Origin of the sequence: Pseudomonas sp., assembly GCF_049300855.1 — a bacterium.
Classification (GTDB): Bacteria; Pseudomonadota; Gammaproteobacteria; order Pseudomonadales; family Pseudomonadaceae; genus Aquipseudomonas.
This window is the reverse complement of sequence record NZ_JBAQKH010000042.1, coordinates 284,890-400,232: the sequence shown is the minus strand read 5'-3', so window position 1 is coordinate 400,232 and position 115,343 is coordinate 284,890. Positions and strand designations below refer to the sequence as shown.

Here is a 115,343-nt window from a genome sequence, read left to right as displayed (position 1 = left end):
GCCTTGAGCAGTTCGCGGATGTACGGGCTCTTGTAGTTGGCTTCCAGCGGGAATTCGCCGCCGAAGGTGGTTTCCGGGTAGCGCTTGATCGCCGGGAAGTACCAGTTGTTGTCGTAATGCACCACCAGCGGCTTGTCGTTGGCGATCAGTTCGGCACCGAGGCTCAGCCCGAACAGGATCAGAAACAGCCACAGCGACCACCAGCCACGCTTGTTGGCCTTGAACAGTTCGAAGCGGCGGCGGTTGAGAGGGGACAGGTTCATCTCAATGCTCCCGGCTTTCGAAGTCGATGCGCGGATCGACCAGGGTGTAGGTGAGGTCGCCGATCAGTTTCACCACCAGCCCGAGCAGGGTGAAGATGAACAGGGTGCCGAACACCACCGGGTAGTCGCGGTTGATCGCCGCTTCGAAACTCATCAGGCCGAGGCCGTCGAGGGAGAAGATCACTTCCACCAGCAGGGAGCCTGTGAAGAAGATGCCGATGAACGCCGACGGAAACCCGGCAATCACCAGCAGCATGGCGTTGCGGAACACGTGGCCATAGAGCACACGATGGCGGGTCAGGCCTTTGGCTTTGGCGGTGACCACGTATTGTTTGTTGATTTCGTCGAGGAAGCTGTTTTTGGTCAGCAGGGTCATGGTCGCGAAGTTGCCGATCACCAGCGCGGTCACCGGCAGCGCCAGATGCCAGAAGTAATCGAGGATCTTGCCGCCGAAACTCAGCTCATCGAAGTTGTTCGAGGTCAGGCCTCTCAGCGGGAACCAGTCGAGATAACTGCCGCCGGCAAACACCACGATCAGCAGGATCGCGAAGAGGAACGCCGGGATCGCATAACCAACGATGATCGCCGAACTGGTCCACACATCGAAGTGGCTGCCGTGTCGCGTGGCCTTGGCGATCCCCAGCGGGATCGACACCAGGTACATGATCAGCGTGCTCCACAGCCCCAGTGAGATCGATACCGGCATCTTTTCCTTGATCAGGTCGATGACCTTGGCGTCACGGAAGAAGCTGTCACCGAAATCCAGCTTCGCGTAGTTCTTGACCATGATCCACAGACGTTCCGGGGCCGACTTGTCGAACCCGTACATGTGCTCGATTTCCTTGATCAGCGCCGGGTCCAGACCTTGCGCGCCGCGATACGACGAGCCGGCCACCGACACCTCGGCACCGCCGCCGGCAATGCGGCTGGTGGCGCCCTCGAAGCCTTCGAGCTTGGCGATCATCTGTTCCACCGGACCGCCGGGCGCGGCCTGAATGATCACGAAGTTGATCAGCAGAATGCCGAACAGGGTCGGGATGATCAGCAGCAGTCGCCGAAAAATGTACGCCAGCATCTGATTACTCCGTGCCCACAGGGTCGGTTTGCAGTTTGGTTTCGACTTCTATCGCCGGTTTCGCGTCAGGCTTGACCCACCAGGTGTTGATGCCGATGTCGTATTTGGGTGAGACCTTCGGGTGACCGATGTGATTCCAGTAAGCCACGCGCCAGGTCTTGATGTGCCAGTTGGGGATCACGTAGTAGCCCCATTGCAGCACACGATCCAGCGCACGGGCGTGGGCCACCAGGCTTTTGCGCGAGTCGGCGTTGATCAGGTCTTCCACCAGTTGATCGACGATCGGGTCTTTCAAACCCAAAGTGTTGCGGCTGCTCGGTTTATCGGCAGCGGCGCTCATCCAGTATTCGCGTTGTTCATTGCCCGGCGAATTGGACTGCGGGAAGCTGCCGACCATCATGTCGAAGTCCCGCGAGCGTACCCGGTTGATGTACTGCGAAACGTCGACCCGGCGGATCACCAGATCGATGCCGAGGTCGCTGAGGTTGCGCTTGAACGGCAGCAATACGCGTTCGAATTCGGTCTGCGCCAAGAGAAACTCGATGACCACCGGTTTGCCGGTGGCGTCGACCATTTTGTCGTCGACGATCTTCCAGCCAGCCTCTTGCAGCAGTTGGTAGGCCTCGCGCTGCTGGGTGCGGATCATGCCGCTGGCGTCGGTCTTGGGGTTTTCGAAGGCTTCGCTGAATACCTGCGCCGGCAGCTTGCTGCGAAACGGCTCGAGGATCGCCAGTTGATCGGCATCGGGCAGGCCGGTGGCGGCCATTTCCGAGTTTTCGAAATAGCTGCGAGTGCGGAAGTAGGCAGCGTTGAACAGTTGCTTGTTGGTCCATTCGAAATCGAACAGCAGACCGAGCGCCTGACGCACGCGCACGTCCTGAAACAGCGGACGGCGAAGGTTGTAGACGAAACCCTGCATGCCGGTCGGGTTGCTGTTGGCGATCTGTTCCTTGATCAGGCGACCTTCGGTGACCGCCGGGATGTTGTAGGCGTTAGCCCAGTTTTTTGCGGTCATTTCCAGCCAGTAATCGAATTGTCCGGCCTTCAGCGCCTCAAGGGCGACGGTGTTGTCGCGGTAGTAATCGGTGGTCATCGTGTCGAAGTTGTAGAAGCCACGATTGACCGGCAGGTCTTTGCCCCAGTAGTCCTTGACCCGCTCGTAGCGCACCGAACGGCCGGCCTTCACTTGGGCGACCTTGTACGGGCCGCTGCCCAGCGGAATTTCCAGATTGCCCTTGCTGAAGTCGCGATCGGCCCACCAGTGTTTCGGCAGCACTGGCAATTGGCCGAGGATCAGCGGCAACTCGCGGTTGTTGGTGTGCTTGAACTTGAACAGCACCTTCAGCGGGTCTTCGGCGATCACCTCAGACACATCGCTGTAGTAGCCGCGAAACAGTGGCGAGCCTTCTTTGGTCAGCGTGTTGAAACTGAATACCACGTCGTCGGCGCGCACCGGGTGACCGTCATGAAAACGAGCTTCGGGACGCAGGTAGAAGCGCACCCAACTGTTGTCCGGGGCTTTTTCGATTTTGCCGGCGATCAGGCCGTATTCGGTGAACGGCTCGTCGAGGCTGTGTTTGGTCAGGGTGTCGTAGATTTGCCCGACGTCATCGGCCGGCACGCCTTTGCTGATAAACGGGTTGAGACTGTCGAAGCCACCGAATCCGGCCTGACGGAACACGCCGCCCTTGGGCGCATCGGGGTTGACGTAATCGAACTGCTTGAAATCGGCCGGGTATTTCGGCGGCTCGTTGTACAGAGTCACGGCGTGTTGCGGGGCGGCACAGGCCAGCCCGGCGAACAGCAAGCCGCTGGCCTGGACGAGCAGGGCGCGGATCGGTTTCATTGATCTTTCTCCGAAGACTTCAGCCACCATGCGCTCAGGCCCAGGGTGTAGGGCGGCGTGGTGACGAAGGCCAACCGGTTGCGGTAGGCCAGACGGTGATAATTGAGGTACCAGTTGGGAATGCTGTAATGCTGCCAGAGCAGCACGCGGTCGAGCGCCTTGCCGGCGGCGACTTGTTCGTCGCGGGTGCGCGCGGCGAGCAATTGTTCGAGCAGGTGATCGACCACCGGATTGGCGATGCCCGCGTAATTCTTGCTGCCCTTGACCCCGGCCTGGCTGGAGTGGAAGTACTGCCACTGCTCGAGGCCCGGGCTGAGGGTCTGGTTGAGCGTCATCGAGATCATGTCGAAATCAAATTGATCGAGGCGCTGTTTGTATTGGGCGCGATCCACCGTGCGCAGGCGTGCGTCGATGCCGATGCTGTTGAGGTTTTCGATGTAGGGCTGGTAGAGGCGCTCAAGGTTCGGATTGACCAGCAACAGCTCGAACCGCAGCGGTTGGCCGTCAGCGTTTTGCAGGCGTTGGCCGTTGAGTTTCCAGCCGGCCTCGGCGAGCAGCGCCAGTGCCTTGCGCATGGTTTCCCGGGGGATGCCGCGACCGTCGGTTTGCGGCAACGTGAACGGCTCGGTGAACAACTTGGCCGGTAGTTGTTCCTTGTACGGCTTGAGCATCAGCCATTCATGTCCGACCGGCAGCCCAGAGGTTGTGAATTCACTGTTGGGGTAGTAACTGGTGGTGCGTTTGTAGGCATCGCTGAACAGCGCGCGGTTGGTCCACTCGAAGTCGAACATCAGGCCCAGCGCTTCGCGGGTCTTCACATCGGCGAAGGTGGCGCGGCGGGTGTTCATGAACAGGCCCTGACTCTGGGTCGGGATCTGATGCGGGATCTGCGCCTTGATCACGTCGCCACGGCGTATGGCCGGGAAGTTGTAGCCGTTGGCCCAGTTCTTCGCCTGATGCTCGATGTAGATGTCGAATTCGCCAGCCTTGAACGCTTCGAAGGCGACATCGCTGTCACGGTAAAACTCGACTTCCATGCGATCGAAGTTGTACTTGCCGCGATTGACTGCCAGGTCCTTGCCCCAGTAATCCTTGACCCGTTCGAAGATCAACTGGCGGCCCGGCGTGACCGAGGTGATGCGGTAAGGACCGCTGCCCAGTGGCGGTTCGAAGGTGGTGGCCTTGAAGTCGCGGTCCTTCCAGTAATGCTGCGGCAGCACCGGCAATTCACCCAGGCGCAGGATCAACAGCGGATTGCCCGAGCGCTTGAGCACGAAGCGAATGCGCTGTTTGTTAAGAATGTCGACCCGCAGCACTTCCTGCAGCGCGGTGCGGTACAGCGGATGGCCGTCCTTGAGCAGCGTGCGATAGGAGAACGCAACGTCGTAGGCGGTGATTGGTGTGCCGTCGTGAAAACGCGCCTCGGGACGCAGATTGAACACCACCCAGCTGCGATCTTCGCTGTACTCCACCGATTGCGCGATCAAGCCATAACTCGACGCCGGTTCGTCGCCGGACGGCGAATACTGACCGGTGCCGACCATCAACGGCTCGTTCAGCTCGTTGATGCCGTACTGGAGGAAATTCGGCGTGGTCACCGGGCTGGTGCCCTTGAAGGTGTACGGGTTGACCGTATCGAAGGTGCCGAACGCCATCACCCGCAACGTACCGCCCTTGGGCGCTTGCGGGTTGACCCAGTCGAAATGGGTAAATCTGGCCGGGTACTTGAGCGTGCCGAACTGCGCATAACCGTGACTTTCGGTAATCGTCGCGCTTGCGGTTGAGCTCAAGGCCAGGCTGATCAGGAACAGGAGGAGGGGACGCTTCAAGTCAGATCCGATCCAGGCGGCTTGGGCTTTGTGGGCCGTACAGTAACAGCTTGTCTGGACAGGAAAAAGATGCGGGTTAAAGAGCCCCTCACCCTAACCCTCTCCCGGAGGGAGAGGGGACTGATTGCGGTGTTTGCGAGAGTTGCAACGACGTGCAATACCGAGTCGAACTCGGATTTTGAACAGCACGGAGATCGGCTCCCTTTCCCCCTCTACCCCTTGGGGGAGAGGGCTGGGGTGAGGGGGATGGGTCTAAAGCACACCACAAAAACCTGATCCAAAAAAAAGCCCCCGAAATCTCAGGGGCTCTTCTGTCAGTGCGGCTGATAAACCGTGAGCATCTGCCCAGGCTTGAGTGCCTTGCCCGCACCCGGGTTCCAGCGCTTGAGATGCTGCATCTCAACGTTGAATCGCTTGGCCACGACGTACAGCGTATCGCCGCGCTTGACCTTGTACTGGGTCTGCTGCGCGCTGTCGTCCTTGCCTTTACTCTTGCTGTTCGACGCAATCACCGTATTGACGCGCCCAGACTTGCGTGCCGGCGCGCGCTTGGTGGTGTCTTGCATCACCAGGGTCTGACCAACCTTGAGGTTCTTGCCGGTCAGCTTGTTCCAGCGCTGCAGGTCCTTGACTTCGACCTTGTTGGCCTTGGCAATGGAACCGAGGTTATCGCCACGTTTCACCCGGTAAGCACGCTTGAGCTTGGCCACTTCCGACGGATCGGCGCCTTCGAACACCGGTTTCAGTGAACGCGGGCTGATCAGCTCTTCAGGCCGCATGGTCTGCAAACTGGCGGTCAGCAGTTGCGCCTTCGACGTCGGCACCAGCAAGTGCTGAGGGCCGTCGATGGTGGTGCGTTGCTTGAAGGCCGGGTTGAGCTGGAACAGTTCGTCTTCGTCGATGTTGGCCACCGCCGCGACCTTGGACAGGTCCATGCGCTGGTTGATTTCGACGACCTGGAAGTACGGTTCGTTGGCGATCGGGTTGAGGTTGACCCCGTAGGCTTCCGGCGCCAGGACCACTTGCGACAGTGCCAGCAGCTTCGGCACGTAGGCCTGGGTTTCCGCCGGCAGCGGCAGGTTCCAGTAGTCGGTGGGCAGGCCGAGCTTTTCGTTACGTTCGATCGCGCGGCTGACCGTGCCTTCGCCGGCGTTGTACGCCGCCAGGGCCAGCAGCCAGTCGCCGTTGAACATGTCGTGCAGGCGGGTCAGGTAGTCCATCGCTGCCGTGGTCGAAGCAGTGATATCGCGACGGCCATCATAGAAACGGGTCTGACGCAGGTTGAAGTAACGCCCGGTGGACGGAATGAATTGCCACAGCCCCACTGCATCGGCCCGCGAATAGGCCATCGGGTTGTAGGCGCTTTCAATCACTGGCAGCAGGGCCAGTTCCAGCGGCATGTTGCGTTCTTCGAGGCGTTCGACGATGTAATGGATATAGAGACTGCCGCGTTCGCCGGCGTTCTCGAGGAAAGAGGGATTGCTGGCAAACCACAGGCGCTGTTGCTCGATGCGCGGGTTCACGCCCAGGCCTTCCTGCAGCTGAAAGCCCTGGCGCATGCGTTCCCAGATGTCCTGAGGAACCTGTGGGCTGGGCTTTTCGGTCAGCCAGATCGGCTTCTGCTTGGCTCGCGCAGCAATGTTCGGCGTATGGGTCGCTTCAGTCTGCGGAGCATGGCTGGAACAGCCCGCCAGCGTGGCGGACACAGCCACCGCGATGGCTTGCGCCAGGCGGGTCAATGCGTCTGAATTGACGGACTTACGTATGGATGACGACATTGGCTGGAAGTAAGTTCCGGGCAAAAATGTCGGGCGATTCTAGAAAGCGCACCCCTTGCGGTCAACCATTCAGAATTTTTGTAGCAAGTAGTGGGGGGCTTAGAACTTATCTTTCCAAGCCCGCAGAGCCGCAAATACCTCGCTCGGCGCCCGGTTTTGAGCGCCTGCCCGTTCGTCCACTTTTTGTTTAACTAATGTTTCAGTGGTGCGCAAAAACGGGTTGGTGAGCTTTTCCAGGGCCAGGGTCGAGGGCAGGGTCATCACGCCGTTTTGCCGCTGCTGGCTGACTTTTTCCAGACGGGCGGCGATGTCCGGGTTGCCCGGCTCGACTGCCGCGGCAAACTTCAGATTGCTCAGGGTGTATTCATGGGTGCAGTAGACCAGCGTATCTTCCGGTAAAGCGGCGAGGCGGCTGAGCGAGTGGTGCATTTGCTCCGGCGTACCTTCGAACAAACGGCCGCAACCGGCCGCGAACAGGGTGTCGCCGCAGAACAGCAGGCCGTGGTGGTAATAGGCAATGTGGCCCAGGGTGTGACCGGGCACCGCATAGACGTCGAAGTCCCAGCCGAGCACGCTGACGCTGTCGTTGTCCTTGAGCGCCACGTCGCGCGCTGGAATGTTTTCGCTGGCCGGGCCGTAAACTTTCGCCCCGGTCGCCGCTTTCAGGCGCTCGACGCCGCCGACGTGGTCATGGTGATGGTGAGTGATCAGGATATCGCTCAGCACCCAGCCTGGATGGGCGGCGAGCCATGCCTGTACTGGCGCGGCATCGCCGGGATCGACCACCGCGCAGCGCTGGGTGCGGTGATCCTGTAACAACCAGATGTAGTTGTCGGTGAACGCGGGCAGGGCACTGATCTGTATCATCGTCGGAATTCGCCAAGCGGAAAACATTGGCGCATCTTAGTAGTTCCTGGCGCTTTGGAGAATGCGATGAGTGATAAAGCGTTCGCACAGGCTGATCCTGACTGGCTGGCCCTGATCGGTGCAGCCCGTGAATGGCTGTCCGGCCCGCTCGGGCAATTTCTGCTCGATGAAGAGCGGCGCATGCTCGAAGACGAGTTGGGCCGTTTCTTTGGCGGTTATCTGGTGCATTACGGGCCATCGGCGCAAACCCCGCCGGCGGCGCCGCAAGTGCAGCGCAATGTGCGCCTCGGTGCGCCGTTGCCCGGGGTCGAGATTGTCTGCGAAGAGCAGGCCTGGCCGCTGAGCGAGCATGCCGCCGACGTGGTGGTGATGCAGCACGGTCTGGATTTCTGCCTGTCGCCCCACGGTTTGTTGCGTGAAGCGGCGAGCAGCGTACGCCCCGGCGGGCATTTGCTGATCATCGGCATCAACCCCTGGAGCACCTGGGGCCTGCGTCATGTGTTCGCCCACGACGCCTTGCGCCAGGCGCGCTGCATCTCACCGTCACGGGTCGCCGACTGGCTCAATCTGCTCGGCTTTGCGCTGGAGAAACGCCGCTTCGGGTGCTATCGTCCGCCGCTCGCGTCACCCAAGTGGCAGGCCCGATTGGCCGGCTGGGAACGCAAGGCCGGTGACTGGCAACTGTCGGGTGGCGGCTTCTATTTACTGGTCGCGCGCAAGATCGTGGTCGGGCTGCGGCCGCTGCGTCAGGAACGTCGCGAGCCGATGGGCAAGCTGATTCCGCTGCCGATGGCCAAGGTCAACCGCCGCCGTATCGAACCGTAAACCTTCTTTTATTTGTGGCCGGGTATTTCCCGGCCCGGGCCATCGTCGATCCGTGATCGGCGAGGCAGGCATTTTTCTGGATAGAGTGGCATGAGCGAAAGCGTTGAAAGCGTCGACACCGTAGAACTGTTCACCGACGGCGCCTGCAAAGGCAACCCCGGCCCGGGCGGCTGGGGCGCCTTGCTGGTGTGCAAGGGCGTCGAAAAGGAGTTGTGGGGCGGCGAAGCCAACACCACCAACAACCGCATGGAACTGCTCGGCGCGATTCGCGGCCTCGAAGCCTTGAAGCGCCCGTGCGAAGTGCTGCTGGTGACCGACTCGCAATACGTGATGAAAGGCATCAACGAGTGGATGGCCAACTGGAAAAAGCGCGGCTGGAAGACCGCCGCGAAAGAACCAGTGAAAAACGCTGATCTGTGGAAAGAGCTGGATGAACAGGTCAATCGCCACACCGTCACCTGGAAATGGGTGCGCGGGCACATTGGCCATCACGGTAACGAGCGGGCTGACCAGTTGGCTAACCGTGGGGTAGATGAGGTTCGCGGTTACAAGCAGAGCTGATTTTGCTTCTGAACCGTGGTGCGGCCATTCGCGAGCAAGCTCGCTCCCACACTGGATCGTGTTCACAACACCAATCCGCTGTGGGAGCGAGCTTGCTCGCGAATGGGACGCCACGGTCCACCTGAAACACCCCGCCGAGCGTGTTAACATCCGCGTTTTTGCCCGATTGACCCGTTGAGAGCTGAGCACTGATGGCCACCAGATCCGTTGTACTCGATACCGAAACCACCGGCATGCCCGTGACCGATGGTCACCGGATTGTCGAAATCGGCTGTGTCGAACTGATCGGTCGGCGCCTGACGGGCCGGCATTTTCACGTTTACCTGCAACCGGATCGCGAGAGTGATGAAGGCGCCATCGGCGTCCACGGTATTACCAACGAGTTCCTGGTCGGCAAGCCGCGCTTTGCCGAAGTCGCCGATGAGTTCTTCGAGTTCATCAAGGGCGCACAGCTGATCATCCACAACGCGGCGTTCGACGTTGGCTTCATCAACAACGAATTCGCCTTGATGGGCCAGCAGGACCGCGCTGACATCACCCGGCACTGTTCGATCCTCGACACCCTGATGATGGCCCGGGAACGTCACCCGGGGCAGCGCAACAGCCTCGATGCGTTGTGCAAACGTTATGGCGTCGACAACTCCGGCCGTGACCTGCACGGCGCGTTGCTCGACTCGGAGATTCTCGCCGACGTTTACCTGACCATGACCGGTGGCCAGACCAGCCTGTCGCTGGCCGGCAACGCATCGGACGGCAATGGCTCGGGCGAGGGCGCGGACAACTCGGCGACCGAAATTCGCCGTTTGCCGGCGGATCGTCAGCCCGCGCGGATCATTCGGGCGACTGAAGATGAACTGGCGGCGCATCTGGTGCGGCTGGAGATCATCGCCAAGTCGGCGGGTGCGCCGGCGTTGTGGACGCAGATCGCCGAAGCCGACGCACAGGCTTAAGAGATCCCCTGTGGCGAGTCAGGCGCCATGAAGCCAACTGGCCACCCTCGCCACATTCGCTGCAACCCTCTACCCTGAGTGCATTGGCAGCTGCAAACCTGCCGCCTCAGGACACTGAGCCTCATGTACAAAGATTTGAAGTTTCCGGTGTTGATCGTCCATCGCGACATCAAGGCCGACACGGTCGCCGGTGACCGTATCCGTGGCATCGCCCGGGAGTTGGAGCAGGAAGGTTTCAATATCGTTTCGGCCATCGACTACGCCGAAGGGCGGTTGGTCGCGTCGACCCACCATGGCCTCGCGTGCATGTTGATTGCCGCCGAGGACGCCAGCACCAACTCGCATCTGTTGCAGAACATGGCCGAACTGATCGGCCTGGCACGGGTGCGTGCGCCGGATCTGCCGATCTTCGCCCTCGGTGAGCAAGTCACTCTGGAAAATGCCCCGGCCGATGCCATGGCCGAACTCAATCAGTTGCGCGGCATTCTCTATCTGTTCGAAGACACCGTGCCGTTCCTCGCCCGGCAAGTGGCGCGGGCGGCGCGCAAGTATCTGGATGGTTTGCTGCCGCCGTTTTTCAAGGCGCTGGTGCAGCACACGGCGGACTCCAATTACTCCTGGCACACCCCCGGTCATGGCGGCGGCGTGGCTTATCACAAAAGCCCGGTCGGGCAAGCGTTTCACCAGTTTTTTGGCGAAAACACCTTGCGTTCGGACTTGTCGGTGTCGGTGCCGGAACTCGGTTCGCTGCTCGATCACACCGGCCCGCTCGCTGAAGCCGAGGCGCGTGCAGCACGCAACTTCGGCGCCGATCACACCTTTTTCGTGATCAATGGCACCTCGACGGCCAACAAGATTGTCTGGCACTCGATGGTCGCGCGCGATGATTTGGTACTGGTCGACCGCAACTGCCACAAGTCGGTGTTGCACGCGATCATCATGACCGGGGCGATTCCGTTGTACCTGTGCCCGGAGCGCAACGAACTGGGGATCATCGGCCCGATTCCGCTGAGCGAATTCAGCCGCGAATCGATTCAGGCCAAAATCGATGCGAGCCCGCTGACCAAGGGCCGTCCGCCAAAGGTCAAACTGGCGGTGATCACCAATTCGACCTACGACGGCCTCTGCTACAACGCCGAACTGATCAAGCAAAGCCTTGGCAACAGTGTCGAAGTGCTGCATTTCGATGAAGCCTGGTACGCCTACGCGGCGTTTCACGAGTTCTTCGCCGGGCGTTACGGCATGGCCACCTCGCGCAGTGAAGACAGCCCGCTGGTGTTCACCACCCATTCCACGCACAAACTGCTCGCCGCGTTCAGTCAGGCGTCGATGATTCATGTGCAGGACGGCGGCGCACGGCAACTGGACCGCGATCGTTTCAATGAAGCGTTCATGATGCACATCTCGACATCGCCGCAGTACAGCATCATCGCTTCGCTGGACGTCGCGTCGGCGATGATGGAAGGCCCGGCCGGGCGCTCGCTGTTGCAGGAAACCTTTGATGAAGCGCTGAGTTTCCGCCGTGCGCTGGCCAATCTGCGCCAGCACATCGCCGCCGATGACTGGTGGTTTTCGATCTGGCAGCCGCCGGGTGTCGAAGGCATCGACCGCGTGCAGACTGAAGACTGGTTGTTGCAACCGGATGCCGAGTGGCACGGGTTTGGTGAAGTCAGCGACGATTACGTGTTGCTCGATCCGATCAAAGTCACCCTGGTGATGCCGGGGTTGAATGCCGGCGGTGCGCTGAGCGAGAAGGGCATTCCGGCGGCGGTGGTCAGCAAGTTCCTTTGGGAGCGCGGTCTGGTGGTGGAAAAAACCGGGCTGTATTCATTTCTGGTGCTGTTCTCGATGGGCATTACCAAAGGCAAATGGAGCACGCTGCTCACTGAGTTGCTGGAGTTCAAACGCAGTTACGACGCCAATGTGCGTCTGGAAACCTGCCTGCCCTGCGTGGCGCAACAAGACACTGCGCGCTATCGCGGCATGGGCCTGCGCGATTTGTGCGATCAGTTGCACGCCTGCTACCGCAGCAATGCCACCGCCAAACACCTTAAACGCATGTACACCGTGCTCCCGGAAATCGCCATGAAACCCGCCCACGCCTACGATCAACTGGTACGCGGCGAAGTCGAGGCCGTACCAATCGATGAGCTGGAAGGGCGGATTGCCGCGGTGATGCTGGTGCCGTATCCGCCGGGCATTCCGTTGATCATGCCTGGTGAGCGCTTCAGCGAATCGACGCGCTCGATCATCGACTACCTTAAATTTGCCCGCACGTTCGATAGCAGCTTCCCCGGTTTTGTCGCTGATGTGCATGGACTGCAACACGAAGATGAAGGCAATGGGCGGCAGTACACCGTCGATTGTGTCAAGGAATGAGGACTTTCCCAAGTATGCAACCGGTCATGAATCCGAAATACCCAGGGCTGTCGGTGCGCGTCGCCGATGAAGGCTTTGCGCCGTATATCTGGGGCAGCGACTTCAGTTTCGAGGTCGGCGCTTATGGCGCCGCCGTGATTGGCCAGCCGGTCGAGCAATGGCGGGTGACGTCGATCGTGCCGTACCGCAAGTGCTATGGCATTGATCCCGAGGAGTTCAGCAGCTTCCGAGATGCGCCCGACAGCGCGATTTTCATGGCGTATCTGGACGATGAGCCGGTCGGGCATCTGGTGATCAGCACCAACTGGAACGGCTTTGCCCATATCGACGAGTTGGCGGTGCACGCACCGGCGCGGCGGCATGGCGTGGCCAAGGCATTGCTGGATGTCGCGCAGTTCTGGAGCCGCAAGAAAAAGCTGCCGGGGATCATGCTCGAAACCCAGAACAACAACCTCGGCGCCTGTCGGTTATATGAGCGCTGCGGCTATGTGATGGGTGGCGTCGACCAGTTGCGTTATCGCGGCATCGATCCGAATACCGCCGAAGTGGCGCTGTTCTGGTACCGATTGTTCGATAATCCGCTGGAAAACCCGCTCAGCTCGACAGCATCGCCTCGGCTTGTTCCGTGACGATGGCGAGCAAGGTCTGAATCGCCGCTGACGGCGGCGCGTGCTTGAAGGTCAGGGCGTAGAGGCTGATCGGCACCGCCGGCGACAGCGGGCAGACATCCAGCCCGGCCGGGCGTGCGCCCAATGCGGTGAACGGATCGACGATGGCCAGGCCTTCGCCGGCCTCGACCATGCTGCGCATCATCTGATGGGTCTGGACGCGGGTCTGGATGCTCGGCGCCGGACGCAAGGCTTGCAGCTTGTTTTCCAGCGCCGGGCTCAGCGGGTCCTGACCTTCCAGGCCGACCATCGCCTGGCCCGCGAGATCCTGCAGAGAAATGTATTTCTGCTTCGGTTGCAACCAGCCGTGGGGCGCGAGCAATTGCAGTTTGCCTTGAGCCAGCGTGCGGCAATCGATGTCGGGATGTTCGGGATCGTGCAGGCTCAAGCCCAGATCGCTTTCGCGCAGCAACAGGCTGCGCACGATGTCACGGGTCGGCGCACTGAGCAGGCTGCACGGCGCATCCGGCAGGCGTCGGCGCAGGGCCGCGAGACTTTGTGGCAATAGTTGTTGCGCCAGCGGCGGGGTGCCGATGATGCGCAAGGGCGGGGCGAGGTATTGCCTGAGGCTGCTGGCCAGCCGTTGCACCGGCTCCAGCGCTGCATAAACGTGGGCGATTTCCACCTGCAACGCCCGTGCTTCGGGCGTCGATTGCAGGCGCCCGCGCACGCTGGCGAACAGCATGAACCCCAACTGACTCTCGGCTTCGCGCAAACGCTCTTCGACCTCGTTCACCGGCAACTGCAGCCATTCGGCGGCGGTGCCCAGGTGACCGGTCTGCAAGAGCGCCTGAATCACTTCGATATGACGTAAACGCATGCGTGAAGTCCATGTTCAGCAGGTGGGGTCAGTGGCTGAATCCTACCCCAAGTCTGCGCATATGACTTCTGCTCATAACGGTCGGTTATGAAGCGACGGTTGGCTCAGGCTCGCGAATCAGGGTGATGCCGGACTGAACCAGTTCGAACGTCTGGTCATCGATCTTTTTGATGCGATCACCAATGGCCAGTCTGTAAATCGGCTCCGAGCCCGTGAGACCGTCGACCGACGGGTTGGATTCCTGGAATTCATGCACGGAATAAACGCGGCCTTCCGCATCTCTTGCATGGAACTGACCGACGAGTACTGCTGCCATCTGCTTAGAACCTCTGGAGATAAAACGCTTGATTTGCGGCTTGGTAGACCGTCATCAAGGCCTGTAAGTTTTCCTACAGGAAAAAAATAATCAACACGCGGGAATTTGCCTCGGGTGCTGGTGGAATCGTCACCGGATCATCTATAACTACTGGCTCCTCCCACGGACAATCGAGAGTCTTCCATGAGCAATGTCTACAACGTCGCGGTAGTGGTCGGTAGCCTGCGCAAAGCATCGATCAATCGCAAGGTCGCCCTGGCACTGGCGGAACTGGCCCCGGCGAATCTCAAACTCGAGATTGTCGAAATAGGCGATCTGCCACTCTATAACGAAGACATCGACGGTGATTCACCGCCGGCAGCCTACAGCACTTTTCGGCAAAAAGTGGGTTCATCCGACGCGGTGCTGTTTGTCACGCCCGAGTACAACCGTTCCGTACCGGCGCCATTGAAGAATGCCATCGACGTCGGTTCACGGCCGTATGGCAAAGCCGTCTGGAGTGGCAAGCCGGGGGCGGTGATCAGCGTCTCGCCCGGAGCGATTGGTGGTTTCGGGGCGAATCAGCACTTGCGTCAGTCGTTCGTGTTTCTCAATGTGCCGTGCATGCAGCAGCCGGAAGCGTACCTCGGTGGCGCAGGTTCGGCGTTTGATGAGGCGGGCAAATTGAGCGAGACGGTGAAACCTTTTCTGCAGAGTTTCATCAATGCTTACGGACAATTCGTAGAACAGCACAAAAAATAAGCTCACCGAAATCCCTGGCACAACAGAGATCCTGTGGGAGCGAGCTTGCTCGCGAAGGGGCCATCAGCCACACATCATGGGTGACTGACAGTCCGCCTTCGCGAGCAAGCTCGCTCCCACAGGTTTTAGTGTTTTAGCTTCTCTACTTAATTTAAGGCTGTTGCGGATGCTCGCTGCGTCACTGATTTTTCTGCTGACCATCACCCTGGTCATCTGGCAACCCAAAGGCCTCGGCGTCGGTTGGAGTGCGACGCTTGGCGCCGTGCTGGCGCTGATCTTCGGCGTTGTGCACCTGAGCGATATCCCACTGGTATGGCAAATCATCTGGAACGCCACCGGCACCTTCGTCGCGCTGATCATCATCAGCCTGTTGCTCGACGAAGCCGGATTTTTCAATTGGGCCGCGCTGCACGTTGCGCGCTGGGGACGCGGCAGCGGGCGCAAGTTGTTTGCCTTTATGGTGCTGCTCGGCGCGTTGGTGTCGGCGTTATTTGCCAACGACGGCGCGGCACTGATTCTGACGCCGATCGTGATTTCGATGCTGCTGGCGCTGCGCTTTTCTGCGGCGGCGACGCTGGCATTCGTCATGGGCGCAGGGTTTATCGCCGATACCGCGAGCCTGCCGCTGGTGGTGTCGAACCTGGTCAACATCGTTTCGGCGGACTTCTTTCACATCGGCTTCAACCGCTATGCCGCGGTGATGGTGCCGGTCAACTTCGTCAGTGTGGCGGCGACGCTGGGCATCTTGCTGTGGTTCTTCCGTCGTGACATTCCCAAGGCTTACGACCCTGAGCAACTTGAGCATCCACAAACCGCCATCCATGACAAAGCCACGTTCTATGCCGGCTGGGCGGTGTTGGCGATCCTGCTGATCGGCTGTTTTGCGCTGGAGCCGCTGGGCATTCCGATCAGTGCGATATCTGCCGTATGCGCGGCGTTGTTGCTGGGCATCGCTGCTCGCGGCCACAAGATTTCCACGCGCAAGGTGATGAAAGAAGCGCCGTGGCAGATCGTGATTTTCTCGCTGGGCATGTACCTGGTGGTCTATGGCCTGCGCAACGCCGGGTTGACCGGGTATCTGGCCGGTTGGCTGGATGTTTTCGCCGGTCATGGCGTCTGGGGCGCGGCCATGGGCACCGGTGTGCTGACGGCGTTGCTGTCCTCGATCATGAATAATCTGCCGACGGTGTTGATTGGTTTGTTGTCGATCGATGCGAGTCAGGCGAGCGGGGTGGTCAAGGAGGCGATGATCTATGCCAACGTGATTGGCAGCGATCTGGGGCCGAAGATTACGCCGATTGGCAGTCTGGCGACGTTGCTGTGGCTGCATGTGCTGGAGCGCAAGGGGATTCACATTGGCTGGGGGTATTACTTCCGGGTCGGGATTGTGCTGACGGTGCCGGTGTTGTTGGTGACGTTGGCGGCTTTGGCTGTGCGGCTTTCCCTCTAGACCGAGTCGACCCCTTCGCGAGCAAGCTCGCTCCCACATTTGGAATGCATTCTAATGTGGGAGCGAGCTTGCTCGCGAAGGGGTCATATCAAACGCCAAAAAAATCAGGCCTGGCCGGGGACATTCGGCCAAAGGTCCGAGACCAGAAACAAGCGCTCCGCCTCTTCCCATTCCCCTTGCGCATTCTCGATCAGGCGCACCAGCAACTGCGCCGGCGCCAGCGGCTCAAGATCCTCCAGCCACATCCGCAGATGCTCCAACGTCCACGTCTGATCCGCCGGATAGTGCGCCGGCGCCAGCCAGGCATGGCGGGGCAGCGGTTGCCAGCGTCCGGCCGGTCGTTGTGCGACAAACGCCGGCCAATCCTTCTGATGCAACCAACTGCCGCGCAAATGCTGCGGATGCGCACCGTTCGGTGACTCGGAACGACCGGGCCACGGGTACAGCAAATAACCGCCCAGCCACAGCTGCGCACTGAACACCTCGATATCCAGCGCCGCCAGCACTTCACGGCTTTCCGGGCGCGCGGAAATCGGCAGTTGGTGCTCGGCCAGATGCGCCAGTTTACGGTCCAGCCGATCATGACAGCCGGGGCCCAGCCACTGCGCGGTATCGCGGCCATCGCCATGCTGCGGGCCGAGGTAAAGCTTGATCGCCAGTTCCAGGTGATGCACGCCATCGCGATCACGCAACAGCATGTCGAGTTCGCCCAGCGTATGGCCCTCGCGGCGGATCGGCAGGTTGGCGGCAATCAGTTCAATGCCCGGCGCATGCTGCACGGCAAACTGCCACAGCCGTTCGTAATACAGGCCCAGACGCCGTGTGCGCGCCTGCGACAACCAATGCAGCAAGCCGTAACTGTCGCGGTCGAGCTGGCGCAGCCAGTGTTCCAATTGCTGCGGGTCCTGCACCCAGTCGCTGCCCGCCAGCGGATGACGCTGCGGCCACGGCGTGCTGGCGAGCATCGGCGGGGCAAGGATCACCCACGCCAGATCGCGCACTTCCGGATGGCGTAATTGGTGGGGCAACTGCAGCAAATCGGGAAATAGGATCATCTTGCGAGCATAGCCTTAAACACGAGCACACCCTTGAGGCTGAAAGGATTTTGTCTAACCGGCGCTTTCGCCCATAATCGTGCTTTTCGCGTTTTCGATTGTCCGCAGAGGTCCCATGGAGCAATTTCGTAATATCGGCATCATCGGTCGCCTGGGCAGCTCCCAGGTGCTGGATACCGTCCGCCGACTGAAACGGTTTCTGCTCGATCGTCACCTGCATGTGATCCTCGAAGACACCATCGCTGAAGTGCTGCCGGGCCACGGTCTGCAAACCTCGTCACGCAAGATGCTCGGCGAAGTCTGCGACATGGTCATCGTCGTCGGCGGTGACGGCAGCCTGCTCGGCGCCGCGCGGGCGCTGGCCAAACACAATATCCCGGTGCTGGGGATCAACCGTGGCAGCCTCGGTTTCCTCACCGACATTCGCCCTGACGAACTGGAAGTCGAAGTCGCCAAGGTGCTCGACGGCCACTATCTGGTGGAAAACCGCTTCCTGCTGCAAGCCGAAGTGCGCCGGCATGCCGAGGCCATTGGCCAGGGCGACGCGCTCAACGACGTGGTGCTGCACCCGGGCAAATCGACGCGGATGATCGAGTTCGAGCTGTACATCGACGGCCAGTTCGTCTGCAGCCAGAAGGCCGACGGCCTGATCGTCGCCACACCGACCGGTTCCACCGCGTACGCGCTGTCTGCCGGCGGGCCGATCATGCATCCCAAGCTCGATGCCATTGTGATCGTGCCGATGTACCCCCATATGTTGTCGAGCCGGCCAATTGTGGTCGATGGCAACAGTGAGCTGAAAATCGTCGTGTCGAAAAACATGCAGATTTACCCGCAAGTCTCCTGTGACGGGCAGAACCACTTCACCTGCGCGCCGGGCGACACCATCACCGTCAGCAAAAAAGCGCAGAAACTGCGGCTGATTCACCCGCTCGACCACAACTACTACGAAGTCTGCCGCACCAAGCTCGGCTGGGGCAGCAAGCTGGGCGGTGGAGGCGACTGATGCTCGATCCCGCGCGCAGTTATGACTTGATTGGTGACGTGCACGGATGCGCCCTGACCCTCGAACACTTGCTTGACCGCCTCGGTTATCACAAGCAGGGCGGGGTCTGGCGGCATCCATCGCGCATGGCCGTGTTTGTCGGCGACATCATCGACCGTGGCCCGCGCATTCGCGAGGCGCTGCACATCGTCCACGACATGGTCGAGGCCGGTCAGGCCTTGTGCATCATGGGCAACCACGAGTTCAACGCACTCGGCTGGAGCACCCCGGCGCCACCGGGCAGCGGCAAGCAGTTCGTCCGCGAACACACGCCGCGCCACGCGCGCCTGCTACAGGAAACCCTGACTCAGTTCGAAGGCCATCCCGGCGACTGGCACGATTTCCAGCGCTGGTTCTACGAGCTGCCGCTGTTTGTCGACGCCGGACGTTTCCGGGTGGTACATGCCTGTTGGGACGCCGGTTTGATCGAACCGTTGCGCGCGCTGTTCCCCAATGGCTGCATCGATGAACACTTCCTGCAAGCCTCGGCGGTGCCGGACAGTTTCGCCTGCACCGTGTTCGACCGTTTGCTGCGTGGCACCGACATGCGTCTGCCGGATGGTCTGACCATGACCAGCGGCGATGGTCTGGTGCGCTCGTTCTTCCGCACCAAGTTCTGGGAAGACGACCCGAAAACCTACGGCGACATTGTCTTCCAGCCGGATGCACTGCCGGAACCGGTGGCGCAGAAGCCGCTGACCTCCAGCGAAAAAAACAACCTGCTGCGCTACGGCGTCGATGAGCCGTTGCTGTTCGTCGGCCATTACTGGCGCAGCGGCAAACCGGCGCCGATCCGCCCGAACCTCGCGTGTCTGGATTACAGCGCGGTGCTCTACGGCAAACTGGTCGCCTATCGTCTGGATCAGGAAACCCGTCTGGATCCGCATAAATTTGTCTGGGTCGATGTCGAGCGGCCGGAGGTGCTGCAATGAGTGCGGTAGCGGTATTGCGTCTGCCATTGGCGGTGGACTTGAGCGGTTTCGTCAAACTGCTGCAACGCATGCAAGTGCCCCATCGCGTCAGCGAGGAGGCCGGCGAACAAGTGTTGTGGGCGCCTGCGGAAATCAGCGAAGACGTGCGCTCGTTGTACGAACGCTTCCCGGCGGGTGATCCCGATCAGCAAATGGACATCCCCGTCGCGCCGACCTTCAAGCGGCCGAGCTTCACCGAGCAACTGAAATACGCCAAGGCCACGGGGTTCATCCTGTTGCTGTGCCTGATTGTTGGCGGGCTGACGTACCTCGGCGAAAACCTGCAAACCCTGCGCTGGCTGACCTTCCTCGATTTTCAGGTGGTCGGTGAGTACATCCATTTCACGCCGTTGGCCGACAGCCTGGCGGCGGGGCAGTGGTGGCGTCTGGTCACACCGATGCTGATCCACTTCGGCATCCTCCATCTGGCCATGAACGGCATGTGGTACTGGGAGCTGGGCCGGCGCATAGAGTCGCGCCAGGGCAGTATCAATCTGATCGGCCTGACGCTGCTGTTCAGCCTCGTTTCCAACTACGCGCAATTTGCCTGGAGCGGCGCGACCCTGTTCGGCGGTCTGTCCGGCGTACTTTACGGTTTGCTCGGGCATTGCTGGATCTTCCAGCTGCTGGCGCCGAACCCGGCCTATCGCCTGCCGCGCGGCGTGCTGGTGATGATGCTGGTGTGGTTGCTGGTGTGCATGTCCGGGCTGATCTCGATGATCGGTTTCGGCGAAATCGCCAACGCCGCCCACGTTGGCGGGTTACTCATCGGATGCTTCACCGGTTTGTTGGGCGGTTTGTATAACCGCCGTAAACTGGCCGCCTGAAATTTTTCTGTAGATAAAGAGCACGGAGACCCTGATGTCCTCTTTTAACGACATGATCAACAACATTACCCCGGACATCTACGAGAGCCTGAAACTGGCCGTGGAAATCGGCAAGTGGTCCGACGGTGGCAAGCTCACCGCCGAGCAGCGCGAGCTGTCGTTGCAGGCGATGATCGCCTGGGAAATCCAGAACCTGCCTGAAGACCAGCGCACCGGTTACATGGGCCCGCAGGAATGTGCGTCGAAGTCGATCGAAGTGCCGAACATCCTGTTCAAGTCGGATGCCATCCATTGATCGAGATTGGCCGCGGTGCAATCAGCAAAATGTCGGCGCGCCTGGACGGGCCGAACGTGCAATACGCGTTTCGTCTGGATGACGTCGAGGTGCCGGTCAACCCGTTGATCGGCTCCACGCTGCGTCTGGAGTACCTGGGGGCGATCCACTGCACCCATTGCGGGCGCAAGACCAAAACCAGTTTCAGTCAGGGTTATTGCTACCCGTGCATGACCAAACTGGCGCAGTGCGACCTGTGCATCATGAGCCCGGAGCGCTGCCACTATGACGCCGGCACCTGTCGCGATCCAGCGTGGGGCGAGCAGTTCTGCATGACCGATCATGTGGTTTACCTGTCCAATTCGTCGGGCATCAAGGTTGGCATCACTCGTGCTACGCAACTGCCGACTCGCTGGATCGATCAGGGTGCATGTCAGGCGTTGCCGATCATGCGCGTGTCGACGCGGCAGCAATCGGGCTTCGTAGAAGATTTGTTCCGCAGCCAAGTGGCCGACAAAACCAACTGGCGTGCATTGCTCAAGGGCGACGCGGTGGCGGTCGATCTGGCGCAGGTGCGTGATCAACTGTTCGACAGTTGCGCTGAAGGTTTGCAAGGCCTGCAAGAGCGCTTCGGCTTGCAGGCGATTCAGACCATTGCCGACGTCGAACCGCTGGAAATTCGCTACCCGGTCGAGCAGTACCCGGCCAAGATTGTCAGCTTCAACCTGGACAAGAACCCGATTGCCGAAGGCACGCTGCTGGGGATCAAGGGCCAGTACCTGATCTTCGACACCGGCGTGATCAATATTCGCAAGTACACGGCTTATCAGCTCGCCGTGCATCAATAAGGACTCCAGCATGCGCACCGAACAACCGAAGATGATTTACCTGAAGGACTATCAGGCGCCCGAGTACCTGATCGACGAAACGCACCTGACCTTCGAGTTGTTCGAGGATCACAGCCTGGTCCACGCGCAACTGGTGATGCGCCGCAACCCGGCCCGTGGCGCGGGCCTGCCGCCGCTGGTGCTCGATGGCCAGCAGTTGGAGCTGTTGTCGGTGACCCTCGCTGATCAGGAGCTTGCGGAGGGCGATTACCAGGTCAGCGAAAACCACCTGACCCTGCAACCGACCAGCGACACCTTCACGGTCGACACCAGCGTCAAGATCCACCCGGAAACCAACACCGCACTGGAAGGCTTGTACAAGTCCGGCACGATGTTCTGCACCCAGTGCGAGGCCGAAGGTTTCCGCAAGATCACCTATTACCTCGACCGCCCCGACGTGATGAGCAAGTTCACCACCACCGTGGTCGCCGAACAGCACAGCTATCCGGTGCTGCTCTCCAACGGCAACCCGATTGCCTCGGGTCCGGGCGAAGACGGCCGGCATTGGGCGACCTGGGAAGACCCGTTCATGAAACCGGCGTACCTGTTCGCGCTGGTGGCCGGTGATTTGTGGTGCGTTGAAGACACTTTCACCACCATGACCAACCGCAACGTTGCGCTGCGCATTTACGTCGAGCCGGAAAACATCGACAAGTGCCAGCACGCGATGACCAGCCTGAAGAAGTCGATGCGCTGGGACGAAGAGGTCTACGGTCGCGAGTACGATCTGGACATCTTCATGATCGTCGCCGTCAATGACTTCAACATGGGCGCGATGGAGAACAAAGGCCTCAATATCTTCAACTCCAGCGCCGTGCTCGCTCGCGCCGAAACCGCGACCGACGCCGCGCACCAGCGCGTTGAAGCGATCGTCGCTCACGAATACTTCCACAACTGGTCGGGCAACCGCGTGACCTGCCGCGACTGGTTCCAGCTGTCGCTGAAGGAAGGCTTCACGGTGTTCCGTGACTCGGGCTTCTCCGCCGACATGAACTCGGCCACGGTCAAGCGCATTCAGGACGTTGCCTACCTGCGTACCCATCAGTTCGCCGAAGATGCTGGCCCGATGGCCCACGCCGTGCGCCCGGACAGCTTCATCGAGATTTCCAACTTCTACACCCTGACCGTGTATGAGAAGGGCTCGGAAGTGGTTGGCATGATCCATACCTTGCTGGGTGCCGAAGGCTTCCGTAAGGGCAGCGATCTGTACTTTGAACGTCATGACGGCCAAGCCGTGACGTGCGACGACTTCATCAAGGCGATGGAAGATGCCAACGGCGTCGACCTGACCCAGTTCAAGCGCTGGTACAGCCAGGCCGGCACGCCACGTCTGGCGGTGAGCGAGTCGTACGACGCTGCCGCGAAAACCTACAGCCTGACCTTCCGCCAGAGCTGCCCGGAAACCCCGGACAAGGTTGAAAAACTGCCGTTCGTGATCCCGGTCGAACTCGGCCTGCTGGATAGCAAAGGTAACGAAATTGCCTTGCGTCTGAGCGGCGAAGCATCGGCGCAAGGCACCACCCGCGTGATTTCGGTGACCGACGCCGAGCAGACCTTCACCTTCGTTGATATCGCTGAACAGCCGCTGCCATCGCTGCTGCGCGGCTTCTCCGCACCGGTGAAACTGAGCTTCCCGTACAACCGCGATCAATTGATGTTCCTGATGCAGCATGACAGCGACGGCTTCAACCGCTGGGATGCCGGTCAGCAACTGTCGGTGCAAGTGCTGCAAGAACTGATTGCCCAGCAGCAGAAGGGCGAGAGCCTGAAGCTTGATCCGCGTCTGGTGTTGGCACTGCGCACGGTGCTGTCGGATGAATCGCTGGATCAGGCGATGGTTGCCGAAATGCTCTCGCTGCCGGGTGAGGCGTACCTCACCGAAATCAGCGAAGTGGCGGATGTCGATGCCATTCATGGCGCCCGCGAGTTCGCTCGCAAGCAATTGGCCGAAGGGTTGTTCGAAGCGCTGTGGCTGCGTTATCAGGCCAACCGTGACCTGTCGAAGCAAACCCCGTACGTGGCCGAAGCCGAGCATTTCGCCCGTCGCGCGCTGCAGAACATAGCGCTGTCGTACCTGATGCTCAGCGGCAAGCCGGAAGTCCTCGCGGCGGCGCTGGAGCAATTCGAAAGCGCCGACAACATGACCGAGCGCCTGACCGCGCTGGCGGTGTTGGTCAACTCGCCATTCGAAGAGCAGAAGGCTGCGGCGCTGGCGAGTTTCGCCGAGCACTTCAAGGACAACCCATTGGTCATGGATCAGTGGTTCAGCGTGCAGGCCGGCAGCACGTTGCCGGGCGGTCTGCAGCGGGTGAAAGCGTTGATGCAGCACCCGGCGTTCAACATCAAGAACCCGAACAAGGTGCGGGCACTGGTCGGTGCATTTGCCGGGCAGAACCTGATCAACTTCCATGCCGCCGATGGCTCGGGTTATCGCTTCCTCGCGGATCTGGTGATTGAGCTGAACGGCTTCAACCCGCAGATCGCATCGCGTCAACTGGCGCCGCTGACCCGCTGGCGTAAATACGACGATGCGCGTCAGGCCTTGATGAAGGGCGAGCTGGAGCGGATTCGGGCGTCGGGGCAGTTGTCGAGTGATGTGTATGAGGTGGTGAGCAAGAGCCTGGCTTGATGGTGTGTTGAAGTCGGTGTTCCAGCTGTGGACCGGCCCTCACCCTAACCCTCTCCCAGAGGGAGAGGGGACTGACCGAGGTGGATGTTCGAGTTACACCGACCTGAAAGTCCGGAGTCGAACTCAGATTCTGAAACAGATCAAAAGCCCCTCACCCTAGCCCTCTCCCAGTGGGAGAGGGGACTGACCGAGGTGAATGTTCGAGTTACACCGACGTGAAAGTCCGGAGTCGAACTCAGATTCTGAAACAGATCAAAAGCCCCTCACCCTAGCCCTCTCCCAGTGGGAGAGGGGACTGACCGAGGTGGATGGTTGAGTTACACCGACGTGAAAGTCCGGAGTCGAACTCAGATTCTGAAACAGATCAAAAGCCCCTCACCCTAGCCCTCTCCCAGTGGGAGAGGGGACTGACTGAGGTGGATGGTTGAGTTACACCGACGTGAAAGTCCGGAGTCGAACTCAGATTCTGAACGGCCCCCGATCTGCTCCCTTTCCCCCTCGCCCCCCTGGGGGAGAGGGCTGGGGTGAGGGGGTAAGATTTCAGCATCACCACAACCCCCACGCCGTACACAAAAAAACGCCGCATTAAAAAATGCGGCGTTTTTATTTGCCGAAAATTACTTCAAATCAAACCGATCCAGATTTGTCACTTTCGTCCACGCCGCAACAAAGTCCTTCACGAACTGCTCCTGCGCATCCGCACTGGCATACACCTCAGCCAACGCGCGCAATTGCGCATTCGAGCCAAACACCAGATCAACCCGCGTCGCCGTCCACTTCACGCTACCGGTTTTACGGTCACGCCCCTCGAACTCATCCGCATCCCTTGAAGTCGGCTTCCACTCCACGCCCATGTCCAGCAGGTTGGTGAAGAAGTCGTTGGTCAGCGCCTCGGTCTGCGCAGTGAACACACCATGCCGGGTCTGCCCGACATTGGTGTTCAACACCCGCAAGCCGCCCAGCAGCACAGTCATCTCCGGTGCGGTAAGGGTCAGCAGTTGCGCCTTGTCGATCAGCAATGCCTCGGCCGAGACGGTGTATTTGCCTTTGCTGTAGTTGCGGAAGCCATCGGCAATCGGTTCGAGAAAACTGAACGAGTCGACATCGGTTTGCTCTTGCGAAGCATCCGTACGCCCCGGCTTGAACGGCACCGTGACCGCATGGCCAGCGTTTTTCGCCGCTTGTTCGACGCCGGCATTGCCCGCCAACACGATCAAGTCTGCCAGCGAGACTTTCTTGCCAGCGCCGCCGCCATTGAAGTCGTTCTGAATGCCCTCGAGGGTTTGCAGCACTTTGGCCAGTTGCTCAGGCTGGTTGGCTTGCCAGAACTTTTGCGGGGCCAGACGCAGGCGTCCACCGTTGGCACCGCCGCGTTTGTCCGAACCGCGGAAGGTTGAAATGGCGGCCCAAGTGGTCGAGACCAGTTGCGACACCGAAAGCCCCGACGCGAGGATTTTGCTTTTCAGCGCGGCAGCGTCGCTGTCGTCAATCAGCGGGTGAGTGACATCAGGAATCGGATCCTGCCACAGCAATTCTTCGTTGGGCAGTTCCGGGCCGAGGTAGCGCGACAGCGGGCCCATGTCGCGGTGGATCAGTTTGTACCAGGCGCGGGCAAAGGCATCGGCCAGTTGATCCGGATTGGCGAGGAAGCGTCGCGAGATCTGCTCGTAGGCCGGATCGAAACGCAGCGCCAGGTCAGAGGTGAGCATGGTCGGTGAAAGCTTTTTGCTCGGGTCATGAGCATGCGGAACGGTACCGGCACCGGCGCCGTTTTTCGGTATCCACTGATGCGCACCGGCCGGGCTTTTGCTCAGCTCCCACTCGAAGCCAAAGAGGTTTTCCAGGTAGTTGTTGCTCCATCGGGTCGGCGTGGTGGTCCAGGTCACTTCGAGGCCACTGGTGATGGTGTCGCCGCCCTTGCCGGTGCCGAACGCGTTGCGCCAGCCGAGGCCTTGCTCCTCCAGACCAGCGGCTTCCGGTTCAGGCCCGACGTTGTCGGCAGGCCCGGCGCCGTGGGTTTTCCCGAAGGCATGGCCGCCGGCGATCAGTGCCACGGTTTCTTCATCGTTCATGGCCATGCGACCAAAGGTTTCGCGGATATCGTGGGCCGAGGCCACTGGGTCGGGATTGCCCTCAGGGCCTTCCGGGTTTACGTAGATCAATCCCATCTGCACGGCGGCCAGCGGGTTTTCCAGATTGCGTTCACCCTGATCGGTGCGGCTCTCTTCTTTGCCGTGCAGATCCGGCTCAGCCACCAGCGTGCCGTCACCGGGCTCCTGCATGGCGGACTTGTCCTTGCCGTAACGGCTGTCGCCCCCGAGCCATTCGTGCTCGGAACCCCAGTACACATCTTCGTCCGGCTCCCACACATCAGGGCGGCCACCGGAGAAGCCGAAAGTCTTGAAGCCCATCGATTCCAGCGCGACGTTACCGGTGAGGACGATCAGATCTGCCCAGGAAATATTGCGCCCGTATTTCTGTTTGATCGGCCACAGCAGACGGCGGGCCTTGTCGAGGCTGACGTTGTCCGGCCAGCTGTTGAGCGGCGCAAAACGTTGCTGGCCGGAGCCGGCGCCGCCACGGCCATCGGCGGTGCGATAGGTGCCGGCGCTGTGCCAGGCCATGCGGATAAAGAGCGGGCCGTAGTGGCCGAAGTCGGCCGGCCACCAATCCTGGGAGTCGGTCATCAGTGCCGTGAGGTCTTGTTTCAGCGCCTGGAAATCCAGGCTTTTGAAGGCTTTGGCGTAGTCGAAATCCTTACCCAGCGGGTCGGACTTGGGCGAATGCTGGCTGAGGATTTTCAGGTTGAGTTGATTCGGCCACCAGTCACGGTTCGTCGTACCACCACCGGCGGCGTGGTTGAACGGGCATTTCGATTCGTTTGCCATGTTCGGGTCCTTATCAGGTCTGCTACGGTCGGCTCGTGCCGACTTCGGACTAGTAAGGCTAGACCCGACTTGGGGAGTCAGCTAATAGGCCGACTATTGGGCGGTGATAGTCAGAACCTTTTACCGTGCGCTCTCCCTATAGAACCTTGGTCAGGTGGATTGCGCCGTGTCGTCCTCCGGCACGTCGTCAAGCATGTCCTCTTGCCCCGGCAACTCAGTAATCACACTGAAATCCGTTACCTCAACCGCGCCCAAGCCATAACCCAGCAAATGGAAGGAAAACGCTTTGCGCTCTTGCGGGTTGTCGAAGCTGAAGTGCATTTCCAGTGGTTGCTCGGCGGTTGCCACCATCTCCTGCGGCAGACCGATCTGCACGTCCTGTTCAAATTCCTTGGCCTTGAGCTGAATATACGCCGCCTGCTGCGGGTCGACCGAGCGCACGGTCAGGCGCACACGGGTGTGCGAACCCTTGGGCATTTCCAGGTATTGCGCGCCGATCAGGTTGTCGGCCCAGTCATCCTTGATCTGCGCTTGCAGCGGGATGACGTTAGTGCTGCCGAACTGATAACGATGGTTGAGCGGGGTGCGCAGCAAAGACAAGTCGAGGGCATTGGCCCGCGCCGCGATCTGCCGCGCCGGATGGCCGCTGTAAGTGCCTTTGAAGGTGGCGCGCTCGGCAATGAAACCGGCGCTTTCGTAGTAGCGGCAACGGCGCGGCATGTCGCATTCGGAGAAGATCCCCTGACCGTTGTGGTAGCGCAATTTACCGTTGGTGAACGACATGATCTCGCGGCCGGAATCGTAGTCGCGAAACAGCGAACGGCCGCTCAGTGCGGTCGGCACCGGCAAGTCGAAATAGTCGAGGATCGACGTGCTCAAGTCGACATGGCCGTAGACGCCTTTGTTCAGGCGTGGCAGTTGCTCGTGCTCCGGCGCCAGGGTCAGGTTGAAGCCCCACGACGAGGCCAGGCGCACGCCGTCGATGCCGTGGGATTCGTCCGAGGTGATCACCACCAAGGTGTCTTTGAGCACACCCTGGCGCTCAAGACCTGTGAGGAACTGATCCAGCGCATCGTCCAGATAACCGACGGCGGCCTGCTTGGGCGTTTCATAGCGCTGCAGATAGTCCTCTGGCGCGGAGTAGGGCTGATGAGTGCCGACGGTCAGCAAAGTCAGCATCCACGGTTGCTTGTGCTTTTTCAGTTGGCCGACATAGTCCAGCGCGCCCTCGAAGAACGCCTTGTCATCCTTGCCCCACGGGAACTCCAGATAGTTGCTGTTGCTGAACCATTCCAGGCCATGGGTCGCATCGAAACCGATGTGCGGCATGATCTTGTCTTTGGCCATGAAGCGCAGGCCGGCGCCTTGCAGGTAGTGGGTGCTGAAGCCGTGCTCGCGCAGTTGCGCCGGCAGGCAAGCCTGATTGCGCTCGTTGAGGGTGAGCATTTCCACGCCTTTGGGCGTGCCGTTGTTGAGTTTGTCGTAATCGCCGCAGAGCATCGCGTACAGTCCGCGAATGGTCTGGTGCGTGTGCAGTACGTAATCGGGGGTGTTCATGCCGCGCTCGGCCCAGCGGCTGAGGTTGGGCATCAGGTCTTCCTGATAATGGCTGCCGATGGCCTCACGGTTGGCGCGGATATAGGCGCCAGGAATGCCTTCCAGGGCGATGATCAGCACATTGCGCGCCTGCCCCGATGCGGCGAGCAATTTCTGCCCGTTGAGGTCGACATCGGTGAGCCCGGCCATGGCCGGTGCGGCTTCTTCGACGTCGCCGTCCAGCCACTCCTCGGCCTGGATCTGCAGATCAGCGACCTCACTCGCCAGCAATTGATGCGGCAGGTTGTACAGGCGCCACGGATCCGCTTCGCTTGGCCACAGGTTTTGCACGCCCCAGTGCGCGGCGAACAGCACCAGCGGTGCAGCCCAAACCGCGCGGGGCAGGGCCGGGCGCGTCACGCCGCGTGCGCTGAATTGCGTCAGCAACCAAAACAACAACGCCAGCAGCAGGCTGATGCCGATTGCCGGGTGCGCCAGCCCGCCGCCCGTGGAGTTTTCGACGAACTGCGGATCGATCAGGTAATGAATGTCGGAAGGCGTCGGTAGCCGCCCGACGGCGCTGACCAGTTCAGCGGTCGCCACCGCGAGCAATCCCCAGAACAGCAGCACCGGCAGCGCCAGCCACCACGCGCGACGATGCAGCAACAGCACCAACAGGCTGCCAATGGCCAGATCCGACAGGTAACCCAGCGGGGTCGACCAGCCGAGGGCTGCGCGCAGGGACACCGGCACGATCAGCACCAGAACGATCAGTGAAAAGAGGCGGGCATGCGACTGTCGCAACCGGTGAAAAAGAGCGCTCACAAAAAAAGACCTTCCAGTCATCAAAACGTCAAAAAAGTGTGCGCGATGATACCAAGGGTAGGCTGTCTGATCGCCCTTTTAAACGCGCAGCTGATGCGCTGGCGCGCGGGCTCTTGAAGGTGATGGCGCGTCTGCAGCCCTGACCGGGCCTCGTGTGGCAGGGCAATTGGCGATATTGCTGCTGCTGGATTTATTGTTTCAGGCTGTTTAACAATCGGCCCGCAAACGATCAGTGTGAGAATGGGCCTTTGATCCGCAAAAGCTGCACTTGCGAAACGTTACGATTTAGAATGCCCGACCTCTGATGGAGATCAGCCTCCGTGGATGTTCTCGCGCAACTCTACACTCACCTTGATCGGTGGATCATCGCCCCGGTCAGCGGGCAGTTCATCGGCCTGTTCGATCTCAATGGCCGCCTCGGCGTGGTGTTCCTCATCGCGTCTTGCGCCGTTGCCTACGGCTTGTTTCGTTATAGAAAATCCCAAGGGCTGACCGACTCCGAGTCGTTCTGGCAGTTCATCGGCGGCGCTCGTGTATTCGGCCACCGTTCGGCGTGGCTGGATTATCGCTATTACTTCATCAAGGCCATTCTCAAGGTGGTTTGGGTGCTGCCGATCGCCGGGTTGGTCGATCCCTACATTCTCAGGTCCGCTGACTACCAACGGTTTTTCACCCAACTCTGGGGTGCCCGCGAGCAAGTGCCGGACCATCCATTGATCGCGCTGTGCTACGGGGTCGGTGTATTCCTGCTCAAGGACTTGCTGCATTACTGGATTCATCGCGCCTTTCATTCGCGCTACCTGTGGGAGTTTCACAAGGTTCATCACTCGGCGCCGGTGCTGGTGCCGGCCACGGCAAGCCGCATTCATGTGGTCGAAACGCTGGTCGAACGGCTGGTGATGATTGCCGGCATCGCCGCGTTTGCCGGTGTGGTCTGGTATTTCTGCGGTGGGGAAATCAGTCGCTATACCTTGCTGGGCGTGACCGGTCTGGTGCTGCTGCTCAACAGCCTGGGAGCGAATCTGCGCCACAGCCATGTCTGGCTGTCGTTTGGCCCGACCCTCGAACATGTGCTCAACAGCCCGGCCCAGCACCAGATTCATCACAGTGATGCCATGCGTCATCGCAACAAGAACTTCGCCACCAATTTCTCGGTGTGGGACTGGATGTTCGGCACGCTCTACGTCACCACCTCAACACCTGAGCCGCTGCGTTTCGGCACCGGCGAGGCGGATGGCGAGCGCTACCTCACGCTGTACAGTCTGATCGTCACACCTTTTGTGGAAACCGCACGGCGTGTTTTGCCGGCCAAGCGTTCAGGTGCTATCGATATGCGATAAAGATATTTATTTTCTATTTTTTATAGCGATAAAGTCAGGCCTTTCAGCACATCACCCCCTGCTGCGAGGTTGTCATGGCCACACCGTTCAAACGTTCTGCGCTGACTCTGTTGGCCGCATCCCTGGCAGCCAGCGCGCTGTTCAGCACCGGCGCCCAGGCCGAAGGCAAGATCAGCATCGCTCAGCAATTCGGCATCGGTTACCTGATTCTCGACGTGGTGCGCGATCAGCAACTGATCGAAAAACACGGCAAAGAACAAGGCCTCGACATCAAGGTCGACTGGAACAGCATCTCCGGCGCCACCGCGATGAACGAAGCGCTGCTGACCGGCTCGCTCGACGTGGTGTCTGCCGGTGTGCCGCCGATGCTCACCGTGTGGGACCGCACCAAGGGCAAACAGAACGTCAAAGCCATCGCCGCACTCGGCTCGATGCCCAACTATCTGCTGACCAACAATCCCAACATCAAGACGCTCAAGGACTTCAGCGACAAGGACCGTATCGCCGTGCCGGCAGCGGGCGTGGGCTTCCAGTCGCGCACCTTGCAGATCGAAACCGCCAAGGAGTTTGGCGATGCGCAGTACAAGAAATTCGACGACATCTCGGTCAGTCTGCCGCACCCCGACGCGACGGCGGCACTGATTGCCGGCGGCTCGGAAATCAACTCGCACTTCTCCAGCCCGCCGTTCCAGTATCAGGCCCTGCAAAACCCCAACGTGCACAAAGTGCTGAGTTCCTACGACGTGCTCGGCGGGCAGGCGACGTTCAACGTGCTCTACACCACGGAAAAATTCCACGACGAAAACCCGAAAACCTACAAGGCGTTCTATGACGCGCTGGCGGAAGCCGAGAAGATCATCAAGGCCGACAAACCGGCGGCGGCTCAGGCGTATATCCGAGTCGAGCAGTCGAAACTGCCGCTGGCCCTGGTCGAGCAAATCGTCAACGACCCGGAAATCGATTTCACCGTGGTGCCGCAGCGCACGTTTATCTATGCCGAGAAATTGCAGGAGCTGGGCGTGCTGAAGAACAAGGCGGGGAGCTGGAAGGATTATTTCTTTGAGCAAGCGCACGATGGCGCGGGGAGTTAAGCGGGCGATTAATAATGAGGGGGCGGGGCGTTCTGGACACAGAGATGGCCACTTAGTAGCATTCGCGGCCTATGGATTTCTATCCCGAACGTCGACCGACGCATCAAGGACCCCTCAATGCACAAGTTCACCCATGGCGATGTAACCGTTGATTTCACCGTGTTGAGCGGTGAAGTGGTGGGCAGCGAGAAAATGAGCGAAACCCACATCACCTCCACCGGTGGCAACGGGCAATTCGACAGCAATGGTCAGTCCATTGCCTTGCACATCAACTCGGTGATGGTGATCAACCATGAGTTCTGGATCAGAACGGCAGACGGTATCGAGCACGATGTGAATTTCCGCGGGCTCGATGTTCCTCTGCGCAGCGGCCAGGACATTTCGCTGATCAGCGCGTTGAGCAGCGATGGCAAGAAGGTGTTGCACACCTACCTGCAAAACCAGGCCTCGGCCAAGACCTACCAGATACGCGATGCCAAGGCGCTGAACACTGAGCTTGGGTTGTCGCCGTTTCGCTGGAAGCCCTTGCTGATTGCCTTTGCCCTGTGGATCGGCATCGGTTTGGTTGCCGGTGTGTTGGGCTTTCTGGTGGGGACGGGCTACTACATCTATGAGTGCGTCAAAGGCTCCAGGCGCAAGAAGCTGTTGATTGCCGAACTGGATGCCTTTTTGGCCCGTTTGAACCAGCAGGTCGAAAGCCAATACCACGCAGGGCGGTCCGGCCAGGTGCAAATGCCTGAGCAACCTCAGGCTGAGCCACAGCCAGCCGCCAAACCTGCCGGCATGACCAGCAGCAGTGTGCGCAAGGCACTGTCGCGTAACGGTTGAATTGTCGGGGAGTTGGTGTCTTCGCCCTATCAATCGGCCCAGGATCAGCATGTGTGGCAATAAAAGGGGCGGTCCTGATCATCGATCAGGCCGCCCCTTTTTTATTGCCGCTCAGTCAGATCAATGCATCTTGCTGTGATCGTGACCTTCCATGTTGGTCAGCGCGCGCACCGGTGCTTTGACCTCGATGGTTTCTTTCTCGCCCTTGGCGTTTTCCACGGTCAGGGTCAGCGGCACGCTTTCGCCTTCTTTCAACTGACCGCTCAGGCCCATCAGCATCACGTGGTAACCGTTCGGATCAAGCTTGACGGCTTTGCCGGCCGGCAGCTCGACGAACTTCACCGGGCCCATGCTCATGACGTCGTTCTTCATGGTCATTTCGTGGATCTGCACGTCTTTGGCCACCGGCGTCGCGACGCTGAGCAACTTGCTGTCGCTGTCGGTGGTGAGGGTCATGAACGCGCCGCTGGCGGACTGGGTCGGCACGGTGGCACGGACCCAGGCGTCGTCGACTTGGGTCTGCGCCGATACCTGGAACGCCAGGCCCAACAGCGACAGGGTCAGCGCGGCGCGTTTGATGTGATTCAGAACAGGTTGCATCAGCAAACCTCCATAACAGTAAGCAAATCTTCCGTGCATTGTTCTGCCGAAAGCGAGGTGGACAGACCCAGGCGCAGGCCGCCATTGGAGTCGTAAACGTAACTGGTGGCGGTGTGCGAGATGGTATAGGTGTCGCCGGCCGGGACTTTCTCGTAGAACACGTCGAATTCCTTGGCGGTGGCCGCGGTTTCCTCAAGCGTGCCGTACAGCGCAACGAACGTCGGGTCGAAGGCTTTCATGTAGGCGTCGAGAATTTCCGGCGTGTCGCGCTCGGGATCGAGGCTGATGAAAATCACCTGCAAACGGTCGCCGTCGGCGCCCATCAGCTTCTTGATTTTCGCCGCGCGGGCGAGGGTGGTCGGGCAGACTGCCGGGCATTGGGTGAAGCCGAAAAAGACCATTGGCATCATGCCGCGAAAGCTCGACAGCGTCATGGTTTCGCCATCGGTGTTCTTCAGTTTGAAGGTGCGCCCCATGATCTTGTTACTCAGATCCTTGCCGTACTTGTACGACAGTTGGCCGCGGGTGTCGCAGCCGGCGAGCAGGCCAAGCCCGAGCACGCCCATTCCCGCAAGCACCTTGCGGCGAGTCAACAAAGCCGTCATCTAATACCGCCTTTTGCAGCCCGTCAGTCGGCAGGACTGGCGGGGGGTTAACCGTAAAAGCGGCGCATGATACCAAACTGAGACCAGACGACGGCTGCGGATCGCCCTGCGGCGTAGGATCGGGCGACAAAAGGTGTAAGAAAAAATGACGACGGCTTACTGCACGCGCGCCTCATCGGCCCGCCAGCCACCGCCCAGCGCGGTGTACAGATTGACCTCGGCGACCAGTTGCGCGAGGCGATCGCTGATCAGGCCTTGCTGCGAACTGAACAGTGAACGCTGGGCATCGAGGAACGTCAGGCTGCTGTCGACGCCGTTCTGATAACGGTTGTGCGCCAGGTTGTAGTAAGTCTGTGTGGCCGCGACCAGATCGCGTTGCGCCTGCAACTGTTGCTGATAGGTGCTGCGCGCGGCGAGGCCGTCGGCGACTTCCTGGAAGGCGGTCTGGATTGATTTTTCGTATTCGGCCACGGCGACGTCTTTCTGCAACTTCGAATAATCGAGACTGGCGCGCAGGCTGCCGGCATTGAAAATCGGCAGGCTGATCTGCGGCTGAAAGGTCCACGCGCCTGAGCCGCCGCCGAACAAACCGGAGAGGTCGCGACTGGACGTGCCGGCATTCGCCGTCAGGCTGACACTGGGAAAAAATGCTGCCCGCGCTGCGCCGATATTGGCGTTGGCGGCTTTGAGTTTGTACTCGGCCTGCAGGATGTCCGGACGTCGTTGCAGCAAGTCAGAAGGCAAACCGGCGGGCAGTTGCAGGACCAGATCGTTGGCCAGTGGCAGCGCGGGCAACGACGCCGGCACCGGTGCACCGACCAGCAACGTCAGGCTGTTCAAGTCCTGAGCCACCTGGCGCTGATAGCGCGCCAGATTGGCCCGTGAACTGTCGACGCTGGTTTGCGCCTGCGCCTGTTCCAGCGCCGAAGATTTACCGGCCTCGCGATTGCGTGTGGTCAGGCGCAGGCTTTGTTCATCGGCGGTGAGGGTGTCACGGGTCAGTTCGAGCAGTTCCTGATCGGCACGCCACGTCAGGTAGGCGTTGGCGACGTTGGCCACCAGACTCAATTCGGCACTGCGTCGTGCCTGTTCGGTCGCCAGCCAGGTTTGCAACGCTTGCTCGCTGAGGCTGCGCACGCGGCCGAAGAAATCCAGTTCGTAGGCACTGATGCCGAGGTTGACCGAGTACGTTGAATTGATCAGCGCTTTGCCTTGGGTCACGCTCGGCGGCAGGCGTTGACGCAGCTCATTGGCGTTGGCCGACACCGCCGGAAACAGGTCGGCGCGTTGAATGCGGTACTGCGCCTGAAAGGCCTCGACGTTCAACGCGGCCACGCGCAGGTCGCGGTTGTTGATCAGTGCCGACTCGATCAATTGTTGCAGGGCCGGGTCGTTGAACAGGGTGCGCCAGTCTTCGCTGCGCGTTGCAGCCTGCGTGGCTGCCGGATACTGCGCGGCACTGGGTGACGCCGGCCGCTGATACTCGGGAATCAATGAACAACCGCCCATCAGCACCGCCATGGACAGCAGGGAAAGTCGCAACGTCAACATCGAACGGCCTCATGCCTAAAAGAGCGGAAATTACTTGCCACAGCGACGTGCGCAGGCTGAGTGGGGTCAGGCCCCGGCCATCCATTTCGCCAGACCATGCCGGCCACTGACCCCCAGTTTGGCCGTAGCACGCTTGAGGTACGTCTCGATCGAGCTGTTCTTCACCCGCAGCTTGTCGGCCATTTGCGGCACAGTGCCGCCGGTCAGCAGGCCCAGGCAGACTTCCTTCTCGCGTACCGAGAGGACTACGCCACTGAAGGCCAGGCGCTCATCGAATACCTGCGCCAGCGGTGCCTGATCGAGTTCGGCCAGTGGCAGGCGCGGTTGCCTGGCGAGGGTTTGCCGGCTGATGTGCGCATGACGCTCGATCAGTGGCAGCAGGGTGTCCGACAGGCGCTTGAGAAACGACAGCTCCGGCAGGGAGAACACCCGCTGCGTGTGCGGTCGGTAAAACGAGATGACGCAGCGGCGGTTGGAGGTGCGCGACACCAGATTGCATTGGTGGGCGCTGTGTTGCGGGTGCCGAGGTTGCAACGAGGCTTTGAGTTGGATCAACAGCGAGTCATTCATCTCGATCATCTTTTGCAGCAACGGATGATCATCGGGGCGCTCCAGCAGGTCGGGAGGCGCACACGTCTGCGCTGGACCGGCACTGCCCAGCGGCTTGATCTCGACCACGCTGGCCTGTCGCTCATCGAGCGTCCATTCGCTCAGATCAACGCGGTTGACCGGCACCAGCGTGTCGACCAACTGGAACATGTTCGTGGCGAAGTGATCATCGCCGGTGCTGGCAATCAACTCGCCCAACTGCCAGTAAAAATGCGGATTTTCCATGTTGCGAATGCTGCCGGTCAGATTCATATCCTTCATCCCTGGTTCAGAGCCATCACTGAATCGTCTGCCGTCTCTGTAAAAGCCGCCCACGCAGTCATTTCTCCTTGAACATGATCTGGAGCGGGATTTAAGCCTATGGATTTGTCCTACGTCTGTAGGGGAAAACGGGGACACAAAATGCCACCATTTCTGAATCCTGGCGCCGGGGTTCTGACGGCTGTGAGCACAGATGCACCGGCATAAGTGACTGTTCAGTCACTTTGAGGCCCCGGAAAACCGAGCGATGGTGATTTCCGCTCGGCAGCGCTCGGGTAAATGGCGGCGCTGCTATGTGGTTCTTTTCCTACAAGCATTTCAGTATTTCCTCTCCGAACTTTTAGACACTGCCTGCATGAATCGCCTGTTTGCGCTCCGGCGGGCGTGTACGGGCGTGATGATTGTCCGGGTTTCAGGTGTCATGTCGGCGCCGGGGCCGATGCTTGAATACCGGCAAAATCACATGAGAAGGACCTTATGCAGCCTACTTCTGCCAACGTGGCGGACGATCTGTCCGTGCCTGTCGAGACATTTGCGCTGACTGCCGCCCAGCGGGATATCTGGCTGGATCAACTGAGCCGCGGAGATTCGCCGCTGTATAACATTGGCGGTTACGTCGAACTGAGCGGGCCGCTGGATCCGCAGTTGCTGCAAGCGGCGCTTGAATGTCTGGTGGCGGCAAACGATGCCTTGCGCATTGTTCTGCTCGCGGATGTCGGCCGCGATGGGCTGCCGTTGCAGGGATTTACGCAGGCGCTGCCGGTGGTCATGCCGCTGCATGACCTCAGCGGCCAGCCCGATCCACAGGCGGCGGCCCGGGCGCTGGTCGAAGCGCAGATGGCGCAGGCCTTCGTGCTGAGCGGGCAGGCGTTGTGCCGTTTCTGTCTGATTCGCCTTGATCACCATCGCTATTGGCTGGCGGCGCAAGCCCACCACTTGATCATTGATGGCTGGGGCTTCGGTCTACTGTTCAAATCGCTGGGCGAGATCTACAGCGCGTTGTGCCGTGGCGAGCGCGCGAGTGGGGCGGCACCGTCCTATGTCGCCTTTATTGAAGATGACGCGCGCTACCATCGGTCACCGCGCTATGAACTCGATCAACGTTACTGGCTGGACAAGTACCGCAGCCTGCCTGAACCCTTGTTGACTCCCCGTCATCGCGAATCCGTCGACGCTGAAGCCGCGCCCGGTCGCATTTACGTCGAGGCTTTTCCGGCCCTGCTGCACGAGCGCATGAAAGACTGCGCGCGACAATTCGGTGGCTCGGCATTTCATGTGTTGCTGGCGGCGCTGCACGTGTATTTCAGTCGCACCGCGCAACGTGACGAGTGGGTGGTCGGTTTGCCGATCCTCAATCGCTCCGGGGCCAGTTTCAAAAGCACCTTGGGCCTGTTCACCCAGGTCAGCGCGATGCGCATGGGCTTTGGTCGAACACTGTCATTTGCCGAATTGATCAAGGCGATCGGCGCTGGCCTGAAGCAGGATTTTCGCCATCAGCGCTACCCGCTGAGCGAGATGAACCGCGCATTGGGCCTGTTGCGTGAAGACCGTGCGCAACTGTTCGAGCTGTCGGTGTCCTACGAGCAGGACGACCATGACTACCGTTACGGTGAAGCGTCGGGGCACTCGGTCAAGGTCTCCAATCAGCACGAGGCGACACCACTGGCCCTTCACCTGCGCAGCAACCGTTACAACGACAAGGCCTGGTTGCATCTGGTGTACTCGCCGGCTTATTTCACGGCTGATGAGGTCGCGTCGTTTACCGAGCGCTTGTTGCTGATTCTGGAGCAAGGCCTGGAATGTCCCGAACGGGCTATCGCCGATTTCAACCTCAATAGCCCGGCAGAAATGGCGCTGCTGCATGAATGGAACGAGACCCGAGTCAGTTTTGCGCAGGGCCGGATGATTCATCAGCGATTCGAGTCACGGGCAGCCGAACAGCCGGACGCGGTGGTCGCGACTCATCAGGGGCGAACACTGAGTTATGCCGAGCTGAACCGGCAAGCCAATGCCTTGGCTCATCATCTGCTGGGCCTCGGCGTACGCCCAGATGAGCGGATTGCGATTGTCGCCCGCAGGGGCCTGGACACGCTGGTCGGGCTGCTGGCGACGCTCAAGGCTGGCGCCGCTTATGTGCCGATTGACCCGGCGCACCCGCCCGAGCGTCTGAGTTATTTGCTCAGCGACAGCACGCCAGTGGTGGTGCTGACCCAAAGTGCTTTGCGCGACCGCTTGCCCGCCACGGCGCTGCCGGTGATCGAGCTTGATCGGCGCGAGTGGCCGCTCGAACGCACCAGCGATCTCGCCGTGCCGGGGCTGAGCAGCGCCAACCTTGCCTATGTGATTTACACCTCCGGCTCCACCGGGTTACCCAAAGGCGTGATGGTCGAACACCGCACCTTGGCCAATCTGGTCGATTGGCATTGCACCACGTTCGGTCTCGTCCCCGGGCAACACACCTCGAGCCTTGCCGGGTTCGGTTTCGACGCGATGGCGTGGGAAGTCTGGCCGGCGTTGTGTGCGGGAGCGACGCTGCACTTTTCCCCGGCGACCGAGGGCAGCGAAGACATCGATGCATTGCTGGCGTGGTGGCGGGCGCAGCCACTGGACGTGAGCTTCCTGCCAACGCCGGTTGCCGAATACGCCTTCAGCAAACAACTCGATCACCCGACCTTGCGCACCTTGCTGATTGGCGGTGATCGCCTGCGTCAGTTCAATCATGCTCAGAGCTTTGCGGTGGTCAATAACTACGGGCCGACCGAAGCCACGGTGGTCGCTACGTCGGGGCTGATTACCCCGGGTCAGGCGTTGCACATCGGCAAACCGGTGAGCAATGCCACCGCTTACCTGCTCGATGATCAACAGCGTCCGGTGCCGATCGGCATCATTGGCGAGTTGTATGTCGGCGGCGCGGGGGTGGCCCGGGGTTATCTGAATCGCCCGGACCTGAGCGCCGAACGCTTCCTCGACGACCCCTTCAGTGCGCAGCCGGATGCGCGCATGTACCGCACCGGCGATCTGGCCCGTTGGCGCGCCGACGGCAACCTTGAGTACATCGGTCGTAACGATGATCAGGTCAAAGTCCGTGGCGTGCGTGTCGAACCGGGCGAAATCGAAGCGGCGCTCAGCAGTCATGAGGCGGTGCAGGAAGCGGTGGTGCTGGTGCGTGATGGTCAGCTGTTGGCATGGTTCACCGAGCGTGAAGCGCTGGACATCCTGCAACTGCATGTGCACCTGACCTCGCGCTTGCCGTCCGCCCTGTTGCCGGCGGCTTACGTCCGCTTGGCAACGTTGCCACTGACGGCCAACGGCAAGATCGACCGTCAGGCCTTGCCAGCACCGGGACCGGAGGCGTTGATCCGTCGCGAATACGAGGCGCCACAAGGTGACGTCGAAATCGCTTTGGCGCAGATCTGGGCCGAGGTCTTGCAGGTCGAACGGGTAGGGCGGCACGACCATTTCTTTGAGCTGGGCGGCCACTCGTTGCTGGCGGTCGGGCTGATCGAACGCATGCGTCAGATCGGCATGAGCAGCGATGTTCGCGTGCTGTTCAACCAACCGACACTGGCGGCGTTGGCGGCGGCGGAGGGCAGCGGTCGCGAAGTCGAGGTGCCGGCCAATCGCATTGCCGCCGATTGCACCGACATCACCCCTGACCTGCTGCCACTGGTGCAACTGGATCAGGCGATGATCCAGCGCATTGTCGCGACAGTGCCGGGCGGTGCCGCCAATGTGCAGGACATCTACCCGTTGGCACCATTGCAGGAAGGCATTCTCTATCACCACATCACCGCCGCGCAGGGTGATCCGTACCTGCTGCAATCACTGCTGGCATTCGACAGCCTCGAACGGGTCGAGGCCTTCGCCGCTGCACTGCGCGAGGTCATGGCGCGCCACGACATCCTGCGCACGGCGGTGGTCTGGGAAGAGCTGACGTCGCCGGTTCAGGTCGTTTGGCGCGAGGCGATTTTGCCGGTGCAGGAGGTTGAACTTGATCCTGCCCGTGGCGCGATCATCGATCAATTGCACGAACGTTTCGATGCTCGGCGCTATCGACTCGACATCAGTCAGGCACCGCTGTTGCGGCTGATGTTTGCTCGCGATCCGGCGCATGACCGGGTCGTCGGCATTTTGCTGTTCCATCATCTGGCCATGGATCACGTCGCGCTGGAGGCGATGCGCGAAGAAGTTCACGCCAGCCTGTCGGGGCACGCCGAGCCGCTGGCGGCGCCGGTGCCGTATCGCAACTACGTCGCACAGACGCGACTTGGCATCAGTGAACAGGAGCATGAAGGGTTCTTCCGGCAGATGCTCGGCGACATCGATGAACCGACCTTGCCGTTCGCTTTGCAGAACGTGCAGGGCGATGGCAGCAACATCGAAGAAGCCGAGCAAGCTGTGGCGCCCGATCTCTATCAGCGCGTGCAACAGCAGGCGCGTGTGGCCGGCGTGAGCATCGCCAGCCTGATCCACCTCGCCTGGGCGCAGGTGCTGGCCGCGACGTCCGGCCAGCAACGTGTGGTGTTCGGCACCGTGTTGATGGGGCGCATGCAGGGCGGCGCGGGGGCTGATCGGGCGCTGGGGGTGTTCATCAACACCTTGCCGCTGCGCGTCGATGTCGCTGAAGGCGCGCGCGTAGCGCTGAAATCTACCCATGCACGGCTGAGCGCTTTGCTCGGCCATGAACACGCCTCGTTGGCGCTGGCTCAGCGGTGCAGTGGCGTCGCTGCGCCAGCGCCGCTGTTCAGTGCCTTGCTCAACTATCGGCACAGCGATGATGTCGAGCAAAACACTTCCCGGCAAACATGGCAGGGCATCGAAACCCTGGCCAACGAGGAGCGCACCAATTATCCGTTTACCCTGAGTGTCGATGACTTCGGCACGGGCTTGCGCCTGACCACCAGAACCGTGTCGAACATTGGCGCGCAACGAATTTGCGCTTACGTGCAGGCGGCTTTGAACGGTTTGGTCGAGGCGCTGGAAACCACGCCGCAGCGGCCGTTGCACAGTCTGCCGTTGCTGCCGCAAGAAGAGCTGCAACAGGTGCTGATCGAATTCAACGCCACTGACGTCGACTGCCCGATGGACCAGCCGTTGCAGGCACTGTTCGAACAGCAGGTGCTGCGCAAACCGGATGCCATCGCCGTGCAATTTGCCGAGCAGCGCCTGACCTATCGCGAGTTGAATGAGCAGGCCAACCGCTTGGCCCATCATCTGCGCGGGCTCGGCGTTCAGCCGGATTCGCGAGTCGCGATCTGCGTCGAGCGCGGGCCGGAGCTGGTGATCGGTCTGCTGGGCATTCTCAAGGCCGGCGGTGCGTATGTGCCGCTCGATCCGGATTATCCGCTGCAACGGCTCAACTACATGTTGCAGGACAGCGCACCGGTTGCGCTGCTGGTGCATGCCGCGACGCGTGATTTGCTCGGTGAAGCGGGCGTGCCGCTGATCGACCTCGACCTCGGTGCCTGGCAGAACCAGCCGCGCGAAAACCCGCAGGTGCCGGGTCTGGGGGCGACGAGTCTGGCCTACATGATCTACACCTCCGGCTCCACCGGCACGCCGAAAGGCGTGATGATCGAGCACCGCAGCGCTTGCAACATGGTGCACTGGGGCTCGCAGTTGGCGCCGCCCACTGAACACGGGGCATTGCTGCAAAAGGCGCCGTACAGTTTCGACAGTTCGGTGTGGGAGATCTTCTGGCCTTTGTGCAGCGGCATGCGTCTGGTGCTGGCGCGGGCCGATGGCAATCGCGACTCGGCGTATGTGACGCAAGTGATCCGTGAGCAGAACATTACCGTGGTCAAGTTCGTCCCGGCGTTGCTGCAACAGTTCATCGAGCAGGACGATGTCAGTCTGTGCACCAGCCTCACTGACGTGCTCAACGGTGGCGGCGAGTTGACCGTCGCGCTGGCCCGGCAAGTGCGCGAACGTCTGCCGTGGGTGCGTCTGCACAACGTCTACGGGCCGACCGAAACCACGGTCGACAGCAGCGGCTGGACGCTGGCGCCCGGCGAGCCGGTGCCGGCGGTACTGGTGCCAATCGGCAAGGCGCTGAGCAACACGCGGCTGTATGTGCTCGATGGCTGCGATCAACCGGTGCCGATGGGCGTCAGCGGGCATTTGCACATTGGTGGAGTGGGCGTGGCGCGCGGCTATCTGGGCCTGCCGCAATTGCAGGCCGAGCGCTTTATCGACAGCCCGTTCGTGGCCGGTGATCGCTTGTATCGCACCGGCGATCTGGTGCGATACGGCGCTGACGGCAATCTCGAATTCCTCGGTCGCAATGACTTTCAGGTCAAGCTGCGCGGGGTTCGTCTTGAGCTGGGCGAGATTGAAGCGCGACTGCTGGAACACCCGGCGATCCGCGAGGCGGTGGTGCTGGTGCGCGATGAGCGTCTGGTGGCGTATTACTCAGTGCGCAGCGGTGTCGCTGCGCCCACGCTTGAAGCGTTGCGCGCGCATGTGTTGGCGCAGTTGCCGGAGTTCATGGTGCCCGGCGCCTACGTGATGCTGGCGGCGCTGCCCCTGACGCCCAACGACAAAATCGACCGCAAGGCGTTGCCGGAGCCGGGCGCGGAGGCGCTGCTCAGTCGGCCATATGCGGCGCCCGAAGGCGACGTTGAAACTGCCCTGGCGCAGATCTGGGCGCAGGTGCTCAAGGTCGAACAGGTTGGGCGCGACGACAACTTCTTCGAACTGGGCGGGCATTCGTTGCTGGCGGTCAGTCTGGTGGCGCGCATGCGTCTGGCCGGCCTGCATGTCGACGCGCGCACGTTGTTCAGCCAGCCGACACTGGCGGCGCTGGCAGCACAGACCTCGCGGCAGGCCAGGCAGGTGGAGATCGCCCAGACCACCATCCCGAGCCTCAATCGCAAACGCCGGCTCTGACGGCCGGCACAATTCCTGTGGGAGCGAGCTTGCTCGCGAAAGCGTTGGTTCAGTCAATTTTGACGGTGACTGATACACCGCCTTCGCGAGCAAGCTCGCTCCCACAAGGGGTCTGCGGTGCTCACGCCGGCGGCTTGTCCCCGCTTCCCATGTCAGACACCCACGCCCCGATGTTTTAGTTTTTCCAGGCTGCGCGCCGTCTGCACGGACTCGCTGCTGCGCGCTCCTTTTTTCCGCATTTACAGCAGGTTACCTCATGCATTTCAGCGAACTGATGGCTGTTATTTCCACCCATGCGATCCGCCTTCAACAGGAAGATGAAGACCTGGTCATTCTGGGCAGCGACGACGCGCTGGATGACGCGTTGTGGGACAGCCTCGCGGCGCACAAGGCACAACTGCTGGAGTTGGTCGCCGAACACGGCGGCGACTGGCTGAGCCCGGCCTTTCGCATCACCCCGGACATGCTGCCGCTGGTGACGCTGAGTCAGGACACCCTTGACCGCATCGTCGCCACGGTGCCCGGTGGCGCTGCCAACGTGCAGGATGTCTATCCGTTGTCCGCGTTGCAGGAGGGCATGCTCTATCACCACCTCTCGGCGGCTGCTGGCGACCCTTACATCTCGCAGGCGCGCTTCGTGTTCGACAGCCAGCAACGGCTGGACGCCTTCGCCGAGGCGCTGCGCTGGGTGATCAAACGCCACGACATTCTGCGCACCTCGTTCGTCTGGGAATACCTCGATGAAGCCGTGCAGGTGGTCTGGCGCGAGGCGCCGCTGGTGTGTGAAGAAATCAGCGTCGACCGCGACGTCGATGTGCTCACGCAGTTGCTGGAGCGCCACGATCCGCAGCACTTTCGCCTCGACATGCAGAAAGCGCCGCTGTTGCGCGTGGTCTATGCGCAGGATCCTGCTCAGGGCCGTGTCGTCGCGTTGTTGCTGTTTCATCACATGATCATGGACCACGTCGCGCTGGACGTGCTGCGCCGGGAAATTCAGGCGTTCCTGCTCGGGCAGACCGCGCAAGTGCCAGCGGCGGTGCCGTATCGCGATCACTTGGCGATGGCACGCAGTGCCGGCAACGAGCAGGCGCAGGAAGCGTTTTTCCGCGAGATGCTCGCCGACATCGACGAGCCGACGCTGCCGTGCGGTTTGCAGGATGTACAGGGCGACGGCCACGCCATCGAGGAAGCCGCGCTGATGCTCGACAGCCGCTTGAGCCTGCACTTGCGTGAGCAGGCGCGGCAGTTGGGTGTGAGCGTCGCGAGCCTGATGCACCTGGCGCTGGCGCGGGTGCTGGGGCAATTGTCCGGGCGCACGGCGGTGGTGTTCGGCACTGTGCTGTTGGGGCGGATGGACGCGGGCGAGGGCGGCGAGCAGGCGCTGGGGATGTTCATCAACACCTTGCCGCTGCGCGTTGATGTCGGCGCGCAAAGCGTGCGTGCCGGTGTTCTGGCGACCCATCGGCGCCTGACCGCGTTGCTGGCGCACGAGCAGGCCTCGCTGGCCTTGGCGCAACGTTGCAGCGCCGTCGCGGTGCCGACGCCGCTGTTCAGCGCGATTCTCAACTACCGGCACAGCAGTGTCGAAGAAGTCGCTGACGTGGTCGACATTGCCCCCGGTGTGCAGGTGCTCGGCGCCCGCGAGCGCACCAACTATCCGCTGACGATCAACATCGATGACCTCGGCGCCGATTTGCGCATTACCGCGTTGGCGGATGCGGCGCTGGGTGCCGAGCGCATGGCGGCTTACCTGAATGCGGCGCTGGAAAGTCTGGCAGCGGCCTTGCAAACCAGCGCCGACGTGACACTGCAAGCGCTGAAAATTCTCCCTGCCAGCGAACGCGAACACCTGCTGCACGGGAGCAATTTGCCGCTGGCGCAGTTACCTGAAACCCCGCTGATCCACCAGCAATTCGAAGCCCATGCGCACGCCCGCCCGGACGCCACGGCGTTGATTTTCGAAGGGCAGACGCTCAGCTACGGCGAACTCAACCGCCGCGCCAATCAGGTCGCTCATCATCTGCTGGACCTGAATATTCGTCCCGACGACCGCGTGGCCATCTGCGTCGAACGTGGCCCGCAAATGATCATCGGCCTGCTCGGCGTGCTCAAGGCCGGCGCCGGTTACGTACCGATCGACCCCGCCTATCCGCTGGACAGAATCAACTTTACCTTGCAGGACAGCGCCCCTGCGGCCGTGCTCCTGCACGCCGCGACGCGTGATCGCGTGGCTGATCTCGACGTGCCGCAGATCGACCTCGACAGCGGCCACCTCAAGGCCGAACTCGACAGCAATCCGCAGATCCCCGAGCTGACCCCAGCCCATTTGGCCTACGTGATCTACACCTCCGGCTCCACCGGTCTGCCCAAAGGCGTGATGGTCGAGCACCGCAACGTGGCGCGGCTGTTTTCTGCCACCGATGACTGGTTCCAGTTCAACCAGCAAGACATCGGCGTGCTGTTCCATTCCTTCGCGTTCGACTTCTCGGTATGGGAAATCTGGGGCGCGCTGGCGTTCGGCGGGCAATTGCTGCTGGTCCCGCAAGCCGTCAGCCGCGCGCCGGACGACTGCTATGCATTGCTTTGCGAAACCGGCGTCACCGTGCTCAACCAGACGCCGAGTGCCTTCCGTCAACTGATCGCCGCGCAGGGTCGCAGTCCGTTGCAGCACTCGTTGCGGGAAGTGATTTTCGGTGGTGAAGCGCTGGAGCCGGGTCTGCTCAAACCGTGGTACGCGCGGGTCGGCAACGCCGGTACACGGCTGGTGAACATGTACGGCATCACCGAAACCACCGTGCACGTGACCTATCGACCGCTGCAAGCCGCCGACGCGCAGTTGCTCGGCGTCAGCCCGATTGGTGTGCGCATTCCCGACCTGCAACTGTATGTCCTCGATGCTCAGCGTGAACCGGTTCCGGTTGGCGTGATCGGCGAGTTGTACGTCGGCGGCGCCGGCGTGGCTCGGGGTTATCTGAATCGCGAAGCACTGACCGCCGAGCGCTTTATCAATGATCCGTTTGGCGCAAACGCCGAGGCGCGGTTGTACAAAACCGGCGACCTGGCGCGCTGGGCCGCCGACGGCAGCCTCGAATACCTGGGGCGCAATGACGATCAGGTGAAGATTCGCGGCTTCCGCATCGAACTGGGCGAGATCGAAGCGCGCCTGGCAGCCTGCGCAGGCGTGCGTGAAGCCGTGGTGATCGCCCGTGAGGACAGCCCCGGCGATCAGCGGTTGGTCGCCTACTGGCTGGCCGACGCAGGCCTCGCGCCGGATGTGGCGCAATTGCGCGATCAACTGCTGGTTTCACTGGCTGAGTACATGGTGCCGAGCGCTTTCGTGCGTCTCGACGCTTTGCCGCTGACCACCAACGGCAAGCTCGACCGCAAAGCCTTGCCAGCACCGGACAGCGAGGCGTTTGCCCATCGTGGTTTCGAAGCGCCGGTCGGTGCCGTGGAAAACCTGATCGCCGAACTCTGGCAGACGTTGCTCGGTGTCGAGCAGGTCGGTCGCCACGACAATTTCTTCGAGCTCGGTGGGCATTCGTTGCTGGCGGTGAAGCTGATCGAGCGCATGCGTCAACAGGATCTGCATTGCGATGTGCGCGTGCTGTTCGGCCAGCCAAGCGTTGCGGCGCTGGCGGCGACCTTGAGCCGTGAGCGCGCCATCGTCGTGCCGGATAACCGGATCGAGCCGGGTTGCACGCGTATTACCCCGGCCATGCTGCCGCTGGCCAATCTCGATCAGGCCGCGATCGACCGTGTCGTTGCAACTGTGCCGGGTGGCATCGCCAATGTGCAGGACATCTATGCGCTGGCGCCGTTGCAGGCGGGGATTCTCTATCACCACTTGGCAACCAGCGCTGGTGACCCGTATGTGTTGCAGGCGCAATTCGCCTTCGACGGTCTGGCGCAAATCAAAGACTTCGTCCGTGCCTTGAACAGCGTGATCAAGCGCCATGACATTCTGCGCACCGGCATCGTCTGGGAAGGGCTGGAAGAGGCGGTGCAAGTGGTCTGGCGCGAGGCACCACTGGCGCTGGAACGCGTCGATGCCGATGAACTCGACGGCGATGTACTGGAACAGATGCAGGCGCGTTTCGATCCGCGGCACTATCGTCTGGACCTTAATCGCGCGCCGCTGATGCGTTTTGTCTACACCGAAGATCAGTTGCACAACCGTTGGATCGGCATTCTCCTGATGCACCATATCGTCCTCGATCACACCGCGCTGGACGTGCTGGTCGCGGAAATGAGCGACGTGATGCTCGGCCATAGCGTCGATCTGCCGCCGCCGGTGCAGTACCGTCATTTCGTCGCCCAGGCGCGGCTTGGCGCCGATGATCAGGCGCATGAAGTGTTCTTCCGCGAGATGCTCGCCGACATCGAAGAACCCTCCGTGGCCTTCGGTTTGCAGGACGTGCACGGCGACGGCAGCGATATCCTCGACAGTCATGCGCAGCTGGATGCCGGCCTCGGCGAACGTCTGCGCGAGCAGGCGCGACGGCTGGGTGTCAGCGTCGCCAGTTTGGTGCATCAGGCCTGGGCTCAGGTGTTGGCGCAGGTTTCCGGCCAGCAAGACGTGGTGTTCGGCACGGTATTGCTCGGGCGCATGCAGGGCGGCGAGGGCGCTGATCGGGCGCTGGGCATGTTCATCAACACCTTGCCGTTACGCGTCAGCGTCGGGGCGGATTCGGTAGAAAACGGCGTGCGTGCCACGCATGCACGCTTGGCGCAATTGCTCGGCCACGAGCAAGCCTCGCTGGCGCTGGCCCAGCGTTGCAGTGGTGTCGCCGGGTCGCAGGCGCTGTTCAGCACCTTGCTCAACTACCGCCACAGTGCACCGCAATCGGCCGTTGTAACGTGGGACGGCATGCAGATGCTCAGCTCCCGCGAGCGCAGCAACTATCCGCTGGTGGTCAGCGTCGACGACCTCGGCGAAGGTTTCCGCTTGAACGTGCAAGCCGTGCCGCAGGTGGATGGCGCGCGGGTCTGCGATTACTTGCAAACCGCGTTGCACAGCTTGGTCACGGCGCTGGAGTACACGCCGACGGCACCGTTGCAGCAACTGACCATCGTGTCGCCGAGCGAGCGGCAACGGGTGCTGGTCGGCTTCAACATCAGCGGTCGTGAATACCCGCCTGCGCAAACCGTACCGCGTCTCTTCGAAGCACAAGTGGCGGCGCATCCCGAGGCACTGGCGGTGGTGCAGGGCGAGCAACAGCTCAGCTACCGCGAACTGAATCAGCGCGCCAATCGCCTCGCCCATCACTTGATCGGCCTCGGCGTGCAAGTCGATGACCGTGTCGCGTTGTGCCTGCGTCGTGGCCCGGACATGCTTGTTGGAATGCTGGCGATTCTCAAGGCTGGCGCGGGTTATGTGCCGATCGATGCGGATTATCCGGCTGAACGCATCGCCTACCTGTTGCAGGACAGCGACCCGATCGCGGTGCTGGCGCAGGCGTCGACGCGTGACCTGCTTGGCAGGGTGCCGGTGATCGATCTGGACGCCAGCGACTGGCAGCACTTGCCGGACAACAATCCGCAACGGCCGGGGCTGACCCCGGCGAATCTGGCCTACGTGATCTACACCTCGGGTTCTACCGGGCAGCCGAAAGGCGTGATGGTCGAGCACCGGACGTTGGAAAACCTCGTGCACTGGCACGCCGAAGCCTTCGATCTGCACGCTGGTAGCCACACCGCCAGCGTCGCCGGTTGCGGTTTTGATGCCATGGCCTGGGAAGTCTGGCCGGCATTGTGCGTCGGCGCGACCGTGCATCTGCCACCGTCTTCGATCAAAAATGAACATCTTGATGAACTGCTCGAATGGTGGCGCGCGCAGCCGCTGCAAGTGAGCTTTCTGCCGACGCCGGTGGCCGAATACGCCTTCAGTCGTGAACTGGGCCACCCGACCCTGCGCACGTTGCTGATCGGTGGCGACACGTTGCGCCAGTTCCCGCGTGATCAGACCTTCGCCGTGATCAATAACTACGGCCCGACCGAAGCCACGGTGGTGGCGACGTCCGGGCGCATCGAGCCCGGGCGGGTTTTGCACATTGGCCGGCCGATTGCCAATGCGCGGATTTATCTGCTGGATCGCCAGCAACAGCCGGTGCCGACTGGCGTGCAGGGCGAGTTGTATGTCGGTGGCGCCGGGGTTGCACGCGGTTATCTGAATCGCCCGGAACTGACCGCTGCGCAGTTCCTCGACGACCCGTTCAGCGACGAGCCGCACGCGCGGATGTACCGCACCGGTGACCTCGCGCGTTGGCTGGACGACGGCAATATCGAATACCTGGGGCGCAACGATGATCAGGTGAAATTGCGCGGTGTGCGTATTGAACTCGGCGAAATCGAAGCGGCGTTAAGCGCCCACGACAAGGTCCGCGAATGCGTGGTGCTGGTGCGTGACGGACGCTTGGTCGCCTGGTTCACCGACATCGAGCCGGTCGAGATCGGCGAGTTACACCAGCATCTGCAAGCGCGACTGCCGGACACGTTGGTGCCGGCTGCCTATGTGCGGCTGGACAGCCTGCCGCTGACCGCCCATGGCAAACTCGATCGCAAGGCCTTGCCCGAGCCGGGTCAGCACGCCTGGCTCAGCCGCGAATATGAAGCGCCACAAGGTTCGGTCGAGATTGCGCTGGCGCAGATCTGGGCCGACGTACTCAACATCGAACAGATCGGCCGCCACGACAACTTCTTCGAACTCGGTGGCCATTCGCTGTTGGCGGTGAGCCTGATCGAACGCATGCGTCAGGCCGGTTTAAGCGCCGACGTGCGCGTGCTGTTCAACCAGCCGAGCCTGGCCGCGCTGGCGCGTGCGTTGGGCAGTGGCCGTGAAATCGCAGTGCCGGCCAATCTGATTGCGGCCGATTGCACGCACATCACCCCCGACATGCTGACCCTGACCACTCTGGATCAGGCCAGCATCGAACGCATCGTCGCCACGGTGCCGGGCGGCGCTGCGAATGTGCAGGATATCTATCCGCTTGCGCCGTTGCAGGAAGGCATTCTTTATCACCACCTCAGTGCCGAACAGGGCGATCCGTATCTGCTGCAATCGCGTCTGGCTTTTGACAGCCTTGAACGTTTACAGACTTTCGCCGCGCATTTGCAGCAGGTCATCGTCCGTCACGACATTCTGCGCACCAGCGTGGTCTGGGAAGGTTTGCCCAATCCGCATCAGGTGGTCTGGCGCGAAGCGCAGATGGTCGTGCAGCAAGTGCCGCTGGATGCGCAGGACGGCGATATTCTCGAGCAGTTGCACGCGCGTTTCGACGCACGGCATTACCGCCTCGATTTGAATCAGGCACCGCTGATTCGCATGGTTTACGCAAAGGATCCGGCGCACCAGCAAGTCGTCGCCATCGTGCTGTTCCATCACTCGATTCTCGACCACACCGCCATGGACGTGATCGGCCGGGAAATGCAGGCGTTGATGTTCGATCAACCCGACGCGCTGACACCGCCGATGCCGTACCGCAACTACGTGGCGCAGGCACGCCTGGGCGCCGATGCGCAGGAACACGAAGCATTCTTCCGCGAGATGCTCGGCGATATCGACGAGCCGACCTTGCCCTTCGGGCTGCAGGACGTTCAGGGCGATGGGCGTGGCATCGAAGAAGCGCTGCAAGCGGTCGATGCCGGGCTCAATCTGCGTCTGCGTGAACAGGCGCGGCAGTTGGGTGTCAGCCCGGCGAGTCTGATGCACATGGCCTGGGCGCAGGTGTTGGGCGTGGTCTCCGGACGCCGCGACGTGGTGTTCGGCACGGTGTTGATGGGGCGCATGCAGGGCGGCGAGGGTGCCGACCGCACGTTGGGGGTGTTCATCAACACTTTGCCGCTGCGCGTTGATCTGGCTGAAGGCGTGCGCGGCGGGGTGAAAACCACCCATGCACGGCTGACGGCGCTGCTCGGGCATGAACACGCGTCACTGGCGCTGGCCCAACGTTGCAGTGCCATGACCGGTTCCGCGCCGCTGTTCAGCGCGTTGCTCAACTACCGGCACAGCGCCGCCGAACAACAGCCGCGCGACGGCCAGGGCATCTGGCAAGGCGTGCGCCTGCTGGGCGGCGAGGAGCGCAGCAATTATCCGCTGACCCTGTCGGTGGATGATCTCGGCGAAGGCTTTGCCCTTGATGTGCTGGCAGTCGCCGAGATCGGTGCACAGCGGATCTGCAGTTACATGCACACCGCGCTCGAACATCTGGTGACGGCACTGGAAGAAGCACCGCAACGTCCGCTCAATCGTTTGCCGGTGCTTTCGGTGGCGGAATACGAGCATTTGCTGGTCGGTTTCAATCAGCACTCAGCGGCTTATCCGTGTGGCGCGACGATTCAGCGCTTGGTCGAGGCGCAGGCCGAGCAACAGCCGGAGGCTTTGGCAGTGGTTCAGGGCGAGCAGCACCTGACCTACGCTCAGCTCAATCAGCGCGCCAATCGCCTGGCCCATCACTTGCTCGGACTCGGCGTGCAGCCCGACGACCGCATCGCCGTGTGCCTGCGCCGTAGCCCGGACATGCTCGTGGCGTTGCTGGCGATCCTCAAGGCCGGCGCCGGTTATGTGCCGGTCGATCCGGCATACCCGGCGGAACGTATCGCCTATCTGTTGCAGGACAGCGCGCCGATGGCGGTGCTGGCGCAGGCTGCGACGGCTGATCTGCTTGGCGCCGTGCCGCTGATCGATCTGGACAATCCCACCTGGCAGCACTTGTCCGAGAGCAACCCGCAACTGCCGACGCTGACCCCGGCGCATCTGGCTTATGTGATCTATACCTCCGGCTCCACTGGCCAGCCGAAGGGCGTGATGGTCGAACACGCGACGCTGGAAAACCTTGTGCACTGGCACTGCGAGGCTTTTGACTTGCGCGCCGGCAGCCACACGTCGAGTGTTGCCGGCTTTGGTTTCGATGCGATGGCGTGGGAGGTCTGGCCGGCGTTGTGCGTCGGCGCGACCCTGCACCTGCCACCGCAATCGGTGCGCAACGAGCACCTCGATGAGTTGCTGGCATGGTGGCGCGCGCAGCCGTTGCAGGTGAGTTTCCTGCCGACGCCGGTGGCCGAATATGCGTTCACTCGCGACCTCGGTCACCCGACCTTGCGCACGCTATTGATCGGTGGCGACAAGCTGCGCCAGTTCCCCCGCGAGCAGACCTTCGCGGTGATCAATAACTACGGCCCGACCGAAGCCACGGTGGTTGCCACCTCCGGCGCGGTCGAGGCCGGGCAGGTGCTGCATATCGGCCGGCCGATGGCCAACGCGAAGATTTACCTGCTCGACGACCAGCAGCGCCCCGTGCCGCTCGGCGTCGCGGGTGAGTTGTATGTCGGCGGCGCCGGTGTGGCGCGCGGGTATCTGCATCGCCCCGAGCTGACGGCCGAACGCTTCCTCGATGACCCGTTCAGCGACGAACCGCAGGCGCGCATGTACCGCACAGGCGATCTCGCACGCTGGTTGGCCGATGGTTCGGTCGAATACCTGGGGCGTAACGATGATCAGGTCAAACTGCGCGGCGTGCGCATTGAGCTGGGCGAAATCGAAGCGGCGTTGAGCGCTCACGCGGCCGTGCAGGATTGCGTGGTGCTGGTGCGCGACGGCCAGTTGCTGGCGTGGTTTACCGAACGCCTGAGCGTCGACATCGAGGATTTGCGCCGTCATCTGCAAGCGCAGTTGCCGCAGGCCTTGGTGCCCGCCGCTTACGTGCGCCTGCCAGCACTGCCGCTGACCGCCAACGGCAAACTCGACCGCAAGGCATTGCCAGAGCCGGATCAAACGGCGTGGCTGAGCCGCGAATATGCCGCGCCGCAAGGTGCGGTGGAAATCGCGCTGGCGCAGATCTGGTCGGACGTCTTGAACGTTGAACAGGTTGGCCGTCACGACAACTTCTTCGAACTGGGCGGGCATTCATTGCTGGCGGTGACGCTGATCGAACGCATGCGTCAGGCCGATCTGAGCAGCGACGTGCGCGTGCTGTTCAGCCAACCGACTCTGGCCGCGCTGGCGGCGGCGGTGGGCAGTGGTCGTGAAGTCGCAGTGCCGGACAATCTGATTGCCGCCGATTGCACGCACATCACCCCGGACATGCTGCCGCTGGTGCAACTGGATCAGGCGAGCATCGAGCGCATTGTCGCCACGGTGCCGGGTGGTGCGGCCAACGTGCAGGACATTTACCCGCTGGCGCCGTTGCAGGAAGGCATTCTGTATCACCACCTCAGCGCCGTGAAAGGCGATCCGTACCTGCTGCAATCGTGCCTGGCATTCGACAGCATCGAGCGGGTTCAAGCGTTCGCTGCAGCGTTGCGCCAAGTGATGACGCGCCACGACATCCTGCGCACGTCGATTGTCTGGCAAGGCCTCGCGGTGCCGGTGCAAGTGGTCTGGCGGCGTGCCGAGCTGCCGGTACAGGCCGTGACGCTGGAGCCCGCGCAGGGTCAAGCCATCGAGCAGTTGCGTGCACGCTTCGATGCGCGTCACTGCCGTCTGGAGCTGGATCAGGCGCCGTTGCTGCGTCTGGTGTATGCCCTCGATCCGGACAATCAGCGCGTGGTAGCCATGCTGTTGTTCCACCACATGGCCATGGACCACACCGCGCTGGCAGTGGTCAGCGCAGAAATGCAGGCGATTTTGCGCGGCGATGAACGATTGCCGGTGGCCGCCGTGCCGTACCGCAATTACGTGGCGCAGACCCGCCTTGGCGTCAGCGAACAAGAGCACGAAGCGTTCTTCCGCGAGATGCTCGGCGACATCGACGAGCCGACGCTGCCGTTCGGCCTGCAGGATGTCCACGGCGACGGTAACGACATCGAGGAAGTCTGCCAGGCGCTGCCTGCTGCGGTGGCGCAGCGTCTGCGCAGTCAGGCGCGGTTGCTCGGCGTGAGCGTCGCCAGTCTGTTCCATCTCGCCTGGGCGCATGTGCTGGCGGCAACGTCCGGTCAGGAACGCGTGGTCTTCGGCACGGTGCTGCTGGGCCGCATGCAGGGCGGCGCGGGCGCGGATCGCGGGTTGGGCCTGTTCATCAACACCTTGCCATTGCGCGTCGATGTCGACGAAACCGATGTGCGCGCTGGGGTCAAGGCGACCCATGCGCGGCTCAGTGCGCTGTTGGCTCACGAACATGCCTCGCTGGCGCTGGCCCAGCGTTGCAGCGGTGTCGCGGCGCCGTCGCCGCTGTTCAGCGCGATGCTCAATTACCGGCATAGCGACAGTGATGCTCAGCAAAATACCCAGCGTGAGGCTTGGCAGGGCATCGAATCCCTGGCCGGTGAGGAGCGCACCAACTACCCGCTGACCCTCAACGTCGATGATCTGGGCAGCGGTTTTCAACTGACGGTGATGACCCCGTCGCGCATGGGGGCGGCGCGCATCGGCCAGTACATGCAGAACGCGCTGAGCGCACTGGTTGAAGCGTTGGAACACACGTCACAGCAACCGTTGAACCGCCTGACGGTGCTGCCGGATGAGGAGCGACAGGCATTGCTGTTCGGCCTCAACGACACCGCCGTCGATTACGATGTGCAGCAGACGCTGCATGGCTTGTTCGAAGATCAGGTGCGGCGTACGCCACAGGCTGTGGCCCTCGTGATCGGCGAAGAGGCATTGAGCTACGATCAGTTGAACGAGCGCGCCAATCGCCTGGCCGGGCACTTGATCAGCCTCGGCGTGCAAGTGGATTCGCGGGTGGCAATCTGCGTCGAACGCAGCCTGGAAATGGTCATCGGCCTGCTGGCCATCAACAAGGCTGGCGCCGGTTATGTACCGCTGGATCCGAGCTATCCGCCGGAGCGTCTGGCCTACATGCTCGAGGACAGCGCGCCGGCCGTGGTGCTGGTACACGGCGCGACCCGCGCGCTGTTGGGAGAAATCTCGGCACCGATGGTCGATCTCGATCAGGACACCTGGCAATCCTTGTCCGCCGACAATCCGCAAATCCCGGCGCTAATGCCACAACACACGGCGTACGTGATCTACACCTCGGGCTCGACCGGCCAGCCCAAAGGCGTGGTCAACGAGCATGCCGGTGTGGTCAACCGCTTGCTGTGGATGCAGGACGCTTATCAACTGACGGCGGCCGACACTGTTTTGCAGAAAACCCCGTTCAGCTTTGACGTCTCGGTGTGGGAGTTCTTCTGGCCGCTGATGACCGGCGCGCGGCTGGTCATGGCGCGGCCCGGCGGGCACAAGGATCCGCAATACCTCAGCGAGGTGATCGAGCGTGAACACATCACCACGCTGCACTTTGTGCCGTCGATGCTCGACGTGTTCCTCGCCAACAGCGACACCACCCGCTGCGACAGCGTGCGGCAGGTGATGTGCAGTGGCGAGGCGTTGCCGGGCAGTGTGGTGCGGCGTTTCAAGCTTCAGTTAACGGGCAGCGCGTTGCATAACCTCTACGGCCCGACCGAAGCTGCCGTCGATGTCACCGCATGGGACTGCAGCGGATCCATCGAGCAAACCCCGGACAACACGCCGATCGGCAAACCGATCGCCAACACCCGGATGTACATCCTCAATGCGCAACAACAACCGGTGCCGCACGGCGTGGTCGGTGAGTTGTACATCGGCGGTGTGCAGGTGGCGCGCGGTTATCTGAACCGACCTGAGCTGAGTGCCGAGCGCTTCCTCGACGATCCGTTCCAGGCCAACGGGCGGATGTATCGCACCGGTGACGTCGCCCGCTATCTGGCGGACGGCAACATCGAGTACCTGGGCCGTAACGATGATCAGGTGAAGATTCGCGGCCTGCGTATTGAACTGGGCGAAATTCAGGCCGGCATTGCCCGGATCGAAGCCGTGCAGGAGGCGGTGGTGGTCGCCCGTGAAGACGTGCCCGGCGACAAACGTCTGGTCGCCTATTACACCGGTGAGCGGCTGGCAATCGACGTGCTGCGCAGTCATCTGCTCGAGCATTTGCCGGACTACATGGTGCCCGCCGTGTTCGTGCATCTCGACGCTTTGCCGCTGAGCCCCAACGGCAAGCTCGACCGCAAGGCGCTGCCGGCGCCGGATCAGCAATCACTGAAAACCCGCGAATACGAAGCGCCGGTCGGCGATGTCGAGATCACCCTGGCACGGCTCTGGGCCGAGTTGCTCAAAGTCGAACGGGTAGGGCGTCACGACCACTTCTTTGAACTGGGTGGTCACTCATTACTGGCGGTCAGTCTGATCGGCCGGTTACGTCAGGAAGGCATGGAAGCCGATGTCAGGGCGTTGTTCGAACAACCGACCCTGGCCGGCTACGCCGCAATTACCGAAAGAATGGAGATCGTCCTGTGAATGTGCTCGAACTGTTGGCAACCCTGAAGGCAAAAGACATTCAGTTGGCGCTGGCCGATGAGCAATTGCGCGTCAATGGCAACAAACAGGCGTTGAGCGACCCGGCGCTGCTGGCGGCGCTGCGCGAGCACAAACCGGCGCTGATCGAACTGATCAAGGCCGAACAGTACTCGGCCACCAAGGCCGGTCAGGTCGATGTGCCGGCCAACGGCATTCTTCCCGGCACCACGCACATCACGCCGGCGATGGTGACCCTGGCCGAAGTGGATCAGCCGACCCTTGATCGCTTGATCGCCGACGTCCCGGGCGGTGCCGCCAATGTGCAGGACCTCTATCCCTTGGCACCGTTGCAGGAAGGCATTCTCTATCACCACGCGAGCAGCGAGCAGGGCGATCCGTACGTCATGCAATCGTACTTTGCGTTCAGCAGTCGCGAGCGGTTGCAGGATTTCGCTCAAGCCTTGCAAAAGGTCATCGACCGCCACGACATTTTGCGCACGGCGGTGCATTGGGAAGGGCTGGACGTGCCGCTGCAAGTGGTCTGGCGCCAAGCGCAGCTGCCGATCGAAGAAGTCGTGGTGGACGGCAGCGAAAGCGCTGTGCTGCAGCAGTTGCACGAGCGCTTCGATGCGCGGCATTTCCGTCTCGACGTCAAACACGCGCCGATGATGCGTCTGGCCTACGCGTGGGATGAGGCCGGTCAGCGCGTGGTTGCGACGTTGCTGTTTCATCACATGGCGCTGGACCACTCGGCGCTCGACGTGGTGCGTCACGAACTGCTCGCCTGCCTTACCGGTCAGGGTGAATCGCTCGGGCGCCCGGTGCCGTTTCGCAATTACGTGGCGCAAGCGCGGCTGGGTATCAGCGAAGCCGAACACGAGGCGTTTTTCCGCGAGATGCTCGCTGACATTGCCGAGCCGACGCTGCCGTACGGTTTGCAAGACGTACAGGGTGACGGCCTCGGTATTGCCGAGCTGAGCCTGCCGATCAATCCGCTGCTCGGCCAGCGTCTGCGCGTGCAGGCGCGGCAGCTCGGCGTGAGCGCCGCGAGCCTGTTTCATCTGGGCTGGGCGCAGGTATTGGCCACGCTCACCGGTAAACACCGCGTGGTCTTCGGTACGGTGCTGATGGGGCGCATGCAGGGCGCCGAAGCCACCGAACGGGCGCTGGGAATCTTCATCAATACCTTGCCGCTGCGGGTCGATGTCGATACGCAAGGCGTGCGCGCGGCGGTGGAGGCGACCCACAAACGCCTGACCACGCTGATGCGCCACGAACATGCGCCACTGGCACTGGCCCAGCGTTGCAGCGGCGTAGTCGCACCGACGCCGTTGTTCAGTGCCTTGCTCAATTACCGTCACAGCCACACGGCGGCGACGGCCAGTGCCGAAACCCTCGCCGCGTGGCAAGGCATCAGCACGATCAGCTCCGAGGAACGCACCAACTATCCGCTGACCCTGAGCGTCGATGATTTCGGCGATACGTTCAGCCTGACGCTGCTGGCCACCACCGAGGTCGATCCACAGCGTATCTGCGATTACCTGCACTGCGCCCTGGAAAGTCTGGTGTTGGCACTGGAGCAGGCGCCCGACACCGCGATCAATCAATTGCCGATTCTGTCGGCGGCCGAGCGCGAGCAAGTGTTGGTGGCGTTCAATGCCAGCCACGCTGACTTCCCGGCAACGTTGACCATTGGCCAGCGGTTCGAGGCGCAGGCGGCGCAGCGGCCAGAGGCGCTGGCAGCACAGTTTCTGGATGAGCAACTGAGCTATGCCGAACTCAACCGGCAGGCCAACGCCTTGGCCCATCATCTGATCGCGCTGGGGGTGAAGCCCGACGATCGCGTCGCCATCGTCGCCCGCCGAGGCCTCGATACGCTGGTCGGGCTGGTGGCGATTCTCAAGGCGGGCGCCGCTTATATACCGGTCGACCCGGCGCATCCGGCCGAGCGTCTGTATTACTTGCTCAGCGACAGCGCCCCCGTTGCTGTGCTGACCCAAAACAATCTGCGTGAGCGCCTGCCAGCGCTGCAGGTGCCGGTGATCGATCTCGACCCGCGCACCTGGCCGCTGAGCGGAATCTGTGACCCGCACGTGCCGGGCCTGACCCCCGCGCACCTGGCCTACGTGATCTACACCTCCGGTTCCACCGGCCTGCCCAAAGGCGTAATGGTCGAACACCGCACCTTGTCGAATCTGGTCGATTGGCACTGCTCAGCGTTTGATCTGTGCGCCGGACGCCACACCTCAAGCCTTGCCGGCTTCGGTTTCGACGCCATGGCGTGGGAAGTCTGGCCGGCGTTGTGCGCCGGTGCGACCCTGCACCTGGCACCGACTCACGAAGGCACCGAGGACATCGATGCACTGCTCGCCTGGTGGCGCGCGCAGCCACTGGACGTGAGTTTCCTGCCAACGCCCGTGGCCGAATATGCCTTCAGCCAGAACCTCGAACACCCGACGTTGCGCACACTGTTGATCGGTGGCGACCGCTTGCGCCAGTTCAGCCGCAATCAGCAATTTGATGTGATCAACAACTACGGCCCGACCGAAGCCACCGTGGTCGCGACCTCTGGACGCATCGAGGCGGGCGACGCCTTGCACATCGGAAAACCGGTGGCCAACGCCACGGTGTACCTGCTCGATGAACAGCAGCGTCCGGTGCCGATTGGCGTCATGGGCGAGTTGTACGTTGGCGGCGCCGGGGTGGCGCGCGGTTATTTGAACCGCGCCGAACTGAGCGCCGAGCGCTTCCTCCACGACCCGTTCAGCGCATTGCCGAATGCGCGCATGTACCGCACTGGTGACCTCGCCCGCTGGCGCGCCGACGGCACGATCGACTATCTGGGGCGTAACGACGATCAGGTGAAAATCCGTGGCGTGCGCATCGAACTCGGCGAAATCGAAACCCGCCTCAATCAGTTGCCCGGCATTCAGGAAGCCGTGCTGCTGGCGCGCGAAGATGAACCCGGGCAACCGCGCCTGGTGGCTTACTTCACCGAGCAGAGCCAGGTCGAACCGCTGGCGGTGGCCGAGTTGCGCACGCACTTGTTGACCCAGTTGCCGGAGTACATGGTGCCGGTGGCCTTCGTCCGACTCGAGGCACTGCCGTTGACCGCCAATGGCAAAGTCGACCGCAAGGCCCTGCCCAAACCCGAGCGTGCGGCGCTGTTCACCCGCGAATACGAGGCGCCGCACAACGAGCTGGAAAGCGCCTTGGCGCAGATCTGGGCGCAGGTGCTGCAAGTCGAGCGAGTCGGGCGTCAGGACCATTTCTTTGAACTGGGCGGCCATTCGCTGTTGGCGATGCGCATGGTGTCCCAGGTTCGCCAGCACCTTGGCGTGGAACTGGCGCTGGGCGATCTGTTTGCCAACGCCGAATTGGCTGCGGTCGCCGAGGCAGTGGCGCAGGCCGGGCGCAGCACGCAACCGAAGATTGTTGCGGTGGCCCGAGACGGCGCCTTGCCGCTGTCGTTCGCGCAGCAACGCTTATGGTTTCTGGCGCAGATGGAAGGCGCCAACACCGCGTACAACATTGCCATCGGCCTGCGTTTGCGTGGGCAGTTGAATGAACCGGCCCTGCAACAAGCCCTGGCGCGCATCGTCGCGCGGCATGAAACCCTGCGCAGCCGTTTTGCCCAGTTCAATGATGAGGCGCAAGTGCTGATCGCCCCGGTCGACAGCGGTCTACTGTTGCGCGTTGAAGATTTGCGCCAGCACCCGCAACCCGAGGAAACCTTGCAGGCGCTGATTCAGGGCGAAGCCTCGGGGCCGTTCGATTTGCAGGACGATGCGCTGATTCGCGGGCGCTTGGTGCATCTGGCCGACGATCATCACGTGCTGTTGCTGACCCTGCACCACATCATCTCCGATGGCTGGTCGATGGGGGTTTTGACCCGCGAACTGATGGCGTTGTATCAGGCGTTCAGCCACGGTCAGCCGGATCCGCTGCCGCCCCTGGCGTTGCAATACAGCGATTACGCGGTGTGGCAACGGCGCTGGCTCAGTGGCGAGGTGTTGCAGCGTCAGAGCGAATACTGGCAGCAGACCCTGGCGGGGGCTCCGGCGCTGTTGCTGTTGCCGACCGATCGCGTGCGCCCGGCGCAGCAGGACTATGCCGGCAGCAGCGTCGACGTTGTGCTCGACGAGCGCTTGAGCGCCGGCCTCAAGGCGCTGGGGCAACGGCATGGCGTGACGTTGTACATGACGCTGATGAGCGCCTGGGCCATGCTGCTCAGTCGATTGTCCGGTCAGGCTGAGGTGGTCATCGGTTCGCCCGTGGCCAACCGCAACCGTGCCGAGATCGAAGATTTGATCGGCATGTTCGTCAACACACTGGCTATGCGCATCGACACCTCGGGCGAACTCAGCGTCGAAGCGCTGCTGGCCCGAGTCAAGGCGCTGACGCTCGCAGCGCAGGCGCATCAGGATCTGCCGTTCGAGCAGGTGGTGGAAATCATCCGGCCCATGCGCAGCCTGGCGCACAGTCCGGTGTTCCAGACGTTGCTGAGTTGGGACGGTCTGGCAGGCCCGGCACTGGCCCTCGGTGATTTGACGCTGGAAGGCGTGGCTGAGCCCAGTCACTTTGCCAAGTTCGATTTGTCGCTGAGCCTGGGTGAGTCCAACGGTGTGATCCGGGGTTCGCTGGAGTACGCCACCGCGTTGTTCGACGAAGCGACGGTGCTGCGTTTTGTCGGTTATTTCCAGCGTCTGCTGCAGGCGATGGTCGCCAATGAGCAAACGGTATTGGAGCACGCACCGCTGTTGGCGCAGGACGAACAGCAACGTTTGCTGGCCGAGTTCAATGCCACCGACGTCGATTACGATCTTGAACAGACGATTCATGCTCTGTTCGAGGCGCAAGTCGCGCGCACGCCGCTGGCGATTGCGTTGCAGAGTGACGCGCAACGTCTGAGTTTTGCCGAACTCAACGCCAGGGCCAATCAACTGGCGCAGCACTTGCGTGGCTTGGGGGTGCGACCGGATTCACGGGTGGCGATCTGCGTCGAGCGTGGTCTGGACATGGTCATCGGCCTGCTGGCGATCCTCAAGGCTGGCGGCGGTTACGTGCCGCTGGACCCGGCGTATCCGCTGGAACGTCTGGCCTACATGCTGGAGGACAGCGCGCCGCTGGCAGTACTGGTGCAGGGTTCGACCCGCCAACTGCTGGGTGACATTGCCGTACCGGTGATCGATCTGGATCAACCGCACTGGCAGTCGTTGCCAGCGTACAATCTGCCCGCCGCTGAGTTGACCCCGCAGCACACTGCCTATGTGATCTACACCTCGGGCTCGACCGGTCAGCCGAAGGGCGTGATCAATGAACACAGCGCGGTGGTCAACCGCTTGTTGTGGATGCAGGACGCTTATCAACTGACGGCGGCTGACACGGTGTTGCAGAAGACTCCGTTCAGCTTCGACGTGTCGGTGTGGGAATTTTTCTGGCCGCTGATGACCGGCGCACGTCTGGTCATGGCACAGCCCGGTGGACACAAGGACCCGCGGTATCTCAGCGAGATCATCGAGCAAGAACGGATTACCACGCTGCACTTCGTGCCATCGATGCTCGACGTGTTTCTTGCCCATGGCGACACCGAGCGCTGCTCGGAGCTGCGTCAGGTGATGTGCAGCGGTGAAGCGTTGCCGGGCAGTCTGGTGCGGCGGTTCAAACGGCAATTGCCGGGCAGCGCGTTGCACAACCTCTACGGCCCGACCGAAGCCGCCGTCGATGTCACCGCGTGGGATTGCGCCGGACCGATCGAGCAAACCCCGGACAACACGCCGATCGGCAAACCGATCGCCAACACCCGTATGTACATCCTCGACGGCCAGCAACAACCGGTGCCGCACGGCGTGGTCGGTGAGTTGTACATCGGCGGCGTGCAGGTGGCCCGTGGTTACCTCAACCGACCAGAGCTGAGCGCGGAACGCTTCCTCGATGATCCGTTCCAGGCCAATGGCCGTATGTACCGCACCGGTGACGTTGCCCGCTATCTGGCCGACGGCAATATCGAATACCTGGGCCGCAACGACGACCAGGTGAAAATCCGCGGCTTGCGCATCGAACTGGGCGAAATCCAGGCGCGCCTGACCCAGATCCATGGCGTACAGGAATCCGTGGTGCTGGCCCGCGAAGACGTGCCCGGCGACAAGCGTCTGGTCGCGTATTACACCGGGGAGCGGCTGGACATCGAAGTGCTGCGCAGCCATTTGCTGGAGCACTTGCCGGACTACATGGTGCCTGCGGTGTTCGTGCATCTTGATTCGCTGCCACTGAGTCCGAACGGCAAACTCGACCGCAAGGCACTGCCGGCGCCTGATCTGACAGCACTGACCACACGTGAATATGAAGCGCCGATTGGCGAGGTGGAAGTCGCTCTCGCGCAACTGTGGGCCGAATTGCTCAATGTCGAGCGGGTAGGTCGTCACGACCACTTCTTCGAACTGGGCGGGCACTCGCTGATGGCGGTGAATCTGGTGGCGAAAATGCGTCGTGCCGGTCTGAGCGCCGACATACGCGTGCTGTTCAACCAGCCGACACTGGCCGCGCTGGCTGCCGCTGTGGGTGGTGAGCCAGAGGCCGAAGTACCGGTCAATCGCATCACTGCCGATTGCACGCGCATCACCCCGGATCTGCTGCCGCTGGTGACGCTCGATCAAAAGACCCTTGACCGCATCGTCGCCAGCATCCCGGGCGGCGTGGCCAATGTGCAGGATATTTACCCGCTGGCGCCGCTGCAGACGGGCATTCTGTTCCATCACCTGTCGGCCGCTCAGGGCGACCCCTACGTATTGCAGGCGCAGTTTGCGTTTGCCGATGAACAGCGTCTGAACACCTTCACTGAAGCTCTGCAGAAGGTCATCCAGCGCCACGACATTCTGCGCACCTCGCTGTTCTGGGAAGGCCTCGCAGACCCGGTGCAAGTGGTTTGGCGCCAGGCGTCGCTGGTCTGCGAAGGTATTGCGCTGGAGGGCGCGAACGGCGACGCACTGGAGCAGTTGCGCAGTCGCTTCGATGCCGGTCACTACCGCATGGCCGTCAACCAGGCGCCGCTGATGCGCGTGGTCCACGCGTGGGACGCGATCAATCAGCGGGTTGTCGCTTTGTTGCTGTTCCATCATCTGGTGATGGACCACGTCGCGCTGGAGGTACTGCAACAGGAAATGCAGGCCTTCCTCAGCGGCCAGCCACAACGTCTGGCCGAGCCGGTGCCATACCGCAATTACGTGGCGCAGACCTTGACCGGAATGAGCGATCTGCAGCACGAAAGCTTCTTCCGCGACATGCTTGGCGATGTCGACGAGCCAACCTCGCCTTACGGCCAGGCCCCGGCACAGCAAGGGTTGGCTGAGCAGGCACGGTTGACCCTCGACCTCGGTCTGAGCCGCGACATCCGCCAGCAGGCGCGGCGTCTGGGTGTCAGCGCCGCGAGCCTGATGCACCTGGCCTGGGCGCAGGTGCTCGGGCAGTTGTCGGGCCGCGACGACGTGGTGTTCGGCACGGTATTGCTCGGGCGCTTGCAGGGCGGTGAGGGCGCCGAGCGTGCGCTCGGGGTGTTTATCAATACCTTGCCGCTGCGCATCGATCTGACCGCGCACACCGTCAAAGGCGCGGCCCTGGCCACCCATCAACGGCTGAGCCAATTGCTCCAGCACGAACATGCGCAACTGGCGCGTATCCAGCATTGCAGCGCGATGGCGCCGACCACGCCGCTGTTCAGCACTTTGTTCAACTATCGTCACGGGGCTGCGGCGCCAGCGAGTTCTACCGAGGCCGCAGCGGCCTGGCACGGCATGCAATTGCTGGAAGCCGAGGAACACAGTAACTATCGCCTGACCCTTAGCGTTGACGACCTCGGCGAAGGCTTCAGCCTCAGCGCATTGGTCGGTGCCGGCATCGACGCGCGGCGTACTTGCGATTACCTGCAATGTGCCTTGCACAGCCTTGTGCAAGCGCTGGAACACGCACCGCATCAAGGCTTCGAGCGCTTGTCGATCCTGTCGGCCGCAGAGCGCGAACAGCTGTTGATCGGCTTTAATGCCACCCACGCCGATTTCCCTCAGGGGCTGACGATCGGCCAGCGTTTCGAGCAGCAAGTGGCTGAGCGACCGCACGCGCTGGCGGCGATTTTTGCAGGCGCGAGCTTGAGTTACGCCGAACTCGACCAGCAGGCCAACGCCTTGGCGCATCATCTGATCGAAGCGGGTGTGCGGCCTGATGATCGTGTGGCCATCATTGCCCGTCGCGGGCTCGATACGCTGGTCGGACTGGTGGCGATTCTCAAGGCGGGCGCCGGTTATGTGCCGCTGGATCCGGCGCATCCAGCGGAGCGCCTGAACTATCTGCTGGAGGACAGTGCACCGGTTGCGGTGTTGACCCAAAGCGCACTGCGCGCACGCCTTCCGGTGCTGCAAGTGCCGGTGATCGATCTCGATTTGCGTCAGTGGTCGAGCGGCAGAATGGATACTCCGTCAGTGCCCGCGCTGACACCGCAGCACTTGGCGTATGTGATCTATACCTCTGGTTCCACCGGGCTGCCCAAAGGCGTGATGGTCGAGCACCGCACCCTGAGCAATCTGGTCGATTGGCATTGTGCGGCGTTCGATCTGCGCGCCGGTAGCCACACCTCAAGCCTGGCCGGGTTCGGTTTCGACGCCATGGCCTGGGAAGTCTGGCCGGCGTTGTGCATCGGCGCGACGCTGCATCTGGCGCCGGCCCACGACGGCAACGAGGACATCGATGCGCTGCTCGACTGGTGGCGCGCGCAGCCGCTGGACGTGAGTTTCCTGCCGACCCCGGTGGCCGAGTACGCCTTCAGCCAGGAGCAAGTGCATCCAACCCTGAAAACCCTGTTGATCGGCGGCGATCGCCTGCGCCAGTTCAACCGCAATCAGTCCTTCAAGGTGATCAACAACTACGGTCCGACCGAGGCCACTGTGGTCGCCACGTCCGGGTTGATCGAGGCAGGGCAAGTGCTGCACATCGGCAAACCGGTGAGCAATGCCAGTGTTTATCTGCTGGATGAGCAACAGCGTCCGGTGCCACTGGGAGTGATGGGCGAGTTATACGTTGGCGGTGCCGGCGTCGCCCGTGGCTACTTGAACCGCCCGCAAATGACCACCGAGCGTTTTCTGCACGACCCGTTCAGCCCATTGCCGAACGCGCGGATGTATCGCACCGGCGACCTTGCGCGCTGGCGCGAGGACGGCACGCTCGACTACCTGGGGCGCAATGACGATCAGGTAAAAATCCGTGGCGTGCGCATCGAACTCGGCGAAATCGAGACCTGCCTCAATCAGTTGCCAGGGATTCAGGAAGCCGTGCTGCTGGCCCGTGAAGATCAACCCGGCCAGCCGCGACTGGTGGCGTATTTCATCGAGGCGGCGCCAGCCGAGGCGCTGAGCGTCGGACAAATACGTGCGCATCTAGCGGAGCAACTGCCGGAGTACATGCTGCCGGCCGCTTTTGTCCGGCTCGACGCCTTACCGCTGACGGCCAACGGCAAAGTCGACCGCAAGGCTTTGCCGAAACCGGATCTGGCCGCGTTGTTCACCCGTGACTACGCCGCGCCGCAGGGCGAGACCGAAACTACGCTGGCGCAGATCTGGGCCGAGGTGCTGCAGGTCGAACGGGTGGGGCGCCATGATCATTTCTTCGAACTCGGCGGGCATTCATTATTGGCGATGCGCATGGTTGCGCAGGTCCGGCAACAGTTGGGGTTGGAGCTGGCGTTGGCGGATCTGTTCGCCAATGCCGAACTGGCGGCGGTCGCTGAGTGCCTGGCGGGTGCCGAGCGCAGCACCCAGCCGTCGATTGTGCCGGTAACGCGTGACGGCACCTTGTCCTTCGCCCAGCAACGCCTGTGGTTCCTGGCGCAAATGGCGGGCGGCAACTCGGCGTACAACATCCCCATCGCCCTGCGCCTGCGTGGCCGACTCGACATCGATGCGCTGCAAGCGGCGCTCGCGCGCATTGTGGCCCGCCACGAAACCCTGCGCAGCCGCTTCATTAGTCGCGATGACGCTGCGCAGGTGACGATTGCGCCGGTCGACAGCGGCCTGCTGCTGCGTGTTGAAGATCTGTGTCAACAGCCTCAGGCCGAGGACACCTTGCAGAGGTTGATGGAGCAGGCGGCCTCGACAGCGTTTGATCTGCAGAACGATTCGCTGATTCGCGGAAAGCTGGTGCGTCTGGCCGGCGATCACCATGTGCTGTTGCTGACCGTACACCACATCGTCGCCGACGGTTGGTCGATGGGCGTGCTGACCCGCGAATTGATGGCGTTGTATCAGGCGTTCAGCCAGGGCCAGCCCGATCCGCTGCCAGCGCTGGCGCTGCAATACGGCGACTATGCGGTGTGGCAACGGCGCTGGCTCAGCGGTGACGTGCTGCACCGGCAAAGCGAATACTGGCAACAGACCCTCGACGGTGCGCCGGCGTTGTTGACGCTGCCCACCGATCGCCCGCGCCCGGAGCATCAGGATTATGCCGGCAGCAACCTCGAAGTGGTGCTGGACCCACATCTGAGTGCCGGACTCAAAGTCCTGAGCCAGCGGCATGGCGTGACCCTGTTCATGACCCTGACGAGTGCCTGGGCATTGCTGATGAGTCGTCTGTCCGGGCAGGCCGATGTGGTGATCGGCTCGCCGGTGGCCAACCGCTCTCGCGCGGAAATCGAAGGCTTGATCGGCATGTTCGTCAACACCCTGGCGCTGCGCATCGATACCTCGGGCGAGCCGAGTGTCGAAACGCTGCTGGCCCGGGTCAAGGCGCGGACACTGGAGGCGCAGGCGCATCAGGACTTGCCGTTCGAACAGGTGGTGGAAATCGCCCGACCGTCGCGCAGCCTGGCGCACAGCCCGCTGTTCCAGACCACATTGAGCTGGGACAGTCACGGCGGCCCGCAACTGGCGCTGGGCGAGCTGACACTGGAAGCGGTGGCCGGCGCGGACGAGGTCGCCAAGTTCGACCTGACGCTGACCCTGGGCGAAGTCAACGGTGTGATTCGCGGCTCGCTGAACTACGCCTCGGCGCTGTTTGACGAATCGACCATCCGCCGCTTTGTCGGCTATTTCCAGCGGCTGCTGCAAGCGATGGTCGGCAATGATCACGCAGTCCTTGAACACCTGCCGTTACTGGCGGCGGATGAGCGTCAGCGCTTGCTCGTCGACTTCAACGCCACCGCGCGCGATTACCCGCAGACTCTGACCGTGCACGGGATTTTCCAACAACAAGCGGCGGCGCATCCAAAGGCTGTGGCGGCGGTGCATGGCGCGCAATCGCTGAGCTATTTCGAACTGAACGCGCAGGCCAATCGCCTGGCTCATCACCTGATCGGCCAAGGTGTGCAACCGGGGGATCACGTAGCGATCCTGTTGCCACGTTCGCTGGAACTACTGGTCGCACAACTGGCGATTGCCAAGTGCGCGGCGGCCTATGTACCGCTGGACATCCATGCGCCGAGCGAGCGTCAGGCGTTCATGGTAGAGGACTGTCGGGCGGCCGCGCTGCTGACCCTGAGCGGCGAAGTCATCGATTACGCCGCGCCGCGTATCGATCTGGACAGGCTGACCCTCAGCGGGCAACCGACGCATAACCCCAATCTTGTGCAGTCCTCGGAGTCGCTGGCGTACATCATGTACACCTCCGGTTCCACCGGCACGCCTAAGGGGGTGATGGTGCCGCACCGTGGCATCGGCCGTTTGCTGCTCAATAACGGTTACGCCGATTTCAATGCGCAGGATCGCGTGGTGTTCGCCTCGAATCCGGCGTTCGACGCCAGCACCATGGACATTTGGGGGCCGTTGCTCAACGGTGGGCGCGTGGTGATCATCGACCATCAGACCCTGCTGGATCCGCAGGCCTTTGGCCGTGAACTGAATGCCAGTGGCGCGACGATACTGTTCGTCACCACAGCGCTGTTCAACCAGTACGTGCAACTTATCCCGCAAGCGCTCAAAGGGCTGCGCATTCTGCTCTGTGGTGGCGAGCGCGGTGATCCGGCGGCGTTCCGCACGCTGCTGGTCGAGGCGCCGCAACTGCGCGTCGTGCATTGCTATGGCCCGACCGAAACCACCACCTACGCCACGACGTTCGAAGTGCGGGAGGTGGCGGAAAATGCCGACAGCGTGCCGATCGGTGGGCCGATTTCCAACACCCAGGTCTATGTACTCGATGCGCATCAGCAACCAGTGCCGATGGGCGTGACCGGTGAGCTGTATATCGGCGGGCAGGGCGTGGCACTGGGTTATCTGAACCGAGCCGATCTGACCGCCGAAAAATTCCTCCGTGATCCGTTCAGCGATAAACCCGGCGCGTTGCTGTATCGCACCGGCGACCTCGCGCGCTGGCTGGCGCCGGGGCAACTCGATTGCGTCGGGCGCAACGACGATCAGGTGAAAATCCGTGGTTTCCGTATCGAGCTAGGTGAGATCGAAAGCCGTTTGCTCAACTGCGCGGGTATCAGGGAAGCCGTGGTGCTGGCGCGCCGCGACGCTCAGGAAACCCCGCGTCTGGTCGCCTATTACACCGCGCACGCAGGGCAACTCGACAGCACCGAATTGCACGCGCAACTGTCGGCGCGCTTGCCGGAGTACATGGTGCCGACGGCGTGGGTGCAACTGGAAGCGTTGCCGCTGAACAACAACGGCAAGATCGACCGCAAGGCACTGCCGGCACCGACCCAGACCGCCATGCTCAGCCGGGTCTACGTGGCGCCCGTCACGATGCTGGAGGAAAACCTGGCGCGCATCTGGGCCGGGTTGTTGCAGGTCGAGCAGGTGGGACGACACGATAATTTCTTCGAGTTGGGCGGTCATTCATTGCTGGCGATGCGCATGCTGTCGCAGGTTCGCCAACAGCTGGATGTGGAGCTGACACTGGCGGAGTTGTTCGCCAATCCTGAGTTGGCGGCCGTGGCGCAGGTATTGAGCCGGGCCGCACGCAGCACGTTGCCGGTGATTGTGCCGGCACCGCGTGAGCAAGCACTGCCGTTGTCGTTTGCGCAACAGCGCCTGTGGTTCCTGGCGCAAATGGACGGTGGCAACACGGCGTACAACATTCCGCTGGGCCTGCGTCTGCGCGGGCGGCTGGATGAAGACGCGCTGCAACGGGCACTGGCGCGCATTGTCGAGCGCCACGAAACCCTGCGCAGCCGCTTCACCCAAATCGACGATCAAGCGCAGGTGCTGATCGTGCCGGCCGAGGCCGCGCTGTTGCTACAGGTTGAAGATTTGCGCCAGCACCCGCAGGCCGATAATGCTTTGCGTGGGCTGATCGAAGAGCAAGCCGGCGCACCGTTCAATCTTGCTCGCGATTCGCTGATTCGCGGACGTCTGGTGCGTTTGGCCGACGATCACCACGTGCTGTTGCTGACGCTGCATCACATCATCTCCGATGGCTGGTCGATGGGTGTGCTGACCCGTGAGTTGGCGGCGTTGTATCAAGCGTTCAGCCATGACCAGCAAGACCCGCTGCCCGCGCTGACGCTGCAGTACAGCGATTACGCGGTGTGGCAACGCCGCTGGCTCAGCGGCGAGGTGCTGCAACGGCAGAGCGATTACTGGCAGCAGAACCTCGCTGGCGCCCCTGCGTTGCTGACCCTGCCGACCGATCGTCCGCGTCCGGCGCAACAGGACTTTGCCGGCAGCCATATCGATGTGGTGCTGGGCGCGCCGCTGAGTCGCGGACTCAAAGCGCTGTGCCAACGTCGCGCGGTGACGCCGTACATGGTGATCTTGAGTGCCTGGGCGATGCTGCTCAGTCGCTTGTCCGGGCAGACCGACGTGGTCATCGGCTCGCCGGTGGCCAATCGTACCCGCGCCGAGATCGAAGGCTTGATCGGCATGTTCGTCAACACCCTGGCCCTGCGCATCGATACGTCGGGCGCACTCAGCGGCGAAGCGTTGCTGGCGCGGGTCAAGGCGCAAACCCTGGCGGCGCAGGCGCATCAGGATCTGCCGTTCGAGCACGTGGTGGACATCAGCAAACCGCTGCGCAGTCTGGCTCACAGCGCGCTGTTCCAGACACTGTTGAGCTGGGACAACAATGACGGCCCGAGCCTGCAACTCGGTGACCTGACCTTGGAAGGCGTGGCGGGGGAAAGCCACTTTGTGAAGTTCGACCTGTCGCTGAGTCTCGGCGACAGCGCCGATGGTGTTCGCGGTTCGCTGCGTTATGCCACGGCGTTGTTCGATGAGTCGACGGTGCGGCGTTTTGTCGGTTACTTCCAGCGCTTGCTGGCCGCGTTGGTGAGCGATGAAAAAAAGCTGCTGGAACAGGTGCCGTTGCTGGCGCAGGACGAGCGTCAGTGCCTGTTGCACGACTTCAACGCCAGCGAAGTCGATTGCCCACTGGAACAGCCGTTGCACTGCTTGTTTGAAGCGCAGGTACGGGCTAAACCCGAAGCCATCGCCGTGCAGTCCGAAGCCGGGTGCCTCACCTATCGCGAACTCAATGCACGGGCCAATCAACTGGCTCATCACTTGCGCGAACAGGGTGTGCAGCCGGATTCGCGCGTGGCGATTTGCCTTGAGCGCGGGCTGGATCTGGTGGTCGGTCTGCTCGGCATTCTCAAAGCGGGCGGTGCCTATGTGCCGCTGGATCCGGGATATCCGGCGGAACGTCTGGCCTATATGCTCACGGACAGCGCGCCGGTCGCGGTGTTGGTACAAGCGGCGACGCGTTCGCTGTTCGCCGCGCCTGTAACGACCTTGATCGACCTCGATCAAGGTCATTGGCAACAGCTGCCTGATCATGATTTGCCGGTACCGGGCCTGAGCGCCGCGAACCTCGCCTACATGATCTACACCTCCGGCTCCACCGGCCTGCCGAAAGGCGTGATGATCGAGCATCGCAGCGCCTGCAACATGGTGCATTGGGGCTCGCAGATCAGCGCGCCGACCGAGCATGGCGCCCTGCTGCAAAAAGCCCCGTTCAGTTTCGACAGTTCGGTGTGGGAGATCTTCTGGCCGCTGTGTTCCGGCCTGCGTCTGGTGCTGGCACGGGCCGATGGCAACCGCGATTCGGCGTATGTGGTGCAGGCGATTCGCGAGCACCAAGTGACGGTGGTCAAGTTCGTGCCGGCGCTGCTGCAGGATTTCATCGAACAGGCCGATGTCAGCCAGTGCACCAGCCTCACCGATGTGCTCAACGGTGGCGGCGAACTCACTGCCGCGCTGGTGCGTCAGGTGCGCGATCGCCTGCCGTGGGTGCGTTTGCACAACGTGTACGGCCCGACTGAAACCACAGTTGACAGCACCGGCTGGACGCTTGAACCGGATCAACCGGTGCCGCACAGCGTGGTGCCGATCGGCCAGGCGCTGAGCAACACGCGCTTGTACGTGCTCGATGCTTACGATCAACCGGTGCCGCAGGGTGTCAGCGGCCAGTTGCACATTGGCGGTGTGGGCGTGGCACGCGGTTATCACGGACTGCCCGACATGCAGGCCGAGCGTTTTATCGACAGTCCGTTCGTGCCGGGCGATCGCCTGTACCGTACCGGCGATCTGGCGCGCTACAACAACGACGGCGATCTGGAATTCCTCGGACGCAACGACTTCCAGATCAAGCTGCGCGGCTTGCGCCTGGAACCTGGCGAAATCGAAGCGCGGCTGATCGAACATCCCGCGATCCGCGAAGCGGTGGTCATGGTGCGCGATGAACGCTTGGTGGCCTGGTACACGTTGCGTGCAGGGATCGAAACGCCAAACCTGGAGGTCTTGCGGGCCCATGTGCTTGAGCGTTTGCCGGAGTACATGGTGCCCGGCGCCTACGTGTTGCTCGACGCATTGCCGCTGACCCCCAACGACAAGGTCGACCGCAAGGCCTTGCCGGAGCCGGGGGCAGACGCGGTGATCAACCGCCCTTATGTGGCGCCGCAAGGCGAGGTGGAAACTGCGATGGCGCGTATCTGGGCCGAAGTGCTCAACGTTGAGCAAGTCGGGCGTCATGACAACTTCTTCGAACTGGGTGGGCATTCGTTGCTCGCGGTGCGACTGGTGAGTTTGATGCAGCGCGGCGGATTGCAGATATCACTGGCCCAGTTGTTCCAGCATCCGAACATCGAGTCGGCGGCGGCGTTGCTCGCTCAGGACGAAATCGCTGGACTGCCGGAGGGGCTTGTCGTGGTGCGTGCCGGGGATATCGGCACGCCGCTGTTCCTGGTGCATGAGTTCAGTGGCCGCGACGTGTATTTCCCGACGCTGGCGCAGCACATTGGCGGCGAGTTTGCGATTTATGGCCTGCCCGGCGTGCCGCTGGGTCAGCCACAGCTACGCACAATCGAATGCATGGCCAGGCGGATGGCCGGAATCATCCGTTTGGTGCAGCCACACGGGCCGTATCGTCTGGCGGGCTGGTCGTTCGGCGGGGTGCTGGCGCATGAAGTTGCCCAGCAATTGCTGGGTCAGGATCAAACGGTGGACTTCATCGGCATGCTCGACAGCTACGCGCCCAACTCGCTCGCTCAGGACAAGGCGATGTGGAGTGGCAAGGATCTCGACAAGCGCCAGTTGCTCGGGCATTGCCGGGGGCGTGCGCTGATGCTCGGTGCCGAAGGCACCAACGCGTTGGCGTCGGTCGAGGCGCTGGAAGCCGAGATTGAACAACTGGATTTCCACGCGCTGTTCCAGCGTTGCCAGGTGCAGCAACTGACCGATCCGGAACTGGCCACGGTCAGCGCGGCCGATGCCTGGCATTACTTCGATCGCGAGGCGGCGCATCGCTTGGCCTTGGCGCATTACCGGGTCAGCCCGGCCAGCCAGACGATTCATCTGTTCCGCGCCCAGGCGCTGATGGACGGGCAGTCTGTGCCAAGTCCGACACGCGGTTGGGAAGAGCGCTTCGACAGCCGTCTGTTGCAGTGCATCGACATCCCCGGCGATCACCGCACCATGATGAAAAATCCGCATATTCAGGCGTTGGCGCAGGCCATCACTCAGGCACTTGAGGCCCTGGTCGCGCCCGCCACGGCGGTGTATCAGCCGCTGCTGACGATCCAGAGCGGGCACCTTGGGCATGCGCCGATTTTCTGTGTGCCGGGGGCGGGCGACAGTGTCACCGGGTTCATTCATCTGACCGAAGCGATCGGGCCGGAGTGGCCGATCATCGGCCTGCAACCGCGCGGACTGGACGGCAGCAGTGTGCCGCACAGTCAGGTCGAAGCTGCTGCTGCGTTCTACCTGCAAGCCATCGCGCAGGTTTATCCGCAAGGCCCAGTGCACCTGATCGGCCATTCCTTTGGCGGTTGGGTCGCGCATGCCATGGCAGCGCAGTTGCAAGCGGTCGGCCGCGAGGTGGCTTCGTTGACGTTGATCGACAGCGAGGCGCCGGGCAGCAACGGTACGGCGGGCAAACCGTACACCGGCACGGCGGCGCTGGAACGCTTGATCGACACCCTGCAACTGTCCAGTGGCAAGTCGCTGGAGATTGATCTACAGGTGTTCGCCGACGCTGATGACGCCACGCAAATGCGCTTGTTGCATGCCGGCATGGTGCACGCCGGCGTGCTGTCGGAGCGCGCCGCGCCTGATGCGATGCACGGCCCGGTCCGCACCTTCGCCACAGCGCTGCGCACGGTCTATCAACCGCAACTGGCCTACACCGGCCCCGTGCGGCTGGCGCTGGTCGATGACCCGACGCTGGATGCGTGGGGCAATCAGCGCGAGCAGGCGGCGATGGTTGAAGGCTGGCAGCGTCAGGTGACGGATCTGGCGGTGTGGTACGGCCCGGGCAACCACTTCACGATTCTCAAGACGCCCAACGTCTTCAGTCTTGCGGCGTGGTGGCATGACGGCCTGAAAGTGCCTACCGGCCAAGTGCTGTCCTGATTGTTGTTTATCTACCAGAGCCCGGCCGCTGGCCGGGTTCAATCCTGAACGGACTTGTGGTCATTTATGGAAAAGTCGAAGTTGCGCAAAGTCGGTATGGGGTTGGCGTTTGTGGCTGTAGCGGGTTTGGCGTTCTACGCGGTGCAGGCACCGGCCGAGGCGCCGCAATACCTGACCGCCCCGGTTGAACGCAGTGACATCGAAAACGCGGTGCTGGCCAGCGGGTTGCTCGAAGGCATCAAGCAAGTGGACGTTGGTGCGCAGGTGTCAGGGCAATTGAAGTCGCTCAAGGTCAAGGTCGGCGACAAGGTGAAAAAGGGGCAATGGCTGGCGGAAATCGACCCGCTGGTGTTGCAGAACACCCTGCGTCAGGCGCAGGTCGATGAGGAAAACCTGCAAGCGCAAAAACGCGCCACCCAGGCTCAACTCAGGCAGACCAAAGCGATTTACGAGCGCTACAAAAACTTGCAGGATGACGCGTCGATCTCGCGCCAGGATTTCGAAACCGCCGAGTCGAACTATCAGGTGCAGCAGGCCAACCTGATGTCGCTGGATGCGCAGATCAAAAGCGCGCATATCCAGATCGACACGGCCAAGGTCAATCTGGCGTATACGCGCATCGTCGCGCCAATCGATGGCGACGTGGTCGGCGTGGTCACGCAGGAAGGCCAGACGGTGATCGCCAGCCAACTGGCGCCGGTCCTGCTGAAACTGGCGGATCTGGACACCATGACGGTGAAAGCGCAGGTGTCCGAGGCCGATGTGATTCATATCGCGCCGGGGCAAGAGGTGTATTTCACCATTCTTGGCGAGGACAAACGCTACTACGCGAAATTGCGCGGCACCGATCCGGCGCCACAGAACTTTCTTGAAACGCCGCCCGCCGGTACGCCGAAGCAAAGCAGCGCGGTGTTCTACAACGCCTTGTTCGAGGTGCCCAATCCCGACCATCGCCTGCGCATTTCGATGACCGCGCAGGTGCGAATCATCCTCGATACTGCCAAGGCAGTGCTGACCGTGCCGGTGGCGGCGCTCGGCCCGCGTAATGCCGATGGCAGCTTCCCTGTAAGGGTGCTGGATGCCAAGGGCCACGCGCAGTCGCGCAATGTGCAGACCGGGATCAACAACAACGTCAAAGTGCAAATCAATGAGGGTCTGGCTGAAGGTGATCGCGTGGTCATCGGTGATCCGCTGACCCCTGTGGCGGGGGCCTGAGCATGACTGAGCCACTGCTGCAACTGAACGGCATCACCCGCAGCTTCACCGCCGGCGACCGCGAATTTCTCGCGCTGAACAACATCAACCTGACGATCCATGCCGGAGAAATGGTGGCGATCATCGGCGCTTCCGGCTCGGGCAAATCGACCCTGATGAACATCCTCGGTTGCCTCGATTACGCCACGGCTGGCAGCTACAGGATCAACGGTCAGGAAACCCGCGCTCTGGACAATCAGGCGCTGGCCGAACTGCGCCGCGACTACTTCGGTTTCATCTTCCAGCGTTACCACTTGCTGCCGCATCTGAGCGCGATGCACAACGTCGAGATGCCGGCGATCTATGCCGGCACGCCGCAACTGCAACGTCATGCCCGCGCTCGTGAACTGCTGGCGCGACTGGGTCTGGAAGGGCACCTGACGCATCGGCCGAGCCAGCTTTCCGGCGGTCAGCAGCAGCGCGTGAGTATCGCCCGCGCCTTGATGAACGGCGGCGAAGTGATCCTCGCCGACGAGCCGACCGGCGCCCTCGATACCGCAAGTGGTAAAGAGGTGATGCGCATCCTGCTGGAGCTGCACGCGGCCGGACACACGGTGATTCTGGTGACCCACGATCCGAAAGTCGCGGCCAACGCCGAGCGCATCATCGAAGTCAGCGACGGTGAAATCCTCAGCGACCGCGCCAACGAACGTGACACCACGCACCTGCTCAGCGATGAGCCTGTGGCGCCGAGAGCCACCGCGTCACGGCGTCTTGTTGCCAGTCTCGGGTTGTTCAAAGAGGCGTTCGCCATGGCCTGGGTGGCGTTGATTTCCCATCGCATGCGCACCTTGCTGACCATGCTCGGCATCGTCATCGGCATCACTTCCGTGGTGTCGATATCGGCGGTGGGCGAGGGCGCGAAGAATTACGTGCTCAAGGACATCGCCGCGATTGGCAGCAACACCATCGATGTCTATCCCGGCAGCAGTTACGGCGACAAACGCGCCGCTTCCATCGAAACCCTGACGCCGGCCGACGTCACCGCGCTGAATCAGTTGTACTACGTCGACAGCGCCACGCCGATGATTGGCCGCAGTCTGTTGCTGCGCTATCGCAATATCGACCTGGATGCGCAGGTCAACGGCGTCAGCGATCAGTACTTCAAAGTGCGCGGGATCAAGATGGCCGCCGGTATCCCGTTCAGTGAAAGCGATGCGCGGCGCCAGGCGCAGGTGGTGGTCATCGATCACAACACCCGTCAGCGTCTGTTCGGCCAGGATGTTGATCCGTTGGGCCAGGTGATCCTGATCGGCAACCTGCCGTGCACGGTGATCGGCGTGGCCGCGCAGGATAAAAGCCTGTTTGCCTCGGGCAAGACTCTCAATGTCTGGGTGCCTTACGAAACGGCGGCCGGGCGGGTGCTGGGCCAGCGTTTTCTGGACAGCATCAGCGTGCGCATGAAGGACGGTCAGCCGAGCAAAGTGGTGGAAGAACACGTCACGCAACTGTTGCTGCAACGCCACGGCAGCAAGGATTTCTTCACCAACAACCTCGACAGCGTCTTGCAGACCGTGCAGAAAACCAGCCGCTCGCTGGCGTTGCTGTTGTCGCTGATTGCGGTGATTTCGCTGGTGGTGGGGGGGATTGGCGTGATGAACATCATGCTGGTGTCGGTGACCGAGCGTACGCAGGAGATTGGCATCCGCATGGCGGTGGGCGCGCGGCAGTCGGACATTCGTCAGCAGTTTCTGGTGGAGGCGGTGATGGTGTGCCTGTTGGGCGGGGCGATCGGAATTTCCCTGTCGTATGCGATTGGGCATCTGTTTTCGGTGTTTATCAAGGAATGGGAAATGGTGTTCTCGCTGACCTCGGTGCTGACGGCGGTGGTGTGCTCGACGTTGATCGGGATTGTGTTTGGCTTTGTGCCGGCGCGGAATGCTTCGCGGCTTGATCCGATTGAGGCGTTGGCGCGGGATTAAAAGCGGACCCTCACCCTAACCCTCCCGAAACGTCGGACCGCCCGGAGGGAGAGGGGACTGACCGCGGTGTTTGCTGAAGATGCACCGACGTGAACTACCGAGCCGAACTCAGGTTTTGAACAGCACAAAGATCGGCTCTCACGTAGAACTCAGGTTTGAATCCAACCGAGATCGGCTCCCTTTCCCCCTCGCCCCCCTTGGGGGAGAGGGCTGGGGTGAGGGGGTAGCGATCCAGAGCAGCCCACAAAACCCACGTCTGTCACGCCGCACTCGACGCCGACGTCTCCAGCGGCGAATACATCCAGCGCATCAACGAATGCCGCCCACTGATGCCCAACTTGATCGCCGCGCGTTTCAGGTAGCTCTCCACGGTGTTGACCTTCAACGCCAATTGTTCAGCCAGTTCCGGCGCCGTGCGCCCGGCGAGGAGGCCGACACACACCTCGGTTTCGCGGTTCGACAGGCTCAGCCCCAGTTGCACCAGACGTTCGTCGAAGCGCAGGCGCAAGGTTTCCAGGCCCGTGCCCTCGGCTGTCTCGGGTTGGTTATGTGCGTCAGGGTTGGCCGGTTGCAGGGCGTGGATGTGTTTTTCGACCATCGGCAACAGCACCGGAGATATGTCCTGCAAGAGGCTGCGCTCCTGCGCGGAAAAGCGCTGGGATTCGCCGTTGCGGTACACCGAAATCACGTAGCGGTAGCCGTCCTTGCGCCGGGTCAGGTGCAGTTGCGAGGCGTCCGTACTGCTCGCGACCGGCGGATTCGGTAAATGGTGGGCCGCCGCACTGTGTTCGGAAAACACCGTTTCGGCGAGCAGCGCCTGTTCTTTCAGCGGCTCTGGCTCACTGCGGCTCGACGCGCGGCCCACCGGTTCGACACGCATCTGCCGGATGTGCGTGGCGTCGACCGCCAGTTGCGTCAGGATCAGGTCATGCAGCATGCGCGGAAAGTGCCGGCTGCCGGTACTTGCGATGACCTTGCCGATGTGGGGGAACAAGTGTGAATTCATGTGCGTGTCATCCCTGAGAGGCGTTAATTCAAGACGTCTGCAGCTCCGTCGACGATCTCCTTGATCGACAAAACACCGCAGACTTGGATCCTATCCTAGTACAACGTTTGAGCGACGGTTTAATGAAGGTGTTATTAGCTCATAACCGCGCCTCTGCCGGGCTCAAGGTTGAATGTTGAAAACCCTGTCGCTGAATTGTCCTGTTCTGGTTGACGGTGAAACGCGTTTCAGCCGATTTATCCCTTTTCGATGCGTCAGTAATCTGTACCCAACTTGAACGCAACAACAACTTCCAACATCGAAAAGGGACGCCCACCATGACCACTCCAACCTACAACCGCCTGAACAAAGACGACGCCATCGTGCTGCTGGTCGATCACCAGACCGGTCTGATTTCGCTGGTGCAGGACTTCTCGCCGAACGAGTTCAAGAACAACGTGCTGGCCCTGGCCGATCTGGCCAAGTTTTTCGAACTGCCGACCATCCTCACCACCAGTTTCGAACAAGGCCCGAACGGCCCGCTGGTGCCAGAGCTGAAAGAGATGTTCCCGGACGCGCCGTACATCGCTCGCCCAGGTCAGATCAACGCCTGGGACAACGAAGACTTCGTCAAGGCGATCAAGGCCACCGGCCGCAAGCAGATCATCATTGCTGGCGTGGTGACGGATGTCTGCGTAGCGTTCCCGACTCTGTCGGCACTGGCGGAAGGGTTCGATGTGTTTGTGGTTACCGATGCGTCGGGCACCTTCAACACCACGGTGCAGCAAGCCGCGTGGAGTCGCATGACTCAGGCGGGCGCACAGATGATGAACTGGTTCTCGGTGGCATGTGAGCTGCACCGCGACTGGCGCAACGACATTGAAGGCTTGGGTAATCTGCTGTCGCAGCGGATTCCTAACTACCGCAACCTGATGAACAGCTACTCAGCGCTGACGGCGCAGCAGAAGTAAGCTGACGCGAGCCAAACAAAAGCCTGCCCTAAAAAGCAGGCTTTTGCTTTGTCTGCACGTCAGGCTGAATTTTTGGCTGTGGGTCGATGTTCTTCAGGCTGGATACACGTTGCAGGCCGCCGTCGTGTGGTTGCGAAACATCACCGAGGGCCTGAAAACGACATTCCGCCACGCGGTTGCTGCGCGTTCAATGCGCTACTTGTATCCTTGCGCCGGTCGAGGACATACGACCGCTGTTATTGCCTTGAATCAGTAACGGCCGGAACGGGAAACCGGACTTTCCATTAGGTACTTTCGTGAAGCGTGATACCCACCTCGTCATCCTCTTGCTGCTGGTCATCGGCTGCTCTCTGGCGTCGCTGACCATCTGGAAAGTGCTGTCTTCGCGCGATCGCGCGCTGGAGGAAGTCAACGTGCACGGGTTGAACCTGACCCAGGCACTCGAGACCTATTCCGAAGGCATTGTCCGGCAAAGTTCGCTGCTGTTGCTCGGGCTGGTCGAACGCCTGGAGACCGAAGGCAGTGGTCCCGCGCAGATCCAGCGCCTGAGTGCACTGGTCAACCGCCAGCAACCGCTGATGCCGCAGCTGAGCGGTATCACCATCTATGACCGCCATGGCCACTGGCTGATGTCGTCGAACCGGCCGATTCCGGTGGGCGCCAACAGCAGTGATCGGGCCTATTTCATTCATCATCGCGACGATCCGAGCCGCGAGCCCTATATCGGGCCTCCCATCCGCAGCCGCTCCAATCAGGAATGGGTGATCACCGTCAGCCGCCGTTTCAATGATGATCGCGGCGAGTTTGCCGGGGTCGTGGCCGTGACCCTGGGCGTGGAAAACTTTCTGCGCCTGTTTGGCAAACTCGACATTGGCCAGGACGGCGCGATCGGCTTGTCCTATACCGACGGTACGCTGCTGGTGCGCTATCCCTTTCGCGAGCAGGACATGGGCCGCAACTTTTCCAAGTCGCCGATCTACGCCAAGTACCTGGTCGATCAATCGGTCGGCACCGCGTCCTATTCCTCCAGCCTGGATGGCGTCGAACGCCTCTACGCCTTCCGCAAGAGTGAAAAACTGCCACTGATCACCACAGTCGCCATCGGCAAGTACGAAGCGCTCACGGCCTGGCGCACGGAGGCGCTGTTGTCGGCGGTGGTGGTGGCGGGGCTGTTGGGGCTCACCGGTCTGATCGGCTGGTTCTTGATCGTCGATATTCGCCGCCGCACCCAGGTTGAAGGCGAACTGCGCATCGCTCAGCAGCAGTTGCTCGGCTCCAATCGGCAACTGGAGTTGTTAGCCATGAAAGATGCGCTGACCGGTCTGGCGAATCGGCGCTGCTTCGACCAGACCCTCGCCACAGAGGTGCGTCGGGCACAGCGCGACGGTTCATCGCTGGCCTTGCTGATGATCGATATCGACTATTTCAAGCGGTTCAATGATGCGCTCGGTCATGTTGCCGGTGACGCCTGTCTGCAGACCGTCGGCCACGTGCTGGACGAGTGTGTGCGGCGGCCATCGGACCTGGTGGCGCGCTACGGTGGTGAAGAGTTCGCCGTGATCATGCCCGATACCGACAGTGACGGCGCGACGGTGGTGGCGCAGTTGATTATTGAGCGCTTGCAACACGCCAACATCGCGCACCCCAACAGTCCCGTGGCCCGGGTGAGCCTGAGCATCGGCATTGCCGCTGCGCGCGGTGCGCAGCTGGTGCCGGTGCAGGCGCTGATCGAGTGCGCCGATCAGGCGCTGTATCAAGCAAAAACAGCAGGACGCAACCGGTTCATGACGTCTGCTGCGCAGCCCTTATTCGAAGTCGATAGACAACAGGCTACTGACCCGTGAGACCAGGGTGTCGACGGCGAACGGTTTGGTCAGCACCTGCATGCCCGGGCCGAGCTGACCGTTGCCGATCACTGAGTTTTCCGCGTACCCGGTGATGAACAAGGTCTTCAGCCTCGGCCTGATTTGTCGGCCCGCATCGGCCATCTGCCGGCCGTTCATGCCGCCCGGCAAGCCGACATCGGTGATGAGCAAATCGATGTGCGCGCTGGATCGCAATACTTCCAGTCCCTCAACGCTGTCGCCTGCTTCGAGCAGGTTGTAGCCGAGGTCGTGCAGCACGTCTTTGAGCAGCGTGCGAACGGTGGGTTCGTCGTCGACGATCAGGATGGTTGCGCCGGCCTTGGTTTGCGGCGTTGCCGAGCTTTGCGCGTCATCGTGATTGCGCTGCGTTTCGCCGAGGTAGCGCGGCAGGTAAATGCAGATGATGGTGCCTTGACCCACGGTCGACTGCACGCGCACTTGCCCGCCGGATTGCTTGGTGAAACCGTAGATCATCGACAGCCCAAGGCCCGTGCCCTGGCCCAGCGGTTTGGTGGTGAAAAACGGGTCGAACGCCTTGGCGATCACTTCCGCACTCATACCGGTACCGGTGTCGGCAACCGACAGGCACAGGTATTGCCCTGCGGGCATCTCCCTTGAGCGCGCCGATTCAGCATCCATGGTTCGATTGGCGGTTTCGACGGTGATGCTGCCGCCATCGGGCATCGCGTCGCGGGCGTTGATGCACAGGTTGAGCAGGGCGTTTTCCAGTTGACTGGCATCGACCAGCGCCGGCCACAGATCGGCGGCAACCACCGTCTTCAGGCGAATGCTCGGGCCGACGGTGCGCTGGATCAGTTCGGTCATGCCGGCAATCAGCGCGTTGATTTCGGTCGGCCGTGGATCGAGGGTCTGCCGGCGGGAGAATGCCAGCAGGCGGTGGGTCAGGGCAGTGGCGCGTTTGGCCGCGTCCTGGGCGATCAGCATGTATTTGTCGATGTCGTTCAGGCGACCTTGGGCGATGCGTTTTTCCATCAGCTCAAGGGATGCGCAGATGCCCGCCAGCAGGTTGTTGAAATCATGGGCCAGACCGCCGGTGAGTTGCCCGACGGCTTCCATTTTCTGCGATTGCCGCAACTTTTCTTCGGCCTGCATCAGATCGGCGGTGCGCGCCGAGACGCGTTGTTCCAATGTGTCATTGAGGGCTTTTAACGCGGCGGTGACCCGGTCGCGCTCGGCTTCGACGTTACGCCGCTCTTCGACATCGATCAGCACGCCGGGGAAACGCAAAGGCGTGCCGTCTTCGGCGCACTCGACGCGGCCGTTCGCTTCAATCCAGGTGTATTGGCCATCCGCGCCGCGCACTCGGTATTGGTGCGAATAGGCGCCTCCACGGGCAATGACTTCGTTGATGGCGGTTGTGAGTCCTTTCCTGTCGTCCGGGTGAACGGTCATCACCACTTGCTCCAGGCTCAGACCGTCCAGACCCCAGGCAGGATCGAGGTCGAGAACCCGCGCGAAGGCCTCATCGACGCTGAAACGATCGCTGGGCAAGTGCCAGTGCCAGGTGCCGATAATGGCGCCGGCGGCCAGGGCCAGTTGGACCCGTTCGATGTTTTCCCGAGCGATCGCTTCGCTGACGCGCAAGCGCTCTTGCGCGTCGCGGCGCTCGGTGACGTCGCTGAAGAAGATCGCAATCTGCCGATCGGCCGGGTCACCAACGCGCACGGCGCGCACATCGAACCAGCGTTCGAAGGTATTGGCGTAGTTCTCGAAGTTTGCCGGCTCGCCGGTCTTGGCCACATGACCGTAAGTCTCGAACCAGAATTTTTCCAGGTTGGGTGCGAACTCGGTGACCCACTTGCCCCGCAGGTTGACCCCGGCCTGACGCTCGAACGCCGGGTTGGCCTCGACGAAGCAATAGTCGATGGGGTGGTCGTCAGCATCGAATTTGACTTTGACGATGGCGAATGCGGCTTCGATGGTTTCCAGAATGGTGCTGAAACGTTCTTCGCTGCGGCGCAATGCGGTTTCGGCGCTGCGCGAGCGAGTCAGGTCAAGCATCGCCCCGATCATGCGTTCGGCCTGGCCATCGGCATTGCGGATCAGATGTCCGCGATCAAGCACTTCGGCATATGAACCATCGTGGCAGAGGAAACGGTACTCAGCGCTCCAGGTCGTGCCGGAGCCGTCGATCGCCGAGCGAATCGAGGTAGTCACGCGCGCGCGATCCTGCGTGTGAATCTGCGCAAAGCGCCAATCACACGTCGGCTCGATGGCGTCTGACGCGTAGCCATACGCCTGTTGCAGCGAGTCGTTCCAGACGACCTGATTGGTTTTCAGATCCCAGTCCCAGACGGCGTCGCAGGTCGCCTTGACGGCCAGACGCAGGCGCGTGACCTCAGACTCAAGCTCCTCGCGAGTAAGCTGTTTCAGGATGTTCACCCTTCATGCGTTGATGGTTGGCTTGCGTTCAATTGGCGTGTTTCAAGCCCTCTGCTTCACAAGCTTTGTGAGCCATTGACCCGGGGTGGCCTGTTTAAGTTGCACGCGGGCCAGGTGCGCATGCGTTGTCATAACGCTTCGCCGTTATCCAGCGTGTCGAGCAAGCGTTGGCCGCGTTGCCACAGAGCCTGTTGCTTGGCTGGCGGCATGCGATCGAGGTTTTTGTACATCATGGCCATGCGCTGGTTGCCGCGCAGAAGGTCACCGTGGCGCATCAGGAAATGCCAGTACAGGGCGTTGAACGGGCAGGCGTTGTCGGCCGTGGTTTCACGCACCGAGTACGCACAGTCGCGACAGTAGTCGGACATCCGGTTGATGTACTGGCCGCTGGCGCAATAAGGCTTGGAACCGAGGTAGCCGCCGTCGGCGTGCATGACCATGCCGAGGGTGTTGGGCAGTTCGACCCAATCGAAAGCGTCCATGTAAATCGCCAGATACCATTCACAGATCTGCTTCGGCGCGATGCCGGCGAGCAGGGCAAAATTGCCGGTCACCATCAGGCGCTGGATGTGATGAGCGTAAGCGTGTTTGAGGCTCTGGCCGATGGCCTGGCGCATGCAATTCATTTGGGTTGCGCCGGTCCAGTAGAACTCCGGCAACGGCCGCTGATTGGCGAATGCATTGCCCTCGGCGTACTCGGGCATGTGCAGCCAGTACACGCCACGGACGTATTCGCGCCAGCCGATCAGTTGGCGAATGAAGCCTTCGGCAGCATTCAGCGCAATGCTGCCAGACCAATAGGCCGACTCAACATCGCTGCAGAGTTGGCGCAGGTCGAGCAAGCCAATGTTCAGTGCCGCGCTGATGCGTGCGTGGAACAGAAACGGCTCGTCGCTGGCCATGGCGTCCTGATAATCGCCGAACCCGGCCAGGGCGTAGTCGAGAAAGTACGCCCAGAGTTTTTGCGCGTCGGCGTGTGTCACCGGATAGTTGAAATCATCCAGACTGCCGTAGTGACTGGCGAAGCGTTGCTTGACCAGGGCGAGGACTTCGAGGGTGATTGCATCGTTGGCAAAACCGGCCGGGTAGGGCGCCTTGACGGATTTGGGCAGGGCTTTGCGATTGTCGGCATCAAAGTTCCACGCGCCGCCGACCGGCGTACCGTCACCGTTGAGCAGCAGGCGGCTTTTGCGGCGCATCTCGCGGTAGAAGAACTCCATGCGCAACTGCTTTTTGCCCGAGGCCCAAGCGCTAAACTCATCGCGGCTGCACAGGAAGCGGCCGTCGGCGTGCCAATGGATCGGCAAGCTACACGCCTTGAGCGATTGCTCCAGGCGCCAGTCTCCGCACTGGGTAATGTGCACTTCGCTCGCCTGCAATAAAGCCTGCCAGCGCTTTAGCTCGCCGGGTACTGAGCCGCTGTTCTGCGGATCGTCGAGGGTCACGTAATGCACACGGATGCCCTGGCTCTGAAGCGCCTGAGCGAAGTGACGCATGGCGCTGAAGATCAGCGCGATCTTCTGCGGGTGATGGGCGACGTGGGTGGCTTCTTCCATGACCTCGACCATCAACACATGGTCGTGCTCGCCATCCAGATCGGTCAATGACGCCAGATCAAAAGAGAGCTGGTCACCCAGAACCAGGCACAGCCGACGGGTTTTGTTCATTTCACGAATTCAGCGTAAGAGCAGCAGGCTGCCAAGTGGACGTTTAAGTGTTAATTCCAGATACTTGTACAGATTGTAGTCTGTGTATAGGTTTTTTCTAGCCGGGAGGGGGCGATTCAGGGCGATGGCGGGGCGTGCTTGATGAACGCCCCCACTGTGCGGGAGCGCTCTACGCTGGGTGGGAAGGCTTAGCCGGGATAAGCGGGGTAGTCGGTGTAGCCTTCGGCGTTGCCGCCATACACCGTCGCCGGGTTCAGTGCATTCAACGGCCAGTCATTGGCAAGGCGCGCCGGCAGATCGGGGTTGGCCATGAACGGCCGGCCAAACGCGACGAAATCGGCCAGCCCGGAGTCGAGCAACTGTGCGCCGGACTCGGCGGTGTAGCGCCCGGCGTAAATGATCGCGCCGCTGAACGTGTCGCGCACGGCCTGGCGAAAGGTCTGCGGCATGGCGGGCGCGTTGTCCCAATCGGCTTCGGCGATCGACAGATAAGCAATCCCCACGTCTTGCAGAATCTTGATCGCTTCGATGTAGGTGGTGTGCGGGTCTTCCTCGACCATGCCCAGGTAAGTCCGCGCCTCATCGGTGGTGGTGAACAGCGGCGCAAAACGTACGCCGACTTTTTCCTTGCCGATGCACTCGGCAACACCGGCCACCACTTCCCGCAAAAAGCGCAGGCGGTTGTCCAGCGAACCGCCGTACTGATCGGTGCGCAGATTGCTGTGGGCCGAAATGAACTGGTTGACCAGATAACCGTTGGCGCAATGCAGTTCGATGCCGTCGAAACCGGCATCCATGGCATTGCGTGCGGCCTGGATATACAACTGGACCAGTTCCTGAACTTCATCGGTGCTCAGCGCGCGCGGCGCCGAAGGCGGTACCAGTGCACCGGCGCCCGGCGCGGTTTCGATGAAAACACTGACCCGGTCGGTGGCCACGGCGGAGGCCGACACCGGTGCCGCGCCATCCGGTTGCAACGCGGTGTGGGACACCCGGCCAACGTGCCAGAGTTGCGCGAAGATCACGCCGTCCACCGCGTGCACAGCCTCGGTGACTTTGCGCCAACCGGCGATTTGCTCGGCGGTGTGGATGCCCGGCGTCCACGCGTAACCCTGGCCGCGCGGTTCGATCTGCGTGCCCTCGGTCACCAATAAACCTGCGCCGGCACGCTGCTGGTAGTACTCAGCCATCAACTCATTGGCAATATTGCCCGGCTGCGTACTGCGCTGGCGGGTGAGGGGTGGCAGGACGATGCGGTTTTTCAGGGTGTGCAAGCCGAGTGTCGCGGGTTGGAAATAGCTGCTGTGGTTCATGCAAATACCTTGTCGACTGGTTTATTAGACCGGTCGACTATTAACGATGGAAAAAAATTTGGGTGCTGTATCAGCCGAGCATCTTCAACAGTTGTTCGGCCACTGCGGCGGAGCTGGCAGGGTTCTGACCGGTGACCAGTTGTCCATCAGTGACCACGTGCACCTGCCAGTCAGCGACTTTCGAGTAACGACCGCCGAGACGCTGGAACTCGTCTTCGATCAGGAACGGCACGACGTCGGTGAGGCCGACGGCTGCCTCTTCCGAATTGGTGAAACCGGTGACCGCGCGACCGGCAATCAACGGTTGACCGTCTGCCGTCACGACATGCCGCAACACGCCCGGCGCGTGGCAGACAAAGCCATGGGGTTTGTTGCTGCGGGCGAAGGCTTCGATCAAGGCAATCGAGCGTGGGTCTTCAGCCAGATCCCACAGTGGACCATGACCGCCTGGGTAAAACACCGCATCGAAGTCGTCCGCGCGAACATCCGCCAGACGTCCGGTATTGGCCAGTGCCTGTTGTGCTGCGGGATCGTTACGGAAGCGATCGGTCTCGGCAGTCTGCGCACCAGGCTCGTCGCTTTTCGGGTCGAGCGGTGGCTGACCGCCGGCCGGCGACACCAGCGTGATGTCGGCACCGGCGTCCTTGAAGGCGAAGTAGGGGGCGGCGAATTCTTCCAGCCAGAAGCCGGTTTTCTTGCCGGTGTTGCCGAGTTGATCGTGTGAAGTCAAAACCATCAAGATTTTCATAGAGCACCCTGGATTGATCAGGTGGACTCGCCGGGCGAGGGATTCGCCTGACGTCGACACCCGGAAAAGCGGTTGACGGGGCGCAGCATAGATTCCAATTAGACCAGTCGTCTAGTAATTTTTTCGAGTGCAGGTTTTTCCTCGGCAGGTGTGGCAAACTCGCCATCCTGTGAAATATACGACTGGTCTATTGTCTGGTAATTTGCGCCCCATGAAACCGACCTACGACGACACCCGCCAACACTTGCTCGACACCGGCCACCGGATGATGGCCGAGAAGGGCTTCACCAGTGTCGGCCTCAACGAGATCCTGCAAACCGCCGGCGTGCCCAAGGGCTCGTTCTATCACTACTTCAAATCGAAGGAGCTGTACGGCCAGGCCTTGCTCGCGGATTACTTTGTCGGCTACCTCGCCGACATGGAACGACGCCTGACGCTGCCGGGGCTGACGGCTTATGAGCGGCTGATGGATTACTGGCAGGGCTGGCAGGATCGCTGCACGCTGGAAGGGCATGGCGATGAATGCCTGGTGGTGAAACTCAGTGCTGAAGTCGCTGATTTGTCCGAGGCGATGCGCCTCACCTTGCGCGATGGCGCCGAGCAAGTGGTGGCGCGTATCGCTGAGTGCATCGAACAAGGCCAGGCGCAAAACAGCCTGCCTCATGGCGATGCCCGACACTTGGCGGAAACCCTGTATCAGCTGTGGCTGGGCGCCAGTTTGCTCAACAAGCTGCAGCGTACCGGGCATTCCTTGGATACTTCGATGGCAATGACAAAACAGCTTTTGCAGGTTTGATCAGGTTTTATGCGACGCAATGAATGAAATACGCACCGGCACTGGATCGGTTCAAACATGCGAATGGGAATAAGTTTCAATAACAGAGCGCTTGGTATACCATCCGCCTCGCTTTGCTGGCGGTTTTACCCTTCGTTCTGGCCTATTCACAAGGTTTTCATTTCATGCGTCGAACCCTGCTTTCCGTGTGTGTGCTGCAAGCGTTGTCTTCTTCCTCTTGGGCCGAGCCCGCCGATTCGAGCTCTTCAGCGCTAGAGCTGGAGGCGACCGACGTGGTCGGTACCGCGGATTATGAACGGGCCGACGGCCCGGTGCAGGGCTATCGCGCGACGCGTTCTGCCAGTGCCACCCGTACCGATACCTCGATCCATGAAACGCCGCAATCGATCAGCGTGGTCACTAAAGATGCTGTCGAAGACCTCGGCGCCACGCGGTTGCAAGACGCGCTCGATTACGCCGGTGGCGTAGGCCGGGCGAACAATTTCGGCGGGCAGGGGCTGACCACATTCACCGTGCGCGGCTTCACCACCGGCGAGTTCTACCGCAACGGCTTCCCGATCAATCGCGGCTACCCGAACATGCCCGACGCCAACACCATCGAGCGCCTGGAAGTGTTGCGCGGGCCGGCAACGATGCTCTACGGCCGTGGCGATCCTGGCGGCACGTTCAACGTTGTTTCCAAGCAGCCGTTGGCCGAGCGCACGGTCACGTTAGGCAGTCAGTTGAACGATCAAGGCATGAAACGCGGCACCCTGGACGCTTCGGGTCCACTGGACGAAGAGGGGCGCCTGGCCTATCGATTGAACGTGGTGGGCGAGGGCGGCGATACCTTCCGCGATCACGTCGAGACCGAGCGCTACGGTGTCACGCCAGTGCTGACCTGGCAGGCCAGCGATGCCACCCGGGTGATCTTCGAGGGCGATTTCATGCGTAACAATCATCCGCTGGATCGCGGCGTGACGCGTTACGCCAAGCAGATTGGCACCGCCTCGCGGGATACGTTCTTTGGCGAGAAAGACGCCGGCAAATTGCACAACGACAACAACATGGCGCAACTGCGTTTCGAACATCTGCTCAATGATGACTGGACGCTGGGCGGAGGTTTTCAGTGGCTCGACGGCTCGCTGGAAGGCAACGCAATCGAGGCCAACGGCATTGCCGCTGACGGCCGAACCCTGGGGCGCAACTTCAACTACCGCAAACTGGAGTGGACCGACAAGGACACCCAGCTCAATCTGACCGGGCATTTCAGCACCGGTAGTTTGCAGCACACCTTGCTGACCGGCATTGAGTACGAGGACTACGACTACAAGTCGATCATTCAGCGCTCCAGCGGCGCGGTTGGCGCCTACCCGATCGACATCTTCGATCCGGTCTACGGTCAGCCGCGTCCGGCACTGACGCGCACGCCGACCCACGACAAGGAAAACCTCAAGACCTATGCCGCGTTCGTGCAGGATCAGGTCGCGTTGACCGAGCGCCTGAAGGTCCTCGCCGGCGCACGTTTCGAGCGTTTCGAACACGACTATGAAACCTACGTGCCGGGCGGCAAAAACTGGCAGGCCAGCGACAACGCGGTGACCCCGCGCCTCGGCGTGACGTACGACCTGACCGAGACCCTGGCGATCTACGCCGACACCGCGCGCTCGTTCAAGCCCAATACCGGCGCGAGCCGCGTGGGCGGAGGCTTCGCACCGGAGAAAGGCAAGTCGTATGAAATGGGCATCAAGTGGGAAGCGCTGGATCATCAGTTGAGCGTGGATGCCGCGATCTACCAGATCGAAAAACGCAATGTGCTGACCACTGACCCGGTTGACTCGACCTTCAGTGTGGCCGCTGGGGAGGTGCGCAGCCGTGGTTTCGACCTGAACGTCGCCGGCAACCTGACGCCAGAATGGCGCGTCATCGGCGGCTACGCCTATGTGGATGCCGAAGTGACCAAGGACAACGTGATCCGCTCGGGCACGCGGCTGATGAACATTCCGCAAAACAGCTTCAGCTTGCTTAACGTCTACGAGTTTCAGGACGGAGCGCTAAAAGGCTTGGGTCTGGGCACCGGACTCAAGTACGTCGACGAACGCGCCGGACAAACCGCCAACACGGCTTTCTCGATGGGCAGTTACACCGTCGTCGACCTGCTCGGCTTCTATAAGGTCAACGAGAAGGTGCGGCTCAACCTTGACCTGAAAAACCTGTTTGATCGCGATTACGAAGAGGGCGCGTTCGGTAACGTTTACGCCTATCCAGGCGCGCCAAGAACCGTGCAGGTCGGGATTTCCTACACCTTGTAAGCCGAACTCGACGCAGCAACGGCGGCCCCTCACCCCAGCCCTCTCCCGGGGGAGAGGGAGCCGACCGAGGTGTCTTGGGCTATGGATCGCGACGATTATGGAGTCATCCAAAATGCTTGGCGGTCATGGATTCACCGGCGCTATTGCACGTCGGCGTTCATCGCCAATATCCCCCAATCGGTTCCCTCTCCTGGGGGAGAGGGCTAGGGTGAGGGCGCCTGCTTCGGCACCTACCCCGATGCCTCCGGCACGTTCAACAGAACAGCTACTCGGCGCTAACCGCTCAGCAAAGGTAAGCTGGCGCTCGGCAGTCGTTCACCGTACGGTTTTGCTCGGCTGAGCGGTTCATCCAGTTGAATTGGCAGGTGGCTACGGCGCCGCCCACTCATCACGAAATTCCAGCAGAAAATCCACAAACGCCCGCACACGCTGCGGCACATGACGACCATGCGGGTACAGCAATGTATAAGGCCGCGAGCGCCCACGATAAGGCTGCAGCACCTCGACCAGACGGCCGTCGGCCAACTCTTCTTCGACGATGAACTTGTAAGTCTGAAACAGCCCCGCAGCATGCTTGGCCAGCGTCACACCGCCCAGCACATCGTCGGAACAAGAATAGCCGCCATCGCAAATCACCTCTCGATCCTTGCCATCCTCCTGGAACAACCAGGAAATCCGCCGCCCGCTGCTGGGCAGTTCGAACTGGATGCACTCGTGCTCGAGCAGATCTTCCAGCGTCTGCGGCGTACCGGCCTTGCGCAAATATTCGGGAGCGGCGACCACCACCAGTTTGGCGTCCTCGAGCAACCGGGCAATCATGCTCGAGTCCGGTTGGGCACGGACGCGGATCGCCAGGTCGTAGCCTTCCTCGACAAAGTCGATGTTGCGATTGCCCAAGTGGATGTCGACGGTGACGTGCGGGTACAGCGCGCGAAACCTTGGCAGCAGCGGCAGGATGCGGTGATGGCCGTAGGTGGTGGGCAGGCTGATGCGCAGGCGTCCCGAGGGCGAGGTTTGCGCGCCCATGACTTCTTGTTGCGCTTCGACCAATTGCGCCAGGGCCTGGCTGCACTGTTCGAAGAATTTCTTGCCGGCCTCGGTCAGGCGAATACTGCGCGTGGTACGGGCAAACAGCCGCGAGCCGAGGCGCTTCTCCAGACGCAGAATCGAGCGGCTCACCGCTGCCGGTGTTACCCCGGCAAGCTGGGCGGCGGCAGTGAAACTACCGGCCTCAGCGGCGAGACAAAAGAGTTCGATACTGCCCAATTGCAAGTCATCAAAGTGACGCTTCATGTTTGATTACACCGAGGATCAACCGACATTCCGCTCTCTGTTTACCACAGCACGCCGCGCGATCGGTATGGGGGTTTTGATGAAGTGCCTAATGCGACGAAACATAGAGTGAAGGCGTTGCCGGCGCCGGCAGCGCATACGTGGCCTTCATCCATTCAATCTCGGCCTGCGGGGTGCGTCCGAAGAAACGCTTGAACTCGCGACTGAATTGCGAGGCGCTTTCATAGCCGACGTTGAACGCCGCAGCCGACGCACTCATGGCATGGCGCAACATCAACAGGCGCGCCTGGTGCAGCCGCGTCGACTTCAGATATTGCATGGGCGAAGCGTCGGTGACGTTACGAAAATGCAGGTGAAAACTCGGCACGCTCATGCTCGCTTCCTGAGCCAGTTGCTCGACGTCCAGACGTTGCTGATAACAACTGTGGATCTTGCGGATCGCGCGGCTGACCTTGCCGAAGTGCCCCTGACGATTGAGCGCAGCGCGCATCGAGCCACCTTGCTCGCCGGTGAGGATGCGGTAATAGATTTCCCGCACCAGCGCCGGCCCGAGAATCTGCGCCTCGCCGGCCACGCTCATCGCTTGCAGAAAGCGCAACGTCGAGTCGCGCAGTGAGTCGTCCATCGGTGAGGCGTACATGCCTTTGGGCGGCGCATCGCTGACGCCGTGGATGTCGTCGACTTGCAGCATCAGCTCGCTGGCCAGTTGCAAATCCAGGCGCATATAAATGGCGAGCATTGGCTCGGTGGCCGTGGCGTTGGTTTCCATGGTGAACGGAATCGGCACGGACACCACCAGATAATGCTGGGCGTCATAGACGTAGATGTCTTCACCCAGATAACCGCGCTTGCGGCCCTGACACAGGATCACGATGCCGGGATCGTAAAGCACCGGCGTGCGCGTCAACGGCCGATTCGAGCGCAGGAAACGCACATCCTCAAGGGCGCTGAGGTTATAGCCCTCGACCGGCGCGAGGGTTTCCAGCAACTGCACCATGCGCGCGGTCGTCGAATCGGCCTGCTGCATTGAATCCTCCCTCAATGATCGGTGGAGCGGGTCAACGTTTCCCATTGATCGATTTCGGCGGCCACGTGTTGGAGCTTGTCGCGCACCAGTTGCAACGCGTCACTGCCCAACAGCAAATGCGCGGGCGGCGCGGGGCTGTCGATAATCTGCAGCATGGCCTGTGCGGCCTTCTGCGGGTCACCGAGCTGCTTGCCGCTCTTGTCTTCCCGTGCCTTGCGGATCGGATCGAAACTGGCGTCATAGTCGGCAATGCTGCGCGCCGTGCGTTGCATCGAGCGACCGGCCCAATCGGTGCGAAACGAGCCCGGGGCCACGGCGGTGACGAAGATATTGAAAGGCTGCAGCTCTTTGCTCAGCGTATCGGAGATGCCTTCGAGCGCAAACTTGCTCGCGCAGTAATACGAGATGCCCGGCATGGTGATTGTGCCGCCCATCGAGGTGATGTTGAGAATGTGCCCGGCGCGGCGCTGACGGAAGAACGGCACAAACGCCTTGGTCACCGCCACCGCGCCGAACACGTTGACGTCGAACTGGCGGCGCATGTCTTCCAGCGGCGACTCTTCGAAGATGCCTTCGTGGCCGTAGCCGGCATTGTTGACCAACACATCGACCGGGCCGTGCGTGGCTTCAACCGCCAAGACCACGCTGTCGATCCGGGCGAAGTCGGTGACATCGAGAATCACGCCATACGCGTTATCCACCGACAGCGCCTGAAAGGCCTGCAAGTCGGCTTCACTGCGCACCGTGCCGATCACGCGATGGCCCGCTGCGAGTGCTTCTTTAGCCAGCGCGTGGCCGAAGCCACTGCTGACGCCAGTGATGAACAGGGTTTTCGTGCGGCTCATGAGCGACTCCAGTGCTTGGGTGTGGCGTCATGGTAGCGAGCGAACAATCAGCGACCTATGCCGGTTCGTCTTGCAGCGTTGCCTATTCCTATCAGCCACGAGCCATTCAGGTCAGCAGTTCAGTGATCCACTGCGCCTCTCGGGCAAGGTCATGTTCTTTGTCTGCCGGCAAGGCTTGCCGGGCCTGGGCGAGTTGGCCAAGGGTTTTTTGCTTGTACTGCAGCTTGCGCTGCCACTTGCGCAGAAACGCCGGGCTGCGCGCCTGCATCTGCAAGGGCCCGAAGTACAGCTCCTGGGCCGTATACGTCACCGGGCCGACACGTTCGGCGACGATGATTTCGTAATCAAAGCGGTTTTCCCGCAGCAGTTCTTCGCTGAGGATGCAGTAGTCGTTATCCATCAACCATTGGCGCAAGGGTTGCTCGCCGCCATTGGGCTGCAGGATCAGCCGTTCGCGGCCGCTCAGCTGCGCCTTGCCGCTGTCGAGAATGTCACGGATGGTTTCGCCACCCATGCCGCAGATGCTGATCGCGGTGATCGCATCGGCGGGCTTGATCGCCGCCAGACCATTGGCCTGCCGCACGGTGATGCGGCTGTGCAGATCGTTCTCGCGCACGGTGCGTTGCGCGGCGTGAAAAGGCGTCAATGCGACTTCGCCAGCCACTGCGGCCTCGATGACCCCCCGACGCATCAGCGCCACGGGCAGATAAGCGTGATCCGAGCCGATATCGGCCAGCCGTGCGCCGGCCGGAATGTGTGCGGCCACGCGCTCCAGGCGCATGGACAATGTCTGTTCGTTCAACGGCAACCCCTGTGCTGCGGCATCTTTGGCTGGCAAAGGGGGGCGACTCTGGCGAGCAATGCCGGCGCTGTCAAATGCCACCGACAGAATCGCCGCTTGCGCCCGGCAGATCCGCTTGCGCAGAACTGCCAGGGCAGCCAGGGTTTACTCAGCCAATGTCGCGTTGTCGATCACGAAACGATATTTCACATCGCCCTTGAGCATGCGCTCGTAGGCGTCGTTGATCTGATCGGCGCGGATCAGTTCGATGTCGGAGACGATGCCGTGCTCGGCGCAGAAGTCGAGCATTTCCTGGGTTTCAGGGATGCCGCCGATCATCGAGCCGGCAATCGTGCGGCGCTTCATGATCAGGTTGAACACGTTCGGCGACGGGTGTGAGGTGGCCGGTGCCCCGACCAGCGTCAACGCACCATCCCGCTTGAGCAGCACCAGAAATGCATCGAGATCGTGCGGCGCGGCGACGGTGTTGAGGATCAAGTCGAAGCTCTTGGTGTGCGCAGCCATTTCTTCCGGGTTGCGCGACACCACCACTTCATCGGCGCCCAACGCTTTTGCCGCTTCACGTTTGGATTCAGACGTGGTGAACGCAACGACATGCGCACCCAGGGCGTGGGCGAGTTTGATGCCCATGTGGCCGAGGCCACCGATGCCGACCACGCCGACTTTTTTACCCGGCCCGGCATTCCACTGGCGCAGCGGCGAGTAGGTGGTGATGCCGGCACACAGCAGCGGCGCGACGGCGGCCAGTTGCGCTTCGGGATGGCGAATACGCAGGACGTAACGTTCGTGCACGACGATGTTTTGCGAGTAGCCACCCAGCGTCCAGCCCGGTGCGTCCGGGGTCGGGAAGTTGTAGGTGCCGATCATGCCGTCGCAGTAGTTTTCCAGGCCGGTTTCGCAATCATCACAATGTTTGCAGCTGTCGACGATGCAGCCGACGCCGACCAGATCGCCGACTTTGAAGTCCGCGACATGCGCGCCGACCGCCGAAACCCGACCGACAATTTCGTGCCCCGGTACGCAAGGAAACTGCGTGCCAGCCCACTCGGCACGCACTTGATGCAAGTCCGAATGGCAGATGCCGCAGAAGGCGATATCGATCTGCACATCATGGGCGGCAGGGGCGCGACGGTTGATCTGCATCGGCTCAAGGGGTTTGTCGCCAGCGTGGGCGCCGTAGGCATGTACGAGCATGGGAACATCCTCAATCGGTTGGTCGTGGGGACATTCTTTCTGTTTTGCCTGCCCGGGCTGTAGTGCATTCCTGTGCAATCCTTGCCTGATCCTGCGAGGCCTTGTGACGTTGCGGTGACAGACGCTCAGGCTGTTTACGGTTAATCTGCCGGCTCGCTGACAACAATAAAAACAGGAGTCACTGATGCAACCGATCCGTCTCGGTCTGGTGGGCTACGGCAAAATTGCCCAGGATCAACACGTCCCGGCGATCAACGCCAATCGCGCCTTCCAGTTGGTGTCTGTCGCCACCCAGGGCAAGCCTTGCCCCGGTGTCGAGAATTTCCGCTCGCTGAGCGAGCTGCTGGAAAACGGCCCGCAAGTTGACGCGATTGCCTTCTGCACGCCGCCGCAAGGACGCTTTGCCCTGGTGCAGGAAGCGCTCGCCGCTGGCAAGCATGTGCTGGTGGAAAAGCCGCCGTGCGCCACGTTGGGCGAAGCGTTGGCACTGGTGGATCTTGCTGCGGAGCAGGGCGTCAGTGCCTTGTTCGCCTGGCATTCGCGCTACGCGCCCGGCATCCAGATCGCGCGAGACTGGCTCGCCACCCGCACGCTGCAAAGCGTGCAGATCGACTGGAAAGAAGACGTGCGCAAATGGCACCCCGGGCAGACCTGGATCTGGCAACCCGGCGGCCTCGGCGTATTTGATCCGGGCATCAATGCCTTGTCGATCGTCACCCATCTGCTGGCGCTGCCGCTGTTTGTCGAATTCGCTGAACTGCGCGTGCCGAGCAACTGCCAGTCGCCGATTGCTGCGTCGATCAAAATGGCTGATGCGCATCAACTCGATGTGCGTGCGGAGTTCGACTTCGACCATGGCCATGATGAGCTGTGGAGTATCGAGGTGCGTTGCGCCGAGGGTGTTCTGCGCCTGGATAACGGCGGTGCGCTGTTGAGCATCGACGGCGTGCGCCAGTCGGTGTCGGAGGAAGGCGAATACGCGGCGGTTTATCGGCATTTTCAGCAATTGATTGGCGATAAGGCCAGTGATCTGGATGTGCAGCCGCTGCGTTTGGTGGCGGATAGTTTTTTTGTCGGGAGTCGGGTGGCGGTCGAGGCGTTTTACGAATAGATGGGTATCAGGCTGTTGTAAAAGAATTAATGCCTGAGCAGGCTTCGCTCCCACTCGCTTCTTGGCGAACCTGCCGTTTGTTAAAGCGGGCCGTCAGAGCTATTGTGTTGATGTCTTAATGATATCGCTGTGTGGGTTCTCCGAATATCTTCAACGCTTGTTGGAGTTGCTGAAGAATCGACAGTGCATTTTCTAACATCGACGGCTCGCGCCAGAAAATTTCAAGGATGAAACTTGATTATGAAAGGCCCCGAAAACAGCCCAACCCCCTGGGTCGATTACTACGCTTCTATTGAGTTAGCGGTTAGTGATGATGAAAACTTCGGCAAACTGTCGACCATCGTGATTGATGCGATACCCAAGTCAGCAGCCAAAGCGCTCAAGTCACTGAAATTTGACGGGCCTACCGAGGATTTGGATAACGTCCTCCCCATTTTCATGTTGACAGCCAATCTCAATCCGCAACAGGCAAAAAAGCTATCGGATGACTCCAGTTGGATTGAGCTATCTATCGGAACCGAAAACGTTGGTGGAGACGATGTTTTTGAGGCAACGTCAATATCGCTTGGTGACGATGAAGAAGGGGGGCGGAGAACATTCTGGGTTAAAGTGAAGTCCACCTCAGTATTCAAACGAACTCTTTGCGGGCTCGCGACGCTCGCTGAGTTCGCTTCCATCGCCGATGCAGGTGACGCGGATCTGCAGCTATTCGACGCAGCGCAAGACCTGTGCGGTGTCGCCATCTACGATGTGGGTCAAGCCAACCTGACAGCCCTTGTCGACTCGTATGAGCATCCTGTCGTGTTCTTCGATCTGGGCTGGCCGCTCTCGTTCAACAAAAAATCTTATCGGTTGCCCGGCCCCTTCGATCCATTGACACCCGCACTCAGGCCTAGCGATCCTCAGCCCGTCATTCTATCTCACTTGGATTGGGATCATTGGGGTTACGCTTACTTGTCAGGTCAAGCTCGCTATGACTCGCAACGAGGATATTGGCGCTCCGTTGTCACCTACAAAGACGACGTCTTGCGCCGGCCCTGGCTGATGCGACGACCACGATTTCACCGACATAAACTGGGGCCGAGCCATATTCATTTTGTGATGACTTTGGCTAATACCACACTTTCGGATGGCAATTGTGCGCTCAAGTTTTGGCCCGCAAGAAGTGGTCGAAAGGATTTCACTCACTACTCAATCGTGCGTTGCAGTTCGACTCCGGGGTCTGTCTCCTCTCCAGCTTATCTGAGGAATAATGAGTCTCTGGTTCTCTTGGCAAAGCGGGAGGATCGCCCTGAGAAAGTTTTGCTGACGGGAGACGCCGACTATCCTTCTATACATGTCAGTCATAGACGTAAATTGACCGGCATTGTTGCCCCCCATCATGGGGGGAACATTACTGAATTTTCTACACCACAAGCGCGATTTGGCGGCAGAATGGTTCGTTCCACTTACCCTGAGTGCTATAACAACGTCCCATCCGATGACGCCGAGATGGAAGCATTGTTAAGTGGTTGGCAAATCCACAGCACCAACGATCGGTCTTCTTGTCATGCAGGCTGCAGCGCTCATGGCAACAAACTCATTGCGCTGGACGTTCGCACTCCGTACTGCAGTTGTGGGGGAGTGCCAGAAGCGGGGCTTTGTTTGCGTTGAGAACGTTGATGATGCCAAGCCTTGGATGTGCGTAGAGCGATCGTTCTGACGGACAGTAGTAATCGATGTATGCCTTCTTACCAGGTCTCAAAGAGACTTTAGAAGCGAGCCAGCATGTAGGGGGCCGTGACCGGTAAATCACCGGCATGGCTTGCCGCCTCTGGCAAAGCCATCCGCACCACCATCTCCGCCGTCACCGCCGCCTGCGTCAGCCCCAGATGCTGATGCCCGAACGCAAGCAACACCTTGCCCTCACAGACCTGATCAATCACCGGCAACGAATCCGGCAACGATGGTCGAAAACCCATCCACGGCGTCGCCGCCTCAGCGCTCAGATCCTTGCGAAACAAGCCCTGACTCAATTGATGCAACTGCCACGCGCGTTCCATGCTCGGCGGTTTTTCCAGTCCGGCGAACTCGACGGTGCCGGCCAGGCGCAGCCCTTCGGACATCGGCGTCATGATGAACTTGCGTTCCAGTGAGGTGACGGGGAAGGGCAAGCGATCGTGTTCCTGAGGCAGCATCAGGTGATAACCGCGCTCGGTGTCCAGCGGTACTTTTTTGCCGGTGAGGGCGGCGGTGAGTTTCGCTGAGTGCGCACCGCAGGCGATCAGCACGCGGCTTGCAGTCAGACCGCCATTGCCGGTGGTCAGCGTCACCCCGTGCTCTTGCACATAGCCACCCTGAACCTGTTGCTGTACGAAGCTCACGCCGCTGGCCTTGGCCGCTTCGACCAATTCACACACCACGCGATACGGGTCGATGAAGTGCCCGGTGCCCGGGAAGAACAAGCCGCCCTGAATCTGTTCGCTGAGTTGCGGCGCAGTTTCGCGTATGGCGCCGGACTGCCAATAATCGACCGGCACTTGCTGCTGATGCAGGCGAGCCTGTAATGCCTGGATTGCCTGACGCGATTCGGGGCGTTCGAACACCAGCAGCGAGCCATCGACTTTGAGCAGATCCGGTCGCTGGATGTCGGCGAGCAAGCGCTGCCAAGCCTGCAGACTGCTTTCATTGAGCGCACGCAAACCTGCCACGGTGTTCTGAAACGGCGCCGGGCGCAGATTCAGCAACAACCGGGTGAACCACGGCAAGGCGCGCGGCAGGTATTGCCAGTCCAGCCGCAACGGCCCCATCGGGTCCATCAGCATGGCGGGCAGGCGCTTGAGGATGGACGCGTCGGCAATCGGAAAGACTTGCTCGGTGGCCAGATGCCCGGCGTTGCCGAACGAGGCACCGTGGCCGGGTGGCTGCTGATCGATCACCACCACGCGCAAACCCTGGCGAGCCAGACGCAGTGCGCAGGCGACGCCGATGATGCCGGCGCCGATCACAGCAATGTCGTGGGAGACGTTATTCGCCATGGCGCTGCGCTTCCCTTTGCCCATCGAGCAGACGGCGTAATTGCAGCGGATTGCCTTGTTTCAATGCGTCAGGCAGCAAGCTGTCGGGGAAGTCCTGATAGCAGACCGGGCGCAGGAAACGCAGGATCGCCGCTGTACCGACTGATGTTGCGCGTGCGTCGGACGTGGCCGGGAAAGGCCCGCCATGGACCATCGCGTCACACACCTCGACCCCGGTTGGCCAGCCGTTGATCAGCAGGCGGCCGGCCTTGCGTTCCAGGGTTGGCAGCAATGCGCGCGCCTGTTCAAGGTCTTGGTCATCCAGGTGCAACGTGGCGGTCAACTGGCCTTCCAGGTGTTCGCAGAGCTGACGGATTTCTGCCTCACTGCTGCATTGCACGATCAGCGCAGCCGCGCCGAACGCTTCGGCTTGCAAACTGTGATCGGTGAGAAAGTCGGCGGCCTCGGTGACGAACAGGTGCGCCTGACATTGGTTCGGGCCGCTGCCGTTCTGACCCACACCGCTGTGGCGTGCTGCGGCATTCTCCGCCAGTGCATTCACGGCAGATTCGTAAGCGCTGAAAATGCCCGGTGTCAGCATCGTCTGCGCTGGACTGCGTTGAATAAGTTCGGTGGTGGCGCTGATGAACCGGTCCAACGTCGGTCCTTTCACGGCAATGACCAGTCCCGGATTAGTACAGAACTGGCCCGCGCCCAGTGTCAGCGACGCCACAAACCCTTCAGCCAGCGCCTGCGTGCGATTGTCCAGCGCCGCTGGAAACAGCAGCACCGGGTTGATCGAACTCATTTCCGCGTACACCGGAATCGGCTCGGGCCGCGCTTGCGCCGCTTGCATCAGCGCCAGACCGCCGCTGCGCGAACCGGTGAAACCTACCGCTTTGATCCGTGGATCTGTGACCAGTGCAATGCCCACTTCGCGGCCGGAACCGTACAGCAACGAGAACACGCCCTCCGGCAAGCCAGAGTTTTTTACCGCCCGAGCAACCGCGCGACCGATCAGTTCGCTGGTGCCGGGATGCGCGCTGTGCGCCTTGACGATCACCGGGCAACCGGCGGCCAATGCTGAGGCGGTGTCACCGCCCGCCACCGAGAACGCCAGCGGAAAGTTACTCGCGCCAAACACCGCTACCGGCCCCAACGCAATCTGCCGTTGACGCAGATCGGAACGCGGCAACGGCTGGCGTTGCGGCTGCGCGGGATCGATGCGCACGTCCAGCCATTCACCGGCGCGGACGGTGCGCGCGAACATCCTCAATTGTTGGCAAGTACGCCCGCGTTCACCCAGTAAGCGCGGACGTGGCAGACCGGTTTCGGCGTGCGCGCGGTCAATCAGCTCATCGCCGAGGGCTTCGATTTCCTCGGCAATGCTTTCGAGAAATTCGGCGCGGACATTCAGAGGTGTCTCGCGATAGTCATCGAACGCTGCCCAGGCCAGCGCACAGGCCTGTTCGACATGCTCGGCCGACCCACCGGCGTAAGCCGGTTCCAGCACTTGCTCCGTGGCCGGGTTGATCCCGCGAATGGCGGCGCGAGAGCCCGCAACTGTGTGCTGCCCGATCAGCATGTGGCCCGTCAGAGTCATGGTGTCTTCCTGATAAAAATGAGAAGTGCCTGCCGCGGGTTTCGCGGCAGGCGAGGGCGTGTCAGGCGAAGTTCTGTTCCGCCGACCAGTTCTCGTACCAATGACGGAACAGCGAATATTGCTTCTCGGCATAACGACGCTGCGAGTCACTCAACGCATCGGTCTCGTTGAAGTGCAGGGTGTATTCCTTGTCACCGTTGAGCACCATCAAGTGCTTGTAATACAGCACCAGGTCACAGCCTTCATCGAACGATGACAGCACCGCCAACGCCGATTCCAGTTCCCGCGCCTGACGACGAGCCTTGGCGTCACCCTTGGCCGCCAGCTTGCTCAGCGCTACCAGTTGCAACACCTCGCGCGGCAGGGCATTGCCGATACCGGTGATCGCGCCGGTGGCGTTGCAGTTGACGAAACCGTGCACCACTTGCGTGTCGACACCGACCATCAGGGTCACGTCATCGTCCTTGGAGGTGATATTTTCGGCGGCGTAACGCAGGTCGGCAGCACCGCCAAATTCCTTGAAACCGATCAGGTTCGGGTACTCGCGGCGCAGTTCGAAGAACAGATCGGCACGGGTCGCGAAGCCGTAGTAAGGGCTGTTGTAGATTACTGCCGGCAGGTTCGGCGCCGCTTGCAGAATCGCCGCGAAGTGCGCTTTTTGCGCGGTGGCCGAAGCACCACGAGACAGTACGCGCGGAATCACCATCAAACCCTGCGCGCCAACTTTCGCCGCGTGCGCGGCATGGGCAACTGCCTCACGAGAATTCACCGCTCCGGTGCCGACAATCGTTGGAATCCCGGCAGCGACCAGACGCGCCACGCCTTCCTGACGTTCGGCTTCGGTCAGCAGCGGCCAGTCGCCCATCGAGCCGCAATAAACCACGGCGCTCATGCCGATGTCGATCAGTTCGCGACCCTTGGCCACCAAGGCATCGAAGTCCGGTTGGCGCTGGGCGGTGCACGGGGTCATCAGGGCCGGCATGCAACCGGTGAAGATGTTGTCGCTCATTGTTTTAACTCCTTGGCACATCATTCAAATCGAGGTGAACAGTCTGCGCGGTGGCTCAGATGCCCCACGCGAACGGGTCTGCTTCGTCGATCAGCAAGGTGCTGTCGGCGGTCATGTAGGCGCGGCCCGTGATGAACGGGCGGACTCGTTCGCCGTCCCATTCGAAGTGGCCTTCGAACTGGCTGCCGGTAATGCTCGCCTGCACCCAGGTCGCACCGGGTTGCAGCTTGTCGTCGGCGGCAAGGCAGGCGAGTTTGGCGCTGGTGCCGGTGCCGCACGGTGAGCGGTCGTAGGCTTTGCCCGGGCACATGACGAAGTTGCGGCTGTCGGCGTTGGCGTCATCGGCGAACAGTTCGATGTGATCGATCACCGCGCCGTCCTCGCCGTAAATACCTTGATCTTCGAGGGCCTTGAGCATGGCCCAGGTGTAGGCGGTGAGGTGTTCGACGTTGTCCATCGTCAGCGTCTGGCCGTGTTCGGAAACGAGGAAAAACCAGTTGCCGCCGTAGGCGATATCGCCCAGCACGCGGCCGTAACCCGGTACATCCACCGGCACCTGTTTGCGGTGGCGGTAGGCGGGCACGTTGCCCAATGTCACCGAACCGTCCTCATGCAACCTGGCGCTGACCGGGCCGACGGGCGTGTCGATCTTGTGTTCGCCCGGTTGGATTTTTCCCAGGTACTGCAATGAATTGATCAGGCCGATGGTGCCGTGGCCGCACATGCCCAGATAGCCGGCGTTGTTGAAGAAAATCACCCCGCAGGTGGCGTCCGGCGAAACCGGCTGGCAATACAGCGCGCCGACCAGCACATCGTTGCCGCGCGGTTCCAGCAGGCAGGCGCGGCGCCATTGATCATGCTGAGTGCGTAGCGCATCGCGTTTTTCCACCATGGTGTTGCCGGGCAGATCGGGGAAGCCGGTCATCACCAGGCGCGTCGGTTCACCGCCGGTGTGTGAATCGATGACGTGTACTCGTTTCATGAATAAGTCCCGTTGGAGGATTTCAATAGGCGCCGGCAGGGCGCGCGGACACGGTAGAAGCGGGGGCGGCGACTTCGCTTTCTTCGTCGTCGTCTTCAAGACGCAGCAGATGCGCCGGTACGCCGGTCGCGGCGCCCCAGTAATAAATGCCGGTGGCGCAAGCGGCGACGACGATTGTGTCGAACGGGTGAGCTAGGATGCCGAGGCCACCAAACGTGCCGAGTTTGGACAGCACAATGGTCACCGCGTAGAAGGCGATCAGCCACGCCGAGGAGCGCACCTGGCGGGCCAGATTGAGGTGAGCGGTCGGCACGAAACGGCCGCACAACAGATACACCACGAACATCAGGATTTGCAGGCCGAGCAGCCACGACACCGTGTTCCAGCCCGACCAGTAGACGATCAGCGCGGCGATGATGAACGACACCGGGCCGAGCACGCCCATGCACTTGACCCGAAACGGGCGCGGCATGTTCGGCGCATTGCGGCGCAGCGCGGCCACCGACACGGGGGCCACGGCGTAGCTCAACACCAATGCGGCGGAGACCACGTTGATCAGCGCTTCCCAGGACGGGAACGGCAGGGTCCAGAACACCGACAGGGCGAACGTCAGCCACAGCGCCGGGCGCGGGATCCCGGACTTTTCATCGATGTGGGTGAAAACCTTGAAGAACGTCCCGGTTTGCGCCCAACCGTAGATCACCCGCGGCGTGGCGTTCATGTAGATGTTGCCGCAGCCGCTCGGTGAGATCACCGCGTCGGCGACCACCAGATAGGCCAGCCAACCCACACCCAGCGCCAGCGCAATATCGCGGTACGGCAGGGAAAACTCTTTGCTGATCCCGGCCCAGCCATTGGCGAGCATTTCGGTGGGGATGCTGCCGAGAAAGGCCATTTGCAGCAGCACATAAATCAGCGTCGACAGCAGCACCGAGAGAATCAACGCGATGGGAATGGTGCGCTGCGGATTCTTCACTTCACTGGCCACCGAGATGATCGGCGTCAGCCCCAGATAGGCGAAAATCACACCGCCCGCCGACACGGCCATTTCGATACCGGACAAGCCAAACGGCGCAAAACCCTGGACCTGGAAGTTGGCCGGTTTGAAGAAGGTGAACAGCACGCCGATCACCAGCAGCGGCACGATGAACTTGAATACGCTGACCAGATTGTTGGCCTTGGCGAAGGTCTTCACGCTGCGGTAGTTGAGCAGGAAAAACACGCAGAGCAGGCCGAACTGCACCATCCAGCCGAGGATCGTCGGGTTGCCGCTGCTCGTTTGGGTCAGCTCGGGAAACCATGCCGCCGCGTATTGGCGCGAGGCAACCACTTCGATCGCCACCAGACTGGAAAACGCGATCAGGGTGATGAAGCCCATCAGGTAACCGAGCAGCGGCCCGTGGGAGTAAACCGGGTAACGCACCACGCCGCCGGCACGCGGTAAGGCCGCGCCCAGTTCGCAGTAAACGATGCCCAGCAACAACACGGCGAAGCCGCCCAGCAACCAGGAGAAAATCCCCGCCGGCCCGGCAATCGCGGACACGTGACTGGCCGCGAACAACCAGCCGGAGCCGAAGATCGCACCGAGCCCGATAAATGTGAGGTCGATCAGTGAAAGCTGTTTTTTGAACTTGCCTTGGCCGGACATGGCATCGCCTTCTTGTGAGTTATTGGATAGGCAGTTGTGTCACTGGGACGGCCAGACTTTGAACCCATCGACGGCATGGCGATTGATGTTTTGCGGCGGGTTGGATGACGAAATCAGCACAATGGCGCAGATTAATCGCGGCCCTCGACAGGCCTTCATTGATCCTGCAATCTGCACGCGCATGCCGCAGGGCGGGCACTTGGCCGATCCACGTTTGAAGAGGAATCCGCAATGCAGCAAGCGTTTTCGATCCTGTCCCAAGACGTTGGCGGCCATCGTCCGCAGACGCTGGAGGAGTTATTGGCCGGTGCGGCGCTGCTGTTGCCGATGCTCGACGTGATCCCCAACGCGGCGATTTTCATCAAGGACGTGCAGGCCCGATACGTACTGGCCAACCGTACGCTGGTGCAGCGTTGCGGCTTGAAAGACTTGCGCCCGTTGCTCGGCAAAACCAGTGCGCAAGTGTTCCCGGCGCAATTGGGCCCGGGCTACACCGAGCAGGATCGCAAAGTGCTGGAGGAAGGGTTTGTGCTGGAAGATCAGCTCGAACTGCATCTGTACGGCAGTCGCGAACCGGGCTGGTGCCTGACCCACAAGCAGCCGCTGTACAACCGTGACGGGGTGATCATTGGCTTGGCGGGGATTTCGGTGGATCTGCAATCGGCCAGCGAAACGCATCCGGCTTTCGAGCGCCTGGCGGCGGTCGACGAGCACATCCGCGCGAATTTCAATCGTCGGGTCACTCTGGGTGAGCTGACCCGGATCGCCGGTATTTCCGTGGCGCAACTGGAGCGCTACTGCAAACGCGTATTCCACCTGACGCCACGGCAGATGATCCAGAAAGTACGCCTGGAGCACGCGCATCGTTTATTGCACGCAGACCTGCCAATCACCGACGTGGCGCTGCAATGCGGCTACACCGATCACAGCGCGTTCACCCGCCAGTTCAAGGCTTCGACCGGGTTCACGCCACGCCAGTATCGGCAGGCGACCGGGCATTAGGCCAACACCGTCAGCCATGCCGAGAGCAGCAACAGCAGCGCGAGTGCGGTATTCATGCGCCTGAACGCCTTTGGCGAGCCGAGCAAGCGCGCACTGCCCACACCCAGCAGCGCCCAGAACGTCATGCACGGCAACGACATCAACAGAAATGCCAGCGACAGCACCAGCAATCGCAAGGTCTTGTCGCCACCACCGAGAAACACGCTGACCACGGCCACCGCCATCATCCACACCTTGGGATTGACCAGTTGCAGCATGGCGGCGCCGAACACACTGAAACCTTTACCCTGTGCATCCGCCGGATCCAGCGACGGTGGCGCGCTGCGAAAGATCTGCCAGGCCAGCCAACTCAACCAGAGCACCCCAACCCAGGCCATGGCGTGTTGTATACGCGGATAGCGCAACAGCGTTTCACCGGCGCCGAGGCCGACCACCAGCACAATCAGCGCCGCTGCCGCGCAGGCGCCGAAAATGATCGGCAGCGTGGCGAGCAGTCCCTGGCGCGAACTGTGGCTCAACACCAGAATATTGGTCGGTCCCGGGGTGATCGATGCAACGAAAGCGAACAGCAGGAAGGGCAGTAATGAGGCCATGGTGCAAAAATCCCTGAAAGTGATGACAGGGAAGCATGATCGCCAGTCCCCAGGTCTCAGTCTGGAAGGTTTGAGCAGCGCTTGCGGTAGTCGGCGGGGGTGAGTTGATAGGCTCGGCGGAACCAGCGACCGAGGTGACTCTGATCGGCAAAACCGAGCACGCTGGCGACTTGTGCCGGTGTTTCTCCGCGTGCCAGCAACTGCCGCGCCTTGGCCAGGCGCAACTGGATCAAGTAAGCATGCGGCGCCAGACCAAAGGCTGTCTTGAATGCACGGCTCAGACGAAAGCGATCGACGCCGCAGACGCGGGCGAGGTCGTCCAGACCGATGTCTTCATAGGTATGCGCGTGCAGATAATCGCGCGCCACTTGCGCCACCCACGGTAGACGTGGATCGAAGTCCTGACGCTTGCGCCAGGCGAGATGGCGAGTGAGCGAGCCGAGCAGATGGTCGATGGCGGTCTGGCGGACCATGCGCAGGTCACCGTCATGCAGCGCATGGAAGGCTTGATTGATCGCTGTGGCCAGACGCGGGTCCTGGCTCAGCGTATCGGCAAAACCGGGTTGGCTGTCGGACGGTGCGTCTTCGAACAGCGCGTGCATTTCCCGCTCAAGCCAATGCGGGTCGAGGTAAAGCATCGAATAGGTGAAGCCTTCCTCGGTGGGCGCTTGCCCATCATGGATTTCACCCGGCTCGAGCAAAAACACATTGCCCGGCGTGCTGCGGTGGCGCACGCGGCGGCAATTGAACTGCTGCACACCTTGCTCGGTCACGCCGACCAGAAAGCTGTCATGCCAATGCGGATCGTAGGCATGCCCCTGAAAATGCGCGCGAATCGATTCGATCCCGGTATCGCCATCCTGGGACAGTTCGATCCAGCTGCGTTTATCCACGGCAGGCTCCAGACATCACGGTTCAACGTTCAACGGTATGGCCCGCTAAAATAGCGCGCAGTGGCGCTCGGTGTTTAGAAGATTTGTGCAAGTGGACAGGGGCATGCGGCTAGACTCTACACGTCAGTCCTTTCGAACAGCAGGTGAAAAGCGATGATCGGCACATTCAAATACCGATGCTCGCTGTGCCTCACGCTCATCCTGATTACTTTCAGCCTGACGCTGTCGGCAGGCTGTTCAAACCGCAAACACTACCCACCCTCAGGCGTCGGCGACAGCTGCTACGCCAAAGCATTGCCGACAGTCGGCGAAGGCGGCCTCGCCTGGGGTTCCAGCCTGAACATGGCGCGACAAAAGTCGATGAACAACTGCGCGCGATACGCCGCGCGGTCAGGCGGCACGCCCGACACCTGTCAGGTGGTGTTGGCCAGGTGCAAATAGCCCGTTTCGATGCTTGAGCCCAGGTCCGGGCCGCCGCCCGATGCGGCATGGATCGAGGGCAACCGGACGTTGGCGTTAAGGTTTTTGCGTATTCGGCCGAGTCAGACCCTAGAGCAACAATCGAAAAACGTCCGGCGCTTGAACATCTGCAGGCGGTCGGGAAAATATCAGGGAGCAGTTGATGTACGGATTTCACAGGTCTGGCTGGGGTGTATTGCTGGTCGCAAGTTTTGCGCTGAATGGATGCACGTCGTTGTTCATGGGCAAACAGTATGAGTTCCCGCGCGCGGATGAGCCTTCTGCGACCGTGCGCTTGAAATCTGAACGCGGCACCACACTGGACGCCATCACCTTCAGCGAAAAAACCTGCTACGCCGGATTCACACCACTGCCCTATAACGGTGACTTCATCGAATCAAAAGTGGCCGCAGACAAAGAGCTTGTTCTGACGTACAGCAATGTCGTCGGTGGCAGCGTGTGCCGGATACCGTTTTCCTTTACGCCACAGGCCGGCGCGACGTACATCGTCAAATCCGGCTTCTGGAGTGAGACCAAGCCAGGCCTCATTCCCGTCTTCAAATACGACCAGCAGTACTGCGGGGTCGGTGTCGTGAAAAAAGTCGGCGACGAGGAAAGCGTGCAGCCCATTCAGCAACTGCGCATGAAAACCGGGTTTCCCTGCCTGAGGTTTCTTCCAGTGACCAAATAGTTCAGCTGCCATGGCCGAGGTTTTTTGCTTCACTGGCTACACTGACGTGCGTTGGTGGTGTGAACCTTTGTTCAGTCCTGCAACCTCAATTTTGCCATTCAAATGGCTACTTACGCTGACCTGTAGGGCGATTCGTCGATGGCTTCAGGTATCAGCGCTGGTCAGGTCAAGGGCTGGATTCAGTCAGGTATCGCGAGGGCAGCCGGACCCCATCAATCATTGATCGCGTCAATAACAACCATTAACTCAATGAAGTTCTCATATCAGTGGCGCGGCGTAAGATCGGCTCCATTCCCAACCACTGCAATCGGAGCACACCACCATGAAACGCCAGACACTTCTCGGTATCGCTTTCTCGCTCTTCGCACTGAATGCTTTTGCCGCGACTGAAACAGACCCGCTGTTCAGTGACGCAGTTGCCGCCACCGAAACCGATCCACTGTTCAGCGATGCCGTCGCTTCCGACGGTTCCGATCACCTGCAAGACAATCGGCTGGCTGAAGGTGGTTCAGATCGCTTGCTCGAACGCCGTGCAGTCTGAATGCAGGTTGTTAGCGCACTACCTGTAAAAAAGCCCGGTTGGATCAACCGGGCTTTTTACCTTGAGAAGAGGCCCCGAGTGCATGAGCGCGCACGAAAGGGTGGATGTTCTGAACGCTAGAAATCATTGATCGACGGTCTGGCAGGCTATATGTCTGTTAGTAGAGCCTGGGTCATTTCGCTCATAAAATGCGAGTTGGTCATCCTTTCCTATCGCGAACGACACGCTGCCTTCGCGTGGAGGTTGTATGGTTGTGACCGATTTATAACCCAGATTAAATCCGCCGGTTGAGCGAGTTGTGTCTATGTTCACTCCCGCCGTAGTTACCCGGCGCATCAGAGAGCAGGGGCCTGGACTTTCAGTGATCGATAAAAGACCGATCCTGCGGGTCGCGCCATCTGCGTTGATATAAGTCACAGAGCAACCGCTGGCCAGGCATATCAAGCCTAAAAAGATTGTCTGAAACTTCAATTCTGACATCCGGATTGCAGCGGATTGCCTGCGATGTCTGTTGCATACCTCTGTGCCATTTTCACTGATGCAGCACCGGTCGCGAACGTGTAGACGCTGCGTATTCCGTCCACCTCAGTCTTTTTGGCAGTGTTGGCATGATCGGTGTCGAGTGTGCTGATGGAAACTGACGCATAAACGGAGCCGATATTCTCGTTCTTGATCGGCATGCGAACACCCACCGTTCGCCGATAACCGAACGAGATTCCGGGGCCCGCGGCTTCGCCCATACTGACTTCAATGAGCGACCAGGACGTATCGGCGAGAAATATAAGAGGCCCACGTGACTTGCGTTCGGTTTTTTCCAGTTTTTTTGCGAGATCTGCAACCGTACTTTTTCCGCTGGCGCACACAGCTGCCTCTCCAGTCGCGACTGTCTCGACCAACGCAAGTTTATCGAATGCAAGATCGACATCCGTCGTCCCAAGAATGTCGTAAGCCTCACCCGTTGTCTTTGTCGGGGCAACTGTTATCGCTACATTCTTGAATCCTATGCCGCCCCCGGCGCCACTTTGAGAGGCGTCGATGCCTAGTCGCGTGTAAGTACCGACAAACAATGCGTCAGGTGCTGCACAACCGGTCAGTGAAAACACCGCTGCAAAAAGTGCGAGGTTTCTTTGCATGTCGACCGTCCTCTAGTCATCTGATCCATTTGTCTTGCTCAGGGAATAAAGCATGCTTTAAAAGAGCAACGTTTTTTTTCGCACCAGCTAATCTCAGTGACGATAGCAGTGGAATTAATGATTGGCTCGATCAGGGAGATAAATATGAGCTCGTCACCCAACAAAGCGATATTTCTTGCTGCGCTGTTTGTAATCACTCTGGCACCCACCGCGTCTTGGGCTTTCAAGATCAGCCCTTGTTTGCGCGTTTTGACTTACGCTCCCGGCGTTCTGGGCCAGCTACCAATCAATGGTTATAACCAATGTCATCTGGTCCCAAGCAAAACCGGCCTGGCAGTGCATGAGCATCTGACCCGTTTCGCTATTTATCAGTATCGACAAGTCCCTGTGGAGAAAAAGCTTAACTATAGAAAGGAGCCAATGTCGAACTGGAGCGTGGGTGGTTCACGACCCCATATTACTTCCGACCTCATTTACGGTTCGTGGTGGAATGATGATCCGCTCATGCTGTTGTGGGGGGAATGGACAGATCTGTTCAACGGTGCACTTACATTCGGTAAGTTCTTTTCCACGCCGCAACAAGAAACCTATCCCGGCGGATCCCCTGCCTGTAAAAGTATTGCCAGGAATAACAGCCTCACATGGAATAGCCACTACGGGCGATTGCAACATTTGCACTTTATGTCAGATGGCGAAAAAACCGCCGACGCGCCTTCCAGCCTTCTCGATGTGCGTGAAAAAGCTCTTCAATGGATTGAGTTTGCCTACGGCGTGGCGACGCTTGAAACGCCCTATGACACGCCATTGACCCCGGCAACGGAGGCGCGGTTGGGCCTGCCCTCCATCGGCGATAACTATTGCTTGTCGGATAACAAGCACACGACGATTCGCACCTTGTTTGCGAGAGTGGGGATGGACGATGCGCGTCGCACGAAAATGGTTCCGGACGTCGCCCTTGGAAGCATTTTTCATGTGCTGCAGGATTCTTTTTCCCCCGCCCATACTTGTCGCATCGAAGAGAAAGTGAATGGCCAGTCCTATGCAGTCCTGACGAAAACTTATAACTACGCGGATCAGGTCGCAAAGCCAAACGGAGAACTTCATCACGGCGAGCTTGATGTTTATCCTGGCTGGTTGTTGGATTTTTCCCGTACAGGCAATCACCAGTACGCGAACGACCCGGTCAATGTTGCCGCCTGGTTGCTGAAAGCCGTCGATGCTCGTACGCCTTGGCCGGAAGTCAAAGAACACCTGCTTGATACAATCTTCAAGGCATCCGATGTACCTGCGCCGGCAAGCCCGTGCATCGGCATTTAGTGGCGGAGCACTCATGTAATCGAGCCTAAGGTAATGCGAAAAAGGTATTGGCCTGGTGTTTTTAAGATCGTTTAGTTTTGTCTAAACGACGAATCAACACGCATCAAACCGATGACCCACCGATTGCCATGACGGCACACGCTGAATCGATCAAAGGCTCTTCAGGTTTGGTTCACACGGGAGTGAATCATGCCGCATACCCTCGACATCACCGCATTGCCGACGCTCGACCTTTCACTGTTCGAAGGCACCGCGCAACAGCGCTATGAGTTTCTGGAAAGCCTGCGCCATGCCGCTCGCGACGTCGGTTTTTTCTACCTGACCGGCCACGGCATCGACAGCGCTTTACTCAAGCAAGTGCAGGCGCATGCCCGACAATTTTTCGCCTTGCCCGACAGCGAGAAAACCGCCGTCGGCATGATTAACTCGCCACACTTTCGCGGCTACAACCGTGCCGCCTCCGAGATCACCCGGGGCCAGCCCGATCAGCGTGAGCAGTTCGATCTGGGCGCCGAGCGCGAAGCCTTGCCGTTGCAGGCCGACAGTCCGTTCTGGGCACGACTGCAGGGGCCTAACCAATGGCCGGCGGCCTTGCCCGAACTGAAACCCTTGCTGCTCGAATGGCAAGAGGCAATGACGCGCATGTCGCTGCGCCTGTTACGCGCCTTCGCTCAGGCGCTGTCGCTGCGCGCCGATGCCTTCGATCAACTCTATGGCGACAAGCCCAACGAACACATCAAGCTGATGCGCTATCCCGGTCAAGCCGCCGAGGACAGCCATCAGGGTGTCGGTGCGCACAAGGATTCCGGGTTCCTCAGCTTTCTGTTGCAAGACCAGCAGGCCGGTCTGCAAGTCGAAATCGAAGAGGGCCGCTGGATCGATGCGCTGCCGCGCGAGAACACCCTGGTGGTGAACATCGGCGAACTGCTTGAACTGGCCAGCAACGGCTATTTGCGCGCCACGGTGCACCGCGTGGTGTCGCCGCCCGAAGGCAGCGAGCGCTTGTCGATCGCGTTCTTCCTCGGTGCGCAACTCGACGCCGTGGTGCCGCTGTATCCGCTGCCCACCGCGCTGTTGCGCGAGGCGCGCGGGCCGGCGAGTGATCCGCTCAACCCACTGTTTCGCGATGTCGGCTGGAACTACCTCAAGGGTCGTCTGCGCTCGCATCCGGATGTCGCTCAGCGCTTTTATGCCGATGCGCTGCTGCCGCCAGTTGCCGTTCGTAAATCCGCCTGATACAGCCTTCCTTCAAGGACTCCGCACATGATCAAGAAAGCAGGTTTGACCCTGGCCATTCTCGGCACGCTGGTGACGTCGTTCGCTGCTCAGGCACTGGAACCGCTGCGCGTGGCCGCCGACCCGGTGCCCCACGCGCAGATCCTCGCGTACATCCAGAAAATCGATCCGCAACTCAACCTCAAAGTCATCGAAATCCCCAACGGCGTGAACTCCAACGAGTTGTTGGTGCACGGCGATGTCGATGCCAATTACTTCCAGCATCTGCCGTACCTGAAGTCACAGGAACAGGCCCTCGGCGAAAAACTCGCGGTGGCTGCCACGGTGCACATCGAGCCCTTGGGCATCTACTCGCGCCGGCACAAAAGCTTCGCCGACGTGCCGCTTAAAGGCACCGTCGCTGTGCCGAATAACGTCACCAATCTGAGTCGCGCACTGTACCTGTTGCAGGACAACGGCCTGATCAAACTCAAACCCGGCTTCAACGATCCGGCGGCTGATCAGGCGACGCCCAAGGACATCGCCGAAAACCCGAAACAGTTGAAGATTCTGGAAATCGAATCACCGCAGATTCCACGCTCGCTCGACGACGTCGATCTGGCGGTGATCAACGGCAACTATGCGCTGGATGCCGGGCTGGTGCCGGCCAAGGATGCGTTGGGCCTGGAGAAGGCCGAGCACAATCCCTACGCCAACATTCTGGTGACCACGCCGCAACTGGCCAACGATCCGCGCATCGCGCAACTGGCCAAGGACCTGACCTCACCGCAAGTGGCCAAGTACATCACCGACAACTTCGCCGGTTCGGTGATCCCGGTGGCGGGCGGCAAGCCATGATTCTCGTCGAGCAACTGAGCAAGACCTACCCGGGGGCGCCGCAACCGGCGCTGGATCAGGTATCGCTGAGCATTGCCGACGGCGCGGTCTACGGCATCCTCGGGCGTAGCGGGGCGGGGAAGTCGACGCTGCTGCGTTGCCTCAATCTGCTTGAACGCCCGGACAGCGGACGTGTGCTGCTCGATGGCGTCGACCTGACGACACTGCCTGCCAGCGATTTGCGCCGTCAGCGCCAGCGCATCGGCATGATATTCCAGGGCTTCAACTTGCTGCACTCGCGCACCGTGTTCGACAACATTGCGGTGCCGCTGGAAATCGCCGGTGTCGGTAAACCGTGGCGGCATGTGCGGGTTCGCGAACTGCTGGAACTGGTCGGCTTGAGTGACAAGGCGCAAGCCTTTCCTTCGCAATTATCCGGCGGGCAGAAACAGCGTGTGGGCATTGCCCGGGCCTTGGCGGCCGAGCCCGCTTACCTGTTATCGGACGAGGCCACCAGCGCGCTTGATCCGGACACCACCGCATCGATTCTTGAACTGCTGCGCGACATCAATCGGCAATTGGGCGTGACCATCGTGCTGATCACCCATGAACTGGACGTGGTCAAGTCGATCTGCGACCACGCGGCGTTCATGGTCAACGGGCGTCTGGTCGAGGCCGGTCCGGTGCCACGGTTGCTGGCCGATCCGCAATCGAGCCTGGGTGCTTCGCTGCGCCCGACCTGCGGACTGCCGCTGGGGCATGACGCGCCCGGCCTGAGTTTTCTCAAACAATACGGGGTAAGGGCGGCGCACTCATGAACCGCACGGTCAACTGGAATGAAATCCTCCAATTGGTGTTCAACGCCACCGGGGAAACCCTGTACATGGTCCTGCTCGCGGGGCTGTTCACGCTGCTGATCGGCTTGCCGTTGGGCGTGTTGCTGTTTGTCAGCCGCCGCGGTGGCTTGTATCCGCTGCCACGCTTGAATGCGGCGTTGAGTGGCCTGGTCAACCTCGGCCGTTCGCTGCCGTTTGTGGTGATGCTGATTGCGCTGATCCCGCTGACGCGGCTGGTGGTCGGCACCACGTTGGGCAGCACTGCTGCTGTGGTGCCGATCACCATCGGTGCGTTTCCGTTCTTCGCGCGCATCGTCGAAAACGCCCTTGACGAAGTCGACCGTGGGCGCATCGAAGCGATCATCGCCATGGGCGGCGATATTCGTCATGTGATCTTCAAAGTGTTGTTGCCCGAAGCGCTGCCGGCGTTGTTGGCGGGGATCACGTTGACGCTGGTGATGCTGATCGGATTCTCCTCGATGGCCGGGGTCATCGGTGGCGGCGGTCTGGGTGATCTGGCGATCCGTTACGGTTATCAACGGTTCAACAATGAAGTGATGGTCGCCACCGTGGTGGTGTTGGTCATCCTCGTCCAGGGCGTGCAGAGCCTGGGCGATCGACTGGTGCGTTCGCTGGCGCATCGCCGCTAAGGAAATCTATGAGTGTTCCGCTCGCCGTGGCTCAAGAGCCGCTGATTCGTGTACGTGAACTGAGCAAACTGTTTGGCCCGCACCGAGCGCTGGATCGGGTCAGTCTGGATATTTATCCCGCTGAAGTGGTGGCGTTATTGGGCGCCAATGGCGCGGGCAAGTCGACGCTGGTGAAAATCCTCGCCGGCAGCCAGAGCGCAGACGCTGGCGAGATTCGCGTTGACGGCCAAGCCCGGCAGTTCACCTCGCCGCTGTCGGCACGGCGTTTTGGCATC

General features: G+C 61.1%; 70 protein-coding genes (2 of these 70 only partly in view). 37 read left to right on the top strand and 33 right to left on the bottom strand.

The genetic code is table 11. The annotated features are described in order from the left end of the window. The 6 genes from WA225_RS23000 to gloB form a co-directional block, all read right to left on the bottom strand. On the bottom strand, positions 1-263 hold the 5' portion of the coding sequence (locus tag WA225_RS23000) for an ABC transporter permease (RefSeq protein WP_064587187.1). Its footprint begins 757 nt before the window's first position; only the first 263 of its 1,020 coding nucleotides appear in the window; the start codon lies at positions 261-263; its stop codon lies beyond the left edge, outside the window. 1 nt (position 264) lies between these two features. Then, positions 265-1,338: a microcin C ABC transporter permease YejB gene (locus WA225_RS22995; RefSeq protein ID WP_008088514.1), complete on the bottom strand. Its 1,074-nt coding sequence runs from the start codon at positions 1,336-1,338 to the stop codon at positions 265-267. A 4-nt stretch (positions 1,339-1,342) separates the two neighbouring features. Then, a complete protein-coding gene (locus tag WA225_RS22990; RefSeq protein WP_422609756.1) occupies positions 1,343-3,184 on the bottom strand; it encodes an extracellular solute-binding protein in 1,842 nt (613 codons plus the stop codon). Further along, positions 3,181-5,013 (bottom strand): extracellular solute-binding protein, encoded by a 1,833-nt coding sequence (locus tag WA225_RS22985; RefSeq protein WP_422609755.1) that lies wholly within the window; start codon positions 5,011-5,013, stop codon positions 3,181-3,183. The genes WA225_RS22990 and WA225_RS22985 overlap by 4 nt, the downstream gene beginning before the upstream one ends. A 314-nt stretch (positions 5,014-5,327) precedes the next feature. Further along, positions 5,328-6,791: a transglycosylase SLT domain-containing protein gene (locus tag WA225_RS22980; protein ID WP_422609754.1), complete on the bottom strand. Its 1,464-nt coding sequence runs from the start codon at positions 6,789-6,791 to the stop codon at positions 5,328-5,330. Between the two features lie 99 nt (positions 6,792-6,890). Further along, positions 6,891-7,658, bottom strand: coding sequence for a hydroxyacylglutathione hydrolase (gene gloB / locus WA225_RS22975; protein WP_422609753.1), 768 nt, complete (start codon positions 7,656-7,658; stop codon positions 6,891-6,893). 66 nt (positions 7,659-7,724) lie between these two features. Between gloB and WA225_RS22970 the strand changes: the two genes are divergently transcribed. From WA225_RS22970 to WA225_RS22950, 5 genes are all read left to right on the top strand, one after another. Beyond that, positions 7,725-8,483 (top strand): class I SAM-dependent methyltransferase, encoded by a 759-nt coding sequence (locus WA225_RS22970; RefSeq protein ID WP_422609752.1) that lies wholly within the window; start codon positions 7,725-7,727, stop codon positions 8,481-8,483. A gap of 90 nt (positions 8,484-8,573) precedes the next feature. After that, on the top strand, positions 8,574-9,044 hold the full coding sequence (rnhA, locus tag WA225_RS22965) for a ribonuclease HI (protein ID WP_064118581.1): 471 nt from the start codon (positions 8,574-8,576) through the stop codon (positions 9,042-9,044). Positions 9,045-9,235: 191 nt separating this feature from the next. After that, entirely contained in the window at positions 9,236-9,994 is a 759-nt protein-coding gene (dnaQ, locus tag WA225_RS22960; RefSeq protein WP_422609751.1) for a DNA polymerase III subunit epsilon, read from the top strand. A 123-nt stretch (positions 9,995-10,117) separates the two neighbouring features. Continuing rightward, a complete protein-coding gene (locus WA225_RS22955) occupies positions 10,118-12,373 on the top strand; it encodes an Orn/Lys/Arg decarboxylase N-terminal domain-containing protein (protein ID WP_422609750.1) in 2,256 nt (751 codons plus the stop codon). A gap of 14 nt (positions 12,374-12,387) precedes the next feature. Beyond that, positions 12,388-13,002 carry a GNAT family N-acetyltransferase gene (locus WA225_RS22950; RefSeq protein WP_422609749.1) on the top strand — a complete coding sequence of 205 codons (615 nt, stop codon included), beginning with the start codon at positions 12,388-12,390 and terminating at the stop codon, positions 13,000-13,002. Here the strand turns inward: WA225_RS22950 and WA225_RS22945 are convergent. Then, positions 12,968-13,861 (bottom strand): LysR substrate-binding domain-containing protein, encoded by an 894-nt coding sequence (locus WA225_RS22945; RefSeq protein ID WP_422609748.1) that lies wholly within the window; start codon positions 13,859-13,861, stop codon positions 12,968-12,970. The genes WA225_RS22950 and WA225_RS22945 overlap by 35 nt on opposite strands. Before the next feature lie 85 nt (positions 13,862-13,946). Further along, positions 13,947-14,177 carry a hypothetical protein gene (locus WA225_RS22940; RefSeq protein WP_034152336.1) on the bottom strand — a complete coding sequence of 77 codons (231 nt, stop codon included), beginning with the start codon at positions 14,175-14,177 and terminating at the stop codon, positions 13,947-13,949. A 183-nt stretch (positions 14,178-14,360) separates the two neighbouring features. Between WA225_RS22940 and WA225_RS22935 the strand changes: the two genes are divergently transcribed. Both WA225_RS22935 and WA225_RS22930 read left to right on the top strand, forming a co-directional pair. After that, positions 14,361-14,918, top strand: coding sequence for an NADPH-dependent FMN reductase (locus WA225_RS22935; protein ID WP_110719903.1), 558 nt, complete (start codon positions 14,361-14,363; stop codon positions 14,916-14,918). A 166-nt stretch (positions 14,919-15,084) separates the two neighbouring features. Beyond that, on the top strand, positions 15,085-16,368 hold the full coding sequence (locus tag WA225_RS22930; protein WP_422609747.1) for an arsenic transporter: 1,284 nt from the start codon (positions 15,085-15,087) through the stop codon (positions 16,366-16,368). 104 nt (positions 16,369-16,472) lie between these two features. On the opposite strand, the gene WA225_RS22925 is transcribed toward WA225_RS22930, so the two are convergent. Continuing rightward, positions 16,473-17,423 carry a DUF1853 family protein gene (locus WA225_RS22925; RefSeq protein WP_422609746.1) on the bottom strand — a complete coding sequence of 317 codons (951 nt, stop codon included), beginning with the start codon at positions 17,421-17,423 and terminating at the stop codon, positions 16,473-16,475. Between the two features lie 115 nt (positions 17,424-17,538). Here WA225_RS22925 and WA225_RS22920 point away from each other — a divergent pair, with 115 nt between their 5' ends. Genes WA225_RS22920 through pepN form a run of 6 tightly spaced genes read left to right on the top strand, consistent with a single transcriptional unit; the run spans position 17,539 to position 24,056 of the window. Continuing rightward, positions 17,539-18,429, top strand: a complete 891-nt coding sequence (locus WA225_RS22920; RefSeq protein WP_003224174.1) for an NAD(+) kinase — start codon at positions 17,539-17,541, stop codon at positions 18,427-18,429. Continuing rightward, positions 18,429-19,400 (top strand): metallophosphoesterase, encoded by a 972-nt coding sequence (locus WA225_RS22915; RefSeq protein ID WP_422609745.1) that lies wholly within the window; start codon positions 18,429-18,431, stop codon positions 19,398-19,400. The genes WA225_RS22920 and WA225_RS22915 overlap by 1 nt, the downstream gene beginning before the upstream one ends. Then, on the top strand, positions 19,397-20,266 hold the full coding sequence (locus WA225_RS22910; RefSeq protein ID WP_422609744.1) for a rhomboid family intramembrane serine protease: 870 nt from the start codon (positions 19,397-19,399) through the stop codon (positions 20,264-20,266). The genes WA225_RS22915 and WA225_RS22910 overlap by 4 nt, the downstream gene beginning before the upstream one ends. Before the next feature lie 34 nt (positions 20,267-20,300). Beyond that, the gene (locus WA225_RS22905) at positions 20,301-20,561 is read left to right on the top strand and encodes a YeaC family protein (RefSeq protein ID WP_007919229.1); all 261 of its coding nucleotides are present in this window, start codon (positions 20,301-20,303) and stop codon (positions 20,559-20,561) included. After that, complete coding sequence (locus tag WA225_RS22900) at positions 20,558-21,388, top strand: DUF2797 domain-containing protein (protein WP_422609743.1); 831 nt, start codon at positions 20,558-20,560, stop codon at positions 21,386-21,388. The genes WA225_RS22905 and WA225_RS22900 overlap by 4 nt, the downstream gene beginning before the upstream one ends. A 10-nt stretch (positions 21,389-21,398) precedes the next feature. After that, positions 21,399-24,056 carry an aminopeptidase N gene (gene pepN, locus WA225_RS22895; RefSeq protein ID WP_422609742.1) on the top strand — a complete coding sequence of 886 codons (2,658 nt, stop codon included), beginning with the start codon at positions 21,399-21,401 and terminating at the stop codon, positions 24,054-24,056. A 617-nt stretch (positions 24,057-24,673) separates the two neighbouring features. Here pepN and katG read toward each other — a convergent pair. Further along, positions 24,674-26,944, bottom strand: coding sequence for a catalase/peroxidase HPI (katG, locus tag WA225_RS22890; RefSeq protein WP_422609741.1), 2,271 nt, complete (start codon positions 26,942-26,944; stop codon positions 24,674-24,676). A gap of 150 nt (positions 26,945-27,094) precedes the next feature. Continuing rightward, on the bottom strand, positions 27,095-29,305 hold the full coding sequence (locus WA225_RS22885) for an LTA synthase family protein (protein ID WP_422609740.1): 2,211 nt from the start codon (positions 29,303-29,305) through the stop codon (positions 27,095-27,097). Positions 29,306-29,625: 320 nt separating this feature from the next. Between WA225_RS22885 and WA225_RS22880 the strand changes: the two genes are divergently transcribed. The 3 genes from WA225_RS22880 to WA225_RS22870 all read left to right on the top strand — a co-directional run bounded on the left by WA225_RS22880 (position 29,626) and on the right by WA225_RS22870 (position 32,564). Continuing rightward, the gene (locus tag WA225_RS22880) at positions 29,626-30,645 is read left to right on the top strand and encodes a sterol desaturase family protein (RefSeq protein WP_422609739.1); all 1,020 of its coding nucleotides are present in this window, start codon (positions 29,626-29,628) and stop codon (positions 30,643-30,645) included. Between the two features lie 74 nt (positions 30,646-30,719). Then, positions 30,720-31,736, top strand: coding sequence for an ABC transporter substrate-binding protein (locus tag WA225_RS22875; protein ID WP_422609738.1), 1,017 nt, complete (start codon positions 30,720-30,722; stop codon positions 31,734-31,736). A 117-nt stretch (positions 31,737-31,853) separates the two neighbouring features. Continuing rightward, a complete protein-coding gene (locus WA225_RS22870; RefSeq protein WP_422609737.1) occupies positions 31,854-32,564 on the top strand; it encodes a hypothetical protein in 711 nt (236 codons plus the stop codon). Positions 32,565-32,684: 120 nt separating this feature from the next. Here WA225_RS22870 and WA225_RS22865 read toward each other — a convergent pair whose 3' ends face one another. From WA225_RS22865 to WA225_RS22850, 4 genes are all read right to left on the bottom strand, one after another. Beyond that, a complete protein-coding gene (locus WA225_RS22865) occupies positions 32,685-33,164 on the bottom strand; it encodes a copper chaperone PCu(A)C (RefSeq protein ID WP_422609736.1) in 480 nt (159 codons plus the stop codon). Then, a complete protein-coding gene (locus WA225_RS22860) occupies positions 33,164-33,769 on the bottom strand; it encodes an SCO family protein (RefSeq protein ID WP_008079652.1) in 606 nt (201 codons plus the stop codon). Before WA225_RS22860 ends, WA225_RS22865 begins: the two co-directional genes overlap by 1 nt. A gap of 156 nt (positions 33,770-33,925) precedes the next feature. Then, positions 33,926-35,320 carry an efflux transporter outer membrane subunit gene (locus WA225_RS22855; protein ID WP_422609735.1) on the bottom strand — a complete coding sequence of 465 codons (1,395 nt, stop codon included), beginning with the start codon at positions 35,318-35,320 and terminating at the stop codon, positions 33,926-33,928. A 66-nt stretch (positions 35,321-35,386) separates the two neighbouring features. Further along, entirely contained in the window at positions 35,387-36,181 is a 795-nt protein-coding gene (locus WA225_RS22850) for a helix-turn-helix transcriptional regulator (protein ID WP_422609734.1), read from the bottom strand. A 486-nt stretch (positions 36,182-36,667) separates the two neighbouring features. Between WA225_RS22850 and WA225_RS22845 the strand changes: the two genes are divergently transcribed. From WA225_RS22845 to WA225_RS22825, 5 genes are all read left to right on the top strand, one after another. Continuing rightward, positions 36,668-43,078: an amino acid adenylation domain-containing protein gene (locus tag WA225_RS22845; RefSeq protein WP_422609733.1), complete on the top strand. Its 6,411-nt coding sequence runs from the start codon at positions 36,668-36,670 to the stop codon at positions 43,076-43,078. Between the two features lie 256 nt (positions 43,079-43,334). Then, the gene (locus tag WA225_RS22840; RefSeq protein WP_422609732.1) at positions 43,335-56,351 is read left to right on the top strand and encodes an amino acid adenylation domain-containing protein; all 13,017 of its coding nucleotides are present in this window, start codon (positions 43,335-43,337) and stop codon (positions 56,349-56,351) included. After that, complete coding sequence (locus WA225_RS22835; protein ID WP_422609731.1) at positions 56,348-74,176, top strand: non-ribosomal peptide synthase/polyketide synthase; 17,829 nt, start codon at positions 56,348-56,350, stop codon at positions 74,174-74,176. The genes WA225_RS22840 and WA225_RS22835 overlap by 4 nt, the downstream gene beginning before the upstream one ends. A 66-nt stretch (positions 74,177-74,242) precedes the next feature. Continuing rightward, on the top strand, positions 74,243-75,391 hold the full coding sequence (macA, locus tag WA225_RS22830; RefSeq protein ID WP_422609730.1) for a macrolide transporter subunit MacA: 1,149 nt from the start codon (positions 74,243-74,245) through the stop codon (positions 75,389-75,391). A gap of 2 nt (positions 75,392-75,393) precedes the next feature. Continuing rightward, the gene (locus WA225_RS22825) at positions 75,394-77,352 is read left to right on the top strand and encodes a MacB family efflux pump subunit (protein WP_422609729.1); all 1,959 of its coding nucleotides are present in this window, start codon (positions 75,394-75,396) and stop codon (positions 77,350-77,352) included. 259 nt (positions 77,353-77,611) lie between these two features. Here WA225_RS22825 and WA225_RS22820 read toward each other — a convergent pair whose 3' ends face one another. After that, complete coding sequence (locus tag WA225_RS22820; RefSeq protein ID WP_422609728.1) at positions 77,612-78,358, bottom strand: helix-turn-helix domain-containing protein; 747 nt, start codon at positions 78,356-78,358, stop codon at positions 77,612-77,614. A gap of 317 nt (positions 78,359-78,675) precedes the next feature. On the opposite strand from WA225_RS22820, the gene ycaC reads away from it, so the two are divergent. Together ycaC and WA225_RS22810 are read left to right on the top strand one after the other, a co-directional pair. Further along, positions 78,676-79,308: an isochorismate family cysteine hydrolase YcaC gene (ycaC, locus tag WA225_RS22815; RefSeq protein ID WP_007916011.1), complete on the top strand. Its 633-nt coding sequence runs from the start codon at positions 78,676-78,678 to the stop codon at positions 79,306-79,308. Between the two features lie 296 nt (positions 79,309-79,604). Next, complete coding sequence (locus WA225_RS22810) at positions 79,605-81,152, top strand: sensor domain-containing diguanylate cyclase (protein ID WP_422609727.1); 1,548 nt, start codon at positions 79,605-79,607, stop codon at positions 81,150-81,152. Here the strand turns inward: WA225_RS22810 and WA225_RS22805 are convergent. The 4 genes from WA225_RS22805 to WA225_RS22790 all read right to left on the bottom strand — a co-directional run bounded on the left by WA225_RS22805 (position 81,114) and on the right by WA225_RS22790 (position 87,304). After that, entirely contained in the window at positions 81,114-83,576 is a 2,463-nt protein-coding gene (locus WA225_RS22805) for a PAS domain-containing protein (protein ID WP_422609726.1), read from the bottom strand. The two genes, WA225_RS22810 and WA225_RS22805, sit on opposite strands and share 39 nt — an antisense overlap. Before the next feature lie 128 nt (positions 83,577-83,704). Next, positions 83,705-85,243 (bottom strand): cryptochrome/photolyase family protein, encoded by a 1,539-nt coding sequence (locus WA225_RS22800; RefSeq protein WP_422609725.1) that lies wholly within the window; start codon positions 85,241-85,243, stop codon positions 83,705-83,707. Between the two features lie 188 nt (positions 85,244-85,431). Continuing rightward, positions 85,432-86,556: an alkene reductase gene (locus WA225_RS22795; RefSeq protein ID WP_422609724.1), complete on the bottom strand. Its 1,125-nt coding sequence runs from the start codon at positions 86,554-86,556 to the stop codon at positions 85,432-85,434. Between the two features lie 70 nt (positions 86,557-86,626). After that, positions 86,627-87,304 (bottom strand): type 1 glutamine amidotransferase domain-containing protein, encoded by a 678-nt coding sequence (locus WA225_RS22790; protein WP_422609723.1) that lies wholly within the window; start codon positions 87,302-87,304, stop codon positions 86,627-86,629. Positions 87,305-87,515: 211 nt separating this feature from the next. Between WA225_RS22790 and WA225_RS22785 the strand changes: the two genes are divergently transcribed. Both WA225_RS22785 and WA225_RS22780 read left to right on the top strand, forming a co-directional pair. Then, positions 87,516-88,100, top strand: coding sequence for a TetR/AcrR family transcriptional regulator (locus tag WA225_RS22785; RefSeq protein ID WP_422609722.1), 585 nt, complete (start codon positions 87,516-87,518; stop codon positions 88,098-88,100). A 164-nt stretch (positions 88,101-88,264) separates the two neighbouring features. Further along, on the top strand, positions 88,265-90,391 hold the full coding sequence (locus WA225_RS22780) for a TonB-dependent siderophore receptor (RefSeq protein ID WP_422609721.1): 2,127 nt from the start codon (positions 88,265-88,267) through the stop codon (positions 90,389-90,391). 369 nt (positions 90,392-90,760) lie between these two features. On the opposite strand, the gene WA225_RS22775 is transcribed toward WA225_RS22780, so the two are convergent. From WA225_RS22775 to WA225_RS22755, 5 genes are all read right to left on the bottom strand, one after another. Further along, positions 90,761-91,684, bottom strand: a complete 924-nt coding sequence (locus WA225_RS22775; protein ID WP_422609720.1) for a LysR family transcriptional regulator — start codon at positions 91,682-91,684, stop codon at positions 90,761-90,763. 88 nt (positions 91,685-91,772) lie between these two features. Then, positions 91,773-92,711, bottom strand: a complete 939-nt coding sequence (locus WA225_RS22770; RefSeq protein ID WP_422609719.1) for an AraC family transcriptional regulator N-terminal domain-containing protein — start codon at positions 92,709-92,711, stop codon at positions 91,773-91,775. Between the two features lie 11 nt (positions 92,712-92,722). Beyond that, the gene (locus WA225_RS22765; protein WP_422609718.1) at positions 92,723-93,556 is read right to left on the bottom strand and encodes an oxidoreductase; all 834 of its coding nucleotides are present in this window, start codon (positions 93,554-93,556) and stop codon (positions 92,723-92,725) included. Between the two features lie 106 nt (positions 93,557-93,662). Further along, entirely contained in the window at positions 93,663-94,358 is a 696-nt protein-coding gene (locus tag WA225_RS22760; RefSeq protein WP_422609717.1) for a tRNA (adenine(22)-N(1))-methyltransferase, read from the bottom strand. A gap of 144 nt (positions 94,359-94,502) precedes the next feature. Beyond that, on the bottom strand, positions 94,503-95,552 hold the full coding sequence (locus WA225_RS22755) for an NAD(P)-dependent alcohol dehydrogenase (RefSeq protein ID WP_422609716.1): 1,050 nt from the start codon (positions 95,550-95,552) through the stop codon (positions 94,503-94,505). 184 nt (positions 95,553-95,736) lie between these two features. Between WA225_RS22755 and WA225_RS22750 the strand changes: the two genes are divergently transcribed. Then, the gene (locus WA225_RS22750) at positions 95,737-96,663 is read left to right on the top strand and encodes a Gfo/Idh/MocA family protein (RefSeq protein ID WP_422609715.1); all 927 of its coding nucleotides are present in this window, start codon (positions 95,737-95,739) and stop codon (positions 96,661-96,663) included. Positions 96,664-96,903: 240 nt separating this feature from the next. Then, positions 96,904-98,316, top strand: a complete 1,413-nt coding sequence (locus WA225_RS22745; RefSeq protein WP_422609714.1) for a hypothetical protein — start codon at positions 96,904-96,906, stop codon at positions 98,314-98,316. 98 nt (positions 98,317-98,414) lie between these two features. On the opposite strand, the gene WA225_RS22740 is transcribed toward WA225_RS22745, so the two are convergent. The 5 genes from WA225_RS22740 to WA225_RS22720 form a co-directional block, all read right to left on the bottom strand. Beyond that, positions 98,415-99,680 carry an FAD-dependent oxidoreductase gene (locus tag WA225_RS22740; protein ID WP_422609713.1) on the bottom strand — a complete coding sequence of 422 codons (1,266 nt, stop codon included), beginning with the start codon at positions 99,678-99,680 and terminating at the stop codon, positions 98,415-98,417. Beyond that, positions 99,670-101,262: an aldehyde dehydrogenase (NADP(+)) gene (locus tag WA225_RS22735; RefSeq protein WP_422609712.1), complete on the bottom strand. Its 1,593-nt coding sequence runs from the start codon at positions 101,260-101,262 to the stop codon at positions 99,670-99,672. The genes WA225_RS22740 and WA225_RS22735 overlap by 11 nt, the downstream gene beginning before the upstream one ends. Before the next feature lie 61 nt (positions 101,263-101,323). Continuing rightward, positions 101,324-102,271 (bottom strand): dihydrodipicolinate synthase family protein, encoded by a 948-nt coding sequence (locus WA225_RS22730; RefSeq protein WP_422609711.1) that lies wholly within the window; start codon positions 102,269-102,271, stop codon positions 101,324-101,326. 55 nt (positions 102,272-102,326) lie between these two features. Continuing rightward, on the bottom strand, positions 102,327-103,253 hold the full coding sequence (locus tag WA225_RS22725; RefSeq protein WP_422609710.1) for a 4-hydroxyproline epimerase: 927 nt from the start codon (positions 103,251-103,253) through the stop codon (positions 102,327-102,329). Between the two features lie 22 nt (positions 103,254-103,275). Then, positions 103,276-104,901 carry an APC family permease gene (locus WA225_RS22720; RefSeq protein WP_422609709.1) on the bottom strand — a complete coding sequence of 542 codons (1,626 nt, stop codon included), beginning with the start codon at positions 104,899-104,901 and terminating at the stop codon, positions 103,276-103,278. A 231-nt stretch (positions 104,902-105,132) separates the two neighbouring features. Between WA225_RS22720 and WA225_RS22715 the strand changes: the two genes are divergently transcribed. Beyond that, positions 105,133-105,903, top strand: a complete 771-nt coding sequence (locus WA225_RS22715; protein WP_422609708.1) for a helix-turn-helix domain-containing protein — start codon at positions 105,133-105,135, stop codon at positions 105,901-105,903. Here WA225_RS22715 and WA225_RS22710 read toward each other — a convergent pair. Then, the gene (locus tag WA225_RS22710) at positions 105,900-106,496 is read right to left on the bottom strand and encodes a LysE family translocator (RefSeq protein ID WP_422609707.1); all 597 of its coding nucleotides are present in this window, start codon (positions 106,494-106,496) and stop codon (positions 105,900-105,902) included. The genes WA225_RS22715 and WA225_RS22710 overlap by 4 nt on opposite strands. Before the next feature lie 56 nt (positions 106,497-106,552). Beyond that, positions 106,553-107,389 carry an AraC family transcriptional regulator gene (locus WA225_RS22705; protein WP_422609706.1) on the bottom strand — a complete coding sequence of 279 codons (837 nt, stop codon included), beginning with the start codon at positions 107,387-107,389 and terminating at the stop codon, positions 106,553-106,555. Between the two features lie 153 nt (positions 107,390-107,542). Here WA225_RS22705 and WA225_RS22700 point away from each other — a divergent pair, with 153 nt between their 5' ends. The 3 genes from WA225_RS22700 (at position 107,543) to WA225_RS22690 (ending at position 109,080) form a co-directional block, all read left to right on the top strand. Then, positions 107,543-107,830, top strand: coding sequence for a hypothetical protein (locus WA225_RS22700; RefSeq protein ID WP_422609705.1), 288 nt, complete (start codon positions 107,543-107,545; stop codon positions 107,828-107,830). Positions 107,831-108,011: 181 nt separating this feature from the next. Further along, the gene (locus tag WA225_RS22695; RefSeq protein WP_422609704.1) at positions 108,012-108,539 is read left to right on the top strand and encodes a hypothetical protein; all 528 of its coding nucleotides are present in this window, start codon (positions 108,012-108,014) and stop codon (positions 108,537-108,539) included. A gap of 322 nt (positions 108,540-108,861) precedes the next feature. Continuing rightward, positions 108,862-109,080 (top strand): hypothetical protein, encoded by a 219-nt coding sequence (locus tag WA225_RS22690; RefSeq protein ID WP_422609703.1) that lies wholly within the window; start codon positions 108,862-108,864, stop codon positions 109,078-109,080. A gap of 467 nt (positions 109,081-109,547) precedes the next feature. On the opposite strand, the gene WA225_RS22685 is transcribed toward WA225_RS22690, so the two are convergent. After that, entirely contained in the window at positions 109,548-110,213 is a 666-nt protein-coding gene (locus WA225_RS22685) for a hypothetical protein (protein WP_422609702.1), read from the bottom strand. 144 nt (positions 110,214-110,357) lie between these two features. Here WA225_RS22685 and WA225_RS22680 point away from each other — a divergent pair, with 144 nt between their 5' ends. The 6 genes from WA225_RS22680 to WA225_RS22655 all read left to right on the top strand — a co-directional run. Beyond that, positions 110,358-111,530 carry a hypothetical protein gene (locus WA225_RS22680; protein ID WP_422609701.1) on the top strand — a complete coding sequence of 391 codons (1,173 nt, stop codon included), beginning with the start codon at positions 110,358-110,360 and terminating at the stop codon, positions 111,528-111,530. A gap of 189 nt (positions 111,531-111,719) precedes the next feature. Next, entirely contained in the window at positions 111,720-112,766 is a 1,047-nt protein-coding gene (locus WA225_RS22675; RefSeq protein ID WP_422609700.1) for an isopenicillin N synthase family dioxygenase, read from the top strand. A gap of 27 nt (positions 112,767-112,793) precedes the next feature. Next, complete coding sequence (locus WA225_RS22670; protein ID WP_422609699.1) at positions 112,794-113,603, top strand: MetQ/NlpA family ABC transporter substrate-binding protein; 810 nt, start codon at positions 112,794-112,796, stop codon at positions 113,601-113,603. Next, a complete protein-coding gene (locus WA225_RS22665) occupies positions 113,600-114,400 on the top strand; it encodes a methionine ABC transporter ATP-binding protein (protein ID WP_422609698.1) in 801 nt (266 codons plus the stop codon). The genes WA225_RS22670 and WA225_RS22665 overlap by 4 nt, the downstream gene beginning before the upstream one ends. Beyond that, positions 114,397-115,068, top strand: a complete 672-nt coding sequence (locus WA225_RS22660) for a methionine ABC transporter permease (RefSeq protein ID WP_422609697.1) — start codon at positions 114,397-114,399, stop codon at positions 115,066-115,068. The genes WA225_RS22665 and WA225_RS22660 overlap by 4 nt, the downstream gene beginning before the upstream one ends. Before the next feature lie 8 nt (positions 115,069-115,076). Continuing rightward, positions 115,077-115,343 carry the 5' portion of a sugar ABC transporter ATP-binding protein gene (locus tag WA225_RS22655; protein ID WP_422609696.1) on the top strand. It continues 1,290 nt past the right edge of the window, so 267 of the gene's 1,557 nt are visible here — the first part of the coding sequence; the start codon lies at positions 115,077-115,079; its stop codon lies off the right edge, out of view.

Bases quoted from the DNA above. Each gene is read 5' to 3' on its own strand.
- WA225_RS22995 (WP_008088514.1), bottom strand. From the start codon at position 1,338: ATGCTGGCGTACATTTTTCGGCGACTGCTGCTGATCATCCCGACCCTG.
- WA225_RS22990 (WP_422609756.1), bottom strand. From the start codon at position 3,184: ATGAAACCGATCCGCGCCCTGCTCGTCCAGGCCAGCGGCTTGCTGTTC.
- WA225_RS22980 (WP_422609754.1), bottom strand. From the start codon at position 6,791: ATGTCGTCATCCATACGTAAGTCCGTCAATTCAGACGCATTGACCCGC.
- gloB (WP_422609753.1), bottom strand. From the start codon at position 7,658: ATGATACAGATCAGTGCCCTGCCCGCGTTCACCGACAACTACATCTGG.
- WA225_RS22970 (WP_422609752.1), top strand. From the start codon at position 7,725: ATGAGTGATAAAGCGTTCGCACAGGCTGATCCTGACTGGCTGGCCCTG.
- rnhA (WP_064118581.1), top strand. From the start codon at position 8,574: ATGAGCGAAAGCGTTGAAAGCGTCGACACCGTAGAACTGTTCACCGAC.
- dnaQ (WP_422609751.1), top strand. From the start codon at position 9,236: ATGGCCACCAGATCCGTTGTACTCGATACCGAAACCACCGGCATGCCC.
- WA225_RS22955 (WP_422609750.1), top strand. From the start codon at position 10,118: ATGTACAAAGATTTGAAGTTTCCGGTGTTGATCGTCCATCGCGACATC.
- WA225_RS22950 (WP_422609749.1), top strand. From the start codon at position 12,388: ATGCAACCGGTCATGAATCCGAAATACCCAGGGCTGTCGGTGCGCGTC.
- WA225_RS22945 (WP_422609748.1), bottom strand. From the start codon at position 13,861: ATGCGTTTACGTCATATCGAAGTGATTCAGGCGCTCTTGCAGACCGGT.
- WA225_RS22940 (WP_034152336.1), bottom strand. From the start codon at position 14,177: ATGGCAGCAGTACTCGTCGGTCAGTTCCATGCAAGAGATGCGGAAGGC.
- WA225_RS22935 (WP_110719903.1), top strand. From the start codon at position 14,361: ATGAGCAATGTCTACAACGTCGCGGTAGTGGTCGGTAGCCTGCGCAAA.
- WA225_RS22930 (WP_422609747.1), top strand. From the start codon at position 15,085: ATGCTCGCTGCGTCACTGATTTTTCTGCTGACCATCACCCTGGTCATC.
- WA225_RS22925 (WP_422609746.1), bottom strand. From the start codon at position 17,423: ATGATCCTATTTCCCGATTTGCTGCAGTTGCCCCACCAATTACGCCAT.
- WA225_RS22920 (WP_003224174.1), top strand. From the start codon at position 17,539: ATGGAGCAATTTCGTAATATCGGCATCATCGGTCGCCTGGGCAGCTCC.
- WA225_RS22915 (WP_422609745.1), top strand. From the start codon at position 18,429: ATGCTCGATCCCGCGCGCAGTTATGACTTGATTGGTGACGTGCACGGA.
- WA225_RS22910 (WP_422609744.1), top strand. From the start codon at position 19,397: ATGAGTGCGGTAGCGGTATTGCGTCTGCCATTGGCGGTGGACTTGAGC.
- WA225_RS22905 (WP_007919229.1), top strand. From the start codon at position 20,301: ATGTCCTCTTTTAACGACATGATCAACAACATTACCCCGGACATCTAC.
- pepN (WP_422609742.1), top strand. From the start codon at position 21,399: ATGCGCACCGAACAACCGAAGATGATTTACCTGAAGGACTATCAGGCG.
- katG (WP_422609741.1), bottom strand. From the start codon at position 26,944: ATGGCAAACGAATCGAAATGCCCGTTCAACCACGCCGCCGGTGGTGGT.
- WA225_RS22875 (WP_422609738.1), top strand. From the start codon at position 30,720: ATGGCCACACCGTTCAAACGTTCTGCGCTGACTCTGTTGGCCGCATCC.
- WA225_RS22870 (WP_422609737.1), top strand. From the start codon at position 31,854: ATGCACAAGTTCACCCATGGCGATGTAACCGTTGATTTCACCGTGTTG.
- WA225_RS22865 (WP_422609736.1), bottom strand. From the start codon at position 33,164: ATGCAACCTGTTCTGAATCACATCAAACGCGCCGCGCTGACCCTGTCG.
- WA225_RS22860 (WP_008079652.1), bottom strand. From the start codon at position 33,769: ATGACGGCTTTGTTGACTCGCCGCAAGGTGCTTGCGGGAATGGGCGTG.
- WA225_RS22855 (WP_422609735.1), bottom strand. From the start codon at position 35,320: ATGTTGACGTTGCGACTTTCCCTGCTGTCCATGGCGGTGCTGATGGGC.
- WA225_RS22850 (WP_422609734.1), bottom strand. From the start codon at position 36,181: ATGAATCTGACCGGCAGCATTCGCAACATGGAAAATCCGCATTTTTAC.
- WA225_RS22845 (WP_422609733.1), top strand. From the start codon at position 36,668: ATGCAGCCTACTTCTGCCAACGTGGCGGACGATCTGTCCGTGCCTGTC.
- WA225_RS22840 (WP_422609732.1), top strand. From the start codon at position 43,335: ATGCATTTCAGCGAACTGATGGCTGTTATTTCCACCCATGCGATCCGC.
- macA (WP_422609730.1), top strand. From the start codon at position 74,243: ATGGAAAAGTCGAAGTTGCGCAAAGTCGGTATGGGGTTGGCGTTTGTG.
- WA225_RS22825 (WP_422609729.1), top strand. From the start codon at position 75,394: ATGACTGAGCCACTGCTGCAACTGAACGGCATCACCCGCAGCTTCACC.
- WA225_RS22820 (WP_422609728.1), bottom strand. From the start codon at position 78,358: ATGAATTCACACTTGTTCCCCCACATCGGCAAGGTCATCGCAAGTACC.
- ycaC (WP_007916011.1), top strand. From the start codon at position 78,676: ATGACCACTCCAACCTACAACCGCCTGAACAAAGACGACGCCATCGTG.
- WA225_RS22800 (WP_422609725.1), bottom strand. From the start codon at position 85,243: ATGAACAAAACCCGTCGGCTGTGCCTGGTTCTGGGTGACCAGCTCTCT.
- WA225_RS22795 (WP_422609724.1), bottom strand. From the start codon at position 86,556: ATGAACCACAGCAGCTATTTCCAACCCGCGACACTCGGCTTGCACACC.
- WA225_RS22790 (WP_422609723.1), bottom strand. From the start codon at position 87,304: ATGAAAATCTTGATGGTTTTGACTTCACACGATCAACTCGGCAACACC.
- WA225_RS22785 (WP_422609722.1), top strand. From the start codon at position 87,516: ATGAAACCGACCTACGACGACACCCGCCAACACTTGCTCGACACCGGC.
- WA225_RS22780 (WP_422609721.1), top strand. From the start codon at position 88,265: ATGCGTCGAACCCTGCTTTCCGTGTGTGTGCTGCAAGCGTTGTCTTCT.
- WA225_RS22775 (WP_422609720.1), bottom strand. From the start codon at position 91,684: ATGAAGCGTCACTTTGATGACTTGCAATTGGGCAGTATCGAACTCTTT.
- WA225_RS22770 (WP_422609719.1), bottom strand. From the start codon at position 92,711: ATGCAGCAGGCCGATTCGACGACCGCGCGCATGGTGCAGTTGCTGGAA.
- WA225_RS22765 (WP_422609718.1), bottom strand. From the start codon at position 93,556: ATGAGCCGCACGAAAACCCTGTTCATCACTGGCGTCAGCAGTGGCTTC.
- WA225_RS22755 (WP_422609716.1), bottom strand. From the start codon at position 95,552: ATGCTCGTACATGCCTACGGCGCCCACGCTGGCGACAAACCCCTTGAG.
- WA225_RS22750 (WP_422609715.1), top strand. From the start codon at position 95,737: ATGCAACCGATCCGTCTCGGTCTGGTGGGCTACGGCAAAATTGCCCAG.
- WA225_RS22745 (WP_422609714.1), top strand. From the start codon at position 96,904: ATGAAAGGCCCCGAAAACAGCCCAACCCCCTGGGTCGATTACTACGCT.
- WA225_RS22740 (WP_422609713.1), bottom strand. From the start codon at position 99,680: ATGGCGAATAACGTCTCCCACGACATTGCTGTGATCGGCGCCGGCATC.
- WA225_RS22735 (WP_422609712.1), bottom strand. From the start codon at position 101,262: ATGACTCTGACGGGCCACATGCTGATCGGGCAGCACACAGTTGCGGGC.
- WA225_RS22730 (WP_422609711.1), bottom strand. From the start codon at position 102,271: ATGAGCGACAACATCTTCACCGGTTGCATGCCGGCCCTGATGACCCCG.
- WA225_RS22725 (WP_422609710.1), bottom strand. From the start codon at position 103,253: ATGAAACGAGTACACGTCATCGATTCACACACCGGCGGTGAACCGACG.
- WA225_RS22720 (WP_422609709.1), bottom strand. From the start codon at position 104,901: ATGTCCGGCCAAGGCAAGTTCAAAAAACAGCTTTCACTGATCGACCTC.
- WA225_RS22715 (WP_422609708.1), top strand. From the start codon at position 105,133: ATGCAGCAAGCGTTTTCGATCCTGTCCCAAGACGTTGGCGGCCATCGT.
- WA225_RS22710 (WP_422609707.1), bottom strand. From the start codon at position 106,496: ATGGCCTCATTACTGCCCTTCCTGCTGTTCGCTTTCGTTGCATCGATC.
- WA225_RS22700 (WP_422609705.1), top strand. From the start codon at position 107,543: ATGATCGGCACATTCAAATACCGATGCTCGCTGTGCCTCACGCTCATC.
- WA225_RS22695 (WP_422609704.1), top strand. From the start codon at position 108,012: ATGTACGGATTTCACAGGTCTGGCTGGGGTGTATTGCTGGTCGCAAGT.
- WA225_RS22690 (WP_422609703.1), top strand. From the start codon at position 108,862: ATGAAACGCCAGACACTTCTCGGTATCGCTTTCTCGCTCTTCGCACTG.
- WA225_RS22685 (WP_422609702.1), bottom strand. From the start codon at position 110,213: ATGCAAAGAAACCTCGCACTTTTTGCAGCGGTGTTTTCACTGACCGGT.
- WA225_RS22680 (WP_422609701.1), top strand. From the start codon at position 110,358: ATGAGCTCGTCACCCAACAAAGCGATATTTCTTGCTGCGCTGTTTGTA.
- WA225_RS22675 (WP_422609700.1), top strand. From the start codon at position 111,720: ATGCCGCATACCCTCGACATCACCGCATTGCCGACGCTCGACCTTTCA.
- WA225_RS22670 (WP_422609699.1), top strand. From the start codon at position 112,794: ATGATCAAGAAAGCAGGTTTGACCCTGGCCATTCTCGGCACGCTGGTG.
- WA225_RS22665 (WP_422609698.1), top strand. From the start codon at position 113,600: ATGATTCTCGTCGAGCAACTGAGCAAGACCTACCCGGGGGCGCCGCAA.
- WA225_RS22660 (WP_422609697.1), top strand. From the start codon at position 114,397: ATGAACCGCACGGTCAACTGGAATGAAATCCTCCAATTGGTGTTCAAC.